The organism is Massilia sp. ST3 (assembly GCF_018119405.1).
In the GTDB taxonomy this organism is placed as follows: Bacteria; Pseudomonadota; Gammaproteobacteria; order Burkholderiales; family Burkholderiaceae_D; genus Telluria.
Window position 1 is genome coordinate 1 of sequence record NZ_JAGPWC010000013.1, and the last position, 92618, is coordinate 92618.

70 protein-coding genes and 1 tRNA gene are annotated in these 92618 nt (G+C 66.9%); 29 read left to right on the forward strand and 42 right to left on the reverse strand.

The window, feature by feature from the left end; translation table 11 throughout:
• Nucleotides 1–148 precede the first annotated feature (148 nt).
• The 3 genes from tldD to KBW98_RS06290 form a co-directional block, all read right to left on the reverse strand.
• Nucleotides 149–1609, reverse strand: coding sequence for a metalloprotease TldD (gene tldD / locus KBW98_RS06280; protein ID WP_211519270.1), 1461 nt, complete (start codon nucleotides 1607–1609; stop codon nucleotides 149–151).
• 84 nt (nucleotides 1610–1693) lie between these two features.
• Nucleotides 1694–2491 carry a carbon-nitrogen hydrolase family protein gene (locus tag KBW98_RS06285; RefSeq protein ID WP_211519271.1) on the reverse strand — a complete coding sequence of 266 codons (798 nt, stop codon included), beginning with the start codon at nucleotides 2489–2491 and terminating at the stop codon, nucleotides 1694–1696.
• Nucleotide 2492: 1 nt separating this feature from the next.
• Complete coding sequence (locus KBW98_RS06290) at nucleotides 2493–6671, reverse strand: YhdP family protein (RefSeq protein WP_211519272.1); 4179 nt, start codon at nucleotides 6669–6671, stop codon at nucleotides 2493–2495.
• 216 nt (nucleotides 6672–6887) lie between these two features.
• Here KBW98_RS06290 and glnE point away from each other — a divergent pair, with 216 nt between their 5' ends.
• From glnE to map, 3 genes are all read left to right on the forward strand, one after another.
• Complete coding sequence (gene glnE, locus KBW98_RS06295; protein ID WP_211519273.1) at nucleotides 6888–9620, forward strand: bifunctional [glutamate--ammonia ligase]-adenylyl-L-tyrosine phosphorylase/[glutamate--ammonia-ligase] adenylyltransferase; 2733 nt, start codon at nucleotides 6888–6890, stop codon at nucleotides 9618–9620.
• Nucleotides 9621–10139: 519 nt separating this feature from the next.
• Complete coding sequence (locus KBW98_RS06300; RefSeq protein ID WP_211519274.1) at nucleotides 10140–13037, forward strand: TonB-dependent receptor domain-containing protein; 2898 nt, start codon at nucleotides 10140–10142, stop codon at nucleotides 13035–13037.
• Between the two features lie 164 nt (nucleotides 13038–13201).
• The gene (gene map / locus KBW98_RS06305; RefSeq protein WP_211519275.1) at nucleotides 13202–13966 is read left to right on the forward strand and encodes a type I methionyl aminopeptidase; all 765 of its coding nucleotides are present in this window, start codon (nucleotides 13202–13204) and stop codon (nucleotides 13964–13966) included.
• Between the two features lie 330 nt (nucleotides 13967–14296).
• On the opposite strand, the gene KBW98_RS06310 is transcribed toward map, so the two are convergent.
• The 5 genes from KBW98_RS06310 to tkt form a co-directional block, all read right to left on the reverse strand.
• A complete protein-coding gene (locus KBW98_RS06310) occupies nucleotides 14297–14446 on the reverse strand; it encodes a hypothetical protein (RefSeq protein ID WP_211519276.1) in 150 nt (49 codons plus the stop codon).
• A gap of 22 nt (nucleotides 14447–14468) precedes the next feature.
• Complete coding sequence (locus KBW98_RS06315; RefSeq protein ID WP_211519277.1) at nucleotides 14469–14621, reverse strand: hypothetical protein; 153 nt, start codon at nucleotides 14619–14621, stop codon at nucleotides 14469–14471.
• 346 nt (nucleotides 14622–14967) lie between these two features.
• Nucleotides 14968–15261, reverse strand: a complete 294-nt coding sequence (locus tag KBW98_RS06320) for a hypothetical protein (protein WP_211519278.1) — start codon at nucleotides 15259–15261, stop codon at nucleotides 14968–14970.
• Nucleotides 15262–15531: 270 nt separating this feature from the next.
• Nucleotides 15532–16542: a type I glyceraldehyde-3-phosphate dehydrogenase gene (gene gap / locus KBW98_RS06325; protein WP_211519279.1), complete on the reverse strand. Its 1011-nt coding sequence runs from the start codon at nucleotides 16540–16542 to the stop codon at nucleotides 15532–15534.
• Between the two features lie 93 nt (nucleotides 16543–16635).
• The gene (tkt, locus tag KBW98_RS06330; RefSeq protein WP_211519280.1) at nucleotides 16636–18633 is read right to left on the reverse strand and encodes a transketolase; all 1998 of its coding nucleotides are present in this window, start codon (nucleotides 18631–18633) and stop codon (nucleotides 16636–16638) included.
• Between the two features lie 124 nt (nucleotides 18634–18757).
• Here tkt and KBW98_RS06335 point away from each other — a divergent pair, with 124 nt between their 5' ends.
• Nucleotides 18758–19483: a 16S rRNA (uracil(1498)-N(3))-methyltransferase gene (locus tag KBW98_RS06335; RefSeq protein ID WP_211519281.1), complete on the forward strand. Its 726-nt coding sequence runs from the start codon at nucleotides 18758–18760 to the stop codon at nucleotides 19481–19483.
• Between the two features lie 216 nt (nucleotides 19484–19699).
• Here KBW98_RS06335 and KBW98_RS06340 read toward each other — a convergent pair whose 3' ends face one another.
• Both KBW98_RS06340 and KBW98_RS06345 read right to left on the reverse strand, forming a co-directional pair.
• Nucleotides 19700–22540, reverse strand: coding sequence for a TonB-dependent receptor (locus KBW98_RS06340; RefSeq protein WP_211519282.1), 2841 nt, complete (start codon nucleotides 22538–22540; stop codon nucleotides 19700–19702).
• 692 nt (nucleotides 22541–23232) lie between these two features.
• The gene (locus tag KBW98_RS06345; protein ID WP_211519283.1) at nucleotides 23233–26178 is read right to left on the reverse strand and encodes a TonB-dependent receptor; all 2946 of its coding nucleotides are present in this window, start codon (nucleotides 26176–26178) and stop codon (nucleotides 23233–23235) included.
• 435 nt (nucleotides 26179–26613) lie between these two features.
• Here KBW98_RS06345 and KBW98_RS06350 point away from each other — a divergent pair, with 435 nt between their 5' ends.
• Together KBW98_RS06350 and KBW98_RS06355 are read left to right on the forward strand one after the other, a co-directional pair.
• Nucleotides 26614–28230 carry an NAD(P)/FAD-dependent oxidoreductase gene (locus tag KBW98_RS06350; RefSeq protein ID WP_211519284.1) on the forward strand — a complete coding sequence of 539 codons (1617 nt, stop codon included), beginning with the start codon at nucleotides 26614–26616 and terminating at the stop codon, nucleotides 28228–28230.
• Entirely contained in the window at nucleotides 28230–29090 is an 861-nt protein-coding gene (locus KBW98_RS06355; RefSeq protein ID WP_211519285.1) for an EamA family transporter, read from the forward strand. Before KBW98_RS06350 ends, KBW98_RS06355 begins: the two co-directional genes overlap by 1 nt.
• Before the next feature lie 24 nt (nucleotides 29091–29114).
• Here KBW98_RS06355 and corA read toward each other — a convergent pair whose 3' ends face one another.
• From corA to glnA, 5 genes are all read right to left on the reverse strand, one after another.
• Nucleotides 29115–30083: a magnesium/cobalt transporter CorA gene (corA, locus tag KBW98_RS06360; RefSeq protein ID WP_211519286.1), complete on the reverse strand. Its 969-nt coding sequence runs from the start codon at nucleotides 30081–30083 to the stop codon at nucleotides 29115–29117.
• Between the two features lie 79 nt (nucleotides 30084–30162).
• Nucleotides 30163–31650, reverse strand: a complete 1488-nt coding sequence (gene ntrC, locus KBW98_RS06365) for a nitrogen regulation protein NR(I) (protein ID WP_211519287.1) — start codon at nucleotides 31648–31650, stop codon at nucleotides 30163–30165.
• A gap of 65 nt (nucleotides 31651–31715) precedes the next feature.
• The gene (gene glnL / locus KBW98_RS06370) at nucleotides 31716–32822 is read right to left on the reverse strand and encodes a nitrogen regulation protein NR(II) (protein ID WP_211519288.1); all 1107 of its coding nucleotides are present in this window, start codon (nucleotides 32820–32822) and stop codon (nucleotides 31716–31718) included.
• On the reverse strand, nucleotides 32819–33334 hold the full coding sequence (locus tag KBW98_RS06375; protein WP_211519332.1) for a DUF4124 domain-containing protein: 516 nt from the start codon (nucleotides 33332–33334) through the stop codon (nucleotides 32819–32821). The genes glnL and KBW98_RS06375 overlap by 4 nt, the downstream gene beginning before the upstream one ends.
• A gap of 165 nt (nucleotides 33335–33499) precedes the next feature.
• Nucleotides 33500–34915 carry a type I glutamate--ammonia ligase gene (gene glnA / locus KBW98_RS06380; RefSeq protein WP_211519289.1) on the reverse strand — a complete coding sequence of 472 codons (1416 nt, stop codon included), beginning with the start codon at nucleotides 34913–34915 and terminating at the stop codon, nucleotides 33500–33502.
• Nucleotides 34916–35210: 295 nt separating this feature from the next.
• Between glnA and KBW98_RS06385 the strand changes: the two genes are divergently transcribed.
• Nucleotides 35211–35666 carry a rhodanese-like domain-containing protein gene (locus KBW98_RS06385; protein ID WP_211519290.1) on the forward strand — a complete coding sequence of 152 codons (456 nt, stop codon included), beginning with the start codon at nucleotides 35211–35213 and terminating at the stop codon, nucleotides 35664–35666.
• 201 nt (nucleotides 35667–35867) lie between these two features.
• Here the strand turns inward: KBW98_RS06385 and KBW98_RS06390 are convergent, their stop codons facing one another.
• The 4 genes from KBW98_RS06390 to KBW98_RS06405 all read right to left on the reverse strand — a co-directional run bounded on the left by KBW98_RS06390 (nucleotide 35868) and on the right by KBW98_RS06405 (nucleotide 42596).
• Nucleotides 35868–37205, reverse strand: a complete 1338-nt coding sequence (locus tag KBW98_RS06390) for a TAXI family TRAP transporter solute-binding subunit (RefSeq protein ID WP_211519291.1) — start codon at nucleotides 37203–37205, stop codon at nucleotides 35868–35870.
• Nucleotides 37206–37237: 32 nt separating this feature from the next.
• Nucleotides 37238–40453: a transglycosylase domain-containing protein gene (locus KBW98_RS06395; protein WP_373888913.1), complete on the reverse strand. Its 3216-nt coding sequence runs from the start codon at nucleotides 40451–40453 to the stop codon at nucleotides 37238–37240.
• Nucleotides 40454–40864: 411 nt separating this feature from the next.
• On the reverse strand, nucleotides 40865–41665 hold the full coding sequence (locus KBW98_RS06400) for a molybdopterin-binding protein (RefSeq protein WP_211519293.1): 801 nt from the start codon (nucleotides 41663–41665) through the stop codon (nucleotides 40865–40867).
• A gap of 115 nt (nucleotides 41666–41780) precedes the next feature.
• On the reverse strand, nucleotides 41781–42596 hold the full coding sequence (locus KBW98_RS06405; protein WP_211519294.1) for an EI24 domain-containing protein: 816 nt from the start codon (nucleotides 42594–42596) through the stop codon (nucleotides 41781–41783).
• A 171-nt stretch (nucleotides 42597–42767) separates the two neighbouring features.
• On the opposite strand from KBW98_RS06405, the gene KBW98_RS06410 reads away from it, so the two are divergent.
• Nucleotides 42768–43124, forward strand: a complete 357-nt coding sequence (locus tag KBW98_RS06410; RefSeq protein ID WP_211519295.1) for an FKBP-type peptidyl-prolyl cis-trans isomerase — start codon at nucleotides 42768–42770, stop codon at nucleotides 43122–43124.
• Nucleotides 43125–43275: 151 nt separating this feature from the next.
• Complete coding sequence (locus KBW98_RS06415; RefSeq protein WP_211519296.1) at nucleotides 43276–43530, forward strand: acyl-CoA-binding protein; 255 nt, start codon at nucleotides 43276–43278, stop codon at nucleotides 43528–43530.
• Between the two features lie 49 nt (nucleotides 43531–43579).
• On the opposite strand, the gene KBW98_RS06420 is transcribed toward KBW98_RS06415, so the two are convergent.
• On the reverse strand, nucleotides 43580–43861 hold the full coding sequence (locus KBW98_RS06420) for a polyhydroxyalkanoic acid system family protein (protein ID WP_211519297.1): 282 nt from the start codon (nucleotides 43859–43861) through the stop codon (nucleotides 43580–43582).
• A 177-nt stretch (nucleotides 43862–44038) separates the two neighbouring features.
• Between KBW98_RS06420 and KBW98_RS06425 the strand changes: the two genes are divergently transcribed.
• The 5 genes from KBW98_RS06425 (at nucleotide 44039) to KBW98_RS06445 (ending at nucleotide 49209) form a co-directional block, all read left to right on the forward strand.
• Nucleotides 44039–45481, forward strand: a complete 1443-nt coding sequence (locus KBW98_RS06425) for a hypothetical protein (RefSeq protein ID WP_211519298.1) — start codon at nucleotides 44039–44041, stop codon at nucleotides 45479–45481.
• Nucleotides 45478–45753: a protealysin inhibitor emfourin gene (locus tag KBW98_RS06430; protein WP_211519299.1), complete on the forward strand. Its 276-nt coding sequence runs from the start codon at nucleotides 45478–45480 to the stop codon at nucleotides 45751–45753. Before KBW98_RS06425 ends, KBW98_RS06430 begins: the two co-directional genes overlap by 4 nt.
• Nucleotides 45754–46014: 261 nt before the next feature.
• Nucleotides 46015–46338, forward strand: a complete 324-nt coding sequence (gene fdxA, locus KBW98_RS06435) for a ferredoxin FdxA (protein ID WP_211519300.1) — start codon at nucleotides 46015–46017, stop codon at nucleotides 46336–46338.
• A 110-nt stretch (nucleotides 46339–46448) separates the two neighbouring features.
• Nucleotides 46449–47546, forward strand: coding sequence for an NAD(P)/FAD-dependent oxidoreductase (locus KBW98_RS06440; protein ID WP_229429022.1), 1098 nt, complete (start codon nucleotides 46449–46451; stop codon nucleotides 47544–47546).
• Nucleotides 47547–47973: 427 nt separating this feature from the next.
• Nucleotides 47974–49209 carry a polyhydroxyalkanoate depolymerase gene (locus KBW98_RS06445; RefSeq protein ID WP_211519301.1) on the forward strand — a complete coding sequence of 412 codons (1236 nt, stop codon included), beginning with the start codon at nucleotides 47974–47976 and terminating at the stop codon, nucleotides 49207–49209.
• A gap of 199 nt (nucleotides 49210–49408) precedes the next feature.
• On the opposite strand, the gene KBW98_RS06450 is transcribed toward KBW98_RS06445, so the two are convergent.
• Entirely contained in the window at nucleotides 49409–49759 is a 351-nt protein-coding gene (locus tag KBW98_RS06450) for an RcnB family protein (protein ID WP_211519302.1), read from the reverse strand.
• A gap of 192 nt (nucleotides 49760–49951) precedes the next feature.
• On the opposite strand from KBW98_RS06450, the gene rsxB reads away from it, so the two are divergent.
• Together rsxB and nth are read left to right on the forward strand one after the other, a co-directional pair.
• A complete protein-coding gene (gene rsxB / locus KBW98_RS06455; RefSeq protein ID WP_211519303.1) occupies nucleotides 49952–50635 on the forward strand; it encodes an electron transport complex subunit RsxB in 684 nt (227 codons plus the stop codon).
• A 7-nt stretch (nucleotides 50636–50642) separates the two neighbouring features.
• Entirely contained in the window at nucleotides 50643–51320 is a 678-nt protein-coding gene (nth, locus tag KBW98_RS06460) for an endonuclease III (RefSeq protein WP_211519304.1), read from the forward strand.
• On the opposite strand, the gene KBW98_RS06465 is transcribed toward nth, so the two are convergent.
• The 6 genes from KBW98_RS06465 to rplU form a co-directional block, all read right to left on the reverse strand.
• Nucleotides 51317–52921 (reverse strand): methyl-accepting chemotaxis protein, encoded by a 1605-nt coding sequence (locus KBW98_RS06465; protein WP_211519305.1) that lies wholly within the window; start codon nucleotides 52919–52921, stop codon nucleotides 51317–51319. The two genes, nth and KBW98_RS06465, sit on opposite strands and share 4 nt — an antisense overlap.
• Nucleotides 52922–53081: 160 nt before the next feature.
• A complete protein-coding gene (proB, locus tag KBW98_RS06470) occupies nucleotides 53082–54200 on the reverse strand; it encodes a glutamate 5-kinase (RefSeq protein ID WP_211519306.1) in 1119 nt (372 codons plus the stop codon).
• Entirely contained in the window at nucleotides 54197–54634 is a 438-nt protein-coding gene (locus tag KBW98_RS06475; protein WP_229429023.1) for a hypothetical protein, read from the reverse strand. Before KBW98_RS06475 ends, proB begins: the two co-directional genes overlap by 4 nt.
• Complete coding sequence (gene cgtA, locus KBW98_RS06480) at nucleotides 54624–55736, reverse strand: Obg family GTPase CgtA (protein ID WP_211519307.1); 1113 nt, start codon at nucleotides 55734–55736, stop codon at nucleotides 54624–54626. Before cgtA ends, KBW98_RS06475 begins: the two co-directional genes overlap by 11 nt.
• A gap of 102 nt (nucleotides 55737–55838) precedes the next feature.
• The gene (gene rpmA / locus KBW98_RS06485) at nucleotides 55839–56111 is read right to left on the reverse strand and encodes a 50S ribosomal protein L27 (protein WP_005668438.1); all 273 of its coding nucleotides are present in this window, start codon (nucleotides 56109–56111) and stop codon (nucleotides 55839–55841) included.
• 37 nt (nucleotides 56112–56148) lie between these two features.
• Nucleotides 56149–56460, reverse strand: coding sequence for a 50S ribosomal protein L21 (gene rplU, locus KBW98_RS06490; RefSeq protein WP_211519308.1), 312 nt, complete (start codon nucleotides 56458–56460; stop codon nucleotides 56149–56151).
• A gap of 327 nt (nucleotides 56461–56787) precedes the next feature.
• Here rplU and ispB point away from each other — a divergent pair, with 327 nt between their 5' ends.
• The 5 genes from ispB to KBW98_RS06515 all read left to right on the forward strand — a co-directional run bounded on the left by ispB (nucleotide 56788) and on the right by KBW98_RS06515 (nucleotide 61812).
• Entirely contained in the window at nucleotides 56788–57717 is a 930-nt protein-coding gene (ispB, locus tag KBW98_RS06495) for an octaprenyl diphosphate synthase (RefSeq protein WP_373888914.1), read from the forward strand.
• Between the two features lie 52 nt (nucleotides 57718–57769).
• A tRNA-Pro gene (locus KBW98_RS06500) sits at nucleotides 57770–57846 on the forward strand.
• Nucleotides 57847–58149: 303 nt separating this feature from the next.
• Nucleotides 58150–59874, forward strand: a complete 1725-nt coding sequence (locus KBW98_RS24135; protein WP_307727584.1) for a methyl-accepting chemotaxis protein — start codon at nucleotides 58150–58152, stop codon at nucleotides 59872–59874.
• A 217-nt stretch (nucleotides 59875–60091) separates the two neighbouring features.
• Nucleotides 60092–60841 (forward strand): DUF6345 domain-containing protein, encoded by a 750-nt coding sequence (locus KBW98_RS06510; protein WP_211519310.1) that lies wholly within the window; start codon nucleotides 60092–60094, stop codon nucleotides 60839–60841.
• Between the two features lie 2 nt (nucleotides 60842–60843).
• Nucleotides 60844–61812 (forward strand): hypothetical protein, encoded by a 969-nt coding sequence (locus KBW98_RS06515; RefSeq protein ID WP_211519311.1) that lies wholly within the window; start codon nucleotides 60844–60846, stop codon nucleotides 61810–61812.
• Nucleotides 61813–61834: 22 nt separating this feature from the next.
• Here the strand turns inward: KBW98_RS06515 and KBW98_RS06520 are convergent, their stop codons facing one another.
• From KBW98_RS06520 to KBW98_RS06550, 7 genes are all read right to left on the reverse strand, one after another.
• Nucleotides 61835–64513, reverse strand: a complete 2679-nt coding sequence (locus tag KBW98_RS06520; protein WP_373888915.1) for a molybdopterin-dependent oxidoreductase — start codon at nucleotides 64511–64513, stop codon at nucleotides 61835–61837.
• Between the two features lie 16 nt (nucleotides 64514–64529).
• Complete coding sequence (locus tag KBW98_RS06525; RefSeq protein ID WP_211519312.1) at nucleotides 64530–65753, reverse strand: NAD(P)/FAD-dependent oxidoreductase; 1224 nt, start codon at nucleotides 65751–65753, stop codon at nucleotides 64530–64532.
• Nucleotides 65738–66085, reverse strand: coding sequence for a nitrite reductase small subunit NirD (nirD, locus tag KBW98_RS06530; protein ID WP_211519313.1), 348 nt, complete (start codon nucleotides 66083–66085; stop codon nucleotides 65738–65740). Before nirD ends, KBW98_RS06525 begins: the two co-directional genes overlap by 16 nt.
• 23 nt (nucleotides 66086–66108) lie before the next feature.
• Entirely contained in the window at nucleotides 66109–68637 is a 2529-nt protein-coding gene (gene nirB / locus KBW98_RS06535; RefSeq protein ID WP_211519314.1) for a nitrite reductase large subunit NirB, read from the reverse strand.
• A gap of 23 nt (nucleotides 68638–68660) precedes the next feature.
• Nucleotides 68661–69959, reverse strand: a complete 1299-nt coding sequence (locus KBW98_RS06540) for an MFS transporter (RefSeq protein ID WP_211519315.1) — start codon at nucleotides 69957–69959, stop codon at nucleotides 68661–68663.
• Between the two features lie 247 nt (nucleotides 69960–70206).
• Nucleotides 70207–71379 carry a CmpA/NrtA family ABC transporter substrate-binding protein gene (locus tag KBW98_RS06545; RefSeq protein ID WP_211519316.1) on the reverse strand — a complete coding sequence of 391 codons (1173 nt, stop codon included), beginning with the start codon at nucleotides 71377–71379 and terminating at the stop codon, nucleotides 70207–70209.
• 23 nt (nucleotides 71380–71402) lie between these two features.
• Nucleotides 71403–72047 carry an ANTAR domain-containing response regulator gene (locus tag KBW98_RS06550; protein WP_211519317.1) on the reverse strand — a complete coding sequence of 215 codons (645 nt, stop codon included), beginning with the start codon at nucleotides 72045–72047 and terminating at the stop codon, nucleotides 71403–71405.
• Between the two features lie 636 nt (nucleotides 72048–72683).
• On the opposite strand from KBW98_RS06550, the gene KBW98_RS06555 reads away from it, so the two are divergent.
• Together KBW98_RS06555 and KBW98_RS06560 are read left to right on the forward strand one after the other, a co-directional pair.
• Nucleotides 72684–75038, forward strand: coding sequence for a prolyl oligopeptidase family serine peptidase (locus tag KBW98_RS06555; RefSeq protein WP_211519318.1), 2355 nt, complete (start codon nucleotides 72684–72686; stop codon nucleotides 75036–75038).
• Nucleotides 75039–75188: 150 nt separating this feature from the next.
• On the forward strand, nucleotides 75189–77438 hold the full coding sequence (locus tag KBW98_RS06560; RefSeq protein ID WP_229429024.1) for a hypothetical protein: 2250 nt from the start codon (nucleotides 75189–75191) through the stop codon (nucleotides 77436–77438).
• A 12-nt stretch (nucleotides 77439–77450) separates the two neighbouring features.
• Here the strand turns inward: KBW98_RS06560 and KBW98_RS06565 are convergent, their stop codons facing one another.
• Both KBW98_RS06565 and KBW98_RS06570 read right to left on the reverse strand, forming a co-directional pair.
• Complete coding sequence (locus KBW98_RS06565; RefSeq protein WP_211519319.1) at nucleotides 77451–78686, reverse strand: M20/M25/M40 family metallo-hydrolase; 1236 nt, start codon at nucleotides 78684–78686, stop codon at nucleotides 77451–77453.
• Complete coding sequence (locus tag KBW98_RS06570) at nucleotides 78686–79915, reverse strand: urate hydroxylase PuuD (protein ID WP_211519320.1); 1230 nt, start codon at nucleotides 79913–79915, stop codon at nucleotides 78686–78688. Before KBW98_RS06570 ends, KBW98_RS06565 begins: the two co-directional genes overlap by 1 nt.
• A 101-nt stretch (nucleotides 79916–80016) precedes the next feature.
• On the opposite strand from KBW98_RS06570, the gene KBW98_RS06575 reads away from it, so the two are divergent.
• The 3 genes from KBW98_RS06575 (at nucleotide 80017) to KBW98_RS06585 (ending at nucleotide 83243) form a co-directional block, all read left to right on the forward strand.
• A complete protein-coding gene (locus tag KBW98_RS06575) occupies nucleotides 80017–80967 on the forward strand; it encodes a LysR substrate-binding domain-containing protein (RefSeq protein ID WP_211519321.1) in 951 nt (316 codons plus the stop codon).
• Nucleotides 80968–81040: 73 nt separating this feature from the next.
• Entirely contained in the window at nucleotides 81041–82786 is a 1746-nt protein-coding gene (locus KBW98_RS06580) for an allantoate amidohydrolase (protein ID WP_211519322.1), read from the forward strand.
• A 28-nt stretch (nucleotides 82787–82814) separates the two neighbouring features.
• A complete protein-coding gene (locus tag KBW98_RS06585; protein ID WP_211519323.1) occupies nucleotides 82815–83243 on the forward strand; it encodes an HIT family protein in 429 nt (142 codons plus the stop codon).
• A 12-nt stretch (nucleotides 83244–83255) separates the two neighbouring features.
• Here KBW98_RS06585 and KBW98_RS06590 read toward each other — a convergent pair whose 3' ends face one another.
• Nucleotides 83256–83927, reverse strand: coding sequence for a VPLPA-CTERM sorting domain-containing protein (locus KBW98_RS06590; protein ID WP_211519324.1), 672 nt, complete (start codon nucleotides 83925–83927; stop codon nucleotides 83256–83258).
• A gap of 129 nt (nucleotides 83928–84056) precedes the next feature.
• A complete protein-coding gene (locus tag KBW98_RS06595) occupies nucleotides 84057–84698 on the reverse strand; it encodes a hypothetical protein (RefSeq protein ID WP_229429025.1) in 642 nt (213 codons plus the stop codon).
• A 96-nt stretch (nucleotides 84699–84794) separates the two neighbouring features.
• On the opposite strand from KBW98_RS06595, the gene KBW98_RS06600 reads away from it, so the two are divergent.
• Entirely contained in the window at nucleotides 84795–85667 is an 873-nt protein-coding gene (locus tag KBW98_RS06600) for a LysR family transcriptional regulator (protein ID WP_211519325.1), read from the forward strand.
• On the opposite strand, the gene KBW98_RS06605 is transcribed toward KBW98_RS06600, so the two are convergent.
• From KBW98_RS06605 to KBW98_RS06620, 4 genes are all read right to left on the reverse strand, one after another.
• On the reverse strand, nucleotides 85664–87142 hold the full coding sequence (locus KBW98_RS06605; protein WP_211519326.1) for an NCS1 family nucleobase:cation symporter-1: 1479 nt from the start codon (nucleotides 87140–87142) through the stop codon (nucleotides 85664–85666). The genes KBW98_RS06600 and KBW98_RS06605 overlap by 4 nt on opposite strands.
• Nucleotides 87143–87231: 89 nt before the next feature.
• Entirely contained in the window at nucleotides 87232–88221 is a 990-nt protein-coding gene (locus KBW98_RS06610; RefSeq protein ID WP_211519327.1) for an FAD-dependent oxidoreductase, read from the reverse strand.
• Nucleotides 88222–88325: 104 nt separating this feature from the next.
• Entirely contained in the window at nucleotides 88326–89825 is a 1500-nt protein-coding gene (locus KBW98_RS06615; RefSeq protein WP_211519328.1) for a CoA-acylating methylmalonate-semialdehyde dehydrogenase, read from the reverse strand.
• Nucleotides 89826–89840: 15 nt separating this feature from the next.
• On the reverse strand, nucleotides 89841–91157 hold the full coding sequence (locus tag KBW98_RS06620; protein ID WP_211519329.1) for an aspartate aminotransferase family protein: 1317 nt from the start codon (nucleotides 91155–91157) through the stop codon (nucleotides 89841–89843).
• Nucleotides 91158–91385: 228 nt separating this feature from the next.
• Here KBW98_RS06620 and KBW98_RS06625 point away from each other — a divergent pair, with 228 nt between their 5' ends.
• Nucleotides 91386–91976 carry a GNAT family N-acetyltransferase gene (locus tag KBW98_RS06625; RefSeq protein ID WP_211519330.1) on the forward strand — a complete coding sequence of 197 codons (591 nt, stop codon included), beginning with the start codon at nucleotides 91386–91388 and terminating at the stop codon, nucleotides 91974–91976.
• Nucleotides 91973–92587: a TonB family protein gene (locus KBW98_RS06630; protein WP_211519331.1), complete on the forward strand. Its 615-nt coding sequence runs from the start codon at nucleotides 91973–91975 to the stop codon at nucleotides 92585–92587. The genes KBW98_RS06625 and KBW98_RS06630 overlap by 4 nt, the downstream gene beginning before the upstream one ends.
• The last annotated feature ends 31 nt before the right edge of the window (nucleotides 92588–92618 follow it).

Here is a 92618-nt window from a genome sequence, read left to right on the forward strand (position 1 = left end):
CCCCCCCCGGCCCCCGGGGGGGGGGGGGGCCCCCCCCCCCACGCGTCGATGGTTTGCAGCGAGATCATCCGGCGCGGTATCGGAGCCGACAACGATCGCCGCGTCGGCGGCATAGCCGCCAACCCTACGATCAGCCGCAGTCTGCGACTCAGGCCGTGCCGCCCACCGTCACGCCATCGATGCGCAGGGTCGGCTGTCCCACGCCCACGGGCACGCTCTGGCCTTCCTTGCCGCACACGCCGACGCCGGTGTCCAGCTTCATGTCGTTGCCGATCATCGAGATGCGGTTCATCACGTCCGGGCCGTTGCCGATCAGGGTGGCGCCCTTGACCGGATAGCTGATCTTGCCGTTCTCGATCATGTAGGCTTCGCTGGCCGAGAACACGAACTTGCCGTTGGTGATGTCGACCTGGCCGCCGCCGAAATTGACCGCGTACAGGCCGTTCTTGACCGACTCCAGGATCTCCTGTGGGTCCTTGTCGCCGGCCAGCATGTAGGTATTGGTCATGCGCGGCATCGGCAGGTGGGCGAAGGACTCGCGGCGCGCGTTGCCGGTGACCGGCATCTTCATCAGGCGCGCGTTCATCGTGTCCTGGATGTAGCCCTTCAGGATGCCGTCCTCGATCAGGGTCGTGCACTGGGTCGGGTTGCCCTCGTCGTCCATGTTGAGCGAGCCGCGGCGGTCCTTGATGGTGCCGTCGTCGACCACGGTCACGCCCTTGGCGGCGACGCGCTGGCCGATCATGCCGGCATACGAGGACGAGCCCTTGCGGTTGAAGTCGCCTTCCAGGCCGTGGCCGACCGCCTCGTGCAGCAGCACGCCGGGCCAGCCCGGTCCCAGCACGATGGTCATCGGACCGGCCGGCGCCGGGCGCGCCTCCAGGTTGACGCAGGCCGACTTGACCGCCTCGGTGGCGTAGAAGTCGAGGATCTCGTCGGTGAAGTAGCCGTAGTCGTAGCGCCCGCCGCCGCCGGAGGAGCCGACTTCGCGGCGGCCGTCCTGTTCGGCGATCACGGTCAGCGACACGCGCACCAGCGGACGGATGTCGGCGGCCAGCACGCCGTCGCTGCGCACCACCAGCACCACGTCGTATTCGGCGGCCAGGCCGGCCATCACCTGGACCACGCGCGGATCCTTGGCGCGCGCCATCTTCTCGACGCGTTCCAGCAGGCGCACCTTCTCGGTGGCGTCGAGCGAGGCCAGCGGATCGTGCGGCAGGTAGAGCGAGCGGCCGCCGGTCGGGCGGGTGGCGCCCGCGATCTTCACGCGGCCGGCGCCGGCGCGCGCGATGGTGCGGGTGGCGCTGGCCGCATCCAGCAGCGCGCGCTCGGAGATTTCATCGGAATAGGAAAAGGCGGTCTTGTCGCCCGAGATGGCGCGCACGCCGACGCCCTGGTCGATCGAGAAGCTGCCGGTCTTGACGATGCCCTCTTCCAGGCTCCAGCCTTCGCTTTTCGTGAACTGGAAATACAGGTCGGCGTAGTCCACCTTGTGCGTGAACATCGTACCCAGCGCGCGCAGCAGCTTGCCCTCGTCGAGGCCGAAGGGCGTCAACAGCACGTCGCGGGCGACGGCGATGGAGGAAAGGTTCGGTTCGAATGGAGTCATTTTGCGTTCGGTCTCTCGGTTGGAATGGGCATTGTGCCATATCCGGGTGCATCGTATCGGACGCGAGGCGAGCCCGCGCCAGTCTTACATCTTGCGGTGCTTCAACGCCGGCAGGCTCTCGCGCACCCCGGCCAGGAAAGCCGGATCGAGCGCGCCGCACACCACGCCCTCGCCTTCCGGCAACACCGCTTTCACTTCGCCCCAGGGGTCGACCAGCATGCTGTGGCCGAAGGTGCGGCGGCCGTTGTCGTGCAGGCCGCCCTGGGCCGCGGCCAGCACGTAGCACTGGTTCTCGATGGCGCGCGCGCGCAGCAGCACTTCCCAGTGCGCGCGGCCGGTGGTATGGGTAAACGCGGCCGGCACCACGATCAGGGCGCACTCGCCCATCGCGCGGAACAGCTCCGGGAAGCGCAGGTCGTAGCAGATCGACAGGCCGACCCGCCCGAAAGGCGCATCGAAGGCGCCGATGGTCTCGCCCGGCACGATGGTGCGCGCCTCGTCGTAGGATTCGCTGCCCTTGTTGAAGCCGAACAGGTGGATCTTGTCGTAGCGGCTCACGGCCTGGCCCTGCGGGTCGTAGACCAGGGTGGTATTGAGCACCTTGCCGTCCTGGGGCGACACCAGCGGCAGGGTGCCGCCGATCAGCCAGACGCCGTGCTCGCGCGCCAGCCCGGCCATGCAGTCCTGGATCGGGCCATGGCCCGGCTGTTCCGCGTGTCCCACCTTGTCCAGGTCGCTCATGCCCATGATCGGCCAGTACTCGGGCAGCGCCACCAGCTCGGCGCCTTCGGCGACGGCCTCGCCCACCAGGCGGCGCACCGTGGCCAGGTTGTCGCTGACCCGGGGAGTGGAAACCATTTGCACTGCGGCGATCTTCGTCATCTCAGTCCTTTTTTGCGGTGGGGCGCGCGGCGGAGCGCGTGACCGCGGCGGCGGCGGCTGCCGCGGGCGGCGGGTTGTCGAGCTTGGTGATGGTCGGGGACTTCCACGGTCCCGTGACCTGCATCTGGTAAGTGAGCGCCTTCATCACCGGCGCGCGCAGGAAGAGCTGGGCCAGGAAGCCGCCCAGGCCGATCACCGGATTCACCGCCAGGCCATAGACCAGTGGGCCGGTACCCAGGTTGAATTCGGGAATCACGACCACGCGCAGGTTGGTCGATTCGTTGGCGATGTCGGCGGTGCCGTCCATCAGCACGGTGGCGGCCACGCCATGCATCTTGAGGTTGTCGGTGCGCAGCACGCCGCGCTGGATCATGGCGTTGGCGCTGATGCCGTCGAAGGCCAGGCCCTCCGAGAACACGTCGTGGAAATCGAGCTTGAGCAAGCGCGGCAGGGCCTGCAGGCTGAGCACGCCCAGCAGCTTGGCGGCGCCCGGGTCCTGCTTCAGGAACTGGCCGGACTCCACGTTCATCTCGATCTGGCCCGACAGGCTGGGAATGTCCATCGCGTACGGCAAGCCCGCCCAGGAAATATCGCCCGACATCTTACCCTTGCCGCGGCGCAGAGTTTCCGGGAAGCCAAGGCGGTCCAGCAAGCGCCCGGCGTCATCGATGTCGAGCGAGAAGTTGAGGCTGGTATTGCTCTTGCCGTCCTTGGTCAGCCAGCGGCCGTTGGCCTTGAGCTGGCCGTCCGGATTCTCGATCGCCAGGCGCTCGATGCGCCATTCGCGTCCGGCCAGGGCTTGCACATTGCTGGCCTGCAGTTCCAGCCGGCCCAGGCGCTTGTCGAACAGTTCGAAATGCTCGGCCACGATGTCGAGCGAGGGGATGGTGGCGCTGGCGCCCCGGTTCGATTCCAGCAGGTCCTTGACCTCGGCCTCGGCCGAGGGCGGGATCACGAGCGAGGCCAGGCGCGCCGTGACCTTGCCCACCCCGCTGGAAGCGTCGGCCCAGGTCAGGTAGCCGATCGCCTGGCGCGCATGGATGCTGGCCTGCCAGGTGTCGCGCAGGTGGGTGACGCCGGCCACCACGTCGGCCAGCTTGCGCTCGCCGACCGTCATTTCCGACACCCGTCCGGACAGGTAGGACGGCAGGATGTACTGGGCCACGCCGCCACCGCCGGCGCCCGTCCCGCTCGCCGGAGCATCCTCGCCGGCGATCGCGCGCCCGGCCGCGATCCACTGGTCGACGTTGAGCGTCTTCATGTTCACGTTGAGCATCAGTCCACTGTCCGGTTCCGGCGCCGGCACGTTGACGCCGATGCCGCCGCGCGTCACCAGCCAGGGCCCGCGTCCCTGCTTCTCGCGCAGGTAGCGCGCCGCCAGGCCCTGGCCCAGGCCGACGCGGATCTCGTCGCGGCCCACGCCGCCCACGGCCGGCTCGCCGGCCAGGCTGAAATGCAGCGGCAGGCTGTCGGCCTGCGGCTTGTTGAGCGGCGCCGGCAGTTCCACACCCAGGCCCGCCAGGCTGGAATCCAGGGTCACCGTGCGGCGGCCGTCCTTCACCACCACCGCGCCGGTGTAGCGCGTGCTGCCCGACAGCCGCTGGGCCAGGCGCGCCAGTTCCGGCATCGGGGCGGTGCGGCGCATGCCCTCGGCCGACAGGGTGCCGCCCAGGCGGATCACGATGCCGCCGTCGCGCTGGGTGCCGCCCGACACGCCCAGCGGGCCGCCCAGGAAGCTGGCGCCCACGCCGTTCAGGCTGACGCCGCGCTCGAAGAAGTCGATCCGGCCCAGGGCCGCCTGCAGCGGCGGCAGTTCCGGGAACAGGCTGACGTCGTTGCCCAGCAGCTGCAGGCTGCCCTGGACCTTGGTGTCCGGCAGGTGGTGCAGCGGCATGCGCAGCTTCAGGCCCAGGCGCGCATTGCCGCTGGCGCGCGTCTCCTCGGTGAAGTGGCCGATCCATTCCAGCACCGGCGTCACCGCCACATAGCGCAGGAACTCCTGCAGCGGACCGGCGGCCATGCCGTCGATCTCGAGCATCATCTGATCGTGCGCGCCGAGGTCGGGAATCACCGCCTTCACCTTCGACAGCGCCACGCCCAGCGTGCGCAGGGTGTCGCCGCGGATCTCCATGCGCGCGCGGTCGAATTCGATGCGGCCGTTGATCTGCTCGGCCAGCGGCCACAGCGGCGCGCCGTCCGGATGGCGGTGTCCGGGGGCATACTCCAGGCGCGCGTTTTCCAGGCGGCCGCCGACGTGGAACTCGCCGCGCGCGCGTTCGGCCAGGTTGCTGGCGCGGAAAGGGAAGTCGGCCAGGTCGCCGCGCAGGCGCAGGCTGGTGTCGCGCAGGCGCCCGCCCTGCAGCGCGCCGGTCAGCCAGTGGCGCAGGTTCTCGGGCGTGGCCAGGGGCAGGAAGCGCCCCACCTGGCCGATCTCGAAGCCGTCGAGCTTGCCCGTGAAATCGGCATGCCCTGGGCCATGGCCGGGCTCGAGCGGGAGCAGGTGGCGTCCCGCCAGCCTGGCGTTGAACGCCCCTTGATGGAACTCGAGGTTCTCGACCTCGACCAGCAGCTGGCGCGCCGGCTCGTAGTTCCAGCGCGCCTTCAGCAGCAGGCGGTCGAAGGCCATGCTGGGCTCGGCGAACCAGGCCGGCATGTGCAGGGCGGTCGTGCTCGCGTCCAGGTCGACCGAACCGCCGCGCTCGGTGGCGTCGATGCTGCCGCTGAGGTTATCGAAACCGGGGATCGCCGCGCGCGCCGCCACCGCCGCCACGCCGGGGCGGGCAGGCTGGGCCGCGCGCGCCGGCTGGGGATTCAGGCCCAGGCCTTCGACCTCGCCGCGGATGCGGTAGCCGCTCACGTTCGGCAGGCGCCCTTCCCACTCGGCGGTGACGTCGACCAGGCGGCCGCGCGGCGAATAATCGGCCAGCAGCTGGCGCTGCAAGGGGGTGATCGGCATCGACTGGGCCAGCACGGCCAGTGCGCCCAGGTCGAGGTGGCGCGCGCTCAGGCTGCCCTGCTCGGGACGGCCGGCGCGCGCCGGGCGCCAGCTTTCCTCCAGGGTGGCGGGGGGCAGCGCGCGGCCGTCGCGCGTGACCACCGCCAGGTTTTCCAGGCTGACCGTGTGGCCATGGGCGCCGAAGGTCGGCTTGCCGTCCTCCTTGCCCGCGATCATTTCTTCGCGTGCGGACAGGCGTCCGCTCACGCGCGCCAGTTCGAGCGGGGCCGCGTCCTTGCCCAGGCGCGCGGCGACCCCGGCCAGGGCCAGGTCGGCGGTGAAGCCGGCCAGGCGCGCCTGGTCGACGCTGAGCCAGGCGCGCAGCGAGCCACGGCCGCGGGTCAGCTGGACCGGGTAGTCGATGTGGCGCTTCCAGGCCGCCAGGTCGGCGTCGCGCAGTTCGGCGTACAGCTCGCCTTTCCAGCGGGTGATGTCGGAGGGACGCGCGCCAAAGCGGTGGCGGAACTGGGCGCGCAGCTCGATCGGCCGGCCGAGCGCGGCGGGCGGGGTCGCGCGCAGGGCCGCGTGGTGGGTGCCCCAGCGGTTCAGCAGGGCGAAGGTGACGCCCTCCAGGCGCAGGGTTGCGCGTCCGCGCAGCTCGTCGGTCCAGTCCACGCGCCCGCCGCGGATCACGATCTCGCGCTGGCGGAACAGCCAGTCGGCGCCGCCCTTGTCCCCGCTCTTCGGGTCCAGGCGCACGCCGGCCACCTCGAACACGCCGTCGCGCCCGCGGCGCACGCTCAGTTCAGGGTTGCGGATCTCGAGCTGCTCCAGGCGCGGCTCGAAGGCCGCCACGGTCCACCACGACAGGGTCGCCGAGACGCCGGGCAGCGCCAGCGCCTGGCGCCCGGCGCGGTCGTGCAGGCGCACGTCGCTCAGGGCCAGGGCCGGGCGCAAGCCCTTCCAGGAGGCGTCGATGGCGGCGATCGTCACCCGGCCGCCGAGCGCGCGGCTGGCGGCGCGCTCGATGTCGCCCTTGTACATGTCGATGTTGGGCAGCACCGCGTAGCGCAGCACCAGGAACAGCAGGGCGAGGGAGAAATAAACCAGCAGGAACAGCTTGATGGCGAAGCCGAGCACATGGTGCGAAGCCAGGTTGGCGACCCGATAGGCGGCGCGCAGCCGCCGCCAGCGCACGGCAAGCGGCAGGTGCGCAGGCGCGGCCTGCGGTTCCTGGTTGTCCATCAAAGTGCTCAACAAAAGGCTCGCCGTGAGGAAGTGCGGCAGGCCGCGGCCTTGCGCCCGCGTCCTGCCGCCGCTTCCGAATTAATTCTTTAGTAACAGATCGCTTGCAACAGTCGCGGCGTCTACCTTACCATCATGCTGACCCCAGGCAGCATGGCGGGCCATTCTACCGCATCGCACCGCCTGCCGGAACGCAACACTTTCTCGGATGGACTGATGAACCCTGCTTCTCCGGCGTACGCGTCGCGCTTCTTCCAACGCTGGCTCGATGCCGCCCCCACCCGGGCCGCGCAACTGGCCGAGCTGACCCGATTATCGCTGGCCGAGGCGGATTTCCGCGCCCTGTTGGCGCGCGAGCTGGCCGCCGGCCTGCCGCCGGAACGCGCCATGCGCCGGGTGCGCAACCTGCTGGTCTGCGCCATCATCGAACGCGACCTCGACGGGCGCGCCGAGCTGGACGAGGTGGTGACGGCCATGACGGCCTTCGCCGACTTCGCCATCCGCTACCACGCCGAGGCCCTGCACGCCGAACTGGCGGCGGCCCACGGCGAGCCGGTCGGCGAGGAGTCCGGGCGCCCGCAGTACATGATGGTGCTGGCCATGGGCAAGCAGGGCGGCGGCGAGCTGAACGTGTCCTCGGACATCGACCTGATCTTCGTCTACCCGGAAGACGGCGAGACCGCGGCCGGCCCCGGCCAGCGCCAGCTGTCGAACCATGAATTCTTCGTACGCCTGGGCAAGCGCCTGATCGCCGCCCTGTCCGAGGTGATCGAGGACGGCTTCACCTTCCGGGTCGACATGGCGCTGCGCCCGAACGGCAAGTCCGGGCCGCTGGCGGCCAGCCTGGCCATGGTCGAGGAATACCTGATCGTCCAGGGGCGCGAGTGGGAACGCTATGCCTGGGTCAAGGCGCGCGCCGTCACCGGCCTGCCGGAGGACATCGCGGCGCTGGACGCGATCGTGCGGCCCTTCGTGTTCCGGCGCTACCTGGATTTCGGCGTGATCGACGCGATCCGCAACATGCACGCCCAGATCCGGGCCGAGGTCAAGCGCCAGGAGCGCCTGCATCCCGAGCGCAGCCACAACGTCAAGCTGGGGCGCGGCGGGATCCGCGAGATCGAGTTCCTGGCCCAGGTGTTCCAGCTGATCCGCGGCGGTCGCGACCCGGCCCTGCGCGAACGCTCGACCCGGGCCACCCTGCGCCTGCTGGCCGAGCGCGAACTGCTGCCGCCGGACACGGTCGGGCAGCTGCTGGAGGCCTACACCTTCCTGCGCCGGCTCGAGCACCGCCTGCAATACCTGGAAGACGCCCAGACCCACACCCTGCCCGCGAACGAGGCCGACCGACAGCTGGTCGCGCGCATGATGGGCTTGCCGGACGAAGCCACCCTGCTGGCGCGCATGGAGGAGCAGCGCGCCTTCGTGGCCGCCCAGTTCGACGCGATCTTCGCCGACAAGAGCGACAAGAACGAAGGCGCCGATCCGGACGCGCCGGTGCTGGCCGACGACCCGGAGAACCGCGAAGCCCTGGGCGCGCGCCTGGCCCAGCTGGGCTTCGACGACGCCCAAGGCGGCGCCGCGCGGGTGGTGGCCACCCTGCAGGGCCCGCGCCTGGCCAGCCTGCCGGACGCCAGCCGCCTGCGCCTCCTGACCCTGCTCGACGCCGCCTTGCCCCAGATCGCCACCGTGGTGCGCGAGGCCGGCGTCGGCAGCCACGCCGCCACCCTGGGCCGCCTGCTCGACTTCTTCGAGGCCATCGCGCGCCGCTCGGCCTACCTGTCGCTGCTGACCGAATACCCGCACACGCTGGAGCGCGTGATCCGCATGATCAATGCCAGCGGCTGGGCGGCCACCTTCCTGACCCAGCACCCGATCCTGCTCGACGAGCTGCTCGACGACCGCAACAACGGCGCCGAGGACCTGCCCCAGCTGGCCGCCAGCCTCGAACAGCAGCTGAACGAGGCCCAGGGCGACACCGAGCGCCAGCTCGACATCCTGCGCGAAGCCCACCACGCCCAGCTGTTCCGGCTGCTGGCCCTGGACCTGGCCGGCGAGCTCTCGGTCGAGCGCCTGGCGGACCACCTGTCGGCCCTGGCCGACACCATCGTCGGCGCCGCCATCCGGCACGCCTGGCGCACCGTCGCCACCCGCCACCGCGAGGAGCCGCGCTTCGCCGTCATCGCCTACGGCAAGCTGGGCGGCAAGGAACTGGGCTATGTCTCCGACCTCGACGTGATCTTCCTGTTCGAGGACGAGGACCAGGATGCGCCCATGAACTACGCCAAGCTGGCCCAGCGCTTCATCACCTGGATGACGGCCCACACCGCGGCCGGCATCCTGTTCGACGTCGACATCGCGCTGCGCCCGGACGGCGCCAGCGGCATGCTGGTGTCCTCGCTGGCGGCCTTCGAGCGCTACCAGGACAATGCGGCCTGGCTGTGGGAACACCAGGCCCTGACGCGCGCCCGCTTCTGCGCCGGCGACGCCGCCATCGGCGCCCGCTTCGAAGCGATCCGCGAACAGGTGCTGCGCAAGGACCGCAGCGGCCGCGAGGCCGAGCTCAAGCAGGAAGTGACGGACATGCGCCGCCGCATGCGCGACGCCAACCTCAACCGCGGCGACCTGTTCGACCTGAAGCAGGATCCGGGCGGGATGATCGACATCGAGTTCATCGTCCAGTACCTGGTCCTGCGTCACGCCAGCGCCTATCCGCAACTAACGGCAAATGCCGGCAATATCGCTCTACTCCACCGATGCGGAGAACTTGGCCTGATCGATGCCACCCTGGCGGCCCAGGTCGCCGATGCCTACCGCGCGATGCGCAAGCTGCAGCACCAGGTTCGCCTCCAGGGCCAGGACAAGGCCCGGGTCGAGCCTGCCCTGGTAGGCCAGCACCCCGCCAGCGTCTTGCGGCTTTGGCAAGCCTGCTTCCCTGAGACAGCCGCGTAGGGGCCAGCCGCGTATTGACGGCAGCGGGCCGGTTTTTGTGTCTTTCGTGGCGCGGACCCCATCTTTTCTTTGGCCGATTATGCTGCTATGCAGCATTTAATTGCGACGCAAGCAGGACATATTTCCTTTAAGCAACTATTGCTCTTGGGAAAATCTGGTCTGTTTTGTTGCGAAGAGGTCAACAGCTGCGGTTGAGCGCAATGGTATTCTTCTAAGCAATTTAATTGCCGGCAAAACGCTTTCCGCGCAAGCCCGGCACCTGTTTTCTCTTTAGAACGACAATTGACCAAATGGTCAATATTTTGCCGTGCGTCAATTGGTATTTACGCATTTCTGCAACACATCCATATCTGTACAACATATGCATTGACAGTGCACAAGCCCGAATGTTTTTATTGCTGGCTTGAAAATACGCCGTACCAAAAGTTGGCGTTAGTTTCAGCGAGTCGCTTGACGACATTTCCGGCGGCAGTGCTGATGTTCAGTGCCGCTACGATTTCACCCTAGGAGTTTTGCAACATGATGGAAACACTCTTGTCCCGCTCGATCCGCGCGATCTGCCTGGGCGGCATGACCCTCGGCATGCACGCCGCGGTTGCTCAAGAAGCAGCCCAGCCGATGCAGCGCGTCGAAGTTACCGGTTCGCGTATCCGCCAGGTCGACCTGGAAACGGCGCAGCCGATCCAGATCATGAGCCAGGAACAGATCCAGAAAACCGGTCTGGTCACCGTTGGCGACATCCTGAACAACCTGTCGTCGGCCGGCGCGCCTGACTTCAGCCGCAGTGGCGCCCTGACCTCGAACGCCGAAGCCGGCGGCCAGTACGTCAGCCTGCGCAACCTGGGCTCGAACCGCCTGCTGGTCCTGGTGGACGGCAAGCGCTGGACCCAGACCGTCGATGGCTACACCGACCTGTCGACCATCCCGTCGTCGATGATCGAACGCATGGAAATCCTGAAGGACGGCGCTTCGTCGATCTACGGTTCCGACGCGATCGCAGGCGTGATCAACATCATCCTGAAGAAGAACATGCAGGGCGGCCAGCTGTCCCTGTACACCGGCCAGAACGAAAAGAACGACGGCAAGAACAAGGACTTCTCGCTGAGCTACGGCGCAGGCGACGACAAGGCCTCCGTGATGTTCGGCCTGTCGCACACCGAACAAGGCACCGTGTGGCCGTCGACCCGCGCCATCACCTCGACCACCTACGGTCCTGCCCACCCGTTCGACGGCCTGGGCGCGTCGCCATGGGGCCGCATCACCCCGGTCAACTCGGCCGGCGGCTCGCTGACCAACGCGGCGCAGGGCGGCTTCAACCGCATCCTGAACCACACCGGCACCTACGACGGCAAGGGCGTCGGCGCCAACTCGCGCGACCCGAACAGCTACCACGCCTACACCGGCGCACCGGAAGACAAGTACAACTCGAGCCAGGACATGCACCTGCTGTCGCCGAACAAGCTCGACACCCTGTTCGTCAAAGGCGAAATCGCGCTGCCGAAAGACATGCGCCTGAAAACCACGGCGATGTACTCGCAGCGCCAGTCGACCTCGCAGATCGCCGGCTACCCGCTGCAGTCGACCTCGCAGGCTGGCTACCCGGTCTACATCGACAAGGACAGCTACTACAACCCGTACGGTAACCAGGTTGCTGGTGCCGGCCTGGGCCGTGACCTGTTCTTCCAGCGCCGCACCATCGAGATGCCGCGTATCACCGACAACGAAAACCGCACCCTGCACATCGATGCAACCCTGGAAGGCGAGTTCTCGGTGCGTAACCTGGCGTGGAACTGGAGCGCCGGCTACAACCACAACAAGGTCTCGGGTTCGCAATCGGGTACCGGCAACATCAACCTGCTGAACCTGAAGAAGGCCCTGGGCCCGTCCTTCCTGAACGCCAACGGCGTCGTGCAGTGCGGCACCGCGGCCAACCCGATCGCCCTGGCATCGTGCACCCCGTGGGACATCCTGGGCGGCCCGTCGGCCTCGACCCCGGAAGCCCTGGCCTATGTCAACTCGCTTGACCAGAACGCCTACGGCTCGACCATCAACAGCGCCACCGCCGACATCGCCGGCGAACTGTTCCAGCTGCCGGCCGGCGCCCTGGGCCTGGCGGTCGGTATCGAACACCGCGAAGTCAAGGGCCAGGAAGTTCCTGGCATCTTCGAGCAGTCGGGCTACTCGACCAACCTGGCAGGCAAGCCGACCTTCGGCCGCTACACCGTGCGCGAGGCGTACGCCGAGCTGAACATCCCGGTCCTGAAGGCCCAGCCTTTCGCTGAACTGCTGAGCTTCAACCTGGCGACCCGTCACTCGGACTACAGCAACTTCGGCGTGGCCAACAACAGCAAGGCCAGCTTCATGTACAAGCCGGTCAAGGACGTGCTGTTCCGTGGTACCTGGGCTGAGGGCTTCCGCGCCCCGACCCTGGGCGACACCTTCGGCGGCGGCTCGCAGTCGTTCGACACCTTCCTGGATCCGTGCGACACCCGCTTCGGCGAAGCGTCGCAAGACCCGGCCGTCCTGGCGCGTTGCATCGCTTCGGGCACCACCGCGACCTACCGCCAGCTGGGCCAGGCAGGCACCCCGATCACGAGCACCAACGGCACCCAGTCGCTGGTCGCCTTCAACTCGGGCGCCGGCAACCGCTTCCTGCAGCCGGAAACCGCGATCACCAAGACCGCCGGCTTCGTGTACAGCCCGTCGTTCCTGCCGAACTTCAGCGTCGGCCTGGACTGGTACAACATCAAGATCGAGAACCGCATCACCGCGATCGGCGCAACCTACGTGGCCAACGAGTGCTTCATCGAAGGCAGCGCCAACTTCTGCAGCGTGATCAAGCGTGACCCGCTCACCGGCCAGATCACCACCCTGTCGCGCGGCAACGCCAACCTGGGTGAGATGGAAACCGAAGGCCTGGACCTGGCGATCAACTACCGCCTGCCGCGTACCGCCTACGGCCAGTTCAGCGTGCGTAACGAAACCTCGTACGTCGACAAGTTCCGCACCCGCAGCGGCGCCGACTCGGACTGGAACGAGTACGTTGGCGAGTACTTCTACAACCGCGTGAAGTCGAACACCAACCTGGATTGGGCACTGGGCAACTGGAGCGCCACCTGGGGCTTCCGTTACTACAGCCCGGTCAAGGACCAGTGCTGGGATTCGGAAACCGAGTGCAACATGCCTGAGCGCGAGTCGAGCTGGGGTACCGGCGCGAACAAGCTGGGTTCGGTCACCATCCATGACATGAGCGTCGGCTACAAGACCTCGTGGAACGGCCGCATCCTGTTCGGTATCAACAACGTCTTCGACAAGAAGCCGCGTATTGTGTACGAAACCCAGGCTGACGCTTCCTCCGTGGACGCCGACCTGTCGCTGGACCGCTTCTTCTACGTCCGCTACAGCCAGTCGTTCTAATCGGACGAGCCCGCAAGGGCTTGCCTGAAGCTCGACCGAATGCCCGCCAGGTTCGCCTGGCGGGCATTTTTTCATGGCGGCGCGCCCTGCCCGTCCACGCGCCGCGCCCGGACGCGGTATGATGACGCTTTGCCGGCCGCGCGCCGGCGCTCTTTTTTGCAGCGATGACCATCAAATTCAAGAACGACAAGGACCTGGCCAAGATGCGCGTGGCCGGCCGCCTGGCAGCCGAAGTGCTGGAAATGATCGGCGAATACGTCAAGCCGGGTGTCTCGACCGAGGAGCTCGACCGCCGCTGCAACGACTATATCCGCAAGGTGCAGAAGGCCACGCCGGCCAACGTCGGCTACCACGGCTTTCCCAAGACCCTGTGCACGTCCGTCAACGGGGTGGTCTGCCACGGCATCCCGAGCGAGCAGGAAGTGCTCCAGGATGGCGACATCGTCAACATCGACGTCACCGTGATCAAGGATGGCTGGCACGGCGACACCAGCCGCATGTATTTCGCCGGCACCCCATCCCCCGAGGCGAAGAAGCTGGTCGACACGACCTTCGACGCGATGATGGCGGGGATCCGCGCGGTGCGCCCCGGCGCGCGCCTGGGCGACGTCGGCCATGCGATCCAGAAGCTGGCGGAGGCCGCCGGCTACTCGGTGGTGCGCGACTACTGCGGCCATGGCATCGGCCGCGTCTACCATGAGGAACCGCAGGTGCTGCACTATGGCCGTCCCAATACCGGCCTGCTGCTCAAGGAAGGCATGACCTTCACCGTCGAGCCGATGATCAATATGGGCAAGGAAGACGTGATCCAGCTCGAGGACGGCTGGACCGTGAAGACGCGCGACGGCTCGCTGTCGGCGCAGTGGGAGCACATGATCGCGGTGACGCGCAATGGCTTCGAGATCCTGACGCCCTGGCCCAAGCGCTGAGCCTGAATGCAAAAAAATCCGGCCGATGGCCGGATTTTTTTGCCCCGCTCGGCGAGCGTCTGCAGCATGGCAGGTTCGCGAGTGAATGCTGGAACCTCGTACGGACCATGCCGATCATACCGAGCTCTCGAGCCGTAGATAATCAGGCTGCTTGTTTTGCCGCTCAACACGATAACCGGGTTCCGGCCTTCCGTAAAGTCATTGCAGGCATATGATTCTGCCCGATCCATGCTTATATCCGCCCCGATAATCATTCAACCATTGCGATATGAATCAGGGAGGCAAAAAAAAATCCGGCCAGCTGGCCGGATTTTCTCCGCGCGGGCGCTATTACAGCATTGCGCGTTCGCGATTGAATACTTCCTCCGGCACATTGCCGCAGTTCGTATCATTCGCGAATTCGTGCAGCCAGGCGCCAACACGGCCCCAGAAGCTCGCACCGCCGACTTCTTCGACTTCTTGCAGATTCAGTTCAGTCATCTCTATTCTCCAATATCGCAGATCAGCGGCGGCAGGTATTGCCGACCGAGTTCCAGCCTTCCATGAAGTCGTCGTAGGCATCGACCGCGGTCATCGCGAGGGATACTGCGGCGATCGCGGCGGCGATCCAGCCACCCGAAACCTGTTCCACTTCAACCATGTTCAGTTGTTCCATTTTTTTCTCCAGTTTTTGAATTAATAGTTTCGATACGGAATTCGGAATGCAACAATAATGCGCCAAACGCAATGAATGTTTCCCTGTCTCCACTGACGATATTATTGCATTCGTTTTCGCACGTCTATTCGATAAAAATAATTCGCAAACCTTTTTTCACGATTCCGCAATTGTATGCAATCCCGATATAACCGGGATTCACGATATTCATGCGCAAGAAATCTCTGCGCCGATTCGACACAAATTAAACGTCTTAATTAGCGAGGAGAAGGACACAGGGCGCTGGAGATGACCGGTGAAGCCACACCAGTTTATGAAGTAGAAAGCGCCACCCACCGAACCGGAGTCAGCCCGGGAAGATCTGGTGTTTCATCATGAGCCCGGCCGTGCCGATCATGATGCCGGCGTAGCCCAGGATCGCCATCACCAGGCGTGACCGCCCGGAGGACGACGCGGACGGCTGCAGTGTGCTTCCGATCAAAAAAATCGCGCACAGGACCCTGCCGGCCCCGTAGATGGCCTCGGCATGGTTGCCAAGCACGCCCCCCTCGATGAGGTCGTAGATCCCCGGCACCCCGAGAAACGCGGCCAGTCCGAAGTTGACGCCCTTGGCAGGGCGCAGCGTAGAAGTTTGCAGCATGAGCAAGGATCGAAGAGGATTAGTGTTCCAACAATCTAAAGTAAGCATTGATCAGGCGCAATGATTTTTCCTGCGTCGGACATGATTATTTTTTCGGCATATGTGGCGCGCATCAAGTGATGCGGAAATGCGTCGCCGCTACCCTTGAGGGGTCGGCGCGCCCTCGCGGCGCTCGCGCCGGCCTGTACGCCCTCCCAAATGGAAACGGCCCGGTGCTTGCAGCGACCGGGCCGTTTCGAGCCTTGCATCAGCGCCGCAAGGCGCAGCGGATTACTTCGCGTTCATCAGCGCGACGGTGGTGTCGAGCATGCGGTTCGAGAAGCCCCACTCGTTGTCGTACCAGGACGAGACCTTCACCAGGCGGCCCGAGACCTTGGTCAGGGTGGCGTCGAAGTTCGACGATGCCGGGTTGTGGTTGAAGTCCACCGAGACCAGCGGGTCGGTGTTGTAGGTCAGGATGCCTTTCAGGGCGCCTTCCGACGCGGACTTCATCAGGGCGTTGACTTCGTCGACGGTGGTGTCGCGCTTGGCGATGAAGGACAGGTCGACGATCGACACGTTGATGGTCGGCACGCGGATCGCGAAGCCGTCCAGCTTGCCGTTCAGCTCAGGCAGCACCAGGCCGACCGCGGCGGCGGCGCCGGTCTTGGTCGGGATCATCGACTGGGTGGCCGAACGGGCGCGGCGCAGGTCTTCGTGCATCACGTCGGTCAGCACCTGGTCGTTGGTGTAGGCGTGCACGGTGGTCATCAGGCCGGTTTCCAGGCCGATGGCGTCGTGCAGGGGCTTGACCAGCGGGGCCAGGCAGTTGGTGGTGCAGGATGCGTTCGAAATCACGGTGTCGGTCGACTTCAGCACGTCCTGGTTGACGCCGTACACGATGGTGGCGTCGACATCCTTGCCGCCCGGAGCCGAGATGATGACCTTCTTGGCGCCGCCCTTCAGGTGGGCCGAGGCCTTTTCCTTGGTGGTGAAGAAGCCGGTGCACTCGAGCACCACGTCCACGCCCAGCTCGCCCCACGGGATCTCGGCCGGGTTACGCTGCGCGAACACGCGGATCTTGTCGCCGTTGACGATCATGTTGTCGCCTTCGACCGTGACGGTGCCCGGGAACTTGCCGTGGGCGGTGTCGTAGCGGGTCAGGTGGGCGTTCGATTCGGCGTTGCCGAGATCGTTGATCGCCACGATCTGGATGTCTTGCTTCTTGCCGCCTTCGTAGAAAGCGCGCAGGATGTTGCGGCCGATGCGGCCATAACCGTTGATTGCTACCTTGATCGTCATGCTTTGCTCCTGATTAGAAAAAAACTTTTTTTCACAACGCACATGCTGGTCTGAATACAAACAGGGCCGCCCGCAGGCAGCCCCATGAAACGCTTAGCCGGCGATGACGGCCTTGGCTTTCGCCACGACGTTTTCGACGGTGAAGCCGAAGTGCTTGAACAGCACCGGCGCCGGCGCCGATTCGCCGAAGGTGTCGATGCCGACCACGGCGCCTTCCAGGCCCACGTACTTGTACCAGAAGTCGGTCACGCCGGCTTCGATCGCGACGCGCGGGATACCGCGCGGCAGGACCTGGGCCTTGTAGGCTGCATCCTGGCGTTCGAACACATCGGTCGACGGCATCGAGACCACGCGGGCCGCCACGCCTTCGGACGCCAGCGCATCGGCGGCCTTCATCGCCAGTTCGACTTCCGAACCGGTGGCGATCAGGATCACCTTGGGCTCAAGCGCGTCGCGCAGCACATAGCCGCCCTTGGCCACGTTGGCGATCGCGGCCGCGTCACGCTCCATGAACGGCAGGTTCTGGCGCGAGAAGATCAGGGTCGACGGGCCATCCTTGCGCTGGACCGCGGCGCCCCAGGCCACCTGCGATTCGACGGTGTCGCACGGACGCCAGTTGTCCAGGTTCGGGATCAGGCGCAGCGACGAGACGTGCTCGATCGACTGGTGGGTCGGGCCGTCTTCGCCCAGGCCGATCGAGTCGTGGGTGAACACGAACAGCGAGCGGATCTTCATCAGCGCGGCCATGCGCAGCGCGTTGCGGCTATAGTCCGAGAAGGTCAGGAAGGTCGCGCCGAAGGGGATGAAACCGCCGTGCAGGGCGACGCCGTTCTGGATCGCGGCCATGCCGAATTCGCGCACGCCGTAGTTGATGTGGTTGCCCGGGATGCCCGAACGCACCGCCACCGATTCCTTCCAGTTGGTCAGGTTCGAGCCGGTCAGGTCGGCCGAGCCGCCCAGGAATTCCGGCAGGGTCGCGGCCAGCGCCTGGATCGCGTTCTGCGAGGCCTTGCGGGTGGCGACGGTTTCCTTCTTCTCGACGCAGGCGGCGACGGCGGCGTCCAGCACCTCGCTGAAGTTGCCCGGCAGTTCACCCTTCATGCGGCGCTCGAATTCGGCGGCCAGCTGCGGGTGGGCTTCGCGGTAGGCGGCGAAGCAGGTGTTCCATTCGGCTTCAGCCGCGGCGCCGCGCTGTTTCGCGTCCCAGGCTTCGTAGATTTCGCCCGGGATGTCGAAGGGGATCGGGTCCCACAGCAGGTGCTGGCGCACGGCCGCGATTTCCTTGTCGCCCAGCGGGGCGCCGTGGACCTTGTCGCCGCCTTCCAGGTTCGGGGCGCCCTTGCCGATGATGGTCTTGCAGCAGATCAGGGTCGGACGGTCCGATTGCTTGGCCTGCTCGATGGCGGCGGAGACCGCGGCGACGTCGTGGCCGTCGACCTTTGGGATCACGTTCCAGCCGTAGGCTTCGAAGCGCTTCTGGGTGTCGTCGGTGAACCAGCCTTCGACGCGGCCGTCGATCGAGATGCCGTTGTCGTCGTACAGCCAGATCAGCTTGTTCAGGCGCAGGGTGCCGGCCAGCGAAGCGACTTCGTGCGAGATGCCTTCCATCAGGCAGCCGTCGCCCAGGAAGGCGTAGGTGTAGTGGTCGACCACTTCGTAGCCCGGACGGTTGAATTCATAGCCCAGCAGCCACTCGGCCAGCGCCATGCCGACCGAGTTCGCGATGCCCTGGCCCAGCGGGCCGGTGGTGGTTTCCACGCCCGGGGTGATGCCCACTTCCGGGTGGCCCGCGGTCTTCGAGTGCAGCTGGCGGAAGTCGCGCAGGTCGTCCATGCTCAGGTCGTAGCCGGCCAGGTGCAGCATCGCATAATGCAGCATCGAGCCATGGCCGTTCGAGAGCAGGAAGCGGTCGCGGTTGAACCAGCCCGGATTGGCCGGGTTGTGGCGGTAATGCTTGTCCCACAGCGCGACGCCGATCTCGGCCATGCCCATCGGCATGCCCGGGTGGCCCGAATTGGCTTTCTGGACGGCGTCCATCGCCAGCGCGCGGATCGCGTTGGCCATCAGGGTGGTGGTTTGCGTAGATTTCATGAATTAACGATGCTGGATCAGGGAATGGGGAAAGCGGTGGCGCGCTGGCCGTAGCCCGTTATTCTACCAGACAGAGGTGCTGCCGAATTAAAATGCAGTTTGTTCAATTCCACACAGCCACCGCATGCCCCGCTTCTACGTTTCCCAGGCGCTGATTCCCGGCGCCACCGTCGACCTCCCCGAGGCCGTCGCCCACCACCTGCACGTGGTGCGCCAGCAGCCGGGCGCCGCCCTCACCCTGTTCAACGGCGAGGGCGGCCAGTACCGCGCTTCGCTCGCCGAGATCGGCAAGCGGCGCGCCAGCGCCCTGGTGGAAGCCTTCGAAGAAGTCGAGGCCGAGGCGCCCTACCCCGTCACCCTGGCCCAGGGCCTGCCCGAGGGGTCGAAGATGGACTGGATCGTCGAGAAGGCGGTGGAACTGGGCGTGGCGGGAATCCAGCCGCTGGCGGCCCAGCGCAGCGTGGTGCGCCTGTCGGGCGAACGGGCGGAAAAGCGCCAGGCCCACTGGCAGGGGGTGATCGTGGCCGCTTCCGAACAGAGCGGACGCAACCGCCTGGCCCGGCTGCATCCGCTGGCGGATGTGCAGCCATGGCTGGCGACCTCCAGCGAGGGTCCGCGCATCCTGCTCAGCCCGCGCGCCACCCAGTCGCTGGCGGCCTGGGCCCGGGCCACGCCGGCGCAGGCCGCGACCCTGCTGGTCGGTCCCGAGGGCGGCTTTACCCCGCAGGAGGAAGAGGCGGCGATCGCGGCGGGCGCCCTGTCGCTTTCGATGGGGCCGCGCGTGCTCCGCACCGAGACCGCCGGGCTGGCGGCGCTGGCCATCTTGGCCGGGGCCTGGGGCGCCATCTAGGCCTGCTGCATATATATAGTAGGGTGGACGGGTCTCCCGTCCACGCGGTGATAGTTGGCGGTGCCGTTTTCCCCACACTGGCCGGGAGACGATGTTTGAACGCGTGGACGGGAAACCCGTCCACCCTACAAAAAAAGCCCGCTGACAGATCGCTCTGTCAGCGGGCTTTGTGCTCTTCGCTGCAGCGGCATCGCTGCCGCCGCATGACTCAGGCGCTTAGAACGTGTAGTTCAGGCCCAGGCTGAAGGAACGGCCGATGGCGCCGGCCTGGTGCATTGCCGAGTTGTACTGCGACAGGTTGTTGCCTGCCGAGCCGTAGGTCGCGACGTCGATCGGCGGTTCGCGGTCGAACACGTTCAGGACCGAGCCCTTCAAGGTCAGGTTGTCGTTGAACTTGTAGGTCACGTTCAGGTTCGTGGTCGTGAACGAACGGATGGTGCAGTACGAAGCCGGCATGCCGTTCAGGTCGAACATGGTGCGGCCGCCCACGTCGTGCGCTGCGGTCGAGCAGTCGTTGGCGCCGACCGACGGGTCGAGTGCCGAGTACTTGTCAACCCAGTTCACGGTGGTGGTGATGGCCAGCGGGCCACGGTCCCAGCCCAGGGTGAAGTTGGCGCGGTTCTTCGGGTTGCCGGTGTTGCCGCCGACTGCCGAAGGACCGTGGGTGCCTGCCAGCTGGATCTTCTCGGTGCCGGTGTCGATCTCGTAGCCGAAGGTGTGCGCGAAGTTCAGGCTGGTGCGCAGGTTGCCCATGGCGCCCATGCGGTGGCGGTAGGACAGGTCCAGCTCCAGGCCGTGGGTTTCCACGCCGCCCAGGTTGACGTACGGGGTCGGACCGTAGGCGATGAAGCCGACCGACGGGGTGCCGACCACCAGGCTGCCGTCGGCGGCGCGGATCTCGGTCGGGACGGCCGGGTTACGCACCCAGTCCGGGGTGAAGCCAGGCACCGACACGGCCGAGGTGATCTGGCCGGTCATCTTGATGCGGTAGTAGTCCAGGGTTGCGGACAGGCCCTGGATTGGTTCCACGATCACACCCAGGGTGTAGCTCTTGGCCTTTTCCGGTTCCACGTCGGCTTCGGTGGTCTGCACGTAGGTCGGCTGGATACCGCACGCCGCCGGCACGTTGCCCGGGGTGTTGATATTGCCGTCAGCGCACAGGACCGGATCGTCGATACCGTTAAACAGGAAGAACGAACCGGCGTTGCCCACTTCCGAGGCGTTCGGTGCACGGAAGCCCTTGTCGAAGGAGCCGCGCAGCGCGAACATCTTGTTCGGCGACCACTTGAACTTGGCCGACGGGGTGAACGAGTTGCCGTAGGTGTCGTAATGGTCGTAACGCGCCGACAGGTTCATTTCCAGCGACTTGATCGGGTTCGCGCTCAGTTCGGCGAACACGGCGGTGTTCTTTTCTTCGCCGAAGACGAAGGCCGAGGTGTTGGCCACGGTGCCGTTCGCGGTCAGCGGCGAAGCCGGCGAGTTCTGCGACTTGTCGTGGTAGTGGAAGCCGGCCGCTGCCTTCAGCTGGCCTTCGCCCAGTTGCATCAGGTCGCGGCTGGCCGCGATGTCGAAGTAGGTCAGGTCCGACTCGAGGGTGTTGTCGAAGACCGGCGCCACTTGCGCGAGGATGCCAGGCGAGTTGCCGCCCAGTGGGTTGAAGGTGTTGTTGTTGACGGCGTTGATCAGCGCCACGCGGTTGACGTAACCCGAGTAGGTGATGTCGGTCTTGACCTTGCTGTAGCCGAGCGCGGCGTTGATGTCCCAGCCCATTGCGCTACCGTTCAGGTCGGCGGCGAAGCGGGTGGCGCGCGAAGTGTTGTCCGACTGGATGCCGGCGCCGGCTTCGGTGACGTAGCCGTACAGGCGGGCAGGTGCGCCCAGGCGGTTCAGCGGGTGGGTGGCAGGCAGCAGGGTGCTCGGGATACGGCCCACGCCCGGGGTCAGCACGCCGTTGTTATAGGTCGTGAAGCCGGCGAAGGTGCTGGCCGAGAAGGTGGTCGGGGTGCCGCGGTTGTTCTGGCTGTGGCGCTCGAACATCGAGGCCTTCATCGACAGGGTCCAGTCGTCGTTCAGCTTCTTGGTGGCGCCCACCAGGAGGTTGAGGTTGTCCGACGGCGGGGCGATCCACGACCAGACGTCGCGCACCATGCAGTTGCCTGCGCGATAGAGTTGGTAGTTGCAGCTCGGGTCCAGGAACTGGAAGTTGGCCGGGTTGTTCGCACCGCCGGCGCCCGGGGTGTACAGGAACGGCGAGCTGGCCGGGGTCAGGAAGTTGTTCAGTGCGGTCGGGACACCGCGGCGCAGGTCGTAGCCACCGCGCGAGCGGTAGTCGCCGTTGGCCCATTCGCGGTCATCGCGCTGCGACAGGCGAACGCCTTCCTGGTCGCGGTACTCGATGCTGCCGAAGACGTTGAAGCCCTGTTCGTCCAGGTCGCCGAAGCCCGAGGTGATCGAGGCCTTCTTGGTGCGCGCGCCGCCGTGCTGTGCATGGCCGGCTTCCGCGTTCAGGCGGGTGCCGTTGAACTTCTTCTTCAGGATGATGTTGACCACGCCTGCGACTGCGTCCGAGCCGTAGATCGAGGATGCGCCGCCCTTCAGGACTTCGACGCGGTCGATCAGGTCGAACGGGATGTTCGAGACGTCGACGAACGAGCGCTGGGCGTCGTCCGACAGCGGGTAGGAAGCAACACGGTGGCCATCGACCAGGACCAGGGTCAGGCCGACGGTCAGGCCGCGCAGCGAGACGCCCGATGCGCCGTTCGCGAACGCGCCCGGGAAGCCGGTGCCCAGTGCGCCCTGGCCGTTGGCGGCCAGTTCACCCAGGATCTCGGCGACCGAGGTCTTGCCGGTCTTGACCATTTCGTCGGCGGTGATCACCTGGATCGGGCTCGGGGTTTCGATGTCCGAACGGCTGATCAGCGAGCCGGTCACGACCACGCGCTGCGGTGCCTGGGCGGCCGGCGCCTGGTCCTGGGCCATCGCGGGAGCGCCGATCAGCGCGCCGCTGGCGACCACGCATGCGACCGCGAATGGCAACGACTTCATCTTAAACGTCATGAATACTTCTCCTTCTGTGCTTTTTCTCGAAGTGGTTTGTGCCCGCGCCGGTTTCCCAAGCGCAAGGCGTCTCCTTCAAACCTGAAGCGTCAGCTGCACGCTACCTGCCGTTTCCGGCGGGGTTGGAGGATCGTTTACGACCATTACTGCGTCTGCTTCCGCCGCTTTTTTAGGTGCGGCGTTATTTTCCTAGCCGCCGATTAGGACGGATACTCTCAACCAATGTTTGCCTTTAAACCAAACATTATTTAAGTGGACACATAAAACCATAGCAAAACCGTAAGTGTCAACGGAACGCAAGTTCGCCCTAGTATGAAAAACAACACTTTAATTTGTGGAAAAGTAGTTCCGGACGTCTGTGGTGCATCGCAACAAGAATCAGAACCTTCCCTGCCATGCAAGCTCAAGAAGGAGACAAAAGACGCCAGAATCCCATTTCTTGACAGAGGATTGCGCGCTTACCGCATTGCAACACGGTAGTTTTGGTTTGGTCGAATGAAAGATTGTTTGTATGCATCGGATATGCACCGGGTCTGCATTTGCACTATTTCGTTAGCGCAAAAGGCTAGTTGCAGGAACACAACACCGGCATCGAGTTCCACCATGCAAGGGGGAAAAGGACCCGTAAAAGAAAAGGCCGCCTGAAAGGCGGCCCGGCGAATACGACCGGACGAATCCGGCCGGATCGCGTATTAGAACTCGTATTGCGCCATGAAGCGGAAGCTGCGGCCAGGCTGGTAACCGATCGGCTGCAGGTAGATCGGATTCGGGCTGCCCTGCGAGCTTTCGCCGGCTTCTTCCACGCTGGTCACGCCGCGCTCGTTGAAGACGTTCAGGACGTCGACCGAGAACGTGGTGCCCTTCAGCCACTTCGGCGTATAGGTCGCCTGCAGGCCCAGTTCACGGGTCCATTCGAGGCGGCCCACGGTGCCGCGCGGGTTCAGCTGGCGATTGCACCAGAACGAGCCTGCGCCGTAGAAGATCGACACTTCATCCAGGTTGCCGGCGTAGTAGCCCAGGCAGTTCAGCGGACGGCCGCTCTGCACGATCAGGTTCGCGCCGACACGCCATTCCGGCGTCGCCTGGTAGGCGCCGAACAGCTTCAGGGTATGGCGGCGGTCGTTCGGCAGGTCGCCGTACGAGCCTTCCATCAGGCCCGGGTAATCCCAGTCCTGGCTGATGCCGGCGTCATCCTGGCCGATGTCCGACTTGACGTAGCCTTCGGTGTTGCCGCGGGTCTTGGACCAGACATAGGAGCCCTGCAGGTTCCAGACGCCGTCCCACGCGCGCTCGAAGGTGAATTCGAGTGCGGTGTACTTGCGCTCGGGCTGGGCAAAGCCGAGCGAGGCTGCCGGGATCTTGACCGCGGTCAGGCCCTTGCCGTCTTCGAGATCGATGTTGGCGGTCAGGTCGCCGCCCGGGTTGTACAGGAAGCAGTGGTCGATCGCGCCTTCGATGATGCCGGCCTGGTCTTCGGTGTAGCCGTTGGCCAGCGCCCAGTCGCGTGCGCCCGGGCCGTTGCACATGTCGTCCATGACGCGCTTGAGCTTACGGTAGGTCACTTTCGCACCGACGGACCAGCGGTTCGCCAGGGCCTGCTGCACGCCCAGGATGAACTCGTCCTGGTACATCGGTTCGATATCCGGATCCACCACCGAACGCGGGTCGCCGGCTTCGCCATTCGAGGCCACCACGCGCTCGCCCAGCTGGGCGCCGCGGCCCGGACGCTGGAAGGCGTCGTTGCTGTTGCTGCCGGTGTAGCGGTAGAAGTCGGTGTAGTCCAGTTCGGCGCCCGACAGGCGCACGTTGGTGTTCGACATCACCGGAATGTAGTAGCGGCCGGCATTCGCGAACACCTTGGTCTGCTGGTTGCCCTGCACGTCCCAGCTCAGGCCGAGGCGCGGCGCGATGGTGTTGTCGACCTTGATGAAGGTCTTGCCATCGGCGTTCAGGTTCTCGAAGGACTCGCTGCGGACACCGATGTTGGCCACCAGGTTCTTGGTGACCTGCCAGTTGTCTTCGAGGTAGTAGGCCGAGTTCTTGGTGGTGAACGAACCGCCGTTCTCGAAGTGGCGCGCTTCGACGTAGTCGAAGGCGGCGCCGGTATCGTTGACATAGCCGCTCGACAGGCGGCCACCCGGTGCAACGGTCTTGATATAGACGCGCTCGCCGCCGCTGCTCACGCTGCCGCTGATGACTTCGTATTCGTCGTTGTCCAGGCCGAAGCGCAGGCCGTGGTCGCCCAGGTTCCATTCGGCGTCGAGACGGAAGGCCTTGCGCTCGTCCTTGGCGTCGGGACGGTTGGTCGAGGCCGCGGTCGCGCAGCCCAGCACGCGGGTCGGCGAGCTGCGGTTGTCGGTGGTGTACGGGCAGGCTGCCGAGCCGATGTTCTCGCCGTTGTTGTAGCGGCCCAGGCCGGCCAGCGCCGAGATGGTGAAGTCGTCGGTCAGCCACGAGGTGTACTTGGCGATGACGTTCTCGCCGCCGATGGTGTATTCGTCGGGCAGCTTCTCTTCGGTACGCGATTCGGTGTACGGCGTGGCCAGCTTCCAGGTGCGGACCTTGTCCTTGCTCTTGTCGCTGAAGGCGGTCAATTCGAGCAGGTTCTCGTCGGTGATGTTCCAGTCCGCCTTCACCAGGAAGCGCGGGGTGTTGGTCTTGTACTGGGTCAGGGTGCTGGCGCCGTAGATCTTGCGCTCGATGTCCGCGCCCTGGACCAGGCCGAAGATGAACAGCTTGTCCTCGATGACCGGGCCGCCGGCCCAGACGTTCATCTGCAGGTCGTCCAGGCCGCCCGGACGCTCGCTCTGGATCCAGCGGCCGGTGCTCGGGCTCTTCTCGTGGTAGATCTCGCTCGCGCGCATGTCGGCCGGAGTCCAGATGACGTTGGCGCCGCCCTTCCACTCGTTGGTGCCGCGCTTCGTGGTCACGGACAGCACGCCGCCCAGCGAACGGCCGTACTCGGGGCCGTAGCCGCCGGTCTTGACCTGCTGCTGCGCGATCGCTTCGAACGGGACCTGGTTGAAGGCCACGCCGTTGAGCATGTTGGTGACGTTGAAGCCGTTGATGTAGTAGACGTTCTCGGCCGGCGATGCGCCGCCCAGCGAAGGCACGTTACCGGCGCGCAGGGTGGTCTGGCCGATACGCGAGTCGCCGCGGGTCGCGCCCGGGGCCAGCAGGGCCACGGCGGTCACGTCGCGCGAGACCGGGATGCGGTCGATCGCGGCTTCGCTCAGGACCATGCTCGACTCCGGCGACTTGACGTCGATACGGGAAACGCGGCCGGTCACGACCACGGTATTGGTCACGGCTTCGAAGCTGGCGGTGGTGCCCTCCCCGGCCTGGACCGCCACCTGGCGTTCCTCGGTGCTGCCGTTCGGCAGCTTGGCGCGCACCACGTAGCTGCCCGGCGGCAGCTGTGTCATCTGGTAGTCGCCCTTCTGGTTGACCGTCAGCGTGCGCGAAAAACCGATCGACTTGTTTTCGATGGTGATCACGGTGCCGGCGGCGGCGCGGCCGACGATGTCGCCGGCCGAGTTCGACGCGGCGATGGCGTTGCCGGATACGGCAACCGCGCCCACGGAGGCGGCGAACGCGATGGTCAGCGCGCGTGCCAGGACTGTCTTTCTAAACATCATGTGATTTTCCTAGTTAATGGCTGGCGGCAAGCCAGCTGTGGTTATTTTTACAAATCACGGACCACCCATTGCTTCTCCCGACTGCCAATGGATGCGCTCAACGGAAATTAATTTTTGTTAACTTTGTTGCGCATATGCATGGAATCACGGGCCATATGCATGTGTCAACGAAGCGGATATTCGATTTGTCAAAAAACAACGGATTCTATGAATCATCAATACTTGGTGTAAATATCCGCGATCTTCGCGAAAGTTAACTATGATCATCGTATTTACGTCATAAAAACGTACATACATTTTTGGTAATGTATTGACAAGATTGTGTCTTCCCGGCGCCTTGCGGGGAGAGGCTGAAGGTTTTCCTTGCAGGAAGGAGTCCGGTAAAATAGCGGTTTCGCCTTTCCTATTTTTGTTGCCTCACTAGCAACCACTCCCATGCTCCGAATTAACGAACTCAAGCTCCCCCTGAACCATCCGGAACCCGCCCTGCGCGCCGCCATCCTGGCCCGCCTGGGCATTACGGATGCCGACCTGATCGACTTCAGCGTGTTCAAGCGCAGCTACGATGCGCGCAAGAAGGCGGCCATCGTTCTGATCTACTCGATCGACGCCCAGGTGCGCGACGAGGCCGCCGTGCTGGCGCGCCTGTCCAGGGACCAGCACGTGATGCCCTCGCCCGACACCGGCTACAAGTTCGTCGAGGCCGGCAGGCCGGCTGCGGGCACGCCGCGCCCGGTGGTGATCGGCATGGGACCTTGCGGCATGTTCGTGGCCCTGATCCTGGCGCAGATGGGCCTGAATCCGATCGTGCTGGAGCGCGGCAAGGTCGTGCGCGAGCGCACCGTCGACACCTTCGGCTTCTGGCGCAAGCGCAAGCTGAACACCGAGTCGAACGTGCAGTTCGGCGAAGGCGGCGCCGGCACCTTCTCGGACGGCAAGCTGTACAGCCAGATCAAGGATCCCAAGCACTACGGCCGCAAGGTGCTGACCGAGTTCGTCAAGGCCGGCGCGCCGGACGAGATCATGTACGTGAGCAAGCCGCACATCGGCACCTTCCGCCTCGTCAAGATGGTCGAGCAGATCCGCGCCGAGATCGAGGCGCTGGGCGGCGAGATCCGCTTCGAATCAAGGGTCGAGGACGTGCTGGTGAGCGAAGAGAACGGCGTGCGCCAGGTCCAGGGCGTGCGCCTGGCCAGCGGCGAGGAGATTCCGACCCGCCACCTGACCATCGCGATCGGCCACAGCGCGCGCGACACCTTCCAGATGCTCTACGACCGCGGGGTCTACATCGAGGCCAAGCCCTTCTCGATCGGGTTCCGGGTCGAGCACCCGCAATCCCTGATCGACGTCTGCCGCTTCGGCCCCAATGCCGGCAACAAGCTGCTCGGCGCGGCCGACTACAAGATCGTGCACCACGCCTCGAACGGCCGTTCCGTGTACAGCTTCTGCATGTGCCCGGGCGGCACCGTGGTCGCCGCATCGAGCGAGGAAGGCCGCGTGGTCACCAACGGCATGAGCCAGTATTCGCGCAACGAACGCAACGCCAACAGCGCCATCGTGGTCGGCATCACCCCCGAGGACTATCCGGGCCACCCACTGGCGGGCATCGCCTTCCAGCGCGAGCTGGAGTCGCGCGCCTTCGTGCTGGGCGGCGGCAACTACGACGCGCCGGGCCAGCTGATGGGCGACTTCGTGCGCGGCGTGCCCTCGAAGGAATTCGGTTCCGTGATCCCGTCCTTCAGGCCGGCGGTGCACCTGACCGACCTGGCGCCCTCGCTGCCGGAGTATGCGATCAGCGCCATGCGCGAGGCCTTCGTCGCCTTCGACAAGCAGATCAAGGGCTACTACAAGGAAGACGCGGTGCTGACCGGCGTGGAGACCCGCACGTCCTCGCCGATCCGCATCAAGCGCAACGACCACGACCTGCAAAGCCTGAACACGCGCGGCCTGTTCCCGGCCGGCGAAGGCGCGGGCTACGCGGGCGGCATCATGTCGGCCGCGGTGGACGGCATCCGGGTCGCCGAGGCGGTCGCACTGGCAATGGCCGCTTGATGCCCGCGGGCGGCGTGCGCGCCTTCGGGCCGGGCCTGGCGATTCTGGCCTCGATGGTCTCGGTGAACGCCGGCGCCGCCTGGGCCAAGGGCCTGTTCCCGGTGGTCGGCAGCGCCGGCGTGACCGCCCTGCGCGTCGGCCTCGCCGCCCTCATGCTGCTGGCCGCCGTACGCCCCTGGCGCACGCTGCCGAACAGGCAGGACGCCGGCAACCTCGCCATCTACGGCGTCATGCTGGGCCTGATGAATTTGCTGATCTACGGCGCCTTCTCGCGCATCCCGATCGGGATCGCGGTCGCCATCGAGGTCACCGGCCCGCTGGCGGTGGTGATCATGTCCTCGCGCCGCGCGCGCGACTTCGCCTGGGTGGCCTGCGCCGCACTGGGCCTGGCGCTGCTGCTGCCGCTCGAGGAAGGCAGCAAGGGACTGGATCCGCTCGGCGTGGCCTATGCGCTGGGCGCGGCCTTCTGCTGGGCGATGTACATCGTGTTCGGCAAGCGCGTGTCCTCGCTCAAGGGCACCGAGGCGGTGGCCTGGGGCATGCTGGCGGCCAGCCTGTTCGCGGTGCCGGTGGGCGTGGCCCAGGCCGGCGCCCTGCTCTTCACGCCGGCCATGCTGGCGGGCGGCTTCCTGGTGGCGCTGCTGTCCTCGGCGATTCCCTACACGCTTGAAATGATGGCGCTGGCGCGCCTGCCGCGGCGGGTGTTCGGGATCCTGGTGTCGGCCGGGCCGGCGCTGGCGGCGCTGGCGGGTTTCGTGATGCTGGGCGAGCGGCTGACGGGGCTGCAATGGGGAGCGATCTTCCTGGTGATCTTCGCCTCGGCGGGGGCCGCGGCGACGGCGGGGCGTGGCAGCGAGTAGCTCCCGCTGCGTACGCACGTAGTACTAAATCCACCCCGCCTTCTTGAACCGCCAGTACAGATACCCGCATACCAGCACCATCGTCCCCAGCGCGAACGGATACCCCCACTTCCATTTCAGCTCGGGCATGAACTCGAAGTTCATCCCCCACACTCCGGCGAACGCGGTGAACACCGCGAAGATCGCCGCATAAGAGGCCAGCTTCTTGCTGATGTCGTTCTCTTCGATCGCCACCATCGACAAGGTCACCTGGATCGCGGTGTTGATGGTGTCGCGCACCGCGTCCAGGCGGCCGGCGATGCGGAACAGGTGGTCGTGGACGTCGCGGAAGTATTCCTGGGTCTCGGCCACCACCTGGGGCACGCGTCCGCCGTACAAGCGGCCGACGGCGTCCATCAGGGGGATCACGGCGTGGCGCAGCTGCTGGGCCTTGCGCTTGAGCTCGTACAGGCGCTCGACGTTGGCGCGCTGCTTGCCCTGCTGGCCGAAGATCTGGTCCTCGATCGATTCGAGCTCGGACTCGAGCATGTCGACCACCGGGAAATAGCGGTCGACCACGGCGTCGACCAGGGCGTAGAGCACGAAGCCGGCGCCCTTGCGCAGCTGGTGCGGCTCGCGCTCGGCGCGGGCGCGCACGCCCAGGAAGCTCTGCTTCGAATCGCTCCGCACCGACAGCACGTAGTTGCGGCCGGCGAACACGGCCAGCTGGCCGACGCACAGCTTGTCCTCGTGCAGTTCGACGATGTGCGCGACCATGAACACGTTCTCGCCGTATTCCTCCATCTTGGGGCGCTGGTGCCCGCGCGCGGCATCCTCGATGGCCAGCTCGTGCAGGCTGAACTCCTCCTGCATGGCGGCGATCTCGTCCGCGCCCGGATCGCGCAGCGCGACCCAGACGAAGGCGTCGGGTTGTTTCAGGTATTCGCTGATGTCCTCGACCGGGACATCGGACAGCTTCTTGCCTTCCTGGTAGGCGACACAGTTGATCAGCATGGATGGGGTAACTCAACAGGCGAAATGGACCGATGCATGAGCTTACACCATCGGCCCCTTTCGGCCCCTTTCCCCGCCCTTACTCGTCGCGCGCGCCGTCGATCCCCAGTTCCACGATCTTGCGGGTGATGGTGTTGCGGCCGATCCCGAGCCGCATCGCGGCGTCGTTCTTGCGCCCGTGGGTGTGCTTGAGCGCGGTGCGGATCAGGGCCGACTCGAACTGGCGCCCGAGCACGTCCATCACGTCCATCTGGCCGGCGCTGAGCATGCCGGCGGCCTGCAGCTCCAGCAGGCCGATCCAGCCTTCGGGCGAGGACGCCGGCGCCTGCGGCTGGCCCGCTGCGCCGTTGAAGCCGGCCGGCGCGGCGGCCGGCGCACCCAGGGACAGCGGCACCGCTTCCTGCTGGCCCTGGCTTGCCTGGGTCAGGTCGCGCGGCAGGTCCTTGACCTCGACCGTCTGGCCAGGGGCCATCACGGTGATCCAGTTGCACAGGTTTTCCAGCTGGCGCACGTTGCCCGGCAGCTCGAGCCCGGCCAGGAAGCGCATCGCCTGCTCGCTCATGCGCTTGGGCTCGACGCCCAATTGTCGTGCACTCTGCACCAGGAAGTGGCGCGCCAGGATGGGGATGTCCTCGCGCCGCTCGCGCAGGGACGGCAGGCGCAGGCGGATCACGTTCAGGCGGTGGTACAGGTCTTCGCGGAACAGGCCGTCGCGCACGCGCTGTTCCAGGTTCTGGTGGGTGGCGGCGATCACGCGCACATTGGCCTTGACCGGCTGGTGCCCGCCGACGCGGTAGAAGTGGCCGTCGGACAGCACCCGCAGCAGGCGGGTCTGCAGGTCGAAAGGCATGTCGCCGATCTCGTCGAGGAACAGGGTGCCGTCCTCCGCCTGCTCGAAGCGGCCGCGCCGCATCGCCTGGGCGCCGGTGAAGGCGCCGCGCTCGTGGCCGAACAGCTCGGACTCCAGCAGGTCCTTCGGGATCGCCGCCGTATTCAGGGCGATGAAGGGCTGCTGGGCGCGCGGGCTGTGCTTGTGCAGGGCGCGCGCCACCAGCTCCTTGCCGCTGCCGCTCTCGCCCGTGATCAGCACCGTCACGTTGGATTGCGACAGGCGGCCGATGGCGCGGAACACCTCCTGCATGGCGGGCGCATGGCCCAGGATCTCGGGCGTCTCGGCGGGCGCCGCCTCGACGCTGGCCTCGCGCAGGCTCTCTTCCAGCGCGCGCCGGATCAGGGCCACCGCCTTGTCGATGTCGAAGGGCTTCGCCAGGTAATCGAAGGCGCCGCCCTGGAAGGAAGCGACCGCCGAATCGAGGTCGGAGAAGGCGGTGATGATGATGACCGGCAGGCCGGGATAGCGCGCCTTGACCGCCTGCAGCAGGTCGATGCCGGATTCGCCCGGCATGCGGATGTCCGACACCAGCACCTGCGGGGTCTCCGTCTCGAAGGCCAGGAGGGCGTCGCGCGCGTTGGCGAAGCTGCGGGTCTCCAGGCTTTCGCGCGCCAGGGCTTTTTCCAGCACCCAGCGGATCGATGCATCGTCGTCGACAATCCAGATTGGTTTCATGTATTCGTGTTTCCCGCAACATGGATTCAATGGGGACCGTCCGCCCCGGTCCTGCGCCCGCAAGCTTATGGCAAGGGCAGCAGGATACGGAAATCGGTCAGTCCAGGCCGGCTTTCGCACTCGATCACGCCCAGGTGCTGCTGCACGAAGGTTTGCGCCAGGGTCAGCCCCAGGCCGCTGCCGCCGTCCCGCCCGGAGACGAGCGGGTAGAAGATGCGGTCGCGGATCTCCGGTGCGATGCCCGGTCCATTGTCGATGATATGCAAGTCTAGTGCCAGCCCGTAACGGACCTTGGCCAGGGTGACCTGGCGCGCCACGCGGGTGCGCAGCACGATCTCGGCGTCGCCCGCGGCGATGCGTCCGGCCAGGGCCTGGGCGGCGTTGTGGGCGATGTTCAGGACCACCTGGATCAGCTGCTCCATGTCGCCGCGGAATTCGGGAATCGAGGCGTCGTAGTCGCGCCGGATCGTGAGCCCTTGCGGGAACTCGGCCAGGATCAGGCTGCGCACCCGCTCGCACACTTCGTGGATGTTGACGTCGCCCACGATGTGGGGTTTGCGATGGGGCGCCAGCAGGCGGTCGACCAGGGTCTGCAGGCGATCGGCTTCCTTGATGATGACTTGCGTGTATTCCTGTAGGTCGGCCAGGTGGTGGGGCGGGAGCTCGAGCTCCAGCAGCTGGGCCGCGCCGCGGATGCCGCCCAGCGGGTTCTTGATCTCGTGCGCCAGGTTGCGGATCAGTTCCTTGTTGGCCTGGCTCTGGTCGAGGATGCGCTCTTCGCGGTCGAGCTTGAGCTGCTGCACGTTCTCGCGCAGCTCGATCAGGAGCTCGCCGCCGTTGCTGTCGCCGAGGGCGCTGACGATGCTGTTCACGTGCAGCGGTTCGCGCCCCACGCGCTGCAGGGTCAGGTCCTGGCGCAGGTCGGCGTACTGGTGGGCCAGCGCCTGGGCGCATAGGGCGCTCAGTTCGGCGCCGTTGGCGAACAGGTCGGGCAGCTTGTAGCGCTGCAGGGACTTGAGCGAGAGTTCGAGGAGGTTTTCCGCGGCCGGGTTGGCGTAGCGCACCTGGCCGGCGCCGTCGGTGAGCAGCACGGCCGAGGCCAGCAGATCCAGGCCGGCGAATGGGCCGGCGCTTGGACCAGCTGCGCGCGCAGGCTCCCCGTGTGCGTTCATCGGAGGTTCGCGATCTCGCGCCGCAGCGCCTCGACGTTGCGTTCGCTGCGGTTGATGTCGTCGCGCATGCCGGACACGCGCTCCTGGTACTTGGCGTAGTTGCGCTCGTTGCCCTGGCGTTCGGGCTCGCCGTTGTTGAAATCGCGCTTCAGGTCGGCCAATTTCTTTTCCTCGGAACGCAGTTCGTCATGCAGGATCTCGCGCCGGTCGTCGTCGCGCGCGCGCTGCTGGGCGCTGTCGACCCGCGGGAAGCTGGCCGGGCTCGCGCTGGCCGCGGGCGGACTGCTCTGGCGCACGGCGGGCGTCGACACGGCCGGGATCGGCGCGGAGGCGCGCGGCGCCGCCGGCGGCGTGTAGCCGAGGTCGAGCAGCTTGCAGCCCTTCCGGCTGCTGTCGGTGAACTCGACGCGGCCTTCGCCGTCGATGCATTTATAGACCGGGGTCTGGGCGGCGGCGGTGTTGCTGAATGCGATGCCAACGGCCAGCAGGGCGATGGTGCGGGTGAATGTCATTCTCATCAGAAACAGATCTGCACAATAAAAGTGCACACATTTTAGTCCACGCCGACTATACCCGATCCCGAAAACAGCACGGGGAAAGCCATGGCTTTCCCCGTCTTTGTTACACAGCATTACAGCTTGTGATGCCAGGCTGCAACACTTTCCTTGACAGGCTGATTACGACGAGTAGTACATGTCGAATTCGGCCGGGTGCGGGGTCATGCGCATGCGCTGCACTTCCTGCATCTTGAGGTCGAGGTAGGCGTCGATCATGCTGTCGCTGAACACGCCGCCGCGGGTCAGGAACTCGCGGTCCTTGTCCAGGGCTTCCAGCGCTTCTTCCAGCGAGGCGCACACGGTCGGGATCAGCTTGTCTTCTTCCGGCGGCAGGTGGTACAGGTCCTTGGTCGCCGCTTCGCCCGGGTGGATCTTGTTCTGGATGCCGTCCAGGCCGGCCATCAGCAGCGCGGCGAAGCACAGGTAGACGTTGGCCAGCGGGTCCGGGAAGCGCACTTCGATGCGGCGGCCTTTGGGGTTCGCCACGTGCGGGATGCGGATCGATGCCGAACGGTTACGGGCCGAGTAGGCCAGCTTGACCGGCGCTTCGTAGCCCGGCACCAGGCGCTTGTACGAGTTGGTGCCCGGGTTGGTGATCGCGTTCAGGGCCTTGGCGTGCTTGATGATGCCGCCGATGTAGAACAGCGCGGTCTCCGACAGGCCGGCGTAGCCGTCGCCTGCGAACAGGTTCTTGCCGTCCTTCCAGATCGACTGGTGCACGTGCATGCCCGAACCGTTGTCGCCGGCCATCGGCTTTGGCATGAAGGTGGCGGTCTTGCCGTAGCTGTGGGCCACGTTCCAGATCACGTACTTCAGGTTCTGGGTCCAGTCGGCGCGCTCGACCAGGGTCGAGAAGCGGGTGCCGAGTTCGTTCTGGCCGGCGCCGGCCACTTCGTGGTGGTGCACTTCGACCGGGATGCCCATCGATTCGAGGATCAGCGACATTTCCGAGCGCATGTCCTGGAAGCTGTCGACCGGCGGGACCGGGAAGTAGCCGCCCTTGACGGTCGGACGGTGGCCGCTGTTGCCGCCTTCGATTTCCTTGTCGGTCGACCACGAGGCTTCATCCGAGTCGATCTTGACGAAGCAGCCCGACATGTCGATCTTCCAGCGGACCGAGTCGAAGATGAAGAATTCCGGCTCCGGGCCGAAGTAGGCGGTGTCGCCGATGCCCGAGGATTTCAGGTAGGCTTCGGCGCGCTTGGCGATCGAGCGCGGGTCGCGGTCATAGCCCTTGCCGTCCGACGGTTCCACCACGTCGCACTGCATGAACAGGGTGGTTTCTTCCATGAACGGGTCGATGTTCGCGGTGTTCGGGTCCGGCATCAGGAGCATGTCCGAGGCTTCGATACCTTTCCAGCCGGCGATCGACGAGCCGTCGAAAGCGTGGCCCGATTCGAATTTGTCGAGGTCGAAGTGCGACACGGGCACGGTCACGTGCTGTTCTTTGCCGCGGGTATCGGCGAAGCGAAAATCAACGAACTTGACTTCGTTGTCCTTAACCATCTGCACTACGTCTGCGGCGGTCTTTGCCATTCGGAATCTCCTAGTTGAAAAGGTGTGTGCCTTGCCTGATGCGAAGCGACAACATGCTTTCTGTTAAAGCAGGAAGCATGCCAAGCTTGAAGCATGAGCAAATGCATAATTCGTTCTTTGGAAACGGGCCAGTTTACCCATAAAATCGCCCTAAACGGATGCACGGCCGTCCGATTCGATCGCGGCCTTGGCGCACCACATTGGTGCAATCCATGCAAAATGCACCACGGCAGCGCAGGATACACTGATCCAGGATGGTGCATCGCGCATTTATGCTCGAAAACGGACCTACGAAATGACTCCCGAACAAATTTTAGAGGCTGCGCGCCAGCGTGCGCCCGGCCAGCCCTACGCGGGCGCCGTGACCCCGGAGGAGGCCTACGCCCTGCTCCAGGCCGATCCGAAGGTGAAACTGGTCGACGTGCGCACGAATGCCGAGCGCGACTGGGTGGGGCGGGTGGCGATTCCCGACGCCCAGCATGCGGCGGTGCAGTGGGCGATTTATCCGGGCGGGGTGCCGAATCCGGATTTCGGGGCGCAGCTGGAAAAGGTGGCGCGCAAGGACGAGGTGCTGCTGTTCCTGTGCCGCTCCGGCGTGCGCTCGCGCCACAGCGCGCGGGTGGCGACCGAGCACGGGTTTGCGCAGTCGTATGACATCCTGGAAGGCTTCGAGGGGGACAAGGACGCCGAGGGGCATCGCAAGACGCTGGGGGGGTGGTGCAAGAAGGGCTTGCCGTGGGTGGGGGCTTAACGAGGCTTGTAGCTCGCTAAGAACCTTGGGCGGAACAATGCCAGTGGCATTGTTCCCGCCTTCGCGGGAAGTCGGAGGCGCCAGTGGCGCGTATGACGGTTTTTAGTGTACAGGCTCGCGATTCCATGTCGACACGCGCCCTCATTACGTCATTCCCGCGAAGCCGGGAACCCAAGCTTGCATGCACGCCGCCAGCGCGAATTACTCCACCACCGGCCCCGCCACGATCCGCTGCCTCACGATATTGATATGACTGCGCAGCCCGTATAACGCATCCGCGAACGCCAGCGGAATCGAGATGTGGTTCACCCGCTCCTCGATATCGTCCAGCCGGTGCAGCAAGTCCTGGCGCACCGCTTCGCGCTCTTCTCCCTGCGCCCTTTCCATGGCCTGCTCCACCGCCCGCAGTTCGCCATACCAGCGGTACACACGCGAACGCACCCGCCACACGTACAGCGGCGGCACGATCTTCGACAGCGGAATCAGGAGGGCCGCCAGGGCCACCGCGATCACGCCCAGCCGGTCGAGCAGGTTGGCCAGCCAGAAGCTCATATAGCGCTGCAGGAAAGGCGGCCCGTCGCGGTAGTAGCGGGCGGCCTCGCTCGCCACCGGGATCTCGGTGTACTTCGGCGAAGGGAACTGTCCCTGCTGCTGGAACCACCCTGCTCCGCCATGGATCTCGTAGGCCGCCTTCACGAACTGCCCTACGAGCGCAGGATGCAGTTCCTCGCGCGCCACCAGGGTCGCGGTCGGCGCGATCAGGTGGTAGTCCTGGGCCGGAATATTGCGGCCCAGGTCGACGATCCCGCGCGGCAGCACCACGTGGGTCAGGAAAGGCAGGCGCCGGGTATAGGCCTCGGCCTGGGAGAAATCGAACAGCTGGATGCCCGGGGTCTGCAGGAGCATCTGGATCAGCGGCGCTTCCGGGGCCGAGCTGAACACGAGGCCGTCGATGCGGCCTTCCAGCAGCTCCACCGTGGCCGGCGTGTTGGCCAGCATGCCGATGCGCAGCTGCTCGGGCTCGACGCCGTTGGCCGCCAGCACCTGGCGGAACAGGCGCGGCACGCCCGTGCCTTCCGGCCCCAGGTTGACGCGCTTGCCCTTCAGGTCGGTCAATTTGCCGACCTTCGCTTCCGTCCGCAGGAACAGCCAGACCGGCTCGGTGAACAGGCTGCCGAGCGAGACCAGGCCATGGCGCGCGGCCTGGCCGTCGTCGGTGGAGCCGCTCTGCACGAAGGCGATGTCGGCCTTGCCCGCGATCAGGCGCTCGAGATTGTCCTGGGAGCCGAGCGAAGGCTGGAGGGTGACCGCGATCTCGTCGCGCGCCAGCAGCCTGGCGTACTGCTTGCCGAACTGCTCGTAGGCGCTGTTCTCCTGCCCGGTGGCCAGCACCAGGTGGCGCGGCGGGGCCGGGTCGACCCACCAGTAGGCCAGGGCCACGGCGGCGATCACGATCAGGATGGTCGGCCCGGAGGCGACCAGCAGGTCGCGCAGCGACACGATGCTGAAGCTGCGCACCCTGGAAACGGCGCGGCGCATGGCGCCGCGCTTCGCGTCCGGCGGCGGCCGCACTAGCGGACGCAAGGCGGCCGGGCCACCACCACCGGACGGGTCACCACCGGCGCGGGGGCCGGCAGCGGCGTGCCGTCAGGACCCAGGACCACCGGCGGCGCCTTGGGCGGCGGCGGCACCAGGCCCGGCACCGTCGTCAGCCCCGCGCCGCCCGGCGCCGGTTCGATCATCGGCATCAGGCTCGGCGCCAGGGTCGCCAGCAGCTGCACCGGCAAGGCGCTGGTGAAGTCGTAGTTGCCCGACTGCGGACCATGCACGTAGGCGGTCATGCTGCCGAAGAAGCGCTCGCCGATGTTGAACACGAAGGTCGCCGAACGGTTCACGTAGCGCGACTCGATCACGCGGCCGCCTCTAGCATAGACCTCGAAGCGCTGGTCGCCGGTGCCGGTCTTGCCGCCCACGGCGATCACGCTGCCGTCGGACTGCACGAAGGCGGTCTTGACGCGCTTGGCGGTACCTTCCCTGACCACGCCCTGGATGGCGTCGGCCACTGCGCGGGCCACCTCGGGCGCCAGCACCTGCTCCTTGCCGCCGCCCTTGTTGCGCTTGACCAGGGTCTCGTAAGGCGTGTCCTTGGCGAAGTGCAGCGAGTCGATGCGCTCCACGGGCTTGCGCACGCCGCCGTTGACGATGATGCCCATCAGCTCGGCGAGCGCGGCCGGACGGTCGGCCGAGGCGCCCAGGGTGGTGGCGTAGGACGGCACCAGCGACTCGAAGGGATAGCCCATCTTCTTCCACTGCGCGTGGATCTTGAGGAAGGCTTCGACCTCCAGCAGGCCGGCGATGCGCTTGTCCTGGGCATGCTTGCGATGGGTCTTGAACAGCCACGAGTACACTTCCTGGCGTTCCTTGACGCTGGCATTGGTGACCTCGGTCCAGGTGGCCTTCGGATGGGTGCGCAGGTAGCTCACCAGCCACAGTTCGAGCGGGTGCACCGAGGCCACGTAGCCGCGGTCGGCCAGCGACATGTTCTTCGGATCGTACATCTCGTACATCTTGGGGATGCGGTCCGGGTCCATGTCGTGGGTCGAGGGCAGCGACTTGTCGATGAACTCGCCGAACTGGGCCATGGTCGCGTTCGGCACCACGGTGCGGTGCGCGGCGGCCAGCTTGGACGCGAGCGGACGCACGCCCGAGAACAGCATGGTCTCGATCTCGGCCGGGGTCTTGCCCTTGTACTTGTTCCAGAACTTGGCCAGGAAGTCCTTGCCCTCGCGGTCGGCGAAGCGCGACAGGTATTCGGCGCGGCGCGGATCGTCGGCGTCGGCCAGCAGCTGGGCCGAGGAGCCCGGCAGCTGGAACATGTAGTAGCGCACCACGTCGCGCATCATGCGCACGAAGACCAGGTTGGTCGACTGGCGCAGCGCCTCGGTGACCGTCATGATCTTGCTGTTGTCCAGCTTGCTGAAGTTGCCGAAGGTGTGCAGGCCGCCGCCGGTGAAGAAGGCTTCGCCCGGGTTGGCCGAATACTTGCGCTCCATCGCGGCCGCCAGCATCGGCGCCAGGCCGCGGTCGGCGCCGTCGGGCAGCGCGCGGAAGTACTCGATCGCCCACAGCGACATGCGGTCTTTCGGATCGACGTTCACGCCCATCAGGCCAATCTTGTCCATCGGCTCGTAGCGCTTGTGCAGCTGGTCGACGATGTCGAGGTAGGTCACCAGGGTGCGCAGCTTGGCCGTGGAGCCCAGGTCGAGCTTGGCGCCCTCGTTGATGTCGAGCGGCTGGTCGTAGTTGTCGGTCTGGACCCGCAGGTAGTTGACGTGCTCGCCGCGCTCCATGAGCGTGAAGCTATACACCACCTGGGCCGGATCGCCGTTGCCGAGCAGGCCCTTGCCGGTCAGGCCGGCCTCTTGCGCGTGGCCCGGATCGGTCAGCTTGCGCAGGGCCGCGGTGACGGCCTGCTGGACCTGGGCGTCCAGGGTCGAGACCACCGACAGGTCGAGGCGGTCGATGTTGTACAGGCGCGGGTCGCCGATCAGGTTGCCGAGGTGGTTGCGCACCGCGTTGGCGGCCTTGCGCGAGACGAAGGCATCGGCCGGCGGCGGCGCCACGCCCGAGCCCTGGGCCGGGTGCAGCTTGGCGCTCAGGGCGGCGTCGCGCAGCTGAGGCGAGATCACGCCGGCCTGGGCCAGCACGCGCAGGTGGCTGTTGGTGAGCGTCTCGAGGTCCTGCTCGCCCGCGCCCAGGTAATAGGCGGGACGGCGCTGGGCGATCATCAGCGACAGCGCTTCCTTGTAGGCCAGCACGGCCTCGGGGCTGGTCATCGGCCCTTTCAGCATCTGCGTGAGCTGCTTGAAGTCGCGGCCGTACCAGACCCACATGCCGTCGCCGATGCCGTTCACTTCGCCATAGCCGGGCTTGGCCGACAGCGGCACCGTGTTCAGGTAGTCGAGCACGATGCGGCGCCGCGCGCCGGTGGTGTCTTCGCCGTCCTGGTAGGCGCGCAGGGTGGCCGAGGCCATCTGGATCAGCTTGTCGGACAGCGAGCTGGTGCGGCCTTCCGGCGAGTGGCGGTACTTCTCGATCTGGGTCGCGAGCGTGGAGCCGCCGGCCACGCGGCCTTCGCCGCCCAGGCCGATGCTGGACAGGGACTTGTCGAAGACGGCCTTCGAGAAGCGGTCCCATTCGACCGCCGGGTTACGGCTCGGATGCTTGGCGTCGAGCAGCTCGCGGTTCTCGATGAACAGCAGGCTCTGCACCAGCAGCGAGGGCGCCTCGTCGAACTGGTGGTAGTAGCGTTCCGGGAAGCGCGAGGCGAACAGCGGCTGGCTGCGGCAATCGAGGATCTCGAGGCCGACCTTGGTCTTCTCGTGGAAGGTGGCGTACAGGCCGCGGTCGGCGAACTCGATCATCTTGGGCGACATGCGCGCCTGGGCCGCGATCGCGTACTCGCGGCCCTGCAGCTTCTCGAGGTACTGCGGCATGCTGGCGTAGCCGAGGCGGGTGTCGTAGGGGCTGGCCGCCGGGAAGCGGATGGCGTTACTCGGTCCCTTTTCCACGCGCCAGTTCAGGTCCTCGGCCATCTCGGCGAAGATCTTGGCCTGCAGGCGCGAGGTCTTCATCTCGAGCGCAGCCCAGGCGGCCAGCAGGGCCGCCAGCAAGGCCGAGCCGAAGAACAGCCAGAGCTTCCAGCGGCGCTTGCGCGGCTTGGGCTCGGGTGCGTCGGCGCCGCCTCCGCCTGGGGCGCCGCCCAGGTGGGGATAAGCTTCGTACAAGGGAACGTCGTTGCCTCCGGCGGAGGCAAAAACAGGTGTCGAGGGCGCAGCGGCCACCGCGGCAGCGGGGCGGTCGCGCCACCTGCCGAACACATCGAACACACTACTGGGCCGTCCGAAACGGCGAATACTTTCCATGATGGCTTAACCGGTCTGAATCGTTTTTACGTGCAATCCCCGCCAACCTGCTCGCCATCTGTTGCTGCTGGTCCGTTCGAGTGATTGAGTGGTATTTGGTTCGTTTGCATCGGCGATGCGATCTCACTCCAGATGGCACCGTCCGTAGGTAATATTCCACCACATCAATACGACACGCGCGAGACACGGTTTAACAATTTTGATGTGCGTGGAATATTTTCGCAAAAAAACAACGGCGGACTCATCGAGGCGTTAATCGCGCGACATGCCTATTTATAAAGGTCGATACTCTGCTTCTAACTTGTCGAGCGCCGCGCACATCGCGGCATAGGCCGCCGCCACCGCGTCCGGTTTTCCCTTTACTCCCAATTCGATATGGCGGCGCGTCTGCGCATCGCCCACGCTCGGCAAACTGAACACCCGTGCACCCTCGTGCTCGCGCTGCAAACGCTCCATCAAGGGCGTGAGTGCGGCTTCCGCCTGTTCGTAGACCAGCAGCGCCCGCTCGCTGTAGGGCTCGCGATGGAACAGGTGGGCATAGTGGGTGTCGAGCACCCAGGCGATCATCGGCCAGGCCATCACCGGGAAGCCGGGCACGAAGTGGTGCGGCGCGTCGCCCTGCATGACCGAGAAGCCGGCGATGCGGTTGTAGGGATTCGGGATCAGCGCCGCGCCTTGCGGGAACTCGGCCATCTTGAGGCGCTGCAGGTTGTCGGGCGCGGCGAAGTCCGGCTCCCTGCCCGCCTCGCGCGCGGTCTCGCGGATGCGCTCCTCGATATGGCGCCGGCCTTCCGGATGCAGCTGCAGGGGCAGGCCGAGCGCCGCGGCCGCGCACTGGCGCGTGTGGTCGTCCGGCGTGGCGCCGATGCCGCCGCAGGAAAACACGATGTCTGCGCCGGCGAAGCTGCGGCGCAGGCTGGCCGTGAGGCGCTGCGGATCGTCGCCGACGAACTCGGCCCACGACAGCTGCAGGCCGCGCTCGGCCAGCAGTTCGACCACCTTGGCAAAATGCTTGTCCTGCCGCTTGCCGGACAGGATCTCGTCACCGACGACGATCAGGCCGAAACCGCCCATGCGCTCTCCCGTGTTTACCGAAGCTGAAACGTCCAGTGTGCCACCGCCAGGGCATCGCCGCTTGCGGCCGCCCATGGCTTCAACGCGCGACGCCGCCGATGCGTGCACATGGGATTCACGCCATCGTGCTCACTGGCTCGGTACGCAACTCTTCCAATGCCTGCAAGCAGTAGTACTGGAACCAGAGCCCTGCGAACAGGAAGATCATGATGTAGAGCCACAGCGAGAGCATGGCCAGCACGGGGAAGAGCACCACCGACAGCACCGCCCCGCCCATCCAGGCGATGCCCGGCAGCGCGCCGGCCAGCCCGGTGGCCAGGCCGATCGCCAGCAGGGGCATGCGGCGCGTGCGCATCAGCGCTTCGCGCTCGGCGCGGCTGGCGTGCGCGGCCAGCGCGTCGTAGCTCATCACGCGCGAGGTCACCCAGGCCCACAGGCAGGCCTGCACCAGCCAGGCCAGCGGCGGAATCGCGTACAGCGGCAGGGTGAACAGCCACAGCACGGCGAACACGGCCGAACTGCCGACGTTCACCGCGATGCTGCCGGCAAAGCTGCCGCCCTCTTTCTTCTCGAGCTTGGGGAACTGCCGCCGGCCCACGTGGCGCTCGATGGCCGGCATCGCGGCCACGCCCATGAACAGCAGGCTGGAGCCGATCATCAGGGGCAGCAGCAGCGCGATCGCCAGCAGCGGCACCACCACCACCTTCAGCACGCCCAGCCCCAGGGTGGCGAGCACGTTGGAACTGGTCTCGAAGGCGTCGTACTGGGAGAACAGGGCGTGCAGCCAGTCCAGCAGCGGCTGCAGCCCGAACCACAGGACCACGCCCCACAGCAGCAGCGACAGCAGCAGCGGCGCGCCCGAGAGCAGCAGCATGCGGCCGCTGAACTGGGCGCGCAGTGCGCGCCGGTAGGCGGTGGCGACGCCCTTCATGGCTGGACTCCAGGGCGGATGCGGGGGCGAAGGACAAGCGGCATGAACTCCTCGTCGGTCGGTGGCGATAGGCGCATTCTACGCATATCGGGCGCGAGGCCCGCGGCGCGCGTGACGCCTTGCCGCCCCATGGTCTACAATCGCCGTTCAACATGAACAACAAGGAAGACCATGTCCACCATTACCACTGATTCCGGCCTGCAGTACGAAGACACCGTCGTCGGCGACGGCCCGGAAGCCAAGGCCGGCCAATACGTCACCGTGCACTACACCGGTTGGCTGCGCAACGACGACGGCACCCCGGGCGCCAAGTTCGATTCGAGCAAGGACCGCAACGATCCATTCCAGTTCGCGCTCGGCGCCGGCCACGTGATCCGCGGCTGGGACGAAGGCGTGCAGGGCATGAAGGTCGGCGGTTCGCGCCGCCTGACCATCCCGGCCAGCCTCGGCTACGGCGCGCGCGGCGCCGGCGGCGTGATCCCGCCGAACGCCACCCTGATCTTCGACGTCGACCTGCTCGGCGTCTGATCGTGCTGGAAGGGGCGCCTGGCGCCCCTTTTCATTTGAGCTTCCCCTCTAAAGTGCGGCCGTTTCGGCGGTACGCCCTATCCTGCTGCGCTAAGATGCCTGCCGCCTTGCCTTGATGGCAAACACAGCAACCAACCACACAGGAGTTTCCATGAGCTTGCAGGAACAGTTCAACCAGGCCCAGCAGGATTCGAAGAATCTGCCCGAGCGTCCCGACAACATGACCTTGCTGAAGATCTACGCGCTGTACAAGCAGGGTTCGGCGGGCGACGCCACCGGCGAGCGTCCGGGCATGACCGATTTCGTCAACCGCGCCAAGTACGACGCCTGGGCGGCGCTGGCGGGCACCTCGCAGGAAGACGCCCAGCAGCAGTACATCGACCTGATCGAGGAACTGAAGGGCTGAGCGGCCGCGCGCCGCTTGCCGGCGCGCCTCCAGCCCGGCTTCGCTCCCCTCAGGCGGGAGCGAAGACCTTGCGCATCTTTTCCGTCACCTTGGCCTCGATGGCCGGCGCGAATGCGCTCATCAGCATCCCCAGGCGGATGCGCAGCGCCGCGCTCTGCCCTTCCAGCCGCAAGTCCCCATCCACGCCGCTGCGCTCGAAACGCAGCACGTCGCCGTCCCAGCGGCAAGCCAGCCCGAATTCCGCCGCCAGGCGCTGCGCCACCTGTTCCGCCGCCGTGCGCGCCGCATCGCGGCTCAGGGCGTGCTGCTGGACGATGTTCAATTCCGCCATCTGAAGCTTTCCTTCCTAATCGATTGCAAGACAATCCGCCATGATGCCAGCTGGAAGCGGGTCATGCCAGAGCCCGCTTCATCCAGCGGCTTGGAGCAACGTCAATTGATGAGTGTCAATGCCTGAGCCGGCCGGCGCGCGAACATGAAGCGCAAGCCGATCATGCAAGGAGCCGACATGGACCCATCCGCCCTGCTGCCCGACGAGCTGGAGACGCCGCAGCGCGCCCAGCCGCCGGTGCGCGCCATCCCCACCCCGAGCGCCCCCTACCTCCAGCAGCACCGCGCCGCCCAGCTGCTGGAAACGCCGGCCGAACCGGACCACGAAGCGCAGACCGAGGCGCCGCCGCTGCCGCACGCCTTCGGTGCCCGCGTGCTGATGTGGAAGCAGGACCCCTCGTTGAGCGAGATCGGCACTCGCCCCGCCTACCTGCCCGGCGTGGTGCTGGCCGGCCCGCGCGACGCCCGCATCGCGCCCGGCGAGCCGGGCATCGCGCCGGTGGAGCCGAACGCCTTCGGCGACTTCGTCACCCAGCCCGACACGCCCCAGTTCGACGCCGTGCACACCTTCGCCGTGGTGCGCCAGACCCTGACCATGTACCAGCGCGCCCTGCTCGCCGCCGGCCTGCCCATGCCCTTGCCCTGGCAATGGAACACCAGCACCGACACTAGCCCGCTGCAGGTCTACCCGCACGGCCTGCCGAACGTCATGAACGCCTTCTACAGCCGGGCCCAGGCCTGCCTCAAGTTCGGCGACTTCGTTCCCACCGGCGCCACCGAGCGGGTCTATACCTGCCGTTCCTTCGACATCGTGGCCCACGAGACCGCCCACGCCGTGCTCGACGGCCTCAAGCCGCGCTGGCTGCTGGCCGACGCCCCGCCCCAGACCGGGGGCCTGCACGAAGCCTTCGGCGACCTGACCGCGATCTTCCTGGCACTGTCCCAGCTCGACCAGTGCGAGGCGGTGGTGGCCCAGACCAAGGCGCGCCTGCACGACAAGTCCTTCCTGGCCGACATCGCCGAGCAGTTCGGGATGGCGCTGGGCTCGACCACCGGGCTGCGCAATGCCGACAACGACCTCAGGCTGGGCGAGGCCGGCACCCAGGTGCATGCGATCTCCCAAGTCTTCACCGGCGCCGTCTACGACGTGCTGGCCGACCTGTTCGCCCACGAACGCGATCCGGGACGCGAGGACGACGCCGCCGTGCTGCACCGGGTTGCCGCCTACCTGCGCGGCCTGTTGCTGCGCGCCCTGATCGCGGCGCCCGGGGACGCCGCCAGCTATGCCGACGTGGTCAACGAGATGCTCCGCCTGGTGGTCGAGGACCGCCGTCCGCCGGTCTACGCCAACTTCATCCGCAACCAGTTCAGCCGCCGCGACGTGGTCGAGGCCGGCGGCGCCCTCACCGAGGACTACCGGCCCGGCACCCGGCTCGCCCCCTGTGTCTGCGACGAACCCGGCGCGCGCCAGGACCGCCACGCCTGCTGCGGCACCATGCAGCTGCCGGAATATCACCGCGCCGGGCAGGTGCTGGACGGCGAGGCGCAGGCGCTGGCGCGCTGGTGCGCGGCCCACGGCCGCCATGGCGCGGACAGGAGCAGGGACGGGGCGGCGTCATGAAGATCAGCGCGCGCGCCTGCGGCGGCTTCGCCGGCCTGGCCGAATCCTACGAGCTCGACACCGCCGCCCGGCCCGAGGGCGCGGCCCTGGAAGACCTGCTGCGCCGGCTCGATTTCTTCGGCGCCGAGCCGGGCTGCCCGGTCGGCGCCGACATGCCGCGCTGGGAAATCACGGTCGAGGACGGCATGCGCTGCCACACGGTCTTCCTGCGCGAGGACGGCAGCGGCGGCGACTGGCAAACCCTGCTCGACGGCTTGCGCAACACCGCTTGACCCGCTGCCGGATACGGCCCGGGCGCCCCGTCCGGGTGCCGCCGGACGGGGCAATCGTGCCAGGCGGAAACGCACGCTCGTGCGGCTTTCTGGCGCCAACGGCGCGGTTTTCCCTTCATTTGCTTATGTGTATTGTGTATAAGCCTAATTTGTAGGAAAACCCGAATTGCCCTAAAATACAGTGCTTTGCATGTCCCGCCGGCCCACCCGTTCCCTTGAAGCGCCCGGCGCCGCGACACCCCCACCATTGATAGGACTGTTATGACCCACGTTGTCACCGAATCGTGCATCCGTTGTCGCTATACCGACTGCGTCGATGTATGCCCGGTAGATTGTTTCCGGGAAGGCCCGAATTTCCTTGCCATCGACCCCGACGAGTGCATCGACTGCGCCGTTTGCGTGGCCGAATGCCCGGTGAATGCGATCTATGCCGAAGAGGACGTGCCTGGCGATCAGCAGCAATTTATCAAGCTCAATGCGGATCTGGCCCGTTCCTGGCCGTCGATCACCAAGACCAAGCCGGCCCTGCCCGACGCGGAAGAATGGAAAGACGTCAAGGACAAGCTGAGCCAACTGGCCCGCTGACGCGGACGGCGCCCGTGTCCGCCTGAGCGGACCGCGCCGGCAGGGTGTCGCCATCGATGGCAGCGTCGTCCTGCCATCGCCCCACCATCCAAAAATCACAGGAAGTAAGCATGACTATCAGTGCCACCCACGAAGCGGGCAGCATCGCTCCCAACAGTTCGTTCGCCGGCGCCATCGAAGCCGACGCCGTGATCATCGGCGCCGGTCCGGTCGGCCTGTTCCAGGTCTTCGAACTCGGCCTTCTCGAAATCAAGGCCCACGTCATCGATTCGCTGCCGGCCGTCGGCGGCCAGTGCGTGGAACTGTACCCGGACAAGCCGATCTACGACATCCCGGCCGTGCCGGTGTGCACCGGCCAGGAACTGACCGACAACCTGCTCAAGCAGATCGAGCCTTTCGAGCCGACCTTCCACCTGGGCCAGGAAGTGACCACCGTCCAGCGCCGTGAAGACAGCCGTTTCAACGTCGAGACCTCGACCGGCACCCGTTTCATCACCAAGACCATCTTCATCGCCGCCGGCGTCGGTTCCTTCCAGGCGCGTACCCTGAAGGTCGACGGCATCGACAAGTTCGACAACGAGCAGCTGTTCTACCGCGTCAAGGATCCGGCACTGTTCGAAGGCAAGAACCTGGTCATCTGCGGCGGCGGCGACTCGGCCCTGGACTGGGCCCTGAACTTCGTCGGCAAGGCCGAATCGGTGGTGCTGGTGCACCGCCGCGAAGACTTCCGCGCCGCCCCGGCCTCGGTCGCCAAGATGAAGGCCTTGTGCGACGAGTACGAGATGCAGCTGATCACCGGCCAGGTGACCGGCTTCGACGAGAAGGACGGCAAGCTGAGCGAAGTGAAGGTGACCGGCGCCGACGGCGTGACCCGCCGCGTGCCGCTGGACATGCTGCTGGTCTTCTTCGGCCTGTCGCCGAAGCTGGGCCCGATCGCCGAGTGGGGCCTGGACATCGAGCGCCGCCAGCTGAAGGTCATGGACACCGAGAAGTTCGAGACCAACGTGCCGGGCATCTTCGCCGTGGGCGACATCAACACCTACCCGGGCAAGAAGAAGCTGATCCTGTCGGGCTTCCACGAAGCCGCGCTGGCCGCCTTCGGCGCCGCGCCCTACATCTTCCCGGACAAGAAGATCCACATGCAGTACACGACCACGTCGCCGAAGCTGCACAAGATCCTGGGTGTGGAGACGCCGGTGTTCGACTAAAACACGTCGTTTCAGCCGACCAGCATGCCGCCCTGATGGGCGGCATTTTTTTTGCCTGGTACGCAAAGAACTTGGGTTCCGGCCGTCGCCGGAACGACGGTTTTAGGCAAGTGGCCAAGTCATCAGTCGCCATTACCTCAGCACGTCGTTGCGGCGAAGGCCGGAACCGAAGCTTGCCTGAAGACCACAAATCTCCCCTTTTGTGCGTTCAGTAACCCCCACCCAACAAACTTCCCGTTACAAACACGGGCATGTCAACTTATGTGGGGAGCCTCACCGAAGCGCACTGCACAAATATGCTACAAGTGAACCATACCGTTGCAGCCGACTGAAAACGACTGTTTCCACAAGTAAATCAATCCCATATAATTGATTGCAGTTACGCGCAAACGATTGCGACGCGCACTGTCCACTGAAGGATTTATTTATGCTTTACCAACTGCACGAGATGCAACGCTCCTTCCTGACCCCGCTGATGCAGTGGGCCGATGCGTCCTCGAAACTATTCTCCAACCCCGTCTCGCCGTTCGCGCACACCCCTTTCGCCCAGCGTATCGCCGCCGGCTACGAGCTGATGTACCGCTTGGGCAAGGACTATGAAAAGCCGGCCTTCGGCATCCATTCGGTCAAGATCAAAGGCGAAGACGTCGGCATCATGGAACGCACGGTCGTCGAAAAACCGTTCTGCAAGCTCCTGCATTTCAAGAAGGACATGGGCGACCAGGCCTTCGCAGCGCTGGACCAGCCGAAGGTGCTGGTGGTCGCGCCCCTGTCGGGCCACCACGCCACCCTGCTGCGCGACACCGTGCGCGCCCTGCTGGTCGACCACGACGTCTGCATCACCGACTGGACCGACGCGCGCATGGTGCCGCTCTCGAGCGGTCCCTTCCACCTGCACGACTACATCTATTACGTGCAGGACTTCATCCGCTTGCTGGGCCCGGACGTGCACGTGATCTCGGTGTGCCAGCCGACCGTGCCGGTGCTGGCCGCGATCTCGCTGATGGCGTCCAACAAGGATGCCAAGCTGCCGAAGACCATGACCATGATGGGCGGCCCGATCGACCCGCGCAAGTCGCCGACCGCGGTCAACGACCTGGCCACCGAAAAGCCCTTCTCGTGGTTCGAGAACACCGTGATCTATTCGGTGCCGGGCAACTACCCGGGCTTCGGCCGCAAGGTCTATCCGGGCTTCCTGCAGCACGCGGGGTTCATCGCGATGAACCCGGGCCGCCACGCCCAGAGCCACCGCGAGTTCTACCAGCACCTGGTGCGCGGCGACGACGATTCGGCCGAGGCGCACCGCCAGTTCTACGACGAATACAACGCCGTGCTGGACATGCCGGCCGAGTACTACCTCGAGACCATCAAGACTGTGTTCCAGGAACACCGCCTGCCCAAGGGCACCTGGGAAGTCGGCGGCCAGCTGGTGCGTCCGCAGGACATCGAGACGGTGGCCCTGATGACCGTGGAAGGCGAGCTGGACGATATCTCCGGCCTGGGCCAGACCAGCGCGGCGCACGAGCTGTGCAGCGGGATTCCGAAGGATAAGCACCTCAAGTTCGTGGCGCCGAAGTGCGGGCACTATGGCATCTTCTCGGGCCGCCGCTGGCGCGAGATTATTTGTCCGAAGATTACGGAGTTTATTCAGGCGAATCGCTGAACTGTTCGGCGGAATGGAAAATGCCGCGAGATCGCGGCATTTTTTTGCGCTGAAGGTAGGCTGCGAACTTGGGTCCCGGCCTGCGCGGGGACGACGGTTTTTAGGCGAGTGGCAGGATTCGGGCTGATTCCGTACTGTCACCCTCACTCAACGTCGTCCCGGCGCAGGCCGGGACCCAAGTTCCCAGAGCAGTGTTAGCTCACCTCACCACCACCACCTCCGTCACCACCCCCGTCGCAATCGCCACCAGCGCATAGCTGGCCCCCGCCTGCACCCACTGGTGCCCCGGCGGCGGCTCGCTCAGCTTGTGGGCGCGCCAGTTCTCGATCACATAGTGATGGGTGCGGTAGCGCGGCGGCAGCTGCTCGCCGCGCTTGAGTTCGCCATTGCTTTCCACGCTGCGGTAGCGCGCTTTGCCCTTTTCCCCTTGCTGCCCCCCGGCGTCATGCAGCGCGGCCTGCGGCGCGCCGTGGGAGCGCTGCTGCGCGTGCGCCCCGGGGCCGCTCGACAGGAGCGCGGCAAGCAAGACCGGTACGATCAACTCGTTCATCTCAACGCCCTCCTCGGTTCTCTCTCTCGTCTTCGCCCACTAGACCATGGACGCCGCGAATCGTCTGTTCGCTCGGCCACCATACTGCCGGGAATGCTGCGCCGGCGGCGCACCGGACCGCGCCGTCGCATCGCATGGGGTTTTGGCGGATAATGTCGGCTTTACCATGAACGCTCCGCCGTGACCAGCGCTGTGACCGAATCCCTCGCCGACCAGATCGAAGACCTGCTGCCGCAGACGCAATGCACCAAGTGCGGCTATCCCGCCTGCCGCCCGTACGCGGAGGCGATCGCGCGCGGCGAGGCGGAGATCAACCAGTGCCCGCCGGGCGGCATGGAAGGCGTGCGCCGCCTGGCCGCCGCCACCGGCCGCAAGGTGATCCCGATCAATCCGGCCAACGGCGCCGAGCGTCCGCGTCCGGTCGCCTTCATCGACGAGTCGCTATGCATCGGCTGCACCCTGTGCATCCAGGCCTGCCCGGTGGACGCCATTCTGGGCGCGGCCAAGCAGATGCACACCATCCTGCCCAGCCTGTGTACCGGCTGCGACCTGTGCGTGGCGCCCTGCCCGGTCGACTGCATCTCGATGGTTCCCGTGACGGGCGAAGCAACGGGCTGGGACGCCTGGTCGCAGGAGGCGGCCGACGCCGCCCGCGCGCGCCACGATTTCCGCGCCGAACGCCTGCAGCGCGAACGCGAGGAGAACGAGGCGCGCCTGGCCGCCAAGGCCCTGGAAAAGATGCGCGCGGTCACGGCCGAGGCGGCCAACACGCCGGAAGAACTGGCCGAGAAGGAACGCAAGCGCGCCATCATCGCCGCCGCCATGGAACGCGCGCGCCAGAAAGCCGCCGGCACCCCGCCGGCCGACAAGAATTGATGTCCCGATGAACCCTGCCAAACGCCTCGAGATCTTCACGCGCTTCCGCGCCGCCAACCCCAAGCCCACCACCGAACTCGAATTCACGACGCCCTTCGAGCTCCTGATCGCGGTGCTGCTGTCGGCCCAGTCGACCGACGTCGGCGTCAACAAGGCCACGCGCCGCCTGTATCCGGTGGCAAACACGCCGCAAAAGATCCTGGACTTGGGGCTGGAGGAATTGAAGTCCTACATCTCGACGATCGGCCTGTACAACACCAAGGCCAAGAACGTGATGGCGACCTGCCAGATCCTGGTGGAGCAGTACGGCGGCGAGGTGCCGCCTTCGCGCGAAGCCCTGGAATCGCTGCCCGGAGTGGGCCGCAAGACCGCCAACGTGGTGCTGAACACCGCCTTCGGCGAGCCGACCATGGCGGTCGACACCCATATCTTCCGCGTGGCCAACCGCACCAAGATCGCGCCGGGCAAGAACGTCGACATCGTCGAGCAGAAGCTGCTCAAGTTCGTACCGAAGGAATTCCTGCACGACGCCCACCACTGGCTGATCCTGCACGGACGCTACACCTGCGTGGCGCGGCGCCCGAAATGCTGGAACTGCCTGATCGTGGACTTGTGCGAGTACAAGGACAAGACGCCGGCGCCCGCCGGCGTGCTCGATCCCGCGGCCCAGGCGGCCGAAGCCTAAGCCACCCGGCGCAGCGCCGGACGGGCGCGCGGCGCGGCCAGCGCCTTGGTGGTCGCCGGCGCGGTAGACGCTTGCGCCTCGTCCAGCTTGAACACGCTGACCACCTCGGTCAGGGCCACGGTCTGCTCGCGCAGCGACTGGGCCGCCGCCGCCGCTTCCTCGACCAGGGCCGCGTTCTGCTGGGTGGCCGAATCCATCTCGCCGATCGCCACGTTGACTTGGGCGATGCCGGCGCCCTGCTCCTGGCTGGCGGCGCTGATTTCCGAAATGATGTCCATCACGTGGCGCACGCTGTCGACGATCTCGCTCATCGTCGCGCCTGCTTCACCGACCAGGCGATTCCCGGCTTCCACGCGTTCGCTTGATTCGCCGATCAGGGCCTTGATTTCCTTGGCCGCGGTGGCCGAGCGCTGCGCCAGGTTGCGCACCTCGCTCGCCACCACCGCGAAGCCGCGGCCCTGCTCGCCCGCACGGGCGGCCTCGACCGCCGCATTCAGCGCCAGGATATTGGTCTGGAAGGCGATGCCGTCGATGACGCCGATGATGTCGACGATCTTGCGCGACGAGGCATTGATCGAGGCCATGGTGTCGACCACCTGCTCGACCACCTTGCCGCCCCTGGCGGCCACGTCGACCGCCGACACGGCCAGCTGGCTGGCCTGGCGCGCGTTGTCGGCATTCTGCTGCACGGTCGAGGTCAGTTCTTCCATCGAGGATGCGGTTTCCTCGAGCGCGCCGGCCTGCATCTCGGTACGGCTGGACAGGTCGAGGTTACCCTGGGCGATCTCGTCGGAAGCGACGGCGATGGTCTCGGCGCCCCCGCGCACCTGCAGCACGATGCGGTTGAGGCTGGCGGACATGTCCTTCAGCGCCAGCAGCAGCTGGCCGGTTTCGTCGTCGCTGCGGATGCTGATCTGGGTGCGCAGGTCGCCCGCCGCCACGCTCTTGGCGGCTTCGACGGCCTCGCCCAGCGGGCGGGTGATCGAACGCGACACCAGCACGCCGGCCACCACCGCGGCTACCGAACCGAGCAGCATGAACAGGTAGCTCAGGAAGGTGGCGCGGGCGCCGAGTTCGCCGGCCTGGGCGGCGCTGGCGGCGCTGCGCGCGGACATGGCTTTCTCGGCCTGGTCCAGCAGTTCGGCCGGTGCACGGTCCTTGCCCTTGACCGCGGCGTCGCCCGCGGCGGGATCGAAACCGGCGGCTGTGAAGTCGGCGTAGCCGCGGCGGTAATCCTGGCCCATGGCCGCGTGGGCGGCGCCGAAACGGCTGACCAGTTCCTGCACTTCCCCAGCCGGCAGGCGGGCCTGCAAGGCTTTCACCTGGCCGCCGACCTCCGCTTCGCTTTTCTGGAAAGCGTCCCAGTACTTCTTGCGCTGCTCTTCGTCCTTGCCGCGCAGGAGGGTGTTCTTCCATTCCTGGAGCTGCTTGCGGAACTCCGACAGCAGGGACTGCACCCGTTGCGCCTCGCCGGCCTGCGTGACGGCGGTACGGTAGCTGTCGACCGAGCGGTTCATCTGCGCCACGCCGAAGAAACCGGCGCAGGCAACCAGCAAGGTAACGGCGGCAAAGCCAAGCGGCAGCTTGCGGCTCAATTTCATGGATATCCCCTGTAAAGTAAGTGTGCATCCGCACAATCGATACTTCCAGTCTATCCAGTTACACGACCATGGAAAAAGTTTATCGCTGTAAATACTCACCCATTCTCACCCACTGTCTCGGCCGTGCAACGAGCCCACAGTGTGAGCAAGTGCCCACCTTCTACAGCAGGACCATGTTATCGCGATGCACCAATTCAGGGCCTTCGACGAAGCCCAGGATGCCCTCGATCTCGCTCGAGGCGTGGCGCATGATGCGGCGCACCTCGCTGCTGGCGTAGTTGGTCAGCCCGCGCGCCAGCGCCCGGCCGCCCTCATCGACACAGGTGATCACCTGGCCGCGGCCGAATTCGCCGTTCACCGCCAATACCCCGATCGGCAGCAGCGACTTGCCTTCTCGGGTCAGCTTCTGAGCCGCGCCGGCGTCGATCACCACCTCGCCGGTGGTATGCAGGTGATCGACCATCCACTGGCGGCGCGCCGTCAGGCGACCGGTGGCGGCGGTGAGCTGGGTGCCGATCGCCTCGCCCCGGGCCAGGCGGGTCAGGACGTCTTCCTCGCGCCCCCAGGCGATCACAGTGTGGGCGCCGGAGCGGGCGGCGCGGCGCGCGGCCAGCACCTTGGTCAGCATGCCGCCGCGCCCGATGCTGCTGCCGGCGCCGCCGGCCATGGCTTCCAGCGCCGGATCGCCGGCGCGGGCTTCGCCGATCAGCCGCGCTTGCGGGTCCTTGCGCGGATCGGCGGAGAACAGGCCGCGCTGGTCGGTCAGGATCACCAGCGCGTCGGCCTCGATCAGGTTCGCGACCAGGGCGCCGAGGGTGTCGTTGTCGCCGAACTTGATCTCGTCGGTCACCACGGTGTCGTTCTCGTTGATGATCGGGACCACGCCCAGGCGCAGCAGGGTGGTGAGGGTCGAGCGCGCGTTCAGGTAGCGTTCGCGGTCGGCCAGGTCGGCATGGGTCAGCAGCACCTGGGCGGTCTTGATGCCGTGGGTGCGGAAGCTGGTTTCGTAGATCTGGGCCAGGCCCATCTGGCCGACGGCGGCGCAGGCCTGCAGCTCGTGGATGTCGGTCGGGCGGCTGGCGAAGCCCAGGCGCAGCATGCCTTCGGCGATCGCGCCGGAAGACACCAGCACGACTTCCTTGCCGAGGGCGCGCAGGGCAGCGATCTGGGACGCCCAGCGGGCGATGGCGGTGTGATCCAGGCCCTGGCCCTCGTTCGTGACGAGCGAGGAGCCGACCTTGACGATGATGCGGGAGGAGGACTGGAGGACGGAGTTCATGGCGACAGGATTTTCCCTCGCGGCCGCAGGGCCAGCAGGGAGAGTCCTGCCAGCAGCTCGACCGCGCAGACGACAAATAATACGCCCGTGGGCAGGCCGATCGCAAACGCTGCGACCAGGCGGCCGGCCGGCTGGGCCAGGAGGAATACTGCGGTGAGGTCGCCGAGGACGGGTTGGTCAACCTGTCTGGACGCCAGCAGAGCCAGCCCCGCGGTGGCGAGGCGCACTCCGACGTAGATGGCGTAGAACTGGCTGTAGCCGTTCACGCCAACGAGAAACAGACCCATCGAGGTGGCGATGCGGTCGGGGTCGAGCATGGCCGCGAGCGCGGCCAGCGAACTGGTGGTCGCGACCAGCTGCAGCAGCTGGACGCGCCACCAGGCGCGCTTGGATGACGCGGGCGCAGCCAAGGACGCTGCGGTATCAGTCTTCAAGGATCTTGAAGCGGGGATCGTCCGGATCGATGGACGAGATGGTGCGCGCTTCCTCGGTCATCTGCTTTTCCTCGGCGCGCTGTTCGACGTGGCGCTTTTCTTCCAGGTACTGATAGATCGCGTGCACCAGGTCTTCGCAGCCTTCGCGGTTCAGGGCCGAGATCTCGAACACCGGGCCCTTGAAGCCCATGCGCTTGACGAAGTCCTTGGCGACCTTCTTGCGCTCTTCTTCCGGCACCACGTCGAGCTTGTTGAGCACCAGCCAGCGCGGCTTGTTGAGCAGCTCGGCGTCGTACTTCTCGAGTTCCTTGACCAGGGCCTTGGCTTCCTTGACCGGATCGGTCTTGCCGTCCATCGGCGCCACATCGACGATGTGCAGCAGCAGGCCGGTGCGCGACAGGTGGCGCAGGAACTGGTGGCCCAGGCCGGCGCCTTCGGCGGCGCCCTCGATCAGGCCCGGAATGTCGGCGATCACGAAGCTCTTCGCGTGCGACACGCGCACCACGCCGAGGTTCGGATGCAGGGTCGTAAACGGGTAGTCGGCGATCTTCGGCTTGGCGTTCGAGACGGCGGTGATGAAGGTCGACTTGCCCGCGTTCGGCATGCCCAGCAGGCCCACGTCGGCCAGCACCTTCAGCTCCAGGCGCAAGGTGCGGCGCTCGCCTTCCTTGCCCTCGGTCTTCTGGCGCGGCGCGCGGTTGGTCGAGGTCTTGAAGTGGATGTTGCCCCAGCCGCCCTCGCCGCCCTTGGCCAGCAGTTCGGTCTGGCCATGCTCGGTCAGGTCGGCAACGATCTCGCCGTTGACGTCGTCGACGATCAGGGTGCCCACCGGCATGCGCAGGGTGACGTCTTCCGCGCCCTTGCCGTAGCAATCCGAGCCGCGGCCCGGTTCGCCGTTGCGGGCGTTGTGCACCTTGGAGTAGCGGAAGTCCACCAGGGTGTTGATGTTACGGTCGGCGACCACCCAGATCGAGCCGCCCTTGCCGCCGTCGCCGCCGTCCGGCCCGCCGAATGGGCGGAACTTCTCGCGACGGAACGAGGCGCACCCGTTGCCGCCGTCGCCTGCGATGACTTCAATTCTTGCTTCGTCGATAAACTTCATGGTGACCGCCAAAAAACTAAAAAGGCCCTACCGTGGGCAGAGCCTTTCGATGGAAGGCTTGCGCCTTACAAAGAGCGCCGCGTGTCGCGGCGCGTGCGTAAATTACGCTGCGACTGCTTCGTTCGCAACGACGGTCACGAACTGCTTCGAGCCCACGCCTTGCTTGACGAACTTGACCGTGCCGTCCACCAGGGCGAACAGGGTGTGGTCCTTGCCGGTACCGACGTTGGCGCCTGCGCGCACCGGGGTACCACGCTGGCGGATGATGATGCCGCCGGCGTTGATCGCCTGGCCGCCGTACACCTTCACGCCAAGGCGTTTGCTTTCTGAATCACGGCCGTTTCGCGTAGTGCCGCCGCCTTTTTTGTGTGCCATTTCTAATGCTCCTTATGACTGGGTGTCCGGACGGCGATTAGCCGTTGATCGAGACGATCTGGATTTCGGTGAAGTTCTGGCGGTGGCCCTGACGCTTCTGGTAGTGCTTACGACGGCGCATCTTGAAGATACGGACCTTGTCGTGACGACCATGCGAAACCACTTTCACCAGCACCGAAGCACCGTCGACCAGCGGAGCACCAAACTTGATGCTGTCGCCCGCGCCAACGGCGAGGACCTGATCGATCGTGAGTTCGGAACCAATGTCTGCCGGTATCTGTTCTACTTTGAGTTTTTCGCCAGCGACAACTTTGTATTGCTTGCCACCGGTTTTTATGACCGCGTACATGATTGAGAAACCTCGTTAAATGTTAAAAGAATCCCAACGGCGCACCAGCGCAACACTGCTCGCTGGACTGCTTGGATGCCGGGGAACAGAGGATTATACATAAATTGCTGCCACGCGTCAAAGTGACATCCAGGCGGCCGGACGGCGTGGCAGCAGACCAACGGCAGGGGCGCGCCGCCGAGCAGGACGGGCGCTGCTGGCTTATCGTATAATCGCCGCAATTGATAAAAACTCATCGCATCACTGTCTATCTATTGCAGGTTCGCCTTGTCAGCCGCTATCCCACACGCCCAACAACACTCCCTCACCTCCTCCATCGCGACCGACATGGAGGCCGTCAACACGGTGATCCGGCAGCGCCTGCATTCGGAAGTGAGCCTGGTGAACCAGATCGCCGAATACATCATCAGCGCCGGCGGCAAGCGCATCCGCCCGGTGCTGGTGCTGCTGCTGGCGAATGCCTACGGCTACCGCGGCACGGCGCACCATGAACTGGCGGCGGTGGTGGAGTTCATCCACACCGCGACCCTGCTGCACGACGACGTGGTCGACGAATCCTCGATGCGCCGTGGCCGCCAGACCGCCAATGCCCTGTTCGGCAACGCCGCCTCGGTGCTGGTCGGCGACTTCCTGTACTCGCGCTCCTTCCAGATGATGGTCGGCCTCGACAACATGCGCGTGATGCGCATCCTGTCCGACGCCACCAACGTGATCGCGGAAGGCGAAGTGCTGCAGCTGCTGAACATGCACGACCCGGACGTGACCGAGGAAAGCTACCTGAACGTGATCCGCTCCAAGACCGCCAAGCTTTTCGAGGCGGCGGCCGAGCTCGGCGCCCTGGTGGCCGGCGCGAACGACGAGCAGATCTCCGCGGCCGGCGAATACGGCCGCTCGCTGGGCACCGCCTTCCAGCTGATCGACGACGTGCTCGACTACGCGGGCGACGCCGCCGAGATCGGCAAGAACGTGGGCGACGACCTGCGCGAAGGCAAGCCGACCCTGCCCCTGATCTGGCTGATGGAACATGGCAGCAGCGAAGAACGCGAGCTGGTGCGCACCTGCATCGAACAGGGCGACGAACAGCATTTCGACGCCGTGCTGGCGGCCGTCACCTCGAGCGGCGCCCTGGCATATACCCGCACCCAGGCCGAGCAGGCGGCGCAGCGCGCGGCCCGCGCCATCGAGGCCTTGCCGGACACCGAATACAAACGCAGCCTCTTGCAGCTCTGCAGTTTCGCTGTTGACAGGAACCACTAAAGCGACTAAAGTAATGCCTTCCCGAGATGACAGAAATGCCATCTCAAACCGTCGGGGTGTAGCTTAGCCCGGTAGAGCGCTACGTTCGGGACGTAGAGGCCGGAGGTTCGAATCCTCTCACCCCGACCACGAATTCGCTTGTTCACGCGAGCACTTGCAAGGCCCATCGATCGATGGGCCTTGTTCGTTTCCGGGTCCATATTTTCTTCCCATGCCGCCGTCCGGCGCGCGCACTGCCGCCAACGTATCGGCAACACAACAATACGCGCCCGCAGTTCACAGAACTTAGCGACAAAAAGCCTGGCGATCCGGGCTTTTTCCGTTCCTTGCCAGTTCGCCATCGACACGGAGAGTTTTCGAGAGTATTTCTATTATTGCCGAATGGCATTAATTGCGCGCCAGCGCCTTTGCGAACCCACCTCGAACATCATCATGAAACTCTCGAACATGAAAGTAGGCACCATGCTCGGCACCGGCTTCGCCCTGGTCCTCGGGCTCTTGTGCGTCATCCTCGTCGGGGCCCTCTACGGCATGGCCGATATGCGCGGCAGCACGCGCCAGATTACGGACAACAACCTGCGCGTGGAACTGGCGAACGTCCTCATCGACACTATCCGCAACCGCGCGATCCAGGTCCGCAACATCGGCCTGCTGACCGATCCCGCGGCGATGGCGGCGCAGCAGCGCGCCATGAACGACGAAGCCGCCACCTACGCCAAGACCTGGAAGGAGCTGGCGCCCCTGTTCGACCAGCCCGGCGCCCTGCCCGAGGAAAAGGCCGCGCTGGCCCAGGTGGCGGCGGCCGAGGCGGCCGCCGTGCCGGTGCTGGCGAAGGCCACCCAGCTCGGCCTGGCCAACCAGAGCGAGGAAAGCACCCGGGTCCTGACCACCGAGCTGCAGGTGCTGCAGGACCAGTGGATCGCCGCCACCAATGCGCTGATCGTCCTGGAAGGCAGGCTCAACAAGGAAGCGGGCGAGGCTTCGCTGCTGGCCTATGAGCGGGCGCGTAACATGAGCATCGGCCTGAGCTGCCTGGCGCTGGTGGCCGGCGTGCTGGCCGCGGCCGCCATCACCCGCACCCTGCTGCGCCAGCTCGGCGGCGAGCCGCGCTATGCGGCCGAGGTGGCGGCGCGCATCGCCGCCGGCGACCTCGCCTCCCCGGTCGAGGTGAAGGCGGGCGACAGCACCAGCATGATGGCGGCCATGCAGGCCATGCGCGACAAGCTGGCCGGCATCGTCGTCCAGGTGCGCGGCGGCACCGACGCCATCGCGTCAAGCTCGGCCCAGGTCGCGGCCGGCAGCCAGGACCTGTCCTCGCGCACCGAGGAACAAGCCAGCTCGCTGGAAGAAACCGCCTCCTCGATGGAAGAGCTGACCGGCACCGTCAAGCAGAACGCCGACAACGCGCGCCAGGCCAACCTGATGGCCGATGCCGCTTCCAGCGTGGCCCAGAAAGGCGGCGCCGCCATCGGCGAAGTGATGGGCACGATGGCCGATATCAGCGCCTCGGCCAGCAAGATCCGCGACATCATCGGCGTGATCGACGGCATCGCCTTCCAGACCAACATCCTGGCGCTGAACGCCGCCGTGGAAGCGGCCCGCGCAGGCGAACAGGGCCGCGGCTTCGCCGTCGTCGCGACCGAGGTGCGCAACCTGGCCCAGCGCTCGGCCGGCGCCGCCAAGGAAATCAAGGGATTGATCGAAGACTCGACCAGCAAGGTCGAGAACGGCAGCCGGCAGGTGGACGCGGCCAGCGCCACCATCCTCGAGATCGTCGACAGCGTCAAGCGCGTGACCGACATCATGAGCGAGATCAGCGCCGCCAGCCTGGAGCAGACCGTGGGCATCGAGCAGATCAACCAGGCCATCGCCTCGATGGACCAGGTGACCCAGCAGAATGCCGCCCTGGTCGAGGAAGCGGCGGCCGCATCGGAAGCGATGCAGGTGCAGGCGGCGCGCCTGAGCGATGCGGTCAGCGTGTTCCGCCTCGACGGCACGCAGGCCGCGCCCGCCCCGGCGGCCCCGCTTGCAAGCGCACGCTCGGGCCCGAAGGCCTTGTCCACCGCAAAGCCCGCGAAGCCACTGTACGCGGCCAGGTCCGCGCCCCAGCGCCAGGCGGCGGCCACCGCCGACGCCGACGGCTGGGAAACCTTCTGAATCCCCGCACGCCCGTGCAGCGATGCCGGGCGTGCATTTCCCTTGGACGCCACGCAAGCCCCGGTGTCCCCGCCCTGCCGCGGCGCCCCCCAACCGCCGCCTTTCTTAACTTACGCCAGAGTCCGCTCGTCCGCTCCCTCTACTGTATTGCTTGCTACCGCCTGATGCGCCTGCGACGGGACGTCAACGTAGCCCACCGATACGAAAGGAGAACTCCATGGCGAGTTTCGGAGTGGAAGCAATCCGGTACTTCAATCATGCGCGCGCCGCCGGCATCAGCACGGCGGGAGACCTGACCTACACCTTCAACCGCAGTAACGGCTTCGACGCGAAGCTGCGCTCCGCCGGCCACACGCGCTCGTTCTACTGGGCCAACACCGACGTCTGGGAAACCGACATCCGCGACCTCGACCAGGGCGGCGACGACCGCAACTGGGTCGACAACGTCGACCTGTTCTGGATCGAGACCCACGGCGGCCACGAAGCCAACGGCAACGCGCGCATGCTGTACGACACGGCGCGCACCAACTGGCGCACCTATTCCAACGGGTGGCAGCTGGGCGAGGACTGGAACAACGAGTGGGTGATGGCCTATTCCTGCGAGACGGTGGACCTGAACCGCGTCACCGGCCTGTGGAACATCTTCGCGCGCATGCACATCTACTGCGGCGCCTGGGGCAACATGTGGGACGGCATCACCACCGACGAGTGCGGCGAAGACGTGGCCGACAAGCTGACGGACGGCGACACCGTCTGCCACGCCTGGCACAACGGGGTCTCGGACTGGTGGGTCGACAACCATCCCATCACCGTGTGCGTCGGCGATGCGGCCACCTGGAACGGCGGCAATATTCGCTGGGACCGCTCCTACCTCAACCGCGACCACCTGTGGGGCGAAGGAAGCGTCGACCCCGACCTGGCGCCTGCCCAGCAGGCATGTCTCCTGTGGATGTGGACGGAGGGCTGACCATGAACGACCAACACCTGACCGACAGCCTGGCCAAGAGCCTGAGCGCGAGCCTGTCTTCGGCCCAGCCCGGCGCCACAGCCATCCCCGCGCGCGCCGACATCGTCGCGCTGCGCCAGCTCACCCGCGACGAGACCCGGGCGCGCATCAACCGCTTCCTGAACACGATCGAGGAAAGCGGCACCTGTCCCACCGACCGGGCCCACGTCCTCGATCGCGGCGACCGCAGCCTGGTCCACCTGCCGGAAGGCGCGCGCGCCACCGTCTACCATGCCTCGGGCGCGCTGGAATACCGTTCCGGCCTGGCGCCCTTCGCCGCGCCCTTCGAGCGCCTGGAGCAATCCGCCGTATTGGTGCGCCGCCTGGGCGAAGCCGCCGAGCGCCTGAAGCTGGCATCCTGGAGCGAACAAGGCGGCAGCCTCGCCTTCGAGCGCCTGTGGCAGACCAAGGCGCAGGGCGCGGACCGCGAGGAGCGCGTGTCGCAGCCGCTGCTGGTGCGCGCCACCGGGGCCTGGCGCCACGCAGTGGCAGGGATTCCCGTGCTGGGCGCGGCCTCGGCCGCGCTCACCCTGGCGGGCGACGGCCGTGTCGACGGGCTGTCGGTCAACGTGCGTCCGCTGCTGGGCGAGGTCCTGGACAGCGCTCCCATCATCGGGCAGGACCAGGCCATCCGCCAGGTCGTCGAACGCCTGATCGGCCTGCTCGGCCGCGCCAGGGATCCGTTGCCGGCGGACGTGATCGACTACGCTCTCATGCAGTTCGGCTACCTCGACACCGGCCGGCGCAAGTCCCAGCGCCTGCTGGCGCCGGCCTTCGTGGCCCAGATCGCGCTGCGCCACAAGCAGGAACGCCAGGCCTACGTGATTGCGGTGCACGCCACGGCCCGCCCTTACATGGAGCTGCCGCTGTACGGCGTCGACTCCGTGCTCACCGCGACGCGCGGCGAACACTGCAAGCCGGCCCTGGCTTGAGGCGCGGCCGCTGCGCCGCGGCTCAGGCTTCGGCGCAGCGGACCTCGTCAAGCAGCTTGCGGATCTCGGGCACGCATGAACCGCAGTTGCCGCCGGCGCGCACGCAGGCGGTGACGTCTCCCGAGGTCTTCAGGTCCTTGTCCCGTATCGCCAGCATGATGGTGTTGCGGCCCACGCCGAAGCAGGAGCAGACCGTGGGCCCCGGGTCCGGCCCCTGCTTGGGCGCGCGCGCCGCCAGCAGGGTCGCGCGCTCCATCGGGCCCAGCGCTTCCAGCTCGAACAGGCTGCCCAGCCAGGCGCGCGAGGGTAAATCCGGGCGGCGCGACACGAACAGGCAGGCCTGCAGGCGGCCCTCCAGCACCAGGGCCGCGCGCAGCATGCCTTCCGCCTTGTCCTCGTATTCGATCCAGTCGGCGTCCTCGCCCGCCCCCAGCAGGGCGCGGGCGCGCTCGGGCGAGACCGCTTCGCGCCCGCCCAGTTCGTAGCGCACGAAGCCGCTGCCGCGCACCAGCGTCCAGTTGGCGATACGCTCCAGTCCCAGCTCCTCGCGGCTGAGAATGAAGCCGTGCCAGGCCACGCCGAAGGGCTCCACCCGCACCGGGGTGTGCTTGAACTCCGGTTCGCCCGAGACCGGGTCGACGTCCGGGTTGACCAGGGCGCCGACGCGCGCATCCGACGCCGTCTGGCCGTTCCAGTGGATCGGCACGAACACCGAACCGCGCGCGATGCCGCCGCCATGGACCACGCGCGCCACCATCGCGCCCCAGGCGCTGCTCACGCGCGCCAGCTCGCCCTCGCGCACGCCGGCCAGCAGCGCATCGTGCGGATGCAGGTCGACGAAGGGTTCGGGCGCGTGCCCGGCCAGGCGCGGCGACTTGCCGGTGCGCGTCATCGTGTGCCACTGGTCGCGCAGGCGGCCGGTGTTCAGGGCCAGCGGGAACTCGCCGCCTGGCTTGCCCTTCGGCAGGCGTGGCGCGGTCGGGACGAAGCGCGCGCGCCCGCCCGGATGCGAGAAGCCGCCCTGCGCGAACATGCGCGCCGTCCCCGTCGTGCGGCTGGCCAGTGGCCACTGCACGGGCTCCAGCGCATCGTAGGCCAGGCGGTCCATGCCCACCAGCGGATCGAGGCGGAAGGCGCGCGGCAGCGCGTCCGGTGCATTGCGCCAGGCCGAGAGGCGCGCATGCTCGTCGAAGATCTCGTGCGCGCCGAGGTACTCGAAGCCGGCATAGCCCATGCGCTGGGCCACGCCGCACAACGCCTGCCAGTCGGCGCGCGCCTCGCCCGGCGCCGGCAGGAAGGCGCGCTGGCGCGAGATGCAGCGCTCGGAATTGGTGACCGTGCCGTCCTTCTCGCCCCAGGCCAGGGCCGGCAGCAGCACGTCGGCATAGGCGGCGGTGTCGGTGTCGCCCACCACGTCGGACACCACGACCAGTTCACAGGCGTCCAGTGCACGGCGCACCTGGTCGGCGTCGGGCAGGCTGACCACCGGGTTGGTGGCCATGATCCACACCGCCTTCACCGTGCCTGCTTCCACCGCGCGGAACAGGTCGACCGCCTTCAGGCCCTGTTTATCGGCGATGCGCGGCGCATCCCAGAAGCTGCGCACGGCCTCGCGGTGGGCGGCATTGTCGATGTCGAGGTGGGTCGCCAACATATTGGCCAGGCCGCCCACTTCGCGCCCGCCCATGGCGTTCGGCTGGCCGGTCAGCGAGAACGGGCCCATGCCCGGCTTGCCGATGCGGCCGGTCAGCAAATGGCAGTTGATGATGCTGTTGACCTTGTCGGTGCCGCTGCTGGACTGGTTCACGCCCATCGAAAAGGCGGTGACGGTTTTTTCCGTCGCGGCGAACAAGGCGTAGAACTCGCGCAGCAGCATGGGGTCGAGGCCGCAGGCGCGCGCCACCAGGTCGGGGTCCGCGCCCTCTTCGCCGGCCACGGCCAGCGCGCCTTCCAGGCCTTCGGTATGGGCCGCAACGAATCCCGTATCAACGACACCGTGACGCGCCAGATAGCTCAGCAGGCCGTTGAACAGCCAGACGTCGGTGCCCGGCTTGACCGGCAGATGCAGGTCGGCCAGCTCGCAAGTGGCGGTGCGGCGCGGGTCGACCACGACGATGCGCAGTTCCGGGCGCGCCTCCTTCGCCCTGGCAATGCGCTGGAACAGGGTCGGGTGGCACCAGGCGGCGTTCGAGCCGACCAGCACGATCAGGTCGGCTTCCTCGAAGTCCTCGTAGCAGCCGGGCACCACGTCCTCGCCGAAAGCGCGCTTGTGTCCCGCCACGGCGGAGGACATGCACAGGCGCGAGTTGGTGTCGATGTTGGCGCTGCCCACATAGCCCTTCATGAACTTGTTGGCGACGTAGTAGTCCTCGGTCAGCAGCTGGCCGGAGACGTAGAGCGCCACCGCGTCCGGTCCGTGCTCGGCGATGATGGCCGAAAAGCGCTGCGCCACCCGGTCGAGCGCCTCGTCCCATCCGGTTCGGCGCAGCCTGCCCTCCTCGCGGACGGCAGGATGCAGCAGGCGTCCGCCGAGGTCCAGGGTCTCGCCCAGGGCCGAGCCCTTGACGCACAAGCGGCCGCGGCTCGCCGGATGCAGGACGTCGCCTTCGATCAGCGCGCCGGCGCCGCCGGCCGGGGTGGCCTTGATGCCGCAACCCACGCCGCAGTAAGGACAGGTGGTGCGGACTGGTTTGAGGTGCATGTCCATCATGGATCCTTTAGGCCGCTTCGCACAGGGCCGGCCCGAACAGCAGCCGGTCGCGGAAGGCGCTGATGTCGGCGCGCCGCTGGATCAGCTCGAAGTACCAGGGACCGTCCGAGACGTCGCCATACAGCACGGCGCCGGTAACGCGGTTGTCCGCCAGCACCAGGCGCTTGTAGACGCCGGAACGGCGGTCGCGCAGCACCAGGTCTTCGCTGCCGGCGCCGCCGACGATGTCGCCGGCCGAGTACAAATCGATGCCGGTGACCTTCAGCTTGGTGGCGGTGGCCTGCTGCACGTAGCGGCGGTGGCCCAGGCCGGCCAGGTGGGCGGCGCAGACGCGCGCCTGGTCCCAGATCGGGGCCACCAGGCCGAAGGTGTTCTTGCGGTGCTGGACGCACTCGCCCACCGCGTAGATGCGCGGATCATAGGTCTGCAGGGTGTCGTCGACCACGATGGCGCGCTCGACGTGCAGGCCGGCTTCCTTCGCCAGCGCCACATTGGGACGCACGCCGGCCGCCATCACCACCAGGTCGGCCGCGCATTCACCGCCGTCGGCGAAGCGCACGCCCTCGACCCGTTCCTCACCCAGGATGGCGGCGGTCTGGCTGGAGAGCTGGATGCGCAAGCCGCGGCATTCCAGGGCGGCCTTCAGCAGCAGCGAGGCATCGCCGTCGAGCTGCTGGTTGAGCAGGCTGCCGGTCAGGTGCACCACGGTGACCTGCATCCCGCGTCGCAGCAGGCCGTTGGCCGCTTCCAGGCCCAGCAGGCCGCCGCCGATCACGACCGCGTGGCCGCCCGCGCGCGCGGCCCGCAGCATGGTCTCGACGTCGTCCAGGTCGCGGAATCCCACCACGCCGGGCAGTTGCGATCCCGGCACCGGCACGATGAAGGGCTGGGAGCCGGTGGCCAGCAGCAGGCGGTCGTAGGCGACCTCGCGGCCGCTCGCCGCGCGCACCCTGCGGCGCTGGCGGTCGATCGCCACCACCGGGTCGCCCGCGTGCAGGGCGATGCCCTGCTCCGCATACCATGCGCGGGTATGCAGCACGATGTCCTCGAAGGCCTTCTCGCCGGCCAGCACGGGCGAGAGCATGATGCGGTTGTAGTTCACCCGCGGCTCGGCGCCGAACACGGTGATGTCGTACATGCCAGGCGCAAGCGCCAGCAGCTCCTCGACGGTGCGCATGCCGGCCATGCCGTTGCCCACCACCACCAGTTTCTGTTTTACGCTGCGATCCATACCTTGCCCCCTTCGAGGCGCGCCGGGTAGCTGGCCACCGAGCGCTCGGGCGCTTCCAGGCATTCGCCGCTCTGCAGGTCGAAGTGCTGCTTGTAGATCGGCGAGGCGACCACGATGCGCTCGCCGATGCTGCCCACCAGGCCGCGCGAGAGCACGGCGGCTTCCGAGTTCGGATCGTAGTTATCGATCGCGAACACGCGCGGTTCCTGCTCGCCGAGGCGGAACACCGCCACCTGGCGGCCGTTCAGCAGCGCGGCCACGCCGGTGTCGGGGACGATCTCGTCGATGGCGCAGATGGCGGTCCAGTTGTCCAGTTGAAGATCACGGTGCATGGTAGTCCTCCTTCGAAATGTGCTTATGCTGCGCTGGCGATGGGAATGACGCGGCGGCGCTCGTCGGGGTCGGCCGGGCGGATCTGGCCGCGCTCCGGCACGAACACGACATTGCTGTCGCCCTGCTCGCTGTTGACGAAGTGGCGGAAGCGGCGGCGCACGGCCGGATCTAGGACGGCTTCCTTCCATTCGCAGGCATAGGTGTCGACCACGTGCCGCATCTGGGCCTCGAGCTCCTCGGCGATGCCCAGCTTGTCCTCGATCACGACCTGCTTCAGGTAATCCAGGCCGCCTTCGAGGTTCTCGCGCCACACGCTGGTGCGCTGCAGGCGCTCGGCGGTGCGCACGTAGAACATCAGGAAGCGGTCGATGTAGCGCACCACGGTGGCGTCGTCCAGGTCGGACGCAATCAGTTCCGCGTGGCGCGGCTTCATGCCGCCGTTGCCGCACACGTACAGGTTCCAGCCCTTGTCGGTGGCGATCAGGCCAACGTCCTTGCCCTGGGCTTCCGCGCATTCGCGGGTGCAGCCGGAGACGCCGAACTTGATCTTGTGCGGCGCGCGCAGGCCCTTGTAGCGGTTTTCCAGGGCGATGGCGAAGCCGACGCTGTCGCCCACGCCGTAGCGGCACCAGGTCGAGCCGACGCAGGACTTCACGGTGCGCAGCGACTTGCCGTAGGCGTGGCCGGATTCGAAGCCGGCCGCGATCAGCTCTTCCCAGATCGCGGGCAGCTGCTCCACGCGGGCGCCGAACAGGTCGACCCGCTGGCCGCCGGTGATCTTGGTGTACAGGCCGTACTTCTTGGCCACCTGCCCCACCGCGATCAGGCCGTCGGCGGTCACTTCGCCGCCCGGCATGCGCGGCACCACGGAATAGGTCCCGTCCTTCTGGATGTTGCCGAGGAAGTAGTCGTTCGAATCCTGCAGGCTGGCATGCTTGGGTTTCAACACGAAGTCGTTCCAGACCGAGGCCAGGATATTGGCCACGGTCGGCTTGCAGATGTCGCAGCCCAGGCCCTTGCCGTGGCGGGCCAAGAGCGCGCCGAAGCTCTGGATGCCTTCCACCCGCACCAGGTGGTAGAGCTCCTGGCGCGAATACGGAAAGTGCTCGCACAGGTGGTTGTTCACCGCCACGCCCAGCTTCTTCAGCTCCGCGTTCATCACCTGGGTCATGAGGGGGACGCAGCCGCCGCAGGCCGTACCGGCTTTCGTACAGCTCTTCAGGGCGCCGACCGTGGTGGCGCCGCCCGCCACCGCCTCGCACAGCGCGCCTTTCGAGACGTCGTTGCAGGAACAGATCTGGGCGCCGGCCGGGAGCTTGTCGACGCCGATGGCGGGACGCTCGAGACCGCCGCCGTCCGGCAGGATCAGGAACTCCGGCGCCTCGGGCAGCTCGATGCGGTTGAGCACCGTCTGCAGCAGCGAACCGTAGGAAGCGGCGTCGCCCACCAGCACCGCGCCCAGCAGGTACTTGCCGCACTCGGAGGTGACGATTTTCCTGTAGACCTGCTTGCGCTCGTCCAGGAACTGGTAGCTGCGGCAGCCCGGCGTGGCGCCATGGGCGTCGCCGATGCTGGCCACGTCCACGCCCATCAGTTTGAGCTTGGTGCTCATGTCGGCGCCGGCGAAGTCCGCGTCGGTGCCGAGGATGTGGCGCGCGGCCGTGCGCGCCATGTCGTAGCCCGGCGCCACCAGGCCGAACAGCTGGCCGTTCCACAGGGCGCACTCGCCGATCGCGTAGACATGCGGGTCGGTGGTCAGGCAGCGGTTGTCGATCACGATGCCGCCGCGCGAGCCGATCGCCAGCCCGGCCTTGCGCGCCAGTTCGTCGCGCGGACGGATGCCGGCCGAGAACACGATCATGTCCGTGTCCAGGTGGCTGCCGTCGGCGAACTGCATGCGGTGGGTGCCCTCCTCGCCGTCGACGATGGCGAGCGTGTTCTTCTGGGTGTGCACGCCCACGCCCAGCTCCTCGATCTTGGCGCGCAGCAGGCGCGCGCCCGGCTCGTCGACCTGCACCGCCATCAGGCGCGGCGCGAACTCCACCACGTGGGCGGCCAGGCCCAGGTCACGCAGCGCTTTCGCACATTCAAGGCCGAGCAGGCCGCCGCCCACCACCACGCCGGTGCGCGAGCGGGCCCCGCACTCCTGCATCGCTTCCAGGTCCTCGATGGTGCGGTAGACGAAGCAATCCTTGCGGTCCGCGCCCGGCACCGGCGGCACGAAGGGGTAGGAGCCGGTGGCCAGCACCAGCTTGTCGTAGGCCACCTGCTCGCCGTTCTCCAGGCTGACGCTGCGGGCGTCGCAGTCGACCGCGACGACCTTCGTGTTCAGGCGCAGGACCACATCCTCGCGCTCGAAGAAGCCCGGTTCGACCAGCGACAGCGCGTCCGCGCTCTTCCCGGCAAAGAATTCCGACAGGTGGACCCGGTCGTAGGCCGGGCGCGGCTCCTCGCCCAGCACCGTGATGCGCAGCCCAGGGCGCGCTTCCTTGGCCAGGGTTTCGACGAATTTGTGGCCCACCATGCCGTGGCCGATGACGACGATATGCATGTTCTACTCCTTTATGCTGCAAACTAAGCCGGGGTCGCGGCCGGTGCGCTGTCGGCGGCCGTCATGGTGAAGCGCGCGGCGATCGCGCAGATGCTCGAGGCCAGGACCAGCACGCTCAGGATCACCAGGGTCTGGCGCACGTCGCCCGTGCCTTTCATCAGGAAGCCGGCGGCCACCGCGCCGACGTTGCCGCCGGCGCCGACGATGCCGGCCACGCCGCCCAGGGCCTTGGGCGCCACGAAGGGCACCAGCGCGTAGGTCGCGCCGCAGGCCATGTGGGTGAACAGGCCGAAGACCAGCATGGCGATCACGGCGAAGGCGACGGCGTCGGCGTTGGCGAACCACAGCAGGCCCAGGCCCTCGCCGATCATCAGGACGAACAGCACCGTGATGCGGCTGTTCAGGGTGCCGGCGCGGGCGGCGCGGTCCGAGACCCAGCCGCCCAGGGCGCGGGCGAACAGGGCCAGCAGGCCGAAGCTGCCGGCGGCCAGGCCGGCCGCGCCCAGCGACAGGCCGTAGTGCTCGACGTAGTAGACGGCGGCGATGTTGTGGATGAAGATCTCGATGCCGAAGCAGGCGCCGTAGGTGACGAACAGCAGCCAGGCGCGGTGGTTGCGGCAGCCGGCCGCGAAGCTCGCCCAGCCGCCCTTGCTGGAACCTTCCGGCATCGCGCCGGCCTTGCGCAGGTCCTCGTAGTTACCATCCGGGCAATCCTGGGTGTAGCGCCAGTAGACGCAGGCCATCACGATCATCAGGACGCCCGGCACCACCAGCGCCACCCGCCAGCCCAGGGCCTCGTTTACGCCCAGCATCACCACGGCGCCCAGCAGCAGCGGCATCAGGGCCTGGGCCGCGCCGCCGCCCGCATTGCCCCAGCCGGCGGCGGCCGCGTTGGCGGTGCCGACGATCTTCGGGCTGAACATGACGGAGGTGTGGTACTGGGTGATCACGAAGCTGGCGCCGACCGCACCGATCCCCAGGCGGAACAGCAGGAAGCTTTCGTAGCTCTGCGCCATGGCCACCCCCAGCACCGGGATGGAACCCAGCAGCAGCAGGCCGGTATAGGTCTTGCGCGGGCCGAAGCGGTCGCACAGCGGGCCCACCAGCAGGCGCACGAAGATGGTGATGGCGACGGCGGCGATGTTGATGTTGGCGATCTGTTCCATCGACAGCCCGAATTCGCCCTTGATCACCGGCATCAGCGGTGCGCAGGCGAACCAGGCGAAGAAGCAGACGAAGAAGGCCACCCAGGTCAGGTGGAAGGCGCGCATCGGCGCGCCGGTGAACGAGAAGAGCGTGATGCTGTCCGCTTTGCTGGCCATGTTTCTTCCTTTGAAAACAAAAAGGCGTCCGCGCTGTCTGCCGGAAGGCAGCAGCCGCGGACGCCGTTGTCCAGTGCCGGCCCCTCGTTAGGCCGGCGGTGAAATACCGTGGATCGCCATTGATCCTGTCAGGTGTATGAGCAAGAGCCGTGCCACATTGGCCACAGAGGGGAACGCCCGGATACCTTCACCGATGGCGCTACATTGCAGTGCACCATTCCCCAGAATGATGCACGGGCGTGCGTCTTTACAGCGCCTGGCGCGTGCGCACGCGGCCTGCGGCGGCATACCCGGCCGGATCGGCGCCGTCCCAGGGCACGCCGTCGATGAGGATCGAGCTGCGCATCTCGCCGGACGGCAGCGGCGTGCCGCTCTGCGCCGCCGCCGCGCGGTACAGGTCGATGCGGTTGACCGCGCGCGCCACCGCCGCGTAGTCCGGATCGCTCGTCAACAGGCCCCAGCGCCGCTGCTGGGTCATGAACCACATCCCGTCCGACAGCCAGGGGAAGCTCGTCTCGCCGTCCGCAAAGAAGCGCAAGCCGTTGTGGCCGCGCCAGTGACCGCCCTCCGCATGGCGTCCGGCCAGGCAGTAGGCCAGCAGCTCGCGGCCGGCGTTGACATAGGCCGGGCTGGCCAGCGCCTCGGCCGCCGCCTCGCGGTTGGCGCGCGCCGCGTCCAGCCAGCGCGCGGCCTCCAGCAGGGCCGCGACCATGGCGCGGCAGGCGTGCGGATGGGTGTCGGCGAAATCGGCGCGCGTGCCCAGCACCTTGCCGGGGTGGTTCGGCCAGATCCGTTCGCTGGACGCGGCCAGGATCCCCGTGCCCTCGCGCAGTGCGCGCTGGCCCCAGGGCTCGCCGGCGCAGAAGCCGTCCATGTGCCCGGCCGCGAGGCTGGACGCCATCTGGCCCGGGGGCACGGTCACCACCCGGCAGTCGGCGACCGGGTCGATGCCGGCGGCCGCCAGCCAGTAGTACAGGAACAGCGCGTGGTTCCCGGTCGGGAAGGTGTGCGCCAGGGTCAGGCGGCGGCGCTCCTCGTGCAGCAGCCGCTCCAGCAGGGCCGGGTCGTGCGCGAAGGCGGCCAGGCGGCGCGAGAGCGTGATGTTCTGGCCGTTCTGGTTCAGGTTCATCAGCACCGCCATCGGCTGCTGCCGGCTGCCGATGCCCAGGTGGACGCCGTACAGCAGCCCATACAGCACGTGGGCCGCATCCAGCTCCCCGCCCAGCAGGCGCTCGCGCATGCCGGTCCAGGACAGTTCGCGGCTGAGCCGGAACTTCACGCCGTGCTTCTCGTCCAGCCCCAGCACCGAGGCCATCACCACCGGCGCGCAGTCGGCCAGCGGCATGAAGCCGATCCGGATCGTGTCGATCTCGGGCTTGTCCGATCCGGCGGCCCATGCGCCGCCACCTGGCAGGTTCATTGTTTTCCTTTCCCCGCAGGCGTTCAGCCCAGCAGGTCTTCCACGTCGAGGATGCGCTGCGCGATCTCCGCCAGCTTCATGTTCTTGTTCATCGCCAGGCTGCGCAGGCGCTGGTAGGCCTGCTCCTCGCTCAGCGCATGGCGCGTCATCAGGAGGCCCTTGGCGCGGTCCACCAGCTTGCGCTCGGCCAGCTTGCGGCGCGTGTCGGACAGTTCGCCCAGCAGCTGCTGTTCGCGCCGGAAGCGCGCCAGCGCCACGTCCAGCACCGGCTTGACCCGCTCCGGCTGCAGCCCCGCCACGATGTAGGCCGAGACCCCGGCGGCCATCGCCGCATCCATGCTGGCCGGGGCGTCGTCCTCGGTGAACAGGACGATCGGACGGCGCTCGTCGCGGGTGGCGATCACGATGTGCTCGAGGATGTCGCGCGCATCGAGCTCGCTGTCGGCGATGATCAGGTCCGGCTGCAGCTGGGCGATGCGCTCGGGCAGGAAAACGTCGGCCGGCAGCGAGGCGACCAGGTCGTAGCCCGATTCCAGCAGGCCGATGCGCAGCGCGGCGCTGCGCCGGGCCTGCTCGGCATGGCGCGCGTCCGGGTCGGCGCCGGGGGCGGTGGCGGGAAGCACGACGACGATACGCAGGTGAGGTGAAGCACGGTCTGGCGATTTCATGCCGAACAGTCATGCAAGATTCGCACCACCTTGATTCTTGGAATGAAAGGATGCCCTTCTTATTCACGCGCCGTGTGGCAAGACATTCGCGCAACACATATCTGGAGCAGGGTCAGCGCAACAATTATTCATTTCATGTATCGCTGGGATCACGAATCTAAAGTTTGTTTATGACGAATCCCGTTCTATACTGCAACGCAACATCGCAGTATTTACCGGAGAATCCCCATGACCGCTACCACCAACTTCTTTACCGCCGCCCTGTCCGCCATCCGTAGCTTTTCGCAAGAACTCTACGCCGCCCACGGCGGCTGGGCGCCTTCGGTGCGAGGCTAACTTCATGAGCCCGCTCGAATACCTCAGCGTCGCCCTGGCCGTGCTGGTCATTGCGGGCCGTGTCGCCATGTTCCTGCCGCGCCCGCCGAAAGGCCCGTACAAAGCCGTCTGAGCGTCTGCCGCCTGCGCTGCGGCGCAACACGGCATCCTCTCCAGCGCCGGTCATACATACGTGTGATCGGCGTTTGTCTTTACGGCAAAAAAACCATCGTGGTTTGACCCGCTGCAAGCAGTGGCTGAGCTAGAATGCACTCGCCTTACCGGGCAAGACTGCGTTCACCTCTACTTACCACTATCACGATGCGACCACCCTTCTTCCCCACGATCCTCGCGGCGCTGATCGCGCTGCCGGCGGCGGCCTCCACGCCCATCACCCTCGACCAGGCCATGGACCATCCGGACTGGATCGGCACGCCGGTGGAAGCCGCATGGTGGAGCTGGGACGGCAAGCAGGTCTACTACAAGCAGAAGCGCACCGGCTCGCCGCTGCGCGACACCTTCCAGGCCGGCGCCAAGCCGCGCCTGGTGGCGGACACCGAACTGGGCAAGATCGACAGCCCGGACGTCTCGTATAACCCGGACCACAGCCGCATGCTGGTGCTGCGCAACGGCGACCTGTTCGAGCGCAACCTGAAGAACGGCGAGCTGGCCCAGATCACGCGCGGCGCCGGCAAGGTCGACGCCGCGCAGTTCGCCGCCGACGGCCGCGGCGTGCAGTACCGCGTCGGCAACGACTGGTACCAGTGGGACCGCGCCAGCAAGCTCGCCGGCCCGGCCGCCCTGCCGCGCGCCGCCAAGGACCCTGCGGCCAGCGACGACGACGCGCTGCGCGCCATGCAGCTGCGCTTGATCGCCACCCTCAAGCGCCAGAAGGACGAGCGCGACACCATGCGCCTGCGCACCGAGGAACTGCGCCGCATCGACCCGAGCATGGCCCCGGCCCCGGTCTACCTCGGCGACAAGGTCGAGATCGAAAGCAGCAGCCTGTCGCCGGACGGCCGCTGGCTGATCGTCGCCACCGCGCCCAAAGGCGGCGACAAGGGCCGCGTCGGCAAGATGCCGCGCTACGTGACCGAGTCGGGCTACGAGGAATTCGACGACCAGCGCACCCGCGTGGGACGCAACCAGCCGGCCGGCCATGCACTGAAGCTGGTCGACCTGCGCACCAACAAGGTGCAGGACCTCTCCTTCGACGTGCTGCCGGGCGTGGACCAGGACCCGCTGGCCGCGCTGCGCGCCGCCGCCAAGCTCGATCCGCTGAAAGGCAAGCGCGCGGTGCGCGTGATCGACGGCGCCGAGGCGGTGTCGTGGAGCGCCAACGGCGCCGGCGTGGCCGTCATGTTGCGCTCGGTCGACAACAAGGATCGCTGGATCGCCACCGTCGACCTGGCGGGCGCCAGGCTCAAGCCGCTGCACCGCCTGACCGACGGCGCCTGGGTCAACTACGACAACAACGAGTTCGGCTGGCTGCCGGACAACCGCACGCTGTGGTTCCTGTCCGAGGAAAGCGGCTATTCGCACCTGTACACGGCCGACGCCGCGACCGGGAGCACCCGTGCACTGACCCAGGGCAAGTGGGAAGCCTCGGACGTGCGCTGGACCCGCGACGGCGGCACCGCCTACGTGATGTGCAACCGCGCCAATCCGGGCGACTACGAAGTCTGCGCCGTCAACGGCAAGACCGGCGCCGTGCGCGAAGTGACCCAGCTCGACGGCGTGGAACGCTTCCGCCTGTCGCCGGATGAAAGCAAGCTGCTGCTGCACTGGTCGGCCAGCTACACCCCGGTGCAGATCGCGACCGTCGCGGCCTCGGGCGGCGCCGCCACCAAGCTGACCGACACCCGCAGCGCGGACTACAAGGCGCGCACCTGGATCGAGCCGCAGTACGTGGCCGTGCCCTCGAGCGCCGGCGGCGACCCGGTCTGGGCCAAGCTGTACCGCCCGGCCCAGCTGGAAGCGGGCAAGAAGTACCCGGTCGTGATGTTCGTGCACGGCGCCGGCTACCTGCAGAACGTCAGCAAGCGCTACCCGAACTACTTCCGTGAACAGATGTTCCACAACCTGCTGGTGCAGAAGGGCTACGTGGTGCTGGACATGGACTACCGCGCCTCGAAGGGCTACGGCGCCAAGTGGCGCAACGCGATCTACCGCCAGATGGGCACCCCGGAACTGCAGGACTACATCGACGGCGTCAACTACATGGTCAAGGAGCACCAGGGCGACGCCGCCAACGTCGGCGTCTACGGCGGCAGCTACGGCGGCTTCATGACCTTCATGGCCCTGATGCGCGCCCCCGAGGTGTTCAAGTCCGGCGCCGCGCTGCGCCCGGTGACCGACTGGACCACCTACAACCACGAGTACACCGCCAACATCCTGAACACCCCGGACGTCGACCCGCAGGCCTACAAGGTCTCGTCGCCGATCGAGTACGCCGAGAACCTCAAGGGCCACCTCCTGATCTCGCACGGCATGATCGACGACAACGTGTTCTACCAGGACTCGGTGCGCATGGCCCAGCGCCTGATCGAACTCAAGAAGGACAACTGGGAGCTGGCCAGCTACCCGCTGGAGCGCCACGCCTACGTGCAGCCGGAAGCCTGGTTCGACCAGTACCGCCGCATCTACAAGCTGTTCGAGCGCACGCTCAAGCAGTAACGCGGTAAGATGAAAGGCGCCCTCGAGGCGCCTTTTTCGTTTATACGGGTAGAGATGATGGTGCGTGGTTTGCTGAGAAACTTGGGTTCCGGCCTTCGCCGGAACGACGTGCGAACGGAGCGGGCCGATGTGGCGCCATCGGCCTGCGGCTTGGAAACGTCGTTCCGGCGAAGGCCGGAACCCAAGTTCTACTTCCTCACCCTCGTCCTTCTTTCCTCCCTGGCCCACGCCCAGTCCCTCCCCGAAGGCGCAAAACTCGACTGGCAACGCGTGCTCGACGCCCGCTACGGCGACGATCCCAAGGCCAGGCCCGACACCCCTGCACAACCCAAGTCCGCGCCGCCTGCCGGCCGTGCCAAGCCGGTCCCGGTCCAGGGCGCCATCGCCACCGTCTGGATCGAAGGCGCCGGCCCGGCCTCTGCAGGCGACAAGGTCCCGGTCACCTTCGGCCAGGTCTTCGCCCCCGGCGTGGTGGAACGCGGAGCGCGCCTGGCGGGCCGCCTGGCGGATGGGGGCAGCGTGCCGCTGCAGGTCGACGTCAAGGCCAGCCACCCCGACGGCTCGCTGCGCCACGCCGTCATCTCGGGCATCGTGCCCGCGCCCGGCAACAAGCCGGTCGCGCTTGGCCTGGTACACGGCGACAAGGCGCCCGCCGCAAGCGACCCCAAAGGCGATGCCACCCCGGCCGCCCTGCTGCGCGCCGGCCTGACGGCCAGCGTCAAGACCATGGTCGAGGGCCGTCCCTATGGCGCCTCGCTCGACAAGCTGCTGGCGGGCCCCAGGCCCCAGGCCTGGCTGGCCGGCCCGGTCGCCCACGAATGGCTGCTGTCCACGCCCCTGCTCGGCCCCGGCGGCGAAGCGCACCCGCACCTGGCGGCGCGCTTCGCCGTGCGCTGGTTCCCGGGCCTGGGCCGGGCGCGCGTGGACGTCGCGCTGGAGAACAACTGGGCCTTCGAGCCGGCGCCCCGCAACATCGTCTACGACGTCCAGGTCGAGGTCGGCGGCACGCCGGTCTACACCAGGGAGGGGCTCGAGCATTACCACCACGCGCGCTGGCGCAAGACCTTCTGGTGGGGCGGCGAAGCGGCCGTCCACGTACGCCACGATCCCGGCTACCTGATCGACACGCGCGCGCTGCCCAACTACGACCGCGGCGTGCAGGTCGACGGCCGCACCCTCGACAAGATGGTGGCGGCATGGAAGGGGCCGAAGACCGAGCCGATGGGCGTCGGCCAGGCCATGCGCGCCATGCCGACCACCGGCGGGCGCCCCGACATCGGGCTGCTGCCCGGATGGGCCGCCATGTACCTGCTGGGCATGGACCGGCGCGCCGGCGAAATCACCTTCGCCACCGCCGACCTGGCCGGCAGCTGGTCCATCCACTACCGCGACCGCCGTAGCGGCCTGCCGGTCAGCCTGATCGACTATCCCTACATGACCCTGATGGGCACGCCCAAGGACACGCGCAACCCGGCCACCGGCAAGTCCGAAGCCTTCCCGGAGTGCGCCCGTCCCGACGCCTGCAAGACGCCGAACCGGCAGGACGTCTCGCACCAGCCGAACTTCGCCTACCTGCCCTACCTCCTGGCCGGCGACCACTACTACCTGGAAGAGCTGCAGTTCTGGGCCATGTACAGCGTCTTCAATTCGAACCCGGCCTACCGCGAGCATGCCAAGGGCCTGCTCAAGCCGGAGCAGGTGCGCGGCCAGGCCTGGGGCCTGCGCACGCTGGCGGAAGCGGCCTACATCACGCCGGACGGGCATCCGCTCAAGAAGGATTTGCTGCGCATCCTGGACAGCAACCTGGACTGGTACAACGCGGAATACCCGCGCAACCCGCAGGCCAACAGCTTGCACGTGATCGTCAACGGCTACGCCGCCACCTACCAGCGCAAGACCGCGCTGGCGCCGTGGATGGACGACTTCTTCACCTCGGCCATCGGCCACATCGCGGAGCTGGGCTTCACCAAGGCGCGCCCGCTGCTGGCCTGGAAAGCCAGGTTCCCGGTGCTGCGCATGACGGGCGAAGGCAGCTGCTGGATCACCGCCGCGATGTACAACCTGACGGTGCGCGACAGCGCCACCAGTCCCTATTACCGGACCATCGGCGAAGCCTTCCGCGCCAGCCATGCGCCGGAGATCAAGGACCTGGAATGCGGCGGCGGCGCGATGGCCGCGGCCCTGAAGCTCAAGCCGGATGAAATGACCGGCTATTCGAGCGAAGAAACCGGCTTCCCGTCGAACATGCAGCCGGCCCTGGCCTACGCCGCCGACGTCCTCGGCGAAGAAGGCCGGCGCGCCTGGCGCAAGTTCATGGCGCGCAGCGTCAAGCCGGACTACGGCGCCGGCCCGCAGTTCGCGATCGTGCCGCGCACGGGCGCGGACGACGCCGACAAATAAATCGGCTCAGCCCTACGGCCCGAGGAAATCGAGCAGGGTCAGCGCCACCACCTTGGTGGCCTTGCGCAGGTCGTCCAGCTGCAGGCGCTCGTCGGCCTTCTTGGCGTTCGATTCCGGCACCGTGCGCGGCCCGGCGCCATACAGCACCGCCGGGATGCCGCGCTCGCCGTACAGGCGCGCATCGGCGTACAGCGGCGTGCCCTGGGCCGTGATCTCTTCCTTGAATACCTCGCGGCCGTGCCGCTGCAGGCTCGCCACCAGCTGCTCGGAACCCGGCAGCGGGCGCAGCGCGTGCGACAGCAGCAGGCGCCGGATCTCGAGCCGGATGCCGGGCAGATCGCGCACCGCGTCCTCGATCAGCGCCCTCACCCCGGCTTCGACCGCCACCGGGTCTTCTTCCGGAATCATGCGCCGGTCCATCTTCATCACCACCTTGCCCGGCACCACATTGGTATTGGTGCCGCCGTCGATGCGGCCCACCAGCATGGTCGGCGAATCTATGCCCGGCACCTTGCTCTTGATCTTCTTCAGTTCCGGAAGCTGGCCGTAGATCGCGTTCAGGATGCGGGTCGCGGCCTGCAGCGCGTCGACCGCCGTTTCCGGCATCGCGCCGTGGCCGGCCTTGCCGTGCACCGTGATCTCGAGCTGCAGGCAGGCGTTGTGGGCGGTGACGATGTTGTAGGCGAAGCCGGCGGCGATCACGTAGTCCGGCTTGGTCAGCCCCCGCTCGAGCAGCCAGCCCGGCCCCAGCAGGCCGCCGAATTCCTCGTCGTAGGTGAAGTGCAGCTCCAGCGCCCCTTTCAAGGGCACGCCCAGGGCCTCCAGCGCGCGCACCGCGTACACGTAGGTGGCGAAGTCGCTCTTCGAGACCGCCGCCGCGCGTCCGTACAGGACGCCGTCCTCGACCACCGCGCCGTAGGGCGGTCTGGTCCAGCCCTCGCCCGGCGGCACCACGTCGCCGTGGGCGTTCAGGGCCAGGGTCGGGCCGCCCGCGCCATAGGGCCTGCGCACGATCAGGTTGGTGATGCTCTCCATGCCGTAGTCGCGCACCTGCTGTTCCGGCACCGCATGCTGCTCGGCCTGCCAGCCGAAGGCGCCCAGCATGGCGGCCACCTGCTCCGCATGCGGCGCATTGTTGCCCGGCGGGGTATCGGTTGGAATGCGCACCACCTGCTGGAGGAAGCCGACTTCCTCGTCGAAGTGGGCGTCGATCCATTGCAGCAGGCGTTCCTGCAGTTGCGTGTCCATTAGTTGTTCCCTGTCTTGGCGCCGGTTTCGAACCACGCCGCGACCTGGGCGCGTTCGGCATCGGTCATGTTGGTGAGGTTCGCCAGCGGCATCGCCTTGGTCTGCACCGTCTGCTGGTAGATGCGCGCGGCGTTCTGGTGGATGAGTTCCGGGGTGTGCAGCATGACGCCGGCGGGCGCCGCGGCGAAGCCCGGCTGGGTGGGCTGCTGCGCATGGCAGGCCACGCAGCGCTGGTCGACGATGGTGCGCACGGCGGCGAACTGCGCCTTTACGTCGGCCTGCGCAGCTCCCTGCACCGGCGCTTCCGGCGCGAGCGCCACGGCCAGGCCGAGCAGCAGCGCGACGCCCGCCGCCGGATACTTCCATTCGACGCGGCCCTTGTGGCGCAGGTTGAAGAAGTGGCGAATCAGCACGCCGGCCAGCATGATCACGCCCAGCACCGCCCAGGCATGCTCGTGGCGGTAGGTCATGGCGTAGTGGTTGCTGATCATGATGAACAGCACCGGCAAGGTGAAGTAATTGTTGTGGACGCTGCGCTGCTTGGCCCGGATGCCGTAGGCCGGATCGGGCTTCTGGCCGGCCAGCATGGCGTTCACCATCTTGCGCTGGCCGGGGATGATCACCATCGCCACGTTGGCCACCATCATGGTGCCGATCATCGCGCCCACATGCAGGTAGGCGGCGCGGCCGCTCAGCAAATGGGTCAGCACCCAGCTCGACGCGAGCAGGAACAGGAAGATCAGCACGCCCACCGGCAGGTCGCGCTTGCCCAGCGGCGAGCGGCACAGCAGGTCGTAGACGATCCAGCCCAGCACCAGGCTGCCCAGGCCGATGCCCACCGCCTGCCAGCTCGACAAATCGGCCACGCTGCGGTCGACCATCATGGCCTGGGCGTTGAAGTAATAGACGATGAACAGCAGCGCGAAGCCGGACAGCCAGGTCGAATAGGCTTCCCACTTGAACCAGTGCAGTTCCTTCGGCAGCTCGGCGGGTGCCACCAGGTATTTTTGCGGGTTGTAGAAGCCGCCGCCGTGCACGGCCCAGAGCTCGCCCGACACGCCCTTGTTCGCCAGCTCGGAGCCGGGCGCCGGCGGGCGGATGGTGTTGTCGAGCCAGACGAAATAGAAGGAAGCGCCGATCCAGGCGATGCCGGTGATGATGTGCAGCCAGCGCACGAGCAGGTTCAGCCACTCGAGGGCATAGGGTGTCAAATAGCCGAACACGTCCATAGAGCTTCCTGGTGATGGAATGCTTCGACAATAAACCGATTCCACAACAGCAACATGAAAACTAGCGTATATTCGACATATCCATCTTGATATACGCAACGATGTCCAGCCTGCCCCAGCACCTCGACCTGCACCTGATCCGCATCCTGTATCTGCTGCTGGTCGAAAAGAACGTGTCGCGCGTGGCGCTCAAGCTGAACCAGCCGCAGCCCTCGATCTCGGCCTCTCTGCGCAAGCTGCGCGAGCTCACCGGCGACCCGCTGCTGGTGCGCGGCGCGCGGGGCATGGTGCCCACCCAGCACGGCGAAAGCCTGTTGAACCCGGCCAAGCGCATCCTCGACGAAGCCGAGGGCCTGTTCGTCAGGAAGTCGCCCTTCGTGCCCGAGCAGGCGGCGCGCACCTTCCACATCGCCGCCCCCGACTACCTCGACATCCAGTTCCTGCCCAACGTGGTGGCCGCGCTGCGCCGCAATTCGCCCAACAGCAAGGTGGTGATCCACAGCCTGGGCCCGGGCCTGGACTACCTGCGCATGCTGTCGGACGGCGAGATGGACCTGGTGATCGCCAACTGGGACGAGCCGCCGCCCCACCTGCACATCTCCAAGCTGTTCGAAGATCCGATCACCTGCGTGATGCGCGCCGACAGCCCCTACGCGCGGCGCACGGCGTTCGACGCGATGACGGTCGAGGACTACCTGAGCCTGCCCCACGTCGCCCCGACCCAGATGCTGCCGGGCTACCATGGGGTGATCGACGCCTTCCTGGAGCGGCAAGGCATGCAGCGCAAGGTGGCCGTCGAGTCGCCCTACTTCGGCGTGATCCCGTATATGCTGACCCAGAGCGACCTGGTGCTGACGACGGGGCGCCAGTTCATCCGCTTCTACGAAAAGACCCTGCCCCTGAAGAGCTTCACGGTGCCGATCAAGTTCCCGCCGATGCGCTTCTACCAGCTGTGGCACCAGCGCGTGCACCAGTCGACCGAGCACAAGTGGCTGCGCGACCAGGTCAGCAGCGCGGCGCGGGCCCTGGTGCCGGCGCCCGTGCCAAAATAGGAGCTATGCGTTACGGCATATGAAAGGCGGGACTTGCAGGATTTATCATCCAGTGCTCGAACGACGGACAGCCATGACCACACTCACCGAACTCAATGCCTGCGATGCGCCCGTTTTCGTCGAGCGCCTGCGCGGCATCTACGAACACTCTCCCTGGATCGCGGAGCGGGCCGCCGTCCGCCGGCCCTTCGCCAGCCTGGCCGCGCTCAAGCTGGCCCTGCAGGCCGTGGTCACCGAAGCGGCCCAGGACGAGCAGCTGGCGCTGCTGCGCGCCCACCCCGAACTGGCCGGCAAGGCGGCGGTCGCCGGCGAACTGACGGCCGAATCGACCAGCGAGCAGGCCAGCTCGGGCCTGAACCGCTGCACGCCCGAGGAATACACGGCGCTGCAGGACCTGAACGCCCAGTACAACGCGAAATTCGGCTTCCCCTTCATCCTGGCGGTCAAAGGACCGACGGGACGCGGGCTCACGCGGCGCGCCGTGATCGAAACCTTCGCGCGGCGCCTGAAGAACCAGCCCGCCGACGAGCAGCGCGAGTGCCTGCGCCAGGTACACCGCATCGCCGAGATCCGCCTCAAGGAGCTGCTGGGCGTGGAGCAGGCCTTCGGTCCGCAAGTGATGGAATGGGCCGAAACCCTGGGCGCCATCAGCGACAGCGATACCGATCTCACTTGCGCCTACATGACGCCGGCCCACCGGGCCACGGCCGCGCAGATCATGGAGTGGATGCGCGCCGCCGGCATGGACGCTCGGATCGACGCGGTCGGCAACGTGGTCGGGCGCTATGCCTGCGCCGATGACCACGCGAAGACGCTCATCACCGGCTCGCACTACGACACGGTGCGCAACGGCGGCAAGTACGACGGCCGGCTCGGCATCCTGCTGCCCATTGCCCTGGCGCGCCACCTGAACGAGCGCGGCGAGCGCCTGCCCTTCCACCTGGAAGTGATCGGCTTCGCCGAGGAGGAAGGGGTGCGCTTCCGCAGTACCTTCCTGGGCAGCAGCGCGGTCACGGGCAGCTTCGACCCTGCCCTGCTGGAGCAGGAAGACGCGGACGGCGTCAGCATGCGCGCGGCCCTCGCGGCGGCGGGCCACGACCTGGCCGCCATTCCTGCCATCGCGCGCGACCCGGCCTCGCTGCTCGGCTTCGTCGAGGTCCACATCGAACAGGGACCGGTGCTGCTGGAGCGCGGCCTGCCGCTGGGCGTGGTGACGGCCATCGCCGGCAGCTCGCGCTACCTGGTCGAGCTGGCCGGCGTGGCCAGCCACGCCGGCACCACGCCGATGGGCATGCGCCGCGATGCGGCGGCGGCGGCAGCCGAGATCGTGCTGCTGGTCGAGCAGCGCTGCGCCGGGCGCGGCGCCCTGGTTGGCACGGTTGGCCAGCTCGAGGTGCCCGCCGGATCGGTCAACGTGGTGCCGGGCGCCTGCCGCCTGTCGCTCGACATCCGCGCGCCCGACGACGCCCAGCGCCTGGCGGCGGTCGACGACATCCTGGCCGGCATCAGCGCCATCTGCGCGCGCCGCGGCATCGAAGAACGATTGTGGAAGCTGGTGGAAGCCGAGGCCGTGCCCTGCGCCCCGCGCCTGATGGACGGGCTGGGCGAAGCGCTAGTGCGCGCCGGCCTGCCGCGCTTCGACCTGCCTTCCGGCGCCGGCCACGACGCCATGCGCATGGCCCAGGTGACCGAGGTGGCGATGCTGTTCACGCGCTGCGGCAACGGCGGCATCAGCCATAATCCGCTCGAGACCATGACGGCCGACGACGCCGAGATCGCGGGCCAGGTGCTGCTCGACTTCCTGCGCCGCCTGGCCTGAACCTATCCCTTATTCGACAGGACCAAGCATGAGCTACGATTCCCAGAACCCGTTCGCCAAAATCCTGCGCGGCGAGCTGCCCTGCGTGAAGGTCTACGAAGACGACATGACGCTGGCGATGATGGACATCATGCCGCAGGCCGAAGGCCATGTGCTGGTGCTGCCGAAGGAAGGCGCGGCCGAGATCTTCGCGCTGTCGCCGGAGAGCGCGGCGGCCTGCATGCGCACCACGCAAAGGATCGCGGCGGCGGTGAAGGCGGCCTTGAATCCGCCGGGCGTGATGATCGCCCAGTTCAATGGACGCGCGGCCGGCCAGACCGTACCGCACGTGCACTTCCACATCGTGCCGCGCCTCGATGCCGCGCCCCTGCGGCCCCATGCCGTCGAGCAGGCGGACATGGAGCAGCTGCGCGCGCTGGCTGCGCGCATCGCGGCCGCCCTGCCCGGCGCGGACTGAGACCGCCTGGACTTAGCGGCGGCGGCGCAGCGCGGCCAGGCCGCCGAGGCCCGCCAGCAGCAGCAGGCCGGTGGCCGGCTCCGGCACTTCGGCCGGGGCGCCGTCCAGGCTGACCTTCACCTGGGCGTTGACGATGTCGTAGACGAATACCTCGGAGTGGAACAGGTAGAACGACAGCGTCGCGTCGGTGAAACCGTTGAAGCCGGCCGGCACGCGGAAATCGTGGAACGCATTGCTGCTGCCCGGGTTCATGCGCAGCACGAAGGACAGGTTGTGCTGGCCGTCCGGCGCGGCTCCGGCGGTGGCGATCAGCTCGTCGACAGGATTGCCGCTCATCCACGGATCGTTGTCGTCGGTGACCTGGATGCTGCCCACGCCCCAGGACGGCACGGCCGCACTCAAGGCCGCCGAGCCTTGCAGCTTGAACTCCTGGGTGGCATAGGTCGCCCAGCGGAAGGGGTCGCCGGCGTAGGAAGTGGCAACCGCGTCGGTGTCGAAGCTGAACGAGCCGGAGAACTGCTCGCCCGCCTTGACGAGATCCAGGAACACGGGTTCCGGCGACGTTGCGCCCCCGAACGAAGCGCGCACCGGGGCCCCGAACACGCCGGAGAAGTTATAAGTGATCACCGTCGCTTGCGCCGAAGCGGAAGCGAGGACCAGTGCCAAGGCAGGAAGAAGTTTCATCGCTGTACATACTGATTAAAAAAAACATAATGTATGGTTGGGCTGATCTTTTGTCAAAAAGAAAAGTTACTTTTCTTTAAGTTAACGGCATTTCATGCGATTTGGGTTCGGGTATGTTGGGCCGGCGCGTCAGCGCAAGTCGCCGGTCTCGAAGTAGACGCTGCCGATGACCGGCGCCCCGCGGCCGAGCGCGGCCTCGGGATTCCCCAAACCTTGCTTGCGGATCGTGATCGGCGCGGCCACCGGTGCGGCAAGCTTCACGATGTGGTCGTAGTCGGGCCGGCTGTCCAGGCGCTTGAACAGGTACTTCCCTACCGGCAGATATTCGGCCTCGGCACGCTGGCGCATGGCCGGGTCGAGACGGTGGAAGTAGACGACCTTCTCGACCACGAACCGGGCGCCCGCATACAGGCGCTGGCCGCCGCGCTCGAAGTGGCCGCTGTAGACATCGGCGCCGAAGCCGCGCAGCGGCGCGGCGCTGCCGGGGCCGAGGCGCGACAGCTCGAAGTGCTCGGGATCGATGGTCCACAAGGCCGTCGTGCCCTGCATGCGCGCCCGCAGCTCGCGGTCGAGCCGCGCGTCGGCCAGGCGCACCTGCAGCACGGCCTGGACGTCGTGCGGCGCGCGGAACAGCGGCAGGTGCGAGGCGTACAGGCCGTCCTTGTCGCCGAACAGGGCCATGCCGTGCGAGCCGTAGCTGGGATCATGGGCCAGGGCCCCGGTGGAGATGGCGCAGCCAAGCAGCAGCAGCGCACGGCGCAATGGATTCATGGTGGCTTGTTCCTGGATCGAAAGTCGGGCATAGTACGCCGGAACACGTTTCCTTAGAAGCAACGAATTTTCATCTCTTGTGTCCCAATTGGAAACATGAACCTGCCCGACCTGCGCGTCTTCACCGTCGTCGCGCGCCACGACTCCTTGCATGCGGCTGCCGCGGAGCTGCATTTGACGCCTTCCGCCGTGTCCAAGGCCCTCAGGCGCCTCGAAGAGGAACTCGGCCTGCCGCTGTTCGACCGCAGCACGCGCCAGCTGGTCCTGAACGAGCGCGGCGCCATGCTGCTGGCGCGCGCCCGGGTCCTGCTCGACCTGGCGGAACAGGCGCGCATCGACCTGCAGGGGGAAAGCGCGGCCATGGATTGCCGCATCGGCGGGCCTGCCGTGCTGCTGTGGCGCCACGGCGGCGGCATCGCCGATGCCCTGCAGCCCTACCCCGGCGCGCGCCAGCACCTGCACCCCCTGTTCGAAGGCGACGCCCTGGCGGCGCTCGCGCGCGGCGAGTTGCATGCGGCGCTGGTGACGGACGAGGCCCTGGATAGCCCGCACTGGTCGCCCCAGTGGGAAGCGACGGCACTTGGCGAGCTGGCCCTGGGCGTGATCGCGGCAAGCAGCCATCCGCTGGCCGGCAGGCGGCGCAAGCCGGTGGACGTCAAGGACGTGCTGGCCCATCCCTTCGCCTCGCCGGCGCGCTCCCTGTTCTGCGGCCAGGCGCGCGGCAGCCGCTCCGACGGCTGGCGCGACGACCTGCTGCCGCGCACGATCCGCTACTGGGCCGACGACCTGCAGGTGCTGCTCGGCCTGGTGCGCGCCGGCCGGGCGCTGGCCTACCTGCCCGCCTTCGCCGCCCAGGAATACGGGCTGGTCGGCATCAAGGTGGCAGACCTGGGCTTTTCCTCGGTCGAGCGGCTGCGCCTGGTGTGGAACCCGGCGCGCGCCGCAATGGCTGCGCGGCCTGGCGGCTAGCCTCGGTGGCGCCGCATCATGAGACCGTAGACCAGGGCGGCGATCGCCACGCCCACGAACCAGGCATAGGTGTAGATGGTCTTGAAGGCCCGCCCCACGTCCGGGAAGGCGCTGGGGAAGGCGGCGTTGAGGAAGCCCGGGATGTTCGGCAGCACGCCCAGCACGAAGGCGGCGATGGCCGCCATGTTCCAGCCGGGCATTAGACCACTGCGATAGGAATAGATGCCATCGTGGCGGTACATCTGATCCACGTCCAGCCGCGTCCCGCGCACCAGGTAGTAGTCGACCATCAGTACGCCCGCGATCGGCCCCAGCAGGGCCGAGTAGCCCACCAGCCAGGTGAAGATGTAGTTCTGGGTCGTCTCCAGGATCTTCCAGGGCATCATGGCCAGCGCCAGCCCGGCCGTGATATAGCCGCCGGTGCGGTAGCTGATGCTGCGCGGCGCCAGCGCCGAGAAGTCGTAGGCGGGGCCCACCAGATTGGCCGCCAGGTTGACGCTCACCGTGTCGACCAGCAGCACGATCAGCGCCACCAGCACCGCGATGCCGGTCATGCGCGCGGCCAGGTCGACCGGGTCCCACAGGGCCTTGCCGTACAAGACCACGGTGGCCGAGGTGACGATCACCGCCAGCGCGGCCAGCAGGCCCATGGGCACCGGCAGGCCCACCGTCTGGCCGATCACCTGGTCGCGCTGCGACTTCGCGAAGCGGGTGAAGTCGGGAATGTTCAGGGCGAGCGTGGCCCAGAAGCCGATCATGGCCGTGAGCGAAGGCCAGAAGGCGGTCCAGAACTGCCCTTCCTTGCTGCCGCCCGCGACGAACTGCGACGGCTGGTCCAGCAGCGGGCCGAAGCCGCGCGCCCCGGTCTGCTCATCGACCCACCAGAGCAGCACGAAGCAGATCGCGATCTTCAGCGGCGCGGTATAGGTCTCGAGCTTGCGGATCGACTCGATGCCGTGCACGATGAAGTAAAGCTGGATGGCCCAGAAGGCCAGGAAGCACAGCAGCTGCGCCAGGTTGATGCCCAGCCCCGCAATCGGCTCGCCGCCGACCGGTGCGCCGTTCATCACGCCCAGCAGGGTGTAGATCATGCTGCCGCCGAACCAGGTCTGGATGCCGTACCAGCCGCAGGCCACGATGGCGCGCATCAGCGCCGGCAGTTTGGCGCCGCTGGTGCCGAAGGAGCTGCGCGCCAGCACCGCGTAGGGGATGCCGTACCTGGCGCCCGCATGGCCGATCAGGAGCATGGGCACCAGCACGATGGCGTTCGCCAGGAACACCGTCAGCACCGCCTGCCAGCCCGACATGCCCGCCTCGACCAGGCTGGCCGAGAGCGTATAGGCGGGAATGCACATCACCATCCCGACCCACAGCGCGGCGAAGTGGTACCAGCGCCAGGTGCGCTGGGCGGCGGTGGTGGGCGCGAGGTCAGGGTTCCAGAGGTCCTTGTGGGCGGCGGCGGGCGGACTGGTCACGTGGCGGTGCTCCTGGGCGGGTGTGCGCGCGAGTGTAGCGCAATCGCCCAAGGCGCGCCGCCACCTTCCAGCCTCACCCTGTTACGGCATCAGGACTGCAGGTCGGCATGGATCGTGTGCGCGGCCAGGGCGCCGTGGCGCAGGGCCATGGCGATCCCCTGCCCCGGCGCCACGCAATCGCCGCCGGCATAGATGCCGGGCAGCGCGGTGCGCAGGCAGGGGTCGACGCGCACGCGGTCGCCTTCGTGCGAGATCCGGCTGGCGGCGTCGTCGCGCTGGCAGTGCTCGTCGCCGGCCCGGCCCACGGCCTTGAACACGGCGTGGGCCGCGATCTCGGTGAAGCCGCCGGTATCGACCAGGCGGCCGTCGCGCAGGCGGGTCTGCTCGAACCGCACCCCCTGCACGCTACCGCGCTCGTCGCGCAGCACTTCCAGCGGCGAGGCCCAGGCGCGCAGGCGCACGTAGCTGGCGCGCGCGGTCTGTTCCTCGTAGCCATCCGCTTCCAGGCCATGGCGGTAGACCAGGGTGACGTCGTGCGCCCCGAGGCGCTTGAGGCGGGCAGCCATGTCTACCGCGCCGCGCGCCGCGCCGATCACGATCGCGCGGTGCGGCACCGGCAAGGCCAGCAGGTCTTCGGTGCAGTGCACCGCCGCCAGGTGCCGGCCGGCGTCGAGCAGGCCGGGCGCGTCGTCGCCGGTCAGGGACAGCACCCGTCCCGCAGCCAGTCCCACGCCCAGGAACACGGCGTCGTGCGACAGGTGCAGCATCGCCAGGTCGACCTGCTCGCCCAGCTTGCAGCCATGCTCGATGCGCACCCGGCCCGAGGAGGTCAGGCGCTCGAGTTCCTGCTGCGCGCCTTCCTCTTCCAGCATGAGCAGGGGCGCCGCCTGCATGCGTTCGTGCGAACGCGCTTCGTACACGGTCACGCCATTGCCCAGCATCGCCAGGCGATGGGCGCAGGCCATGCCGGCCGGTCCCGCGCCGACGACCGCGATCTTCTTGCCGGTGAAAGCCGCCGGGGTCCTTGGCGCTAGTTTCTGCACTGCCGGCGCGAGCGCCGTTTCTGCTGATTCCATCATCTGCCACTCTCTTATAGTTGTAGTTGGGACACCCGGCCGCCTCCGTGGAGCGGCCGGTTCGCACCCTTGGGCAGAGTGCGGCGCCGACGGAACATCCTTTCCGTCTAGGTCATCTGGGGGAATGCAAATTCCGGGCCAGCACTTGCGCTGTCCGGCCAGCGCTGCATCACCGCCTTGTGGCGGGTGTAGAAGCGCACGCCTTCGGGGCCATAGGCGTGGTGGTCGCCGAACAGGCTGCGCTTCCAGCCGCCGAAGCTGTTGAAGGCCATCGGCACCGGCAGCGGCACGTTCACGCCCACCATGCCCACCTCGATCTTGCGCACGAATTCGCGCGCCACTCCGCCGTCGCGGGTGAAGATGGCGACGCCGTTGCCGTATTCGTTGGCGTTGATGAGTTTCACGGCGCTGCCGATATCCGGCAGGCGCACCACGCACAGCACCGGGCCGAAGATCTCTTCCTTGTAGATCGTCATCGACGGCTGGACGTGGTCGAACAGGGTGCCGCCCACGAAGAAGCCGTTCTCGCAGCCCGCCACCTGGTGCCCGCGCCCGTCCACCACCAGGGCCGCGCCCTGCTCCACGCCCTGGCCGATCAGGCGCTCGATGCGTTCCTTGGCGGCGCGCGTGATCACCGGCCCCATCTCGGCGCCCTCCATCATGCCGTCGCCGATCTTGAGCGCGGCCGTGCGCTCGGCCAGCGCGGCCACCAGGCGATCGCCCGCCTCGCCCACCGCCACGGCGACCGAGATCGCCATGCAGCGCTCGCCCGCCGAACCGTAGGCGGCGCCGACCAGGGCGTCGACCGCCATGTCCATGTCGGCGTCGGGCATGACTACCATGTGGTTCTTGGCGCCGCCCAGGGCCTGCACCCGCTTGCCGTTCGCGGAACCACGGGCGTAGATATATTCCGCGATCGGGGTCGAGCCGACGAAGCTGATGGCCTCGACGCCCGGGTGGTCGAGCAGCGCATCGACCGCCGCCTTGTCGCCTTGCACCACGTTGAACACGCCGTCCGGCAGGCCGGCCTGCTTCAGCAGGCGCGCGTGCAGCAGCGAAGCCGAGGGGGCGCGCTCGGAAGGCTTGAGGACGAAGGTATTGCCGCAGGCGATCGCCACAGGGAACATCCACATCGGCACCATCACCGGGAAATTGAAAGGCGTGATGCCGGCCACCACGCCCAGCGGCTGGCGCATCGACCAGGCGTCGATGCCGCGCGCCACCTGGTCGCTGAACTCGCCCTTGAGCAGCTGCGGGATGCCGACCGCGAATTCCACCACCTCGATGCCGCGCGCCACCTCGCCCCTGGCGTCGGCGAAGGTCTTGCCGTGCTCGCGCGTGACCATGGCCGCGAATTCGTCGGCATGCGCACGGCACAGCTGCAGGTAAGTCAGCAGTACGCGCGCCCGCGCCAGCGGCGGCGTGGCGGCCCATTCGGGAAAGGCCGCGCCGGCGGCGGCCACCGCCGCGTCCACGTCCCCGGCGTCGGCCAGCGCCACGCGCGCGCAGGCCTCGCCGCGCGCGGGGTTGAAGACCTCCGCCGTGCGGGCGTCTGGGCGCTTGACTTCTTGGCCGCCGATGTAATGAGTGATCAATGTGTCGTTCATGCTGCGCTCGTCGTTCTAGTCCAGGTTGTTCAGGAGGGTGGCCAGCTTGCCGAACAGTTCGTCGACGTGCCGGCGTTCCAGGATCAGGGGCGGCGACAGCGCGATGATGTCGCCCGTGGTGCGGATCAGGATGCCGTCCGCGAAGGCTTTTTTCAGCGCGCTGTAGCCGCGCGCACCCGGCTTGGCCGGAATGGGTTCGAGCTCGATGCCGGCCACGATGCCGATCGAACGCAGGTCGATCACGTGCGGCAGGCCGCGCAGCGCGTGCAGGGCATCCTCGAAATAAGGCTGGATCGCGCGCGCGTTGTCCATCACGCCCTGTTCGCGGAACACGCGCAGGGTGGCCTGGGCCGCGGCGCAGGCCAGCGGGTGGCCCGAATAGGTGTAGCCGTGGAACAGCTCGATGCCGGCCGGGGCGTCCATGAAGGCGTCGTGGATGTGGCGCTTGGAGAACACCGCGCCCATCGGCACCGCGCCATTGGTGATGCCCTTGGCGGTCGTCATCAGGTCCGGCTCGACGCCGAAGTAATCGGCCGCGAACGGCGTGCCGAGGCGCCCGAAACCGGTGATCACCTCGTCGAAGATCAAGAGGATGCCGTGCCTGTCGCAGATCTCGCGCAGGCGCTTCAGATAGCCTTTCGGCGGCACCAGCACGCCGGTGGAGCCGGACACCGGTTCGATGATCACGGCGGCGATGGTGGAGGCGTCGTGCAGGGCCACCAGGCGTTCCAGCTCGTCGGCGAGTTCCACGCCGAAGTCCGGCTCGCCGCGCGAGAAGGCGTTCTTGAGCAGGTTGTGGGTGTGCGGCAGGTGATCGGCGCCCGGCAGCAGGGGACCGAACTGCTTGCGGTTGGGGCCGATGCCGCCCACCGTCAGGCCGCCGAAGCCGACGCCATGATAGCTGCGCTCGCGCCCGATCAGGCGGGTGCGCCCGCCCTCCCCGCGCGCCTTGTGGTAGGCCAGCGCCATCTTGAGGGCGGTGTCGACCGCTTCGGAGCCGGAGCTGGTGTAGAACACGTGGCTGAACTTGTGGCCGCTGAACGCCATCAAATCCTCGGCCAGGTCGAAGGCGGCCGGGTGGCCCATCTGGAAGGTGGGGGCGAAGTCGAGCTGGCCCGCCATGGTGGCGATCGCCTCGGTGATCAGGGGCTGGGCATGGCCGCAGGGAACGCACCAGAGCCCGGCGGTGCCGTCCAGGATGCGCCTGCCGTCCACGTCGCGGTAATACATGCCTTCGGCCGAGACCAGCAGGCGCGGGTCGGTCTTGTAGTCGCGGTTATTCGTAAAAGGCATCCAGAAGGACGCCATCGAGCTGGGCCTGGACTCGTTCATGCACTTCTCCTTGGCATCCCCGCGCTGACCGGTGAGGTGATCGCTGCGCGAGGGGGAATGATAAAGTGTGAACAATAATGGCCATCCTTGCAATCGGAACACGACCATATTGATTAGCATCAATCGTTGATATCGATAGCATGTTGTTACGCATCAGCATGTCCGCCGCGCCAACTTTTCGCGCAAGGAATGGTATGCTTGCGGTTAAAACATTGACAAGAACGAGACATGTCGACCTATTCCACCCCCGTCCTCACCACCGCGCGCCTGGTGCTGCGCCCCCTGACTCACCAGGATGCCCCCGCGCTGTTCGCCGTCTTTTCCGATCCGGCCGTGGTGCGCTACTGGAGCGCCGAGCCCTGGACCGACATCTCCTTCGCCGACACCGCGATCGCGCGCGCCATGGAAGCCTATCGCGACGAGACCGATATCCGCTTCGCGATCGAGCTGGCGGAGACGGGCGAGATGATCGGCACCGTCAACCTGCACCACTTCTTCAACCAGAACAACCGCTGCGAGCTGGGCTACGCCCTGGCCAGCGCATACTGGGGCAAGGGCTATGCGAGCGAAGCCATCGGCGCGGCCCTCGACCACGGCTTCCGCGCCGCCAAGCTGAACCGGATCGAGGCCGACATCGACCCGCGCAACGCCGCCTCGGGCAAGGTGCTGGAAAAACTGGGCTTCCGCAAGGAGGGCTACATGCCGCAGCGCTGGCTGGTGCACGGGGAATATGCCGACACGGTGTTCTACGGACTGCTGCGCAGCTACTGGGAAGAGCGCGCGGCACAGGAAGGCACGGCACAGGGAGGCGCGGCATGACCAGCAAGGCAGTCCTGGGCCTGTCGCTGCTGCTGGCCCTGCTAGGCGCCCAGCAATCGGCCGCGGCCCAGGCCACGGTGCCGGTGTGGCGCGAGCTGGTGATCTATCCGGCCGACGGCGCCTACCCGGCCGAACTGGCGCGCCGCGGCGTGCAGGGCGAGGCCCTGGTCGAGGTCACGCTCGACGAACAGGGCCGGCGCGCGGCGCTGGTGCGTTCCTCCTCGCGCTCGGCGGAACTCGACACCCTGGCCGCCCGCATCGCCGAACGCAGCGACGCCGCGACCCCGGTCAGCGGCGCGCGCAGCGGCCTGGTGAAAATCCTGTTCCGCAAGGACCACGCCTCGACCGTCGCGGCCAAGACCTGCGCCGACTTCAACGTCGACGCCGCCTACCAGGCCGCCGTCTTCCCCGAGCGCGACATCCGCGGCATGCCGGTGATGGTCGAATCGATCGGCAAGCTGATCTACAGCCTGCACCGCGACGGCAAGGGCCGCTCCTTCCCCGGCATGGGACCGGTGCTCGACGCCACCGTGGCCGCCTGCGCGCGCAATCCCGGCGACGGCATGCTGGACGTGATGCGGCGCGAAGCGCTCAAGTTGCTGGAACGGTAGGGTTTGGGGGGGGGGGGCCCCCCCCCCCCCC

Coding starts and splice junctions, on each gene's coding strand:
- KBW98_RS06335 (WP_211519281.1), top strand. CDS start 18,758: ATGCCCCGCTTCTACGTTTCCCAGGCGCTGATTCCCGGCGCCACCGTC.
- KBW98_RS06510 (WP_211519310.1), top strand. CDS start 60,092: ATGGCGAGTTTCGGAGTGGAAGCAATCCGGTACTTCAATCATGCGCGC.
- KBW98_RS06595 (WP_229429025.1), bottom strand. CDS start 84,698: ATGAATCCATTGCGCCGTGCGCTGCTGCTGCTTGGCTGCGCCATCTCC.
- KBW98_RS06315 (WP_211519277.1), bottom strand. CDS start 14,621: ATGGAACAACTGAACATGGTTGAAGTGGAACAGGTTTCGGGTGGCTGG.
- nirB (WP_211519314.1), bottom strand. CDS start 68,637: ATGCATATCGTCGTCATCGGCCACGGCATGGTGGGCCACAAATTCGTC.
- KBW98_RS06525 (WP_211519312.1), bottom strand. CDS start 65,753: ATGGATCGCAGCGTAAAACAGAAACTGGTGGTGGTGGGCAACGGCATG.
- nth (WP_211519304.1), top strand. CDS start 50,643: ATGAACCCTGCCAAACGCCTCGAGATCTTCACGCGCTTCCGCGCCGCC.
- KBW98_RS06445 (WP_211519301.1), top strand. CDS start 47,974: ATGCTTTACCAACTGCACGAGATGCAACGCTCCTTCCTGACCCCGCTG.
- KBW98_RS06540 (WP_211519315.1), bottom strand. CDS start 69,959: ATGGCCAGCAAAGCGGACAGCATCACGCTCTTCTCGTTCACCGGCGCG.
- proB (WP_211519306.1), bottom strand. CDS start 54,200: ATGAACTCCGTCCTCCAGTCCTCCTCCCGCATCATCGTCAAGGTCGGC.
- KBW98_RS06515 (WP_211519311.1), top strand. CDS start 60,844: ATGAACGACCAACACCTGACCGACAGCCTGGCCAAGAGCCTGAGCGCG.
- KBW98_RS24135 (WP_307727584.1), top strand. CDS start 58,150: ATGAAACTCTCGAACATGAAAGTAGGCACCATGCTCGGCACCGGCTTC.
- nirD (WP_211519313.1), bottom strand. CDS start 66,085: ATGCACCGTGATCTTCAACTGGACAACTGGACCGCCATCTGCGCCATC.
- KBW98_RS06520 (WP_373888915.1), bottom strand. CDS start 64,513: ATGCACCTCAAACCAGTCCGCACCACCTGTCCTTACTGCGGCGTGGGT.
- tldD (WP_211519270.1), bottom strand. CDS start 1,609: ATGACTCCATTCGAACCGAACCTTTCCTCCATCGCCGTCGCCCGCGAC.
- KBW98_RS06320 (WP_211519278.1), bottom strand. CDS start 15,261: ATGCTGCAAACTTCTACGCTGCGCCCTGCCAAGGGCGTCAACTTCGGA.
- KBW98_RS06575 (WP_211519321.1), top strand. CDS start 80,017: ATGTCCAGCCTGCCCCAGCACCTCGACCTGCACCTGATCCGCATCCTG.
- KBW98_RS06600 (WP_211519325.1), top strand. CDS start 84,795: ATGAACCTGCCCGACCTGCGCGTCTTCACCGTCGTCGCGCGCCACGAC.
- glnA (WP_211519289.1), bottom strand. CDS start 34,915: ATGGCAAAGACCGCCGCAGACGTAGTGCAGATGGTTAAGGACAACGAA.
- rpmA (WP_005668438.1), bottom strand. CDS start 56,111: ATGGCACACAAAAAAGGCGGCGGCACTACGCGAAACGGCCGTGATTCA.
- KBW98_RS06420 (WP_211519297.1), bottom strand. CDS start 43,861: ATGGCGGAATTGAACATCGTCCAGCAGCACGCCCTGAGCCGCGATGCG.
- glnE (WP_211519273.1), top strand. CDS start 6,888: ATGAACCCTGCTTCTCCGGCGTACGCGTCGCGCTTCTTCCAACGCTGG.
- KBW98_RS06625 (WP_211519330.1), top strand. CDS start 91,386: ATGTCGACCTATTCCACCCCCGTCCTCACCACCGCGCGCCTGGTGCTG.
- KBW98_RS06570 (WP_211519320.1), bottom strand. CDS start 79,915: ATGGACGTGTTCGGCTATTTGACACCCTATGCCCTCGAGTGGCTGAAC.
- glnL (WP_211519288.1), bottom strand. CDS start 32,822: ATGAACGCACACGGGGAGCCTGCGCGCGCAGCTGGTCCAAGCGCCGGC.
- KBW98_RS06375 (WP_211519332.1), bottom strand. CDS start 33,334: ATGACATTCACCCGCACCATCGCCCTGCTGGCCGTTGGCATCGCATTC.
- KBW98_RS06615 (WP_211519328.1), bottom strand. CDS start 89,825: ATGAACGACACATTGATCACTCATTACATCGGCGGCCAAGAAGTCAAG.
- rplU (WP_211519308.1), bottom strand. CDS start 56,460: ATGTACGCGGTCATAAAAACCGGTGGCAAGCAATACAAAGTTGTCGCT.
- KBW98_RS06290 (WP_211519272.1), bottom strand. CDS start 6,671: ATGGACAACCAGGAACCGCAGGCCGCGCCTGCGCACCTGCCGCTTGCC.
- KBW98_RS06385 (WP_211519290.1), top strand. CDS start 35,211: ATGACTCCCGAACAAATTTTAGAGGCTGCGCGCCAGCGTGCGCCCGGC.
- cgtA (WP_211519307.1), bottom strand. CDS start 55,736: ATGAAGTTTATCGACGAAGCAAGAATTGAAGTCATCGCAGGCGACGGC.
- tkt (WP_211519280.1), bottom strand. CDS start 18,633: ATGAAATCTACGCAAACCACCACCCTGATGGCCAACGCGATCCGCGCG.
- ntrC (WP_211519287.1), bottom strand. CDS start 31,650: ATGAAACCAATCTGGATTGTCGACGACGATGCATCGATCCGCTGGGTG.
- fdxA (WP_211519300.1), top strand. CDS start 46,015: ATGACCCACGTTGTCACCGAATCGTGCATCCGTTGTCGCTATACCGAC.
- KBW98_RS06620 (WP_211519329.1), bottom strand. CDS start 91,157: ATGAACGAGTCCAGGCCCAGCTCGATGGCGTCCTTCTGGATGCCTTTT.
- KBW98_RS06285 (WP_211519271.1), bottom strand. CDS start 2,491: ATGACGAAGATCGCCGCAGTGCAAATGGTTTCCACTCCCCGGGTCAGC.
- KBW98_RS06345 (WP_211519283.1), bottom strand. CDS start 26,178: ATGATGTTTAGAAAGACAGTCCTGGCACGCGCGCTGACCATCGCGTTC.
- KBW98_RS06565 (WP_211519319.1), bottom strand. CDS start 78,686: ATGGACACGCAACTGCAGGAACGCCTGCTGCAATGGATCGACGCCCAC.
- KBW98_RS06545 (WP_211519316.1), bottom strand. CDS start 71,379: ATGAACCTGCCAGGTGGCGGCGCATGGGCCGCCGGATCGGACAAGCCC.
- KBW98_RS06415 (WP_211519296.1), top strand. CDS start 43,276: ATGAGCTTGCAGGAACAGTTCAACCAGGCCCAGCAGGATTCGAAGAAT.
- KBW98_RS06300 (WP_211519274.1), top strand. CDS start 10,140: ATGATGGAAACACTCTTGTCCCGCTCGATCCGCGCGATCTGCCTGGGC.
- map (WP_211519275.1), top strand. CDS start 13,202: ATGACCATCAAATTCAAGAACGACAAGGACCTGGCCAAGATGCGCGTG.
- KBW98_RS06465 (WP_211519305.1), bottom strand. CDS start 52,921: ATGAAATTGAGCCGCAAGCTGCCGCTTGGCTTTGCCGCCGTTACCTTG.
- KBW98_RS06630 (WP_211519331.1), top strand. CDS start 91,973: ATGACCAGCAAGGCAGTCCTGGGCCTGTCGCTGCTGCTGGCCCTGCTA.
- KBW98_RS06355 (WP_211519285.1), top strand. CDS start 28,230: ATGCCCGCGGGCGGCGTGCGCGCCTTCGGGCCGGGCCTGGCGATTCTG.
- ispB (WP_373888914.1), top strand. CDS start 56,788: ATGGAGGCCGTCAACACGGTGATCCGGCAGCGCCTGCATTCGGAAGTG.
- KBW98_RS06590 (WP_211519324.1), bottom strand. CDS start 83,927: ATGAAACTTCTTCCTGCCTTGGCACTGGTCCTCGCTTCCGCTTCGGCG.
- KBW98_RS06390 (WP_211519291.1), bottom strand. CDS start 37,205: ATGCGCCGCGCCGTTTCCAGGGTGCGCAGCTTCAGCATCGTGTCGCTG.
- KBW98_RS06580 (WP_211519322.1), top strand. CDS start 81,041: ATGACCACACTCACCGAACTCAATGCCTGCGATGCGCCCGTTTTCGTC.
- KBW98_RS06400 (WP_211519293.1), bottom strand. CDS start 41,665: ATGGGCGGTTTCGGCCTGATCGTCGTCGGTGACGAGATCCTGTCCGGC.
- KBW98_RS06340 (WP_211519282.1), bottom strand. CDS start 22,540: ATGACGTTTAAGATGAAGTCGTTGCCATTCGCGGTCGCATGCGTGGTC.
- KBW98_RS06585 (WP_211519323.1), top strand. CDS start 82,815: ATGAGCTACGATTCCCAGAACCCGTTCGCCAAAATCCTGCGCGGCGAG.
- KBW98_RS06410 (WP_211519295.1), top strand. CDS start 42,768: ATGTCCACCATTACCACTGATTCCGGCCTGCAGTACGAAGACACCGTC.
- KBW98_RS06405 (WP_211519294.1), bottom strand. CDS start 42,596: ATGAAGGGCGTCGCCACCGCCTACCGGCGCGCACTGCGCGCCCAGTTC.
- gap (WP_211519279.1), bottom strand. CDS start 16,542: ATGACGATCAAGGTAGCAATCAACGGTTATGGCCGCATCGGCCGCAAC.
- corA (WP_211519286.1), bottom strand. CDS start 30,083: ATGCTGATCAACTGTGTCGCCTACCAGGAAGGCAAGAAGCTGTCCGAT.
- KBW98_RS06310 (WP_211519276.1), bottom strand. CDS start 14,446: ATGACTGAACTGAATCTGCAAGAAGTCGAAGAAGTCGGCGGTGCGAGC.
- KBW98_RS06440 (WP_229429022.1), top strand. CDS start 46,449: ATGACTATCAGTGCCACCCACGAAGCGGGCAGCATCGCTCCCAACAGT.
- KBW98_RS06430 (WP_211519299.1), top strand. CDS start 45,478: ATGAAGATCAGCGCGCGCGCCTGCGGCGGCTTCGCCGGCCTGGCCGAA.
- KBW98_RS06350 (WP_211519284.1), top strand. CDS start 26,614: ATGCTCCGAATTAACGAACTCAAGCTCCCCCTGAACCATCCGGAACCC.
- KBW98_RS06555 (WP_211519318.1), top strand. CDS start 72,684: ATGCGACCACCCTTCTTCCCCACGATCCTCGCGGCGCTGATCGCGCTG.
- KBW98_RS06450 (WP_211519302.1), bottom strand. CDS start 49,759: ATGAACGAGTTGATCGTACCGGTCTTGCTTGCCGCGCTCCTGTCGAGC.
- KBW98_RS06550 (WP_211519317.1), bottom strand. CDS start 72,047: ATGAAATCGCCAGACCGTGCTTCACCTCACCTGCGTATCGTCGTCGTG.
- KBW98_RS06425 (WP_211519298.1), top strand. CDS start 44,039: ATGGACCCATCCGCCCTGCTGCCCGACGAGCTGGAGACGCCGCAGCGC.
- KBW98_RS06610 (WP_211519327.1), bottom strand. CDS start 88,221: ATGATGGAATCAGCAGAAACGGCGCTCGCGCCGGCAGTGCAGAAACTA.